The organism is Virgibacillus proomii (assembly GCF_018916875.1).
Classification (GTDB): domain Bacteria; phylum Bacillota; class Bacilli; order Bacillales; family Amphibacillaceae; genus Virgibacillus; species Virgibacillus proomii_B.
Window position 1 is genome coordinate 1 of sequence record NZ_JAHLNO010000001.1, and the last position, 115,343, is coordinate 115,343.

At 36.1% G+C, this 115,343-nt stretch carries 115 protein-coding genes, 4 pseudogenes and 2 riboswitches (1 of these 121 running past the window's edge); of the genes and pseudogenes, 91 read left to right on the forward strand and 28 right to left on the reverse strand.

The window, feature by feature from the left end; translation table 11 throughout:
- The first annotated feature begins 119 nt into the window (after positions 1-119).
- The 3 genes and pseudogenes from KQI21_RS00005 to KQI21_RS17005 all read left to right on the forward strand — a co-directional run.
- Positions 120-788, forward strand: coding sequence for an MFS transporter (locus tag KQI21_RS00005; protein WP_373687613.1), 669 nt, complete (start codon positions 120-122; stop codon positions 786-788).
- 63 nt (positions 789-851) lie between these two features.
- Positions 852-1,202 (forward strand): VOC family protein, encoded by a 351-nt coding sequence (locus KQI21_RS00010; protein WP_216481974.1) that lies wholly within the window; start codon positions 852-854, stop codon positions 1,200-1,202.
- A gap of 412 nt (positions 1,203-1,614) precedes the next feature.
- A pseudogene (locus tag KQI21_RS17005) lies at positions 1,615-1,743 on the forward strand (transposase); the annotation flags it as partial.
- Positions 1,744-2,685: 942 nt separating this feature from the next.
- Here the strand turns inward: KQI21_RS17005 and KQI21_RS00025 are convergent.
- On the reverse strand, positions 2,686-2,856 hold the full coding sequence (locus KQI21_RS00025; protein WP_077320859.1) for a DUF2759 family protein: 171 nt from the start codon (positions 2,854-2,856) through the stop codon (positions 2,686-2,688).
- A 163-nt stretch (positions 2,857-3,019) separates the two neighbouring features.
- Between KQI21_RS00025 and KQI21_RS00030 the strand changes: the two genes are divergently transcribed.
- The gene (locus KQI21_RS00030) at positions 3,020-3,643 is read left to right on the forward strand and encodes an MBL fold metallo-hydrolase (protein ID WP_216481976.1); all 624 of its coding nucleotides are present in this window, start codon (positions 3,020-3,022) and stop codon (positions 3,641-3,643) included.
- Positions 3,644-3,709: 66 nt separating this feature from the next.
- Here the strand turns inward: KQI21_RS00030 and KQI21_RS00035 are convergent, their stop codons facing one another.
- From KQI21_RS00035 to comGA, 8 genes are all read right to left on the reverse strand, one after another.
- Entirely contained in the window at positions 3,710-3,952 is a 243-nt protein-coding gene (locus KQI21_RS00035) for a DUF2626 domain-containing protein (protein WP_216481977.1), read from the reverse strand.
- 611 nt (positions 3,953-4,563) lie between these two features.
- Entirely contained in the window at positions 4,564-4,953 is a 390-nt protein-coding gene (locus KQI21_RS00040; RefSeq protein ID WP_216481978.1) for a competence type IV pilus minor pilin ComGG, read from the reverse strand.
- On the reverse strand, positions 4,925-5,371 hold the full coding sequence (locus tag KQI21_RS00045) for a competence type IV pilus minor pilin ComGF (RefSeq protein ID WP_216481979.1): 447 nt from the start codon (positions 5,369-5,371) through the stop codon (positions 4,925-4,927). Before KQI21_RS00045 ends, KQI21_RS00040 begins: the two co-directional genes overlap by 29 nt.
- Positions 5,325-5,660 carry a type II secretion system protein gene (locus KQI21_RS00050; protein WP_216481980.1) on the reverse strand — a complete coding sequence of 112 codons (336 nt, stop codon included), beginning with the start codon at positions 5,658-5,660 and terminating at the stop codon, positions 5,325-5,327. Before KQI21_RS00050 ends, KQI21_RS00045 begins: the two co-directional genes overlap by 47 nt.
- The gene (comGD, locus tag KQI21_RS00055) at positions 5,647-6,102 is read right to left on the reverse strand and encodes a competence type IV pilus minor pilin ComGD (RefSeq protein WP_216481981.1); all 456 of its coding nucleotides are present in this window, start codon (positions 6,100-6,102) and stop codon (positions 5,647-5,649) included. Before comGD ends, KQI21_RS00050 begins: the two co-directional genes overlap by 14 nt.
- The gene (gene comGC / locus KQI21_RS00060; RefSeq protein ID WP_216481982.1) at positions 6,065-6,373 is read right to left on the reverse strand and encodes a competence type IV pilus major pilin ComGC; all 309 of its coding nucleotides are present in this window, start codon (positions 6,371-6,373) and stop codon (positions 6,065-6,067) included. Before comGC ends, comGD begins: the two co-directional genes overlap by 38 nt.
- Before the next feature lie 13 nt (positions 6,374-6,386).
- Positions 6,387-7,439, reverse strand: a complete 1,053-nt coding sequence (comGB, locus tag KQI21_RS00065; protein ID WP_216481983.1) for a competence type IV pilus assembly protein ComGB — start codon at positions 7,437-7,439, stop codon at positions 6,387-6,389.
- The gene (gene comGA / locus KQI21_RS00070) at positions 7,396-8,412 is read right to left on the reverse strand and encodes a competence type IV pilus ATPase ComGA (RefSeq protein WP_216481984.1); all 1,017 of its coding nucleotides are present in this window, start codon (positions 8,410-8,412) and stop codon (positions 7,396-7,398) included. The genes comGB and comGA overlap by 44 nt, the downstream gene beginning before the upstream one ends.
- A 143-nt stretch (positions 8,413-8,555) precedes the next feature.
- Between comGA and KQI21_RS00075 the strand changes: the two genes are divergently transcribed.
- Entirely contained in the window at positions 8,556-8,747 is a 192-nt protein-coding gene (locus tag KQI21_RS00075) for a YqzE family protein (RefSeq protein ID WP_216481985.1), read from the forward strand.
- Positions 8,748-8,757: 10 nt separating this feature from the next.
- On the opposite strand, the gene KQI21_RS00080 is transcribed toward KQI21_RS00075, so the two are convergent.
- Together KQI21_RS00080 and KQI21_RS00085 are read right to left on the reverse strand one after the other, a co-directional pair.
- Positions 8,758-9,540 (reverse strand): YqhG family protein, encoded by a 783-nt coding sequence (locus tag KQI21_RS00080; RefSeq protein ID WP_216481986.1) that lies wholly within the window; start codon positions 9,538-9,540, stop codon positions 8,758-8,760.
- Positions 9,527-11,188, reverse strand: a complete 1,662-nt coding sequence (locus tag KQI21_RS00085; RefSeq protein ID WP_216481987.1) for a DEAD/DEAH box helicase — start codon at positions 11,186-11,188, stop codon at positions 9,527-9,529. Before KQI21_RS00085 ends, KQI21_RS00080 begins: the two co-directional genes overlap by 14 nt.
- Positions 11,189-11,336: 148 nt before the next feature.
- Positions 11,337-11,445: riboswitch (glycine riboswitch) on the forward strand.
- Positions 11,446-11,448: 3 nt separating this feature from the next.
- Positions 11,449-11,537, forward strand: a riboswitch (glycine riboswitch).
- 917 nt (positions 11,538-12,454) lie between these two features.
- On the opposite strand from KQI21_RS00085, the gene gcvT reads away from it, so the two are divergent.
- From gcvT to gcvPB, 3 genes are read left to right on the forward strand one after another with little or no spacing between them, the layout of a single operon-like run.
- Positions 12,455-13,570 (forward strand): glycine cleavage system aminomethyltransferase GcvT, encoded by a 1,116-nt coding sequence (gene gcvT / locus KQI21_RS00090; protein ID WP_216481988.1) that lies wholly within the window; start codon positions 12,455-12,457, stop codon positions 13,568-13,570.
- 12 nt (positions 13,571-13,582) lie between these two features.
- The gene (gcvPA, locus tag KQI21_RS00095; RefSeq protein WP_216481989.1) at positions 13,583-14,929 is read left to right on the forward strand and encodes an aminomethyl-transferring glycine dehydrogenase subunit GcvPA; all 1,347 of its coding nucleotides are present in this window, start codon (positions 13,583-13,585) and stop codon (positions 14,927-14,929) included.
- On the forward strand, positions 14,926-16,395 hold the full coding sequence (gene gcvPB / locus KQI21_RS00100; protein ID WP_216481990.1) for an aminomethyl-transferring glycine dehydrogenase subunit GcvPB: 1,470 nt from the start codon (positions 14,926-14,928) through the stop codon (positions 16,393-16,395). Before gcvPA ends, gcvPB begins: the two co-directional genes overlap by 4 nt.
- A gap of 435 nt (positions 16,396-16,830) precedes the next feature.
- On the opposite strand, the gene KQI21_RS00105 is transcribed toward gcvPB, so the two are convergent.
- The gene (locus KQI21_RS00105; RefSeq protein ID WP_216481991.1) at positions 16,831-17,199 is read right to left on the reverse strand and encodes a rhodanese-like domain-containing protein; all 369 of its coding nucleotides are present in this window, start codon (positions 17,197-17,199) and stop codon (positions 16,831-16,833) included.
- 644 nt (positions 17,200-17,843) lie between these two features.
- Here KQI21_RS00105 and mntR point away from each other — a divergent pair.
- Together mntR and KQI21_RS00115 are read left to right on the forward strand one after the other, a co-directional pair.
- Complete coding sequence (gene mntR, locus KQI21_RS00110) at positions 17,844-18,275, forward strand: transcriptional regulator MntR (protein WP_216481992.1); 432 nt, start codon at positions 17,844-17,846, stop codon at positions 18,273-18,275.
- Positions 18,276-18,376: 101 nt separating this feature from the next.
- Positions 18,377-19,267, forward strand: coding sequence for a patatin-like phospholipase family protein (locus tag KQI21_RS00115; protein WP_216481993.1), 891 nt, complete (start codon positions 18,377-18,379; stop codon positions 19,265-19,267).
- Between the two features lie 14 nt (positions 19,268-19,281).
- Here the strand turns inward: KQI21_RS00115 and KQI21_RS00120 are convergent, their stop codons facing one another.
- Positions 19,282-19,662, reverse strand: a complete 381-nt coding sequence (locus tag KQI21_RS00120; protein ID WP_216481994.1) for an SA1362 family protein — start codon at positions 19,660-19,662, stop codon at positions 19,282-19,284.
- Between the two features lie 809 nt (positions 19,663-20,471).
- On the opposite strand from KQI21_RS00120, the gene KQI21_RS00125 reads away from it, so the two are divergent.
- The 26 genes from KQI21_RS00125 (at position 20,472) to spo0A (ending at position 44,959) form a co-directional block, all read left to right on the forward strand.
- Positions 20,472-20,990 (forward strand): YqhR family membrane protein, encoded by a 519-nt coding sequence (locus KQI21_RS00125; RefSeq protein ID WP_216481995.1) that lies wholly within the window; start codon positions 20,472-20,474, stop codon positions 20,988-20,990.
- 114 nt (positions 20,991-21,104) lie between these two features.
- Positions 21,105-22,166, forward strand: coding sequence for a M24 family metallopeptidase (locus tag KQI21_RS00130; protein ID WP_216481996.1), 1,062 nt, complete (start codon positions 21,105-21,107; stop codon positions 22,164-22,166).
- Between the two features lie 12 nt (positions 22,167-22,178).
- A complete protein-coding gene (gene efp, locus KQI21_RS00135) occupies positions 22,179-22,742 on the forward strand; it encodes an elongation factor P (protein WP_216481997.1) in 564 nt (187 codons plus the stop codon).
- A 1,004-nt stretch (positions 22,743-23,746) separates the two neighbouring features.
- A complete protein-coding gene (gene spoIIIAA / locus KQI21_RS00140; RefSeq protein ID WP_216481998.1) occupies positions 23,747-24,667 on the forward strand; it encodes a stage III sporulation protein AA in 921 nt (306 codons plus the stop codon).
- Positions 24,668-24,670: 3 nt separating this feature from the next.
- Positions 24,671-25,183, forward strand: coding sequence for a stage III sporulation protein SpoIIIAB (gene spoIIIAB, locus KQI21_RS00145; RefSeq protein ID WP_216481999.1), 513 nt, complete (start codon positions 24,671-24,673; stop codon positions 25,181-25,183).
- Positions 25,184-25,202: 19 nt separating this feature from the next.
- Complete coding sequence (gene spoIIIAC / locus KQI21_RS00150; RefSeq protein WP_077320811.1) at positions 25,203-25,409, forward strand: stage III sporulation protein AC; 207 nt, start codon at positions 25,203-25,205, stop codon at positions 25,407-25,409.
- Between the two features lie 5 nt (positions 25,410-25,414).
- Positions 25,415-25,807, forward strand: coding sequence for a stage III sporulation protein AD (gene spoIIIAD, locus KQI21_RS00155; protein ID WP_216482000.1), 393 nt, complete (start codon positions 25,415-25,417; stop codon positions 25,805-25,807).
- Positions 25,808-26,241: 434 nt separating this feature from the next.
- Entirely contained in the window at positions 26,242-27,417 is a 1,176-nt protein-coding gene (gene spoIIIAE, locus KQI21_RS00160) for a stage III sporulation protein AE (protein WP_216482001.1), read from the forward strand.
- 1 nt (position 27,418) lies between these two features.
- Complete coding sequence (gene spoIIIAF, locus KQI21_RS00165; protein WP_309245484.1) at positions 27,419-28,051, forward strand: stage III sporulation protein AF; 633 nt, start codon at positions 27,419-27,421, stop codon at positions 28,049-28,051.
- Positions 28,048-28,689, forward strand: coding sequence for a stage III sporulation protein AG (gene spoIIIAG / locus KQI21_RS00170; RefSeq protein ID WP_216482003.1), 642 nt, complete (start codon positions 28,048-28,050; stop codon positions 28,687-28,689). Before spoIIIAF ends, spoIIIAG begins: the two co-directional genes overlap by 4 nt.
- A gap of 14 nt (positions 28,690-28,703) precedes the next feature.
- Positions 28,704-29,264: a SpoIIIAH-like family protein gene (locus KQI21_RS00175; protein ID WP_216482004.1), complete on the forward strand. Its 561-nt coding sequence runs from the start codon at positions 28,704-28,706 to the stop codon at positions 29,262-29,264.
- Between the two features lie 484 nt (positions 29,265-29,748).
- On the forward strand, positions 29,749-29,967 hold the full coding sequence (locus KQI21_RS00180) for a hypothetical protein (protein WP_216482005.1): 219 nt from the start codon (positions 29,749-29,751) through the stop codon (positions 29,965-29,967).
- A 440-nt stretch (positions 29,968-30,407) separates the two neighbouring features.
- On the forward strand, positions 30,408-30,890 hold the full coding sequence (gene accB, locus KQI21_RS00185) for an acetyl-CoA carboxylase biotin carboxyl carrier protein (protein ID WP_216482006.1): 483 nt from the start codon (positions 30,408-30,410) through the stop codon (positions 30,888-30,890).
- A gap of 13 nt (positions 30,891-30,903) precedes the next feature.
- Positions 30,904-32,265 (forward strand): acetyl-CoA carboxylase biotin carboxylase subunit, encoded by a 1,362-nt coding sequence (gene accC / locus KQI21_RS00190; protein ID WP_216482007.1) that lies wholly within the window; start codon positions 30,904-30,906, stop codon positions 32,263-32,265.
- 54 nt (positions 32,266-32,319) lie between these two features.
- Positions 32,320-32,715 (forward strand): Asp23/Gls24 family envelope stress response protein, encoded by a 396-nt coding sequence (locus KQI21_RS00195; RefSeq protein ID WP_216482008.1) that lies wholly within the window; start codon positions 32,320-32,322, stop codon positions 32,713-32,715.
- A 900-nt stretch (positions 32,716-33,615) separates the two neighbouring features.
- Entirely contained in the window at positions 33,616-33,993 is a 378-nt protein-coding gene (gene nusB, locus KQI21_RS00200; RefSeq protein WP_216482009.1) for a transcription antitermination factor NusB, read from the forward strand.
- 343 nt (positions 33,994-34,336) lie between these two features.
- Positions 34,337-35,197, forward strand: coding sequence for a bifunctional methylenetetrahydrofolate dehydrogenase/methenyltetrahydrofolate cyclohydrolase FolD (gene folD / locus KQI21_RS00205; RefSeq protein WP_216482010.1), 861 nt, complete (start codon positions 34,337-34,339; stop codon positions 35,195-35,197).
- Positions 35,187-36,530, forward strand: a complete 1,344-nt coding sequence (xseA, locus tag KQI21_RS00210) for an exodeoxyribonuclease VII large subunit (RefSeq protein ID WP_216482011.1) — start codon at positions 35,187-35,189, stop codon at positions 36,528-36,530. The genes folD and xseA overlap by 11 nt, the downstream gene beginning before the upstream one ends.
- A gap of 2 nt (positions 36,531-36,532) precedes the next feature.
- A complete protein-coding gene (locus KQI21_RS00215; RefSeq protein ID WP_216482012.1) occupies positions 36,533-36,769 on the forward strand; it encodes an exodeoxyribonuclease VII small subunit in 237 nt (78 codons plus the stop codon).
- 2 nt (positions 36,770-36,771) lie between these two features.
- A complete protein-coding gene (locus tag KQI21_RS00220) occupies positions 36,772-37,656 on the forward strand; it encodes a polyprenyl synthetase family protein (protein ID WP_309245485.1) in 885 nt (294 codons plus the stop codon).
- A gap of 1,035 nt (positions 37,657-38,691) precedes the next feature.
- Positions 38,692-39,270, forward strand: a complete 579-nt coding sequence (locus tag KQI21_RS00225) for a hypothetical protein (RefSeq protein ID WP_216482013.1) — start codon at positions 38,692-38,694, stop codon at positions 39,268-39,270.
- A gap of 14 nt (positions 39,271-39,284) precedes the next feature.
- Positions 39,285-40,121: a TlyA family RNA methyltransferase gene (locus tag KQI21_RS00230; RefSeq protein ID WP_253291217.1), complete on the forward strand. Its 837-nt coding sequence runs from the start codon at positions 39,285-39,287 to the stop codon at positions 40,119-40,121.
- Between the two features lie 17 nt (positions 40,122-40,138).
- Positions 40,139-40,588: a transcriptional regulator AhrC/ArgR gene (ahrC, locus tag KQI21_RS00235; RefSeq protein WP_216482014.1), complete on the forward strand. Its 450-nt coding sequence runs from the start codon at positions 40,139-40,141 to the stop codon at positions 40,586-40,588.
- 24 nt (positions 40,589-40,612) lie between these two features.
- Positions 40,613-42,349, forward strand: a complete 1,737-nt coding sequence (gene recN, locus KQI21_RS00240) for a DNA repair protein RecN (protein WP_216482015.1) — start codon at positions 40,613-40,615, stop codon at positions 42,347-42,349.
- 256 nt (positions 42,350-42,605) lie between these two features.
- Positions 42,606-43,874: a SpoIVB peptidase gene (spoIVB, locus tag KQI21_RS00245; RefSeq protein WP_216482016.1), complete on the forward strand. Its 1,269-nt coding sequence runs from the start codon at positions 42,606-42,608 to the stop codon at positions 43,872-43,874.
- 311 nt (positions 43,875-44,185) lie between these two features.
- Positions 44,186-44,959 carry a sporulation transcription factor Spo0A gene (spo0A, locus tag KQI21_RS00250; protein ID WP_216482017.1) on the forward strand — a complete coding sequence of 258 codons (774 nt, stop codon included), beginning with the start codon at positions 44,186-44,188 and terminating at the stop codon, positions 44,957-44,959.
- A 375-nt stretch (positions 44,960-45,334) separates the two neighbouring features.
- Here the strand turns inward: spo0A and KQI21_RS00255 are convergent, their stop codons facing one another.
- Positions 45,335-46,681 carry an aspartate kinase gene (locus KQI21_RS00255; RefSeq protein WP_216482018.1) on the reverse strand — a complete coding sequence of 449 codons (1,347 nt, stop codon included), beginning with the start codon at positions 46,679-46,681 and terminating at the stop codon, positions 45,335-45,337.
- 219 nt (positions 46,682-46,900) lie between these two features.
- The gene (locus tag KQI21_RS00260) at positions 46,901-47,152 is read right to left on the reverse strand and encodes a DUF2627 domain-containing protein (protein ID WP_216482019.1); all 252 of its coding nucleotides are present in this window, start codon (positions 47,150-47,152) and stop codon (positions 46,901-46,903) included.
- Positions 47,153-47,345: 193 nt separating this feature from the next.
- Here KQI21_RS00260 and KQI21_RS00265 point away from each other — a divergent pair, with 193 nt between their 5' ends.
- From KQI21_RS00265 to KQI21_RS00315, 11 genes are all read left to right on the forward strand, one after another.
- A complete protein-coding gene (locus KQI21_RS00265; protein ID WP_216482020.1) occupies positions 47,346-49,409 on the forward strand; it encodes a sigma-54 interaction domain-containing protein in 2,064 nt (687 codons plus the stop codon).
- A gap of 117 nt (positions 49,410-49,526) precedes the next feature.
- A complete protein-coding gene (gene yqiS, locus KQI21_RS00270) occupies positions 49,527-50,444 on the forward strand; it encodes a phosphate butyryltransferase (protein ID WP_216482021.1) in 918 nt (305 codons plus the stop codon).
- 2 nt (positions 50,445-50,446) lie between these two features.
- On the forward strand, positions 50,447-51,541 hold the full coding sequence (locus KQI21_RS00275) for a Leu/Phe/Val dehydrogenase (RefSeq protein ID WP_216482022.1): 1,095 nt from the start codon (positions 50,447-50,449) through the stop codon (positions 51,539-51,541).
- Positions 51,542-52,078: 537 nt separating this feature from the next.
- Positions 52,079-53,176 (forward strand): butyrate kinase, encoded by a 1,098-nt coding sequence (gene buk, locus KQI21_RS00280; protein ID WP_216482023.1) that lies wholly within the window; start codon positions 52,079-52,081, stop codon positions 53,174-53,176.
- A 6-nt stretch (positions 53,177-53,182) separates the two neighbouring features.
- The gene (gene lpdA / locus KQI21_RS00285; RefSeq protein ID WP_216482024.1) at positions 53,183-54,607 is read left to right on the forward strand and encodes a dihydrolipoyl dehydrogenase; all 1,425 of its coding nucleotides are present in this window, start codon (positions 53,183-53,185) and stop codon (positions 54,605-54,607) included.
- A gap of 102 nt (positions 54,608-54,709) precedes the next feature.
- Positions 54,710-55,141, forward strand: coding sequence for a hypothetical protein (locus tag KQI21_RS00290; RefSeq protein ID WP_216482025.1), 432 nt, complete (start codon positions 54,710-54,712; stop codon positions 55,139-55,141).
- A 51-nt stretch (positions 55,142-55,192) separates the two neighbouring features.
- Entirely contained in the window at positions 55,193-56,185 is a 993-nt protein-coding gene (locus KQI21_RS00295; protein WP_216482026.1) for a thiamine pyrophosphate-dependent dehydrogenase E1 component subunit alpha, read from the forward strand.
- A 15-nt stretch (positions 56,186-56,200) separates the two neighbouring features.
- On the forward strand, positions 56,201-57,184 hold the full coding sequence (locus KQI21_RS00300) for an alpha-ketoacid dehydrogenase subunit beta (RefSeq protein ID WP_216482027.1): 984 nt from the start codon (positions 56,201-56,203) through the stop codon (positions 57,182-57,184).
- Between the two features lie 19 nt (positions 57,185-57,203).
- Positions 57,204-58,469: a dihydrolipoamide acetyltransferase family protein gene (locus KQI21_RS00305; protein WP_216482028.1), complete on the forward strand. Its 1,266-nt coding sequence runs from the start codon at positions 57,204-57,206 to the stop codon at positions 58,467-58,469.
- Between the two features lie 102 nt (positions 58,470-58,571).
- On the forward strand, positions 58,572-59,003 hold the full coding sequence (locus tag KQI21_RS00310) for a BrxA/BrxB family bacilliredoxin (protein WP_216482029.1): 432 nt from the start codon (positions 58,572-58,574) through the stop codon (positions 59,001-59,003).
- 297 nt (positions 59,004-59,300) lie between these two features.
- Positions 59,301-60,278, forward strand: a complete 978-nt coding sequence (locus KQI21_RS00315) for an aromatic acid exporter family protein (RefSeq protein WP_216482030.1) — start codon at positions 59,301-59,303, stop codon at positions 60,276-60,278.
- A gap of 147 nt (positions 60,279-60,425) precedes the next feature.
- Here KQI21_RS00315 and prli42 read toward each other — a convergent pair whose 3' ends face one another.
- Entirely contained in the window at positions 60,426-60,533 is a 108-nt protein-coding gene (prli42, locus tag KQI21_RS00320) for a stressosome-associated protein Prli42 (protein WP_077320748.1), read from the reverse strand.
- Between the two features lie 731 nt (positions 60,534-61,264).
- Here prli42 and mce point away from each other — a divergent pair.
- The 4 genes and pseudogenes from mce to KQI21_RS00340 all read left to right on the forward strand — a co-directional run bounded on the left by mce (position 61,265) and on the right by KQI21_RS00340 (position 65,800).
- On the forward strand, positions 61,265-61,693 hold the full coding sequence (mce, locus tag KQI21_RS00325; protein ID WP_253291219.1) for a methylmalonyl-CoA epimerase: 429 nt from the start codon (positions 61,265-61,267) through the stop codon (positions 61,691-61,693).
- Positions 61,694-63,218 (forward strand): annotated as a pseudogene (locus tag KQI21_RS00330) (acyl-CoA carboxylase subunit beta).
- A 31-nt stretch (positions 63,219-63,249) separates the two neighbouring features.
- A complete protein-coding gene (locus tag KQI21_RS00335) occupies positions 63,250-64,368 on the forward strand; it encodes a M20/M25/M40 family metallo-hydrolase (protein ID WP_216482031.1) in 1,119 nt (372 codons plus the stop codon).
- Between the two features lie 181 nt (positions 64,369-64,549).
- Complete coding sequence (locus KQI21_RS00340) at positions 64,550-65,800, forward strand: DNA polymerase IV (RefSeq protein WP_216482032.1); 1,251 nt, start codon at positions 64,550-64,552, stop codon at positions 65,798-65,800.
- Between the two features lie 312 nt (positions 65,801-66,112).
- Here KQI21_RS00340 and KQI21_RS00345 read toward each other — a convergent pair whose 3' ends face one another.
- From KQI21_RS00345 to KQI21_RS00360, 4 genes are read right to left on the reverse strand one after another with little or no spacing between them, the layout of a single operon-like run.
- Positions 66,113-67,483 (reverse strand): aldehyde dehydrogenase, encoded by a 1,371-nt coding sequence (locus KQI21_RS00345; protein WP_373687611.1) that lies wholly within the window; start codon positions 67,481-67,483, stop codon positions 66,113-66,115.
- A 15-nt stretch (positions 67,484-67,498) separates the two neighbouring features.
- On the reverse strand, positions 67,499-68,416 hold the full coding sequence (rnz, locus tag KQI21_RS00350; RefSeq protein WP_216482033.1) for a ribonuclease Z: 918 nt from the start codon (positions 68,414-68,416) through the stop codon (positions 67,499-67,501).
- A gap of 16 nt (positions 68,417-68,432) precedes the next feature.
- Positions 68,433-69,449, reverse strand: coding sequence for an NADPH dehydrogenase NamA (gene namA, locus KQI21_RS00355; RefSeq protein ID WP_216482034.1), 1,017 nt, complete (start codon positions 69,447-69,449; stop codon positions 68,433-68,435).
- A gap of 14 nt (positions 69,450-69,463) precedes the next feature.
- Positions 69,464-70,207 (reverse strand): glycerophosphodiester phosphodiesterase, encoded by a 744-nt coding sequence (locus KQI21_RS00360; RefSeq protein WP_216482035.1) that lies wholly within the window; start codon positions 70,205-70,207, stop codon positions 69,464-69,466.
- Between the two features lie 378 nt (positions 70,208-70,585).
- Between KQI21_RS00360 and KQI21_RS00365 the strand changes: the two genes are divergently transcribed.
- Together KQI21_RS00365 and KQI21_RS00370 are read left to right on the forward strand one after the other, a co-directional pair.
- Positions 70,586-71,560 (forward strand): MBL fold metallo-hydrolase, encoded by a 975-nt coding sequence (locus KQI21_RS00365; protein ID WP_253291220.1) that lies wholly within the window; start codon positions 70,586-70,588, stop codon positions 71,558-71,560.
- Positions 71,535-72,335 carry an SDR family NAD(P)-dependent oxidoreductase gene (locus tag KQI21_RS00370; RefSeq protein WP_216482037.1) on the forward strand — a complete coding sequence of 267 codons (801 nt, stop codon included), beginning with the start codon at positions 71,535-71,537 and terminating at the stop codon, positions 72,333-72,335. Before KQI21_RS00365 ends, KQI21_RS00370 begins: the two co-directional genes overlap by 26 nt.
- A gap of 987 nt (positions 72,336-73,322) precedes the next feature.
- On the opposite strand, the gene KQI21_RS00375 is transcribed toward KQI21_RS00370, so the two are convergent.
- The gene (locus tag KQI21_RS00375; RefSeq protein ID WP_216482038.1) at positions 73,323-74,237 is read right to left on the reverse strand and encodes an aldo/keto reductase; all 915 of its coding nucleotides are present in this window, start codon (positions 74,235-74,237) and stop codon (positions 73,323-73,325) included.
- Positions 74,238-74,357: 120 nt separating this feature from the next.
- On the opposite strand from KQI21_RS00375, the gene KQI21_RS00380 reads away from it, so the two are divergent.
- The 20 genes from KQI21_RS00380 to KQI21_RS00475 all read left to right on the forward strand — a co-directional run bounded on the left by KQI21_RS00380 (position 74,358) and on the right by KQI21_RS00475 (position 92,519).
- Positions 74,358-74,903: an NUDIX hydrolase gene (locus KQI21_RS00380; RefSeq protein ID WP_216482039.1), complete on the forward strand. Its 546-nt coding sequence runs from the start codon at positions 74,358-74,360 to the stop codon at positions 74,901-74,903.
- 2 nt (positions 74,904-74,905) lie between these two features.
- Positions 74,906-76,069 (forward strand): endonuclease Q family protein, encoded by a 1,164-nt coding sequence (locus KQI21_RS00385; protein WP_309245486.1) that lies wholly within the window; start codon positions 74,906-74,908, stop codon positions 76,067-76,069.
- Between the two features lie 101 nt (positions 76,070-76,170).
- The gene (gene spoIIM / locus KQI21_RS00390) at positions 76,171-76,806 is read left to right on the forward strand and encodes a stage II sporulation protein M (RefSeq protein WP_216482040.1); all 636 of its coding nucleotides are present in this window, start codon (positions 76,171-76,173) and stop codon (positions 76,804-76,806) included.
- Between the two features lie 110 nt (positions 76,807-76,916).
- Positions 76,917-77,375 carry a ferric iron uptake transcriptional regulator gene (fur, locus tag KQI21_RS00395; protein ID WP_216482041.1) on the forward strand — a complete coding sequence of 153 codons (459 nt, stop codon included), beginning with the start codon at positions 76,917-76,919 and terminating at the stop codon, positions 77,373-77,375.
- A 340-nt stretch (positions 77,376-77,715) separates the two neighbouring features.
- Positions 77,716-77,922 (forward strand): DUF4227 family protein, encoded by a 207-nt coding sequence (locus KQI21_RS00400; RefSeq protein WP_216482042.1) that lies wholly within the window; start codon positions 77,716-77,718, stop codon positions 77,920-77,922.
- A gap of 7 nt (positions 77,923-77,929) precedes the next feature.
- Positions 77,930-78,823 (forward strand): site-specific tyrosine recombinase XerD, encoded by an 894-nt coding sequence (xerD, locus tag KQI21_RS00405; RefSeq protein WP_216482043.1) that lies wholly within the window; start codon positions 77,930-77,932, stop codon positions 78,821-78,823.
- A gap of 96 nt (positions 78,824-78,919) precedes the next feature.
- Positions 78,920-80,101 (forward strand): phosphopentomutase, encoded by a 1,182-nt coding sequence (gene deoB / locus KQI21_RS00410; RefSeq protein WP_216482044.1) that lies wholly within the window; start codon positions 78,920-78,922, stop codon positions 80,099-80,101.
- Between the two features lie 14 nt (positions 80,102-80,115).
- On the forward strand, positions 80,116-80,940 hold the full coding sequence (locus KQI21_RS00415; protein WP_216482045.1) for a purine-nucleoside phosphorylase: 825 nt from the start codon (positions 80,116-80,118) through the stop codon (positions 80,938-80,940).
- A 9-nt stretch (positions 80,941-80,949) separates the two neighbouring features.
- The gene (locus tag KQI21_RS00420; RefSeq protein ID WP_216482046.1) at positions 80,950-82,257 is read left to right on the forward strand and encodes a pyrimidine-nucleoside phosphorylase; all 1,308 of its coding nucleotides are present in this window, start codon (positions 80,950-80,952) and stop codon (positions 82,255-82,257) included.
- Between the two features lie 1,035 nt (positions 82,258-83,292).
- Positions 83,293-84,468 carry a D-alanyl-D-alanine carboxypeptidase family protein gene (locus KQI21_RS00425; RefSeq protein WP_216482047.1) on the forward strand — a complete coding sequence of 392 codons (1,176 nt, stop codon included), beginning with the start codon at positions 83,293-83,295 and terminating at the stop codon, positions 84,466-84,468.
- Between the two features lie 108 nt (positions 84,469-84,576).
- Positions 84,577-84,930, forward strand: a complete 354-nt coding sequence (spoIIAA, locus tag KQI21_RS00430; protein ID WP_216482048.1) for an anti-sigma F factor antagonist — start codon at positions 84,577-84,579, stop codon at positions 84,928-84,930.
- Positions 84,927-85,370, forward strand: coding sequence for an anti-sigma F factor (gene spoIIAB / locus KQI21_RS00435; RefSeq protein ID WP_216482049.1), 444 nt, complete (start codon positions 84,927-84,929; stop codon positions 85,368-85,370). The genes spoIIAA and spoIIAB overlap by 4 nt, the downstream gene beginning before the upstream one ends.
- 12 nt (positions 85,371-85,382) lie before the next feature.
- On the forward strand, positions 85,383-86,138 hold the full coding sequence (gene sigF / locus KQI21_RS00440; protein ID WP_216482050.1) for an RNA polymerase sporulation sigma factor SigF: 756 nt from the start codon (positions 85,383-85,385) through the stop codon (positions 86,136-86,138).
- Between the two features lie 570 nt (positions 86,139-86,708).
- The gene (locus tag KQI21_RS00445; protein WP_216482051.1) at positions 86,709-87,335 is read left to right on the forward strand and encodes a stage V sporulation protein AA; all 627 of its coding nucleotides are present in this window, start codon (positions 86,709-86,711) and stop codon (positions 87,333-87,335) included.
- Entirely contained in the window at positions 87,304-87,732 is a 429-nt protein-coding gene (locus KQI21_RS00450) for a stage V sporulation protein AB (RefSeq protein WP_216482052.1), read from the forward strand. Before KQI21_RS00445 ends, KQI21_RS00450 begins: the two co-directional genes overlap by 32 nt.
- A 172-nt stretch (positions 87,733-87,904) precedes the next feature.
- Complete coding sequence (locus KQI21_RS00455; protein WP_216482053.1) at positions 87,905-89,383, forward strand: spore germination protein; 1,479 nt, start codon at positions 87,905-87,907, stop codon at positions 89,381-89,383.
- Between the two features lie 141 nt (positions 89,384-89,524).
- The gene (gene lysA / locus KQI21_RS00460) at positions 89,525-90,838 is read left to right on the forward strand and encodes a diaminopimelate decarboxylase (RefSeq protein WP_216482054.1); all 1,314 of its coding nucleotides are present in this window, start codon (positions 89,525-89,527) and stop codon (positions 90,836-90,838) included.
- An 82-nt stretch (positions 90,839-90,920) separates the two neighbouring features.
- Positions 90,921-91,358 (forward strand): peptidylprolyl isomerase, encoded by a 438-nt coding sequence (locus tag KQI21_RS00465; RefSeq protein WP_216482055.1) that lies wholly within the window; start codon positions 90,921-90,923, stop codon positions 91,356-91,358.
- An 18-nt stretch (positions 91,359-91,376) separates the two neighbouring features.
- Positions 91,377-91,835 carry a M50 family metallopeptidase gene (locus KQI21_RS00470; protein WP_216482056.1) on the forward strand — a complete coding sequence of 153 codons (459 nt, stop codon included), beginning with the start codon at positions 91,377-91,379 and terminating at the stop codon, positions 91,833-91,835.
- A 306-nt stretch (positions 91,836-92,141) separates the two neighbouring features.
- Positions 92,142-92,519 carry a GNAT family N-acetyltransferase gene (locus tag KQI21_RS00475; RefSeq protein ID WP_216482057.1) on the forward strand — a complete coding sequence of 126 codons (378 nt, stop codon included), beginning with the start codon at positions 92,142-92,144 and terminating at the stop codon, positions 92,517-92,519.
- A gap of 70 nt (positions 92,520-92,589) precedes the next feature.
- On the opposite strand, the gene KQI21_RS00480 is transcribed toward KQI21_RS00475, so the two are convergent.
- Positions 92,590-92,679 (reverse strand): YjcZ family sporulation protein, encoded by a 90-nt coding sequence (locus KQI21_RS00480; RefSeq protein ID WP_021291215.1) that lies wholly within the window; start codon positions 92,677-92,679, stop codon positions 92,590-92,592.
- A 143-nt stretch (positions 92,680-92,822) separates the two neighbouring features.
- Between KQI21_RS00480 and KQI21_RS00485 the strand changes: the two genes are divergently transcribed.
- Both KQI21_RS00485 and scpB read left to right on the forward strand, forming a co-directional pair.
- Positions 92,823-93,557 carry a segregation/condensation protein A gene (locus KQI21_RS00485; RefSeq protein WP_216482058.1) on the forward strand — a complete coding sequence of 245 codons (735 nt, stop codon included), beginning with the start codon at positions 92,823-92,825 and terminating at the stop codon, positions 93,555-93,557.
- Between the two features lie 2 nt (positions 93,558-93,559).
- Complete coding sequence (scpB, locus tag KQI21_RS00490; protein WP_216482059.1) at positions 93,560-94,150, forward strand: SMC-Scp complex subunit ScpB; 591 nt, start codon at positions 93,560-93,562, stop codon at positions 94,148-94,150.
- Between the two features lie 577 nt (positions 94,151-94,727).
- On the opposite strand, the gene KQI21_RS16580 is transcribed toward scpB, so the two are convergent.
- Entirely contained in the window at positions 94,728-95,027 is a 300-nt protein-coding gene (locus tag KQI21_RS16580; protein ID WP_216482142.1) for an SDR family oxidoreductase, read from the reverse strand.
- Positions 94,985-95,395 (reverse strand): annotated as a pseudogene (locus KQI21_RS00500) (SDR family NAD(P)-dependent oxidoreductase). Before KQI21_RS00500 ends, KQI21_RS16580 begins: the two are co-directional and overlap by 43 nt.
- 466 nt (positions 95,396-95,861) lie before the next feature.
- On the opposite strand from KQI21_RS00500, the gene KQI21_RS00510 reads away from it, so the two are divergent.
- The 5 genes from KQI21_RS00510 (at position 95,862) to KQI21_RS00530 (ending at position 99,656) form a co-directional block, all read left to right on the forward strand.
- Positions 95,862-96,095, forward strand: coding sequence for a hypothetical protein (locus tag KQI21_RS00510; protein WP_216482061.1), 234 nt, complete (start codon positions 95,862-95,864; stop codon positions 96,093-96,095).
- 232 nt (positions 96,096-96,327) lie between these two features.
- Complete coding sequence (locus KQI21_RS00515) at positions 96,328-97,200, forward strand: superoxide dismutase (protein WP_216482062.1); 873 nt, start codon at positions 96,328-96,330, stop codon at positions 97,198-97,200.
- A gap of 237 nt (positions 97,201-97,437) precedes the next feature.
- Complete coding sequence (locus KQI21_RS00520; RefSeq protein WP_216482063.1) at positions 97,438-98,544, forward strand: D-alanyl-D-alanine carboxypeptidase family protein; 1,107 nt, start codon at positions 97,438-97,440, stop codon at positions 98,542-98,544.
- Positions 98,538-99,122, forward strand: coding sequence for a nucleoside recognition domain-containing protein (locus KQI21_RS00525; protein ID WP_077320684.1), 585 nt, complete (start codon positions 98,538-98,540; stop codon positions 99,120-99,122). Before KQI21_RS00520 ends, KQI21_RS00525 begins: the two co-directional genes overlap by 7 nt.
- 72 nt (positions 99,123-99,194) lie before the next feature.
- The gene (locus tag KQI21_RS00530) at positions 99,195-99,656 is read left to right on the forward strand and encodes a spore maturation protein (protein ID WP_373687614.1); all 462 of its coding nucleotides are present in this window, start codon (positions 99,195-99,197) and stop codon (positions 99,654-99,656) included.
- 888 nt (positions 99,657-100,544) lie between these two features.
- On the opposite strand, the gene KQI21_RS00535 is transcribed toward KQI21_RS00530, so the two are convergent.
- A complete protein-coding gene (locus KQI21_RS00535) occupies positions 100,545-101,102 on the reverse strand; it encodes a delta-aminolevulinic acid dehydratase (protein ID WP_216482065.1) in 558 nt (185 codons plus the stop codon).
- Between the two features lie 878 nt (positions 101,103-101,980).
- On the opposite strand from KQI21_RS00535, the gene KQI21_RS00540 reads away from it, so the two are divergent.
- From KQI21_RS00540 to KQI21_RS00575, 8 genes are all read left to right on the forward strand, one after another.
- Entirely contained in the window at positions 101,981-102,724 is a 744-nt protein-coding gene (locus tag KQI21_RS00540) for a pseudouridine synthase (RefSeq protein ID WP_216482066.1), read from the forward strand.
- Positions 102,725-102,780: 56 nt separating this feature from the next.
- Positions 102,781-103,353: a thiol-disulfide oxidoreductase ResA gene (resA, locus tag KQI21_RS00545; protein ID WP_216482143.1), complete on the forward strand. Its 573-nt coding sequence runs from the start codon at positions 102,781-102,783 to the stop codon at positions 103,351-103,353.
- Positions 103,354-103,384: 31 nt separating this feature from the next.
- Positions 103,385-105,028 (forward strand): cytochrome c biogenesis protein ResB, encoded by a 1,644-nt coding sequence (gene resB, locus KQI21_RS00550; protein WP_216482067.1) that lies wholly within the window; start codon positions 103,385-103,387, stop codon positions 105,026-105,028.
- 28 nt (positions 105,029-105,056) lie between these two features.
- A complete protein-coding gene (gene ccsB / locus KQI21_RS00555) occupies positions 105,057-106,247 on the forward strand; it encodes a c-type cytochrome biogenesis protein CcsB (RefSeq protein ID WP_216482068.1) in 1,191 nt (396 codons plus the stop codon).
- Between the two features lie 119 nt (positions 106,248-106,366).
- On the forward strand, positions 106,367-107,083 hold the full coding sequence (locus KQI21_RS00560) for a response regulator transcription factor (RefSeq protein WP_216482069.1): 717 nt from the start codon (positions 106,367-106,369) through the stop codon (positions 107,081-107,083).
- Positions 107,083-108,849, forward strand: coding sequence for an ATP-binding protein (locus KQI21_RS00565; RefSeq protein WP_216482070.1), 1,767 nt, complete (start codon positions 107,083-107,085; stop codon positions 108,847-108,849). Before KQI21_RS00560 ends, KQI21_RS00565 begins: the two co-directional genes overlap by 1 nt.
- A 212-nt stretch (positions 108,850-109,061) precedes the next feature.
- Positions 109,062-109,490, forward strand: coding sequence for a DUF4430 domain-containing protein (locus KQI21_RS00570; RefSeq protein ID WP_216482071.1), 429 nt, complete (start codon positions 109,062-109,064; stop codon positions 109,488-109,490).
- A gap of 5 nt (positions 109,491-109,495) precedes the next feature.
- On the forward strand, positions 109,496-110,011 hold the full coding sequence (locus tag KQI21_RS00575; RefSeq protein ID WP_216482072.1) for an ECF transporter S component: 516 nt from the start codon (positions 109,496-109,498) through the stop codon (positions 110,009-110,011).
- A gap of 326 nt (positions 110,012-110,337) precedes the next feature.
- Here KQI21_RS00575 and KQI21_RS15905 read toward each other — a convergent pair.
- Positions 110,338-110,684 (reverse strand): annotated as a pseudogene (locus KQI21_RS15905) (IS5/IS1182 family transposase); the annotation flags it as partial.
- A gap of 1,313 nt (positions 110,685-111,997) precedes the next feature.
- On the opposite strand from KQI21_RS15905, the gene sigX reads away from it, so the two are divergent.
- Positions 111,998-112,540, forward strand: a complete 543-nt coding sequence (sigX, locus tag KQI21_RS00580; RefSeq protein WP_216482073.1) for an RNA polymerase sigma factor SigX — start codon at positions 111,998-112,000, stop codon at positions 112,538-112,540.
- Complete coding sequence (locus KQI21_RS00585; protein ID WP_216482074.1) at positions 112,527-113,672, forward strand: RsiX family anti-sigma factor; 1,146 nt, start codon at positions 112,527-112,529, stop codon at positions 113,670-113,672. Before sigX ends, KQI21_RS00585 begins: the two co-directional genes overlap by 14 nt.
- Positions 113,673-113,737: 65 nt before the next feature.
- Here the strand turns inward: KQI21_RS00585 and KQI21_RS00590 are convergent, their stop codons facing one another.
- Positions 113,738-113,911: a hypothetical protein gene (locus KQI21_RS00590; protein WP_216482075.1), complete on the reverse strand. Its 174-nt coding sequence runs from the start codon at positions 113,909-113,911 to the stop codon at positions 113,738-113,740.
- A complete protein-coding gene (locus KQI21_RS00595; protein WP_216482076.1) occupies positions 113,901-114,149 on the reverse strand; it encodes a ferredoxin in 249 nt (82 codons plus the stop codon). Before KQI21_RS00595 ends, KQI21_RS00590 begins: the two co-directional genes overlap by 11 nt.
- A gap of 467 nt (positions 114,150-114,616) precedes the next feature.
- Between KQI21_RS00595 and KQI21_RS00600 the strand changes: the two genes are divergently transcribed.
- On the forward strand, positions 114,617-115,343 hold the 5' portion of the coding sequence (locus KQI21_RS00600; RefSeq protein ID WP_216482077.1) for a YpbB family protein. It continues 356 nt past the right edge of the window; 727 of the gene's 1,083 nt are visible here — the first part of the coding sequence; its start codon is at positions 114,617-114,619; its stop codon lies beyond the right edge, outside the window.

The window sequence follows — 115,343 nt, forward strand, 5'->3', positions numbered from 1 at the left end:
TAAACTGGTTCATAGGGAAGACCTCTTTTCTAGGATTGGTTGTGGTGACTTAATTCTACCAAGAAAAGGTCTTCCTTTTTCGTCGTTTTATTCATTTACACAAAATATTTTATACTCTCATTCCAAATCAGGAACAAAAGGTTACAACAGAAAATAATAATAGCGGAAGTAGGTTTATTTTACTAAAAGATTTTAAAGTTGTTAAAGGTTTCTTTACAAAAAGTAGATATTTGTTATTAATATTTCTACTTTTTAACATTTCAATGGTACTAGTGTTTTCTCTAGACTCCCAGGAAGCAACTTATATTAAAAATAACCTTCTTACATCTGAAAGAGATTATGGCTTATTGATGAGCTTAGCTGGTATTGGTTCAATAATTGGTTCAGTATTAAGTACCTATATACCTGAAAAATTTAGTATTAAACACTATCTAGGAATAGGTAGTTCTATTGGAGCGTCGGGATATGTAGCTTTTTATTCTTCGATAAATATCATAATGGCTGGAATCAGTTTTATTATTTTAGGATTCTTTTTAGCTTACGCTTCAATTGGATATATAACTTTCTTTCAAAATAACGTCCCAAAAGAAACAATGGGTAGGGTTGGAAGTATTGTGGCGCTATTACAAGGATGTTTTCAAATAATTATAACTCTAATAATAGGGTATTTTTCATTAATAATATCATTAAAAATAGTTACTATTTCATTTTCGTTAATTGCTTTGCTAATATCCATTTCTTTATACATAATAATAATAAGGAGAAATGAAAACAGCGTTCATTTTTAATTTTGTTACACGATGGTTATTAAAAGTCGTCATCATTATAAATTAAAAGAATGGAGGAGCTTTATGAAAGAACTAGTTAGCAAATTAGATACAATATTTTTACAAGTAAATAACTTAAAGGATTCTCTAGAATGGTACCAAAAAATATTTAACCTTGAAATTGATTTTCAAGAAGAGAATTACATTGTATTAAAAGTTGGTGAAACTCCATTAACTTTAATGGAAGCAAAAGATGTAACAACAAACAAAGTATCTCGCCCCATCTTCTACTTTTACTCAAAAAATATAGAAGATATTCATGGTATTGTTTCAAAGAATGCTAAGGATTGTACTAAAATTAAATTTGAAGATGGTGTCCACTTTTTCGAATTTAAAGATAACGTAGGAAACCCCTTAGGTGTATGCTCATATTAATCACCCTATTTAAAGTGGTTCTACAATATATGTTGGGGTTTAAGAAAATTTGTCCAGTAAAAAACACGCAAACTCCTATTTTTGTTACACTTTGCTTAAATCCAACAGAAAACAAAAAGGAGTTAGTGGAAATGCATTCTAACATATTATTGCCAGGTTTAGGCGTATGAAGCATGTGTTTCATAAGAAGTATGAAGAATTGAGTGAAAAGCAGAACTGGTACTTGGATTATTATTTAAAACGATCGATTATTTACGACGAGCATATCGATTAAAAGAAGCGTATCGACCCAAATGCAAAGCTAGTCATGATTTCTTTTTGCCAGTTATGAAAGGTCTCTATGCCTTTTGAAATTCATGGATACCTGCGTCATAAAATTCGTATAAGCGATCTTTTAACTAAACAACGGCTATGGGAAGGTATTAACAATCAAACCAAAGTTATAAAACGCAATGCATTTAGATTTCGATGCTTCGATAACTTTCGAATGAAAGTATTGTTACATCTTCAATACAAATATATTAATACACGAGTAGCATAAATAGGAGTGGGCTTTTAATTACCACCCCAATATTTAACTTAGAACCTAAAAAACTAGGGAGGAAATTTTAAAAAGTCAAGATAAACTATTGATTATTTATTACTAACCTTAGACCATAATTCAAGCTTCGATTATATGGTGTAAGCAAACAGAAAACAATTTAAAAAAATCTATGTGGGAGGCGGTAATACATAATTATACAAAGCTATTTTATTTTGATGATTTTCCATAAACTGATTAGAAACCTTTGTGTTCTATCGGTTTTTTTGCTTTCATCTGCTCCAGTGTTTACAAAAAGCAACTAATTCTAGTTACAGAAATTAGGTTAGTTTTGGACATATTTTGAGAAAATGTTAGTATCACGGCGTACGATACGAGAAATTAGTGATAAGAAAATAAACAAACAATTTCTATCTAAATTACTAGATTTTGTGTAGGTATTCCTGGTAATACGATGGACGGATACGAGCTATTTAGTTTATCTTACACCAGGTATCACATAGGCTGTTTTCATTTCAATAGACATGAATGTGACTGTTGCTAAAAAATACCTTAACGGAAAAAGAATGAGATCCCCCAATTGTATTGTTACCATGTACCTTGATTATGCGGATAACCAAGTTGAAAGAATCAACCAATGTATGTAAAAGATTGAGAACACGTAAAATGCATTTTTCATGTTATACGAGAAAGATATTCTTGAAAATATTGGAAAGGGATGTAACCGTCAGTTAAATGTTACAGTTTTCGATAATTAATTTGTTTAGAATAAACATAGCAAAAAAGATTATTTTCAAGTAAATAGCCGGGAGTTTAGGCAAAAAAGAAACAAGCTAACCCTTGAAAAGTCAGCTTGTTTTACTTAAGTTGGCACCTAAATGCCCGATTCGTTCACCTAACATTCAAGGAGAAAAGCACTCCTTGAATGAAGTTTCACTTTATCTATCCTTTTAATTCTGAAATGATTGTTGCAATTGCGAAAAAACCAAATGCTAAAGCGGTAATTGCCGAAAATGCAATTGCTAAGAAATTTTTGAATTTAAGTTGACGTACGATAGATACAACTGCTAGTATAGCTACTAATAAAAATAATACCCCTAAGACGATATGCATAAAACTGATCCTCCCTTATACTTCCTAATTTGCTAATCTTGCTATAGGAAATCCATTTGTATTATTATGTAACTAGTCCGATTATATAACTTATTCTATAGTATTATATGCAGTTTGTCGAGGTAAATCAAGGATTTACATTTGAATGAGAGGAGAAAAGTAATTGAATATTGAAACTATGTCCTTAGGTCCATTAGGAACAAATTGTTATGTTGTACATGGAACAAAAGAAGCTTTGATTTTTGATCCAGGTGGTGAAGCTGATAAAGTAAAGGAGTTTCTTACTAAACACGAACTAACACCAATAGCTATTTTATTAACACATGCACATTTTGATCATATTGGTGCGGTAGATGAGTTGAGAAAGGCCTATCAGATTGATGTTTATCTTCATGAAGCAGAAGCAAGCTGGTTAGAGGATCCGCAAAAAAATGGTTCTTTATTATTCATGCAACAACAAGTACAGACAGAGCAACCGGACAGATTATTAGTACCTAAAAAAATGACCATCGGTGAATTTTCGATTGAGGTGATCCACACGCCTGGTCATTCTCCTGGCAGTGTTAGTTTTATCTTCCATGATGATAAGTTTGTTATTAGTGGTGATGTTTTATTTTATCAAGGAATCGGACGTACAGATCTTCCAGGTGGTAACTATGCTCAATTAGAAAAATCAGTCACAACTTCTTTATACACATTAGATGATAATTATACCGTTTTTCCTGGTCATGGACCGAAAACGAATATCGGATTTGAAAAGATAAACAACCCTTTCTTTACACTGTGATTGAAGCTTGTAAAATTCAAAAACAAAACCCTGCTATTCAACATATGTAAGCAGGGTTTTAGGATGTTAATTTCCGAATCCAGGTACAAGTATAAATTCCGAATACCATGTAAACCCAATAAAGAAAATGGTACAATAAGCTCCGAATAAATACATATACATTCGTTCAGATAGTTTCAAATAACCTAATGTTAAGAAAAAAGCCGTTTGAACAAGAAATAAAACTGCAGTTTTTTGCATATCGCCCACATAGAACATCACTGTAAATATCCCTGTCCAAAAGGCTAACCCACGAAACACTCGATCCATGTTATCCCCCTCCTTTTGGTAACCTTATCATAGACATTATAAACGAGGAAAATAAACTTGTAAATGAAAGTAATAAATCAAAAACATTGTATGGATCATTAGAATGTAGTTTTTGCTAAAAAAGTAATATTAGTCATAAATATATTGAGAGTGGCTTATAGAAGCTAACGGACCATGGAAATCGCTGTCATTTAACCCATCTAAGGTTCTATAAGACTCCCACTTTAAGAGTGATAGAGAATACAAAAAAGTCAAGTGGGAGATAACGGCACCTAAATGCCCGGTTCGTTCGGGTCGACAGTTCAGGGAGGACTACAACAGCGATACATTGCACGAAGAAAAAGTGCTTTCCTTTTTCAAGGACAGGGAAAGCTTCTTGACTAAGCATTGCGATTTTTCAAGGATAGGGAGGACTACAACAGCGAACATCGCACGAAGAAAAAGTGCTTTTCCTTTTTCAAGGACAAGAGGGACTACGACATCGATACATCGTGATTTTTCAAGAACGCCCGAGATTTTAGCCATTGTTCGTAGGGGGTGAAGGAAATTTCCACTGAATGAAGTTTCACTCTATTCGTTTTTTTGAACAACCACTATAACTTGTTGGTCAGTTAATAACTAATTATCTCAGCTTCTTTATTTATATTCATAAAACCTATCTGTTGGAATTTTGATTGTTCATCAAGCGTGACAGTAAACAATAGCCGATAACTATGTTCATCTAATCGAGTTATACGAACGGTCACCTCTCCTTGTGGCAGAGTGAAGGTTTCCTTGTCCAATTGTTCATTTTCTAATAGTTTTCGTTTCAATTTTTCTCTAGCTATTTGAATTAGTGTTTCCATTGTAACTTGGTCAATTTGGTTCTTTGTTATAGCTAAATTATTGTGATAATGGTGAATATTAGATGACATCAATACAATGACTAATGAAATAATGATTAAAACTAATGGCAACATAAAACCATGTTGGTTATTGGTAAAAAATAATTTCTTTTTCAAATTGTTCACCTTCTATCGTTGTGACCATTAATTGAATCCCATAAGGAAGTGAAATAAATTGTAAATGTTGTATATCTCGCAAGTATATTTCATGCCCCTTGCCATCCACTTGTCTACGTATAAGCTGTTGATACAGTTCGAACGAGGCGGTTGCTCCATCTTTTGTTGTTAGCTTTAATTTATTGGGATAAACTTGTAGTTGTTTCGCTTGAATGACTTCATTTCGCATAAATAAGAAAAACTGACCGACAGATAATTCTGATTGATCGCTTCTTTCTGTCACTACTTGAATTAAGTAGCTAAGGAAAGGTAAGCTGATTACTAATATCCCCATCATAAGCAAGGTTGTAATAAAGGTGAATCCTTCTTCATTATGGAAGGCCATATAAACAAATTTTTTCTTGTCGCTGCTTTGCATTTTTCCAATACGCACATCCTTTCAGGTATTCTTTTTCAGTGGAGATAGTAATTTCAACAGGTAATGTGTTTACCTTTATTTGGTATCTATTACGTTTAAGCCTTGTTGTCTGCCAAATAAATGGCTGTAATTGATCATGTAGTTCAAAAGTAACCATACGCCGATCGCTTAATATTTGCTTTTCTGTTTGCAAAAGAGATACAGCAGGGACAAAAAGGCCGATAAAGGTTAGTAAAATACTCGTGGCAACAATTACTTCTATTAGGGTGAAGCCATTATTTTTCTTCAACGCGAAACCTGCCTTTACCGAATGCGAAAATAATTTTATATCGCTTTGAGGGGGAAGAGATGAAAAATGAACGTGGATTTTTAAAATTACCATTAGCTTCAAATTCAATGATCCTTGATGTCGTACTATTAATGCTGAAGCCTTCAGGTAAATCAACTTCCTTAATAATACGTGCAGATTGTAGAATGTAATAACGTGTTTCAGACAAGAGAATAGAAATGCCACTTGGTGTTGTAGCTGCCAAGTGTTGGACCATCATAACATCAGACTCTAATTTACGAATAACACTTGCACTCTCCACATTGTATAAAGCTGATAGAATAGGCGGAGTGCTTAAACTTATTAAGATCATAAAAATACTTAATACAATTAACATTTCGACTAAAGTAAACCCCTGCTTATCTTTAGTTGGGTACACGAACTTTTCCTGATTCTCTATCATATACTAACTCCTTATTCCCATTACATGTTTTTTGTTCTTCGTTCAGATACTCGGGTATCATTGCGTTTAAACTGCTAGGATAGCGATTCTTTTCAGCATGATACGTGTCTACCTGCGCTTGTACTACTGATACGAGAGCATCACAGCCTTTATGATTTACTTCTTTACTTCGCTTTCCTAGGTTTGGAATAATAAGAATAATTAGCACGGATATAATCATAAGCACAATTAACATCTCAATCAACGTAAAAGCGTCATTTTTTTTCAACATTGCAATGTCTCCTTTAGATCGTTTTAATCAATTGAAACATCGGCCACATCAGTGTCAAGTAAATAAATAAAACAAAGCAGCCAATAATAATAAAAAAAACGGGTTGAATATATGTCATCATGCGGACTATTTTTCGTTCTGTTTCTTCCATAAGTACTTCAGCATAAACCATTAAATCCATTTCAAGTGTTTCCGTATTATTGTTTTTTTGGAATATGTCTGTAAGTGGCTTTTCTAAAAAACGGAATTGCGAAAGTAACGTAGAGAGATGTCGCCCTTCTGATAGTTGATTGATCATTAATGATGAATAATAGGAAATGATTGGCTGTTTTTTTTGCTTCGCCATCTGTTCCAGGATATCTTTAAAGGAAAGACCCGTTTTAATCAATGTGCTAAATTGGCTGGCAAACATGAAGGAAGTTTGCAATCTTAAATAACTGCGATAAAAAGGTATACGTTCGTATAACTGTATTTGTTTATCCATTTCCAGTCGATGTCGATGAATTTTCCAAAAAACGGAAATGACGAATATAACCAGCAGAAGAACAATTAATAAAACTCCTAATAAGTCAATAATCCATAAAGAAACGACAAGTATTGGAGAAGACCCGGGTGTCCCTTTATAAAGCTCAATAAATGAAGGGATAACAATTTGCTTTAACACAAATAGGATAGGTACAAAAATAATGAACAGAATGATTGGATAGCGAATAACATGTTTAAATTTACGTATATATGTTTGGCGTCGTTCAAACATGTCGCAGCAGCGTTTTATATTTTCCTGCAGATTTTGATTAGATTTCGTAAAAGAGAGGTAACCGGTAATCGAGGGGTGAAACGAGGTTAATTGCAGCGCTTGATCTAATGATTTTCCATAAGTTAGTATGTTGATGATTTCTTTAGCCGAATAACGGAGCTGCTTATCCCAGCTAATTACTTCAAGTGCTTCTATCAGCGGGTATCCAGTTTCTAAAAGTCGATTTAGTCGTTTAAGCAAACGTAATTGCTCATCTTCAGTTAATTTATTCTTGGAGGTCAAGAAATGTTTCTTTAGTAATGAAGCCATAAGCAAACGCCTTCTTTCGTAAATGAGTAAAGGAATGATATTTTTTGATTTGCCAATTTACATCCTTTTGGAAATAAGTGGAAAGTAATGACTCATCTAATAACTCCAGTATAGCGGCTCGTTTAAGCCCATGCTTTACGGTTTCAAACGGAATTAATTGAATAGAAGCAATGGCAATTAATGCTTGTTGCAGATCAGTCATCATTAATCCAAGACTTTTTAATCGATATAATGTCCCTAATGCATGAGAAGCATGGATTGTGCTCAAGACAAGATGTCCTGATAAGGAAGCTTCAAGTGCAAATTTAGCTGTCGGGGAGTCGCGAATTTCACCAACCATAATAATATCGGGATCGTGCCTAAGTGCTGCTTTAAAACCGGATTGATAAGTGATTCCTGCTTTTTCGTTTATTTGGACCTGTAAAACCTGTTCAAGATCTTTTTCAATGGGGTCTTCTAATGTAATAGTTTGAAAAGATTTCTGTCGTTGTAAAGCATGAAGAATTGCATATAACATGGTTGTCTTTCCACTTCCAGTTGGTCCATTAATCAAAATTAAGCCAGATCGTCTTGTGATCCATGATAATAAGTGATGAAGTTGATTGGGAAATAAAAAAAGTTGGTGAAGAGAAAGCCCTTCTTGTTGAGGAAGTATTCGGATTGCCAAGCTTTCCATTTGCTTAACAGGTAAGGTGGACAAGCGAAGATCGAAGAATTGATCTGCAAATTGAAACGTAATAGTGCCATTTTGCGGTTTTCTTGTTTCCCCAATATCCATTGCAGATGTAAATTTGTAAAATGTCAACAAAAGTTGATAAGTAGAGGTGGGAATAGTTTTATAAAAAATTCGGTTCCCTTGGATTCGTAAATAAATATCCGTTTGTTTGGACAAAGGGGAGAAATGAATGTCGGAAGCGTCTTGACCAATTGCATACTGAAGGATTTTTTTCGACATAGTTTCTGCGGGATTCAAAAACGATTTCACCTCCTTTATTTGCTTAATCTGTATATTCGACAAGAAAATATAAAACCCTTCTTTTTTTAAAAACTTTTTTGTTATAGGGCTTTTTTGTTTGGTAAAGCTAATAGTAAACTGTTCGATAAAGGAGGGGTAGGATGTCAACAAAGGATTATATTGAATTTGTTACGATGCAAATAGTGACTTATTTAGATTTGCCTGCTGAAGAAAAAAAGCAGCGTCGACAGAAAAAACGAATCCCTAATACAGCCTATATCCATCATTGGTTTGGTATTTTACCATTTTCGTTTCGCATCATGCTTCATAAATACAAAAAGCAGGCACGGTAATCTTGCCTGCTTAAGCGATGTCCATCGTTAAATAAAATAGTCCACCATTTACCACTTGATACGTAATTTGCGGTTGGTATCTTTTGGTAATTTCCTCTAGTTCCCGTTCCATCTGGTCATCTTCTGTATCCGTTTTATAAAAGTGTTCAAGTAGCTTGACTTCTTCCTCTAATGCTTGTAACGAGTCAACCGCCCAACCATGATCTTGACTTTCTACATATTGGTCGAGAACAGTCTCAATCCGCTTATAGCCGCTTTTTAGCTTAATCATTGGAGAAAGCGTATAACAAAAGTCAGAAATCGTTGTATTCAAAGGAAATTGCGCTAATGTTTGCATCATGTCTGATTTCATGGTGCCGTTAATTAAATTTAAGCCGATAGAAAATAGTTCATCTCGTTTATATTTTCCTTTATAGCTTATTTTTATATTGGTAACGAGCCATGGATAAAGTGGGGTATGGACGATAGGTGTTATTTGTTGAAAAAGCTTTGTATATTTTTCGTTTTCTTGTAAATACCGAATAATTTGTTGTAAACGCGGGCTTCCAAAATGAATCCATTCCCCTTTTTCTTCTCGTTTGTGTGGATTTGTTATCAATGTTAGCTGCATAGGATCACCAGGATATCCCATTTTTTTTATATAATGCCAGTAAAAAGGGCGATTCATAAGAACTTTATCCATTTTCTCTGTTAACTGAATCGTTATTATTCCATCATCATTATGAAGAATTTTACAGTTATTAGCTTGAAAAAATGAGATCAGAAATTTATTTAAATGATTACGCATCGCCATATTGTTGTTCCTCCTGATTCGCTGTGTTATGTGCTGTTTGAATAACCGCAGATAAATTATGGAGCTTTATTTTTGCTTCTCCAGTAGTAGCCGATTCAGCATAAATCTGTTCAATTTCTTGTTCAAGGTCATGGATGGACAGTTCTGATAATATTGCATCTAAATCGCCAATAACTTGCTCAAACAGGTGAATTTTTTCATACAACAGTTTCATAATATGTTCCTCCACCGTATCTTTGATAGCAAAATTATATATATGAACATCTTTATCCTGGCCATAACGATGAATTCGACCAATTCGCTGTTCTAACCGCATCGGGTTCCATGGCAGGTCATAGTTAATCATATAGTTGCAAAATTGCAGGTTAATTCCTTCACCACCTGCTTCTGTAGCAATTAATACTTGGGCATGATGTTGAAAAAGCTGGCGCATCCAATCCTTTTTACTGCGTTTAAAACCTCCTCGGAAAGGAACAGAAGAGATGCCGTGTTGCTGTAAATACCATTGCAAATAAAATTGAGTTGCTCTATATTCCGTAAAAATAATCACTTTTTCATCGCCGATTTGGCGAATTAGATCAACTACTTTTTCCGCTTTTTTATGGTGAGGTAATTGTTCAATTTTTTCTGTGATTTGCTGAAATACATCTAATTCCGGTTTTTCTGCTAGCATTTTTTTAAGTGATAAATAACAAGCCTCTCTAGAAGAACAGAATTCACGGAGTAACGTAATCTTAGAAAAGGCTGGAAGTAATGCACTGCTATTTTCTAACCATTGATAAACCTCAGCTTCTTCTTTCGAGAATTCTGTCCATATGGTTTCAATATTTCGTTTTACTTGATTTAAGCCAGTATCTTTTCTTGTATTTCTTACCATTACCTTTTTTACAAGTTGCTTTAAGTATAGATCTTGCTTCATATTTTTACGGTCGTTACCATAGCTCTTAACAAAAGAATCATAATTACCTAGATGTCCAGGCTTTAAAATGGAAACGAGATTAAAGATTTCTATTAATTCATTTTGCACAGGGGTTGCAGTTAAGAGCAGGCAATACTTTTTCTTTAATGAACGAACAAAAGCATAATTTTTCGTTTTATGATTCTTTAATTTATGAGCTTCGTCTACTAAAACAAAATCATAGTCCATACCGAGAATTGTACTTCGATGTGGCTCACGTTTTGCTGTATCTATAGATGAAATAATAATATTACCTTGCTCCCAGCTCATGTTTTTCCGATAAGCAACTGCAGGGATATAAAATTTTTCATTTAATTCTTTTTCCCATTGATTGACTAATGAAGCGGGAACAAGAATTAGTGCTTTGTTCACTAAGCCACGAATCATATATTCTTTTAATACTAATCCAGCTTCAATTGTTTTTCCAAGCCCAACTTCATCAGCCAAAATAGCTCTGCCATTCATTTGTTCAATAACTTGCTCTGCTGTATGGATCTGGTGTTTTAAAAACTCCATATGTGGTAAGAATTCCAATGCTCGTAACCCTCTAAAATAAGGAGACATAGTAGTTTGCTCGGCTTCATAGGCCATTCTAAATAGCTCCCAGGACGAGAGAGAGGTGTTTTTTTCGAGTCTATCCTCAAGTTCTTCAATAAAAGCTGTATCTTTATCTAAATAAATGGATTTCATCGTATACTTCCTTTTTCTATAGATTATTCAGGTTATCGATTTTATCTTTCTAAATATGTGGTATAATAATACACAGTAAAAAGAGAGGCTTCATTGCCGATAAGGTATTACATAGTATAACCAAAACGTTAATTTTTCATAAAAGCGAATGAATACAAGGGGAGAGCTTACGAATGCGGAAATGACTCTTACCGCTATGTAACGCCGAAGGAGCAAGTGAAAGCGAATCTCTCAGGCAAACAGACTCTTGTAGGACGCGACTCTGGAGAGAGTTTACAAGGATGTAAACCACCCACGAAGCAAATACCAATATGCTATTGGTATGCAACTTTCTGGTAGCAGGACAGAGATTTCATTTCATGCAATGGATCTCTGCTTTTTACTGTCTAGAAAAAATATCCTTTTTTACTTAATGGATATTTTTGAAATGGTAGCTTTGTCTAGCTGATGAATAAACTTCGATCTCTGCTTACGATTAAGTTAACATTGACTCGAATCTATCTAAAGGAAGGCCGACTAACAACGGGCTTGTCGCTCAGGCGTCGGCATATCCCTGTTTTAGAGGCATGTTTTCTTTATCCCGAATATAAGGATCCGTATTTCTCTCATTTGAAAAATCTGTTTATTAGTTTACGAACTTTATGAGAGGGATCCTAAATTCCCGATTCGTTGAAGGGCCTTTAGGTCATACCCTTGTGGTACTAACATTCAAGAAGAAAAGTACTCCTTGAATGAAGTTTCACTGTATCCCGGATGTAAGGATCCGTATTTTTCTCCTTCCTAAAATGTGCTAATAAATATTGCGAACACGATGAGAAAAACGGCTCCTAAATCCCCGATTCGTTTAACTAACATTCAAGGAGAAAAACACTCCTTGAATGAAGTTTCACTGTATCTCGCCAGAAGTTTTGCCGTTTGTACATTGCTAACCAATCTACACTTTTGTTCCACTATAGGAAAGTATAAAATTTTTAGAGTTTATCCCGCATGTAAGGTGCCGTAAGATTCCCACTTCAAGAGCCTTTAGTTGATACAAAGGGTCAAAGTGGGAGAAAACGTCACCTAAATGCCCGATTCGTTCAACTAACATTCAGTAGGAGAGGGAAGAAAACTCCTACTGAATGAAGTTTCACTTTATAGTATAAGAAAAACTACAGCTTTCGCTAAAGACTTGGCGACAAGCCAAGTTTTTCTAACTGTCTAAACATCGAAATGGCATTGTTGGATTATTTTTTAAAATTTTCAGACTGAAAAAGGAGTGGTGGAATGAGTAAATTAAAGCAGACACCTTTGTTTCCCGTTTATGCAGAACATGGAGCGAAAACGATTGATTTTGGTGGATGGGATCTTCCTGTACAATTCACCGGTATTAAACATGAACATGAAATAACAAGAACAAAGGCTGGGTTATTTGATGTTTCCCATATGGGAGAAATCGCTGTTAAAGGTCCGAAAAGTCTAGAATTTCTACAACAAATGGTAACGAATGATGTTGGAAATTTAACACCAAACCGTGCCCAATATACATTTATGTGTTATGAGGATGGTGGAACTATTGATGATTTTCTAATTTATATGCTTGATGACAATGATTACCTTCTTGTCGTCAATGCGGCTAATACAAAAAAAGATTATCAATGGCTAGTTCGTCATAATCAGTTTAGTGAGACTGAGTTAACCATTGAAGATATATCCAGTAAATATGCGCAGCTTGCTTTACAAGGCTCTTTAGCCGAAGAAGTGTTGCAAGCGTTAACAGATAAGGAATTAGCAACTATTCGCTTCTTTCGTTTTGAAACAAATGTTCATTTTACTGGGATAAAAGATCCTGCGATTGTATCACGAACGGGTTATACGGGTGAGGATGGATTTGAGATTTATATTCCAGCTGCTAGTGGAATAGCTTTATGGAAAGCTATTTTACAGGCTGGTAAAGATAAAGGAGTAGAGCCGGTTGGGTTAGGGGCAAGAGATACATTGCGGTTTGAAGCAGGATTGCCTTTGTATGGTCAAGAGCTTTCTGAAACGATTAGTCCTGTAGAAGCTGGTTTAACCTTTGCAGTAAAAACGAATAAAACAATAGATTTTATTGGAAAAGAAGTATTGCAAAAACAGTTAGAAAAAGGTACATCCAGAAAACTTATTGGCCTGGAAATGATCGATAAAGGTATCCCGCGGACAGGCTATAGTGTCTATTATCAGGAAAAGCATGTTGGCTTTATTACTTCAGGAACGCAGGCACCGACGCTTAATAAAAACCTTGGTCTTGCTTTAGTAAATACTGACTATGCCGATATAGGTACTGAATTGACAGTGCAAGTTAGAAAACGGCAACTACAAGCAAAAGTAGTCGAAACACCTTTTTATACAAGAAAAAATTAGGGGGAGAAAAGAATGGAATTTCGCTATTTGCCAATGACAGAAGATGATAAACAAACCATGCTTAGAAGCATTGGAGTTAATGATGCAGATGAGCTCTTCTCCGATATTCCTAGTAAGGTGCGCCTAAAGAAGCCAATGAACTTAAAATCACCTGCAAATGAAGGAGATTTAAAGAAAGAATTAGCAAGCATGGCAGCTAAAAATGCGAACTTAAAGCAGTATCATTGTTTCTTAGGTGCTGGCGTATATGATCACTATATTCCATCGGTTGTCGATCATGTTATTTCTAGATCTGAGTTCTATACTGCTTACACGCCTTATCAACCAGAGATTTCTCAAGGAGAATTGCAGGCTATTTTTGAATTTCAAACGATGATTTGTGAGTTGACAGGGTTGGATGTGGCCAATTCCTCGATGTATGATGGTGGTACTGCGTTAGCTGAAGCGGTAAACTTAAGCGCTGCTCAAACGAGAAGAAAAAAGGTTTTAGTATCTCGTGCAGTTCATCCACAAAGCCGTGCAGTAATTGAAACCTATGCTAAGGGATCGGGCTTGACAATTGTATATATTGATACGAATCACGGTGTGACTGATTTAAACAAACTTCAAAAAGAGTTGAATGATGAAACAGCAAGCGTAGTTGTACAATATCCGAATTTCTTCGGTCTATTAGAACCGATGAAAGAAATCCAGACACTTTTATCAGATAAGAAGAAAACAATGTTTATTACTTCAAGCAATCCGTTGGCACTAGGATATTTGAGGCCACCGGCTGAATTTGGTGCTGATATAGTTGTTGGCGATACACAAGTTTTTGGTATTCCTGCCCAATTTGGTGGGCCGCATTGTGGCTATTTTGCAACCACAAAAAAATTAATGCGTAAAGTTCCTGGACGCTTAGTGGGACAGACTACGGATGAAGATGGAGTTAGAGGCTTTGTACTAACCTTACAAGCAAGAGAGCAACATATTCGGAGAGATAAGGCTACTTCTAATATTTGCTCGAATCAAGCATTGAATGCATTAGCTAGTGCAGTAGCAATGAGTGCTCTTGGCAAGCGAGGTTTGAAAAAAATGGCTGCTCTAAATATGAAAAAGGCACGTTATGCCAAGCAAAGGCTTGAAGAAGCAGGTTTTACCATCATTTATGATGGTGCATTTTTCAATGAATTTGTTCTTCAATTAGATAAGCCTGTTACTGAAGTAAATGAGCAATTACTTGAGAGAGGAATTATCGGTGGATATGATCTGGAAAGAGATTATCCTAATATGTCTGGACAGATGCTCGTTGCGGTTACAGAAAACCGGAGTGCTGAAGAAATCGATAAGTTTGTCAAAGAATTGGGGGATATAAATTGAATAGACAAGATTTTCCACTTATCTTTGAACGAAGTAAACTTGGAAGAACAAGCTATAGCTTACCAGAATTAGATGTACCTGATGTAGACTTGGAACAGGAGCTTGGAGAAACGTATATTCGTAAAGAAGCTGCTAATCTTCCGGAAATTAGTGAGCTGGATTTGATGAGGCATTATACTGCTCTTTCCACACGAAATTATGGAGTAGACTCGGGTTTTTATCCCCTGGGTTCATGTACAATGAAATACAACCCAAAGATTAATGAAGATGTCGCTCGAATGGAAGGCTTTAGCCATATTCATCCTGATCAGCCTGAAAGTAGTGTCCAAGGTGCGATGGCAATGATGTATGATCTACAGCAATCCTTATGTGAAATCACAGGAATGGATGAAGTTTCTTTGCAATCAGCTGCTGGAGCACAAGGCGAATGGACAGCATTAATGATGATTCGTGCTTTTCATGAAGCAAATGGTGATTATCAGCGTACAAAAGTAATCGTACCGGATTCAGCACATGGAACGAACCCAGCCTCTGCTACTGTTGCCGGATTTGAAGCAGTAACTGTCCAATCCAATGAGCAAGGATTAGTTGATTTAGAAGATTTAAAACGAGTAGTTGGTCCAGATACAGCAGCACTTATGTTAACGAATCCGAATACGCTAGGCTTATTTGAAACAGAAATTGAAGAAATGGCAAAGATTGTCCATGATGCTGGGGGTAAAATGTATTATGACGGAGCTAATTTAAATGCAATTATGGGCTATGCCCGTCCCGGCGATATGGGATTTGATGCCGTGCATTTGAACTTGCATAAAACCTTTACTGGTCCGCATGGCGGTGGGGGTCCCGGTTCTGGTCCTGTTGGCGTAACAGAAGAGTTAAAGCCTTTTCTCCCTAAACCATTGTTAGAAAAGAGTGGAGATCGTTATTTATTTAAGGATGATCTACCGCAATCCATTGGCAGGGTAAAACCGTATTATGGTAATTTTGGAATTTATTTAAGGGCCTATACGTATATCCGAACAATGGGAGCTGAAGGTTTGAAAAAGGTAAGCGAATACGCTGTGCTTAATGCTAACTATTTAATGCGTAATCTGCAAAAAGAATATGACCTTCCATTTAAGCAGCATTGCAAACATGAATTTGTTCTTTCCGGTAGACGACAGAAAAAACTGGGTGTACGTACTTTAGATATAGCAAAACGTTTATTAGACTATGGTTATCATCCACCGACAATCTACTTTCCTCTCAATGTCGAGGAAGCATTAATGATTGAGCCCACCGAAACCGAATCAAAAGAGACATTGGATGGTTTTATTGAAACTATGTTGCAGATAGCAAAAGAGGTTAGAGAGGAACCTGAATTAGTACAGGAAGCGCCACATCAAACGATTGTTAAACGAATGGATGAAACGACAGCTGCCAGAAAGCCAATTTTGCGTTATGAGCCTAAGTCAGAAGCTTGAATGTGGTTTCTTTCAGTCTATAGCTTTATCTCCAAAAAATGCCGTGGTTATATTTAACCATGGCATTTTATATGCTAAAGATATCAAATTTTAACAAAAACAGTTATAATTAGAAAATTCAGACTTGAATTAACACTGCTAACCCAAATTTATGCATACGATTTGCTAGTTTTTTTATTCTGTCTCTGAGATGCTACTTTTTTATACTATAGGAAAGTATAAAACTTTATGGTTTAATAGTATAAGAAAAACTATAGCTTTCTCCATAAAAACTTGGCGACAAGCCAAGTTTTTCTAAAGACAAGTCCCAATTAGTTTTGTAACAGATTGGGAAAAGCTACTTGAATACATCGCACCCGAGGATTTCTCGGGTGTCTGTCCTTTTTTGTTTTCTAATCCGTATTAGAAAACAATTTTTACTGAAGAAGTGTAGCTTTATTTTTTAATTTTGCCTGTCCACTTTTTAAATCCGCCTTTTAAGACACTGATATCCTTATAACCTTTTTTATGCAAAAGTTGAGCGGCTCGAGCTGCTCGCGAACCACTTTGGCAATAAAGATACACAGGCTTGTCTTTGCGCAATTCCACTAATCGTTGTTTCATTTGTGTAACGGGAATATTTCTCGCACCTAAGATATGTCCACGTTTAAACTCTTGCGGTTCACGTACATCTATCAGTTGTGCTTTACGATATCCTTCACGAAATTGATCTTCTGTCAATGTTTTCAAATACATTCTCTGTCTAAAGTAACGAAATACTAGAACTGCTATGAAAACAACGATGAGTAAAACTAAAATTTCCATTGCTTTTCCCCCGTCTATCAACATTTGTACATCTTCTATTATAGGTGTAAAACCTTGATTTTTCAAAACTTATTTATAAGGATGTTTAAAAATGCGGATGATACGTCAAATATCTATGCACGTTAGAATGATTTAAATGTTAACACTGAAGTAGTTAAGGCCACACCAGTGGAATTTTTAATCATGCATGTAAGTTGTTGTAAGACTCCGGCTTCAAAGCATTATAGAAAATATGAAGAAATTTGATTAAGAGATAACGGATCTAATGCTCAGGTTGTTCGTACGACAGGATATGGAAGGATTCGGCAGGATACATCGCTCGAAGAAAAAGCGCTTTTTCTATACTAGCTAGCATTAGTTTTTTGCATACACGCAAATATCTAATAACTAATTCATTATTAAACTCTTTAAAATAGTGCTACGTTTCACATATTATGATAAAACAGTTATAGTCCTCGAGTTATAGATATGTTAAATCCATCACTTATTGCTATTATTAACCTAACTTAACTGAAATTCGGCAAAATCGTTGAATATATAACATATGAGTGTTATAGCTTGTTTCTTAGTCAACATTCCTGTATTCTTTAAGGTGAAACAATTTTGCACTCGACAAAAAATATTCTTGAAATGGAGGAACATAAATGCCTACACCTAGTATGGAAGATTATATAGAGCAGATTTATAATTTAATGGAATCGAAAGGGTATGCCCGTGTTTCGGATATTGCAGAGGCACTAGAAGTTCATCCCTCCTCGGTAACGAAGATGATTCAAAAATTAGATCGCGATGATTATTTAGATTATGAAAAATACCGCGGTTTTGTGTTAACAACAAAGGGCAAAAAAATTGGCGAGCGACTAGTATTTCGTCATGAATTATTGGAGGAATTTTTAAAAATAATTGGTGTGGATCATGAGAATATTTATAATGATGTAGAAGGTATTGAACATCATTTAAGTTGGAATTCAATTGATCGTATCGGTGATGTTGTCAATTATTTCAAGACGGATAAGAAGCGTCTTAAGGAACTGAAAAAAATTCATCAAGCGTCTGAAGTTGAAAGCAGTAAATAACGACTTAAATTTAAAATATTTTAAATTTAGGTTCTAATTGCCTTTTTCATTGCTTACACATAAGGTAAATATCATATTTAGCAATGAAGAGGGGAAGGCTTATGCGAATTGACGGAGTTTTTTCAGGTGGCGGGGTAAAGGCTTATGCCTTTATCGGAGTTATGAAGCGCATTGAGGAAAAAGGGTTGGCATTTGAGCGAGTAGCAGGAACCTCAGCAGGTGCGATTATTGCTTCTTTACTTGCTGCACGCTACAGTTATCATGATATTCGCACATTAATGGAAGAGTTAGATCTAAAGAACCTTTTAGACCCTCCTGTAATTACAAAATGGCTACCATTTACAAAATGGTTGTTCTTATATTTTCAGCTTGGCATAAATAAAGGGAACAAATTGGAAGAATGGATTGGTGAAAAGCTAGCTGTTAAACATATATATACATTTAAAGATATTCATCCTGGCTATTTAAAAGTAATAGTTAGTGATATTTCTTTGGGAAAGCTAGTAGTTATTCCAGACGATTTAGAACGAATTTATGGTATTCCACCTGAACATTTTCCTGTCGCTACAGCAATTCGGATGAGTGCAGGCTTCCCTTATTTTTTTATGCCTAAAAAGCTATCAGGTAAAAATAAAGCAAAAAGTCTTATGGTCGATGGCGGCTTGTTAAGTAACTTTCCATTATGGGTTTTTGGAGAAGACCATAATAAACGCAAGCGCCCGGTTTTAGGTGTCAAGTTAAGTGCAGCTTCTCTGCATTTAAAACCCCGAAAAATAAAAACAGCACTGGCTATGTTTCATGCTTTATTTTTAACGATGATAGAAGCTCATGATAGTAGATATGTATCTATGTCACAAGCAAACAATATCATTTTTATTCCAGTAGAAAATTTGGAAAGCACGGACTTTACTATTGATAATGATATAAAGAACAAGTTAATTCAAGCAGGTTATGAACAGACAAGCAGATTTTTAAAGAGTTGGTCAAGATAAAAAAGGATCGTGCTTCAGAACGAAGCACGATCCCTTTTTTTTGTTGATTTATTCCCATCAATAACACGTAAATGGGGGGCTCGTTTAAGTCGCTTTTTCCGTTGCTGAGAAATCGTTGAGTGACCCTTCGCAGCAGCCGGTTTATTGGATTGGTGACGTTGATACTTTGCCTTCGATTGCTTTACGGCTTGACGATACTTTTTCATTTCATTGGAACTATTTCGTTTTCGCATAAACAGGAAATAAAAGGTGGAAAATAAAGCAACTCCAATTCCAATTGAAATGAAAATACTATTGATAAAGCTGACAGTATTGGTAAACAACTGTGATAAAAGACCGACTAGAGCTAAGCCAAGAATAATATACACTGGAATAGAAATAGATCTTCGTTTCATTATTGATGTTCCTCCTTATCAGGTTATGCACTATTTTAATCATTTCTATTCATAGATTTAACAATTTGAATATTGATATAGAGACCTTTATGTGGATGTTCAAAAAGTCCGGTAAAAAATAATGCATTGACCGTTTGAATAAATAAAATTTTAGCGTTAAGACGATGCGAGTAAAAAAACTTTAATGTCCAACGTAATCTTGTAACTAGGTAATGTCCTTAAGCCAAAGGATTGGAGCTAGGTAAGTTTTCTTTATTATCGAGAAAATTATAAAATTTGCTCATAGCGGATAATTTTTGTATGACATTACTCCATATCCAGCGCATAGCCCTTCAAGACCACTTCACTCTTGCTGAGATGCGATCAGATGCCTTTAGCATTTAGCGACCTGACTAAGGTGCTTGAGACTTTGTTCTTGGCTTGTGTCTTCCAGTTCTGTATCAAATTGTATACACTTCGCTACTCAAAACTTCGCATATCTATATAACTCTTTTTGAACATGTTCTTTATGTTAGTATTAACTTAATTAAGAAATTTATTCCTTTTTTGTACTATAGGAAAGTATAAAATTTTTTTATGGTTTATAGTATAAGAAAAACTATGGCTTTCACTAAAGACTTGGCGACAAGACAAGTTTTTCTAATCTTTATTTTATTCGATAAACCATCAAAACGAATCGGTTATGCAATTGCGAATCTTTCATTACCTTTATTTTACTGCAATGCTGCATAAATAACTAGAGATAATCAACGAAATTTAATGGATTGGTACGTAAACAACTGGTCATACTAAACTTGGAGGTGTATAGCATGGCAGAGCAAAAGAAACATTTGGAGCAGAATCAACATGAAACCCCAATGACAATTCTAGTTAGATCATTATTGACTGGTTTTATTGGCGGGGTCATCTGGAGCACCTTTGGTACGGTTCTGTATTATTTTAATTTTTCCGAGGTCGCACCTAAATCTTTTATACTAAGTTCTTGGATTCAAGCAGAGTGGGTTGATACATGGTTAGGAAATGTGATAACTATTTTTATTATTGGCTTACTCTCAGTTGGAACAGCGTTTATTTATTATGGACTATTTAAAAAAATTAACTCGATGTGGATAGGGGTTGTTTTTGGGATTCTTTTATGGAGTGTAATTTTTTACATCATGAATCCCATTTTTTCAACGGTACCACCACTAACTAAACTCCATACGGATACAATAGCATCTACAGTTTGTTTGTTTATCCTGTATGGTACATTTATTGGCTATTCAATTTCATATGATTATCATGATTTACAAGGTCAATCAAATAATCAGAAGACAGAAAAGGTATAGACATAAAATGCATGTGAAGTTATATTATTCAAATGGAACGCTTTATGATAAACTGTATACAGTCTTGTGTTCCTGTATCCATAACAAAGAAAACATAAGGAAAGGGATGAGGTAATGAGCAAGCTGACAGAATTGCGGCAAATGTTTGAGGAGAAGAAGCTAGATGGTATCTTAGTATCTAGTCCCATTAATCGACGTTATATTACTGGATTCACTGGTACTGCTGGGACCGCCATCATTAGCCGGACGGATGCTCGTTTTATAACAGATTTTCGCTATACGAAACAAGCAAATGAACAGATTAACGATTTTAAAGTAATTGAGTATCAGGATGGTCTAATCGAAGAAATCAAGAATCAACTAAGGGAAATGAATATTACTCATCTTGGATTTGAAAAAGAGCATGTTACATACCATCAATATGAACGGTTTCGCGATTCATTTGATGTTACACTTGTTCCTGTCAGTGGTATGTTAGAAGCATTACGGTTAATTAAAACAGACGATGAATTAGCAATTATGAAACAAGCTGCTAAAATAGCAGATGATGCTTTTGAACATATCCAATCCTTTATTAAACCAGGTGTAAGAGAAATCGATATTTCAAATGAATTAGAATTTTTTATGCGTAAGCAAGGTGCCACTGCATCTAGTTTTGATACCATTGTAGCTTCTGGAGAACGATCTGCTTTACCACATGGTGTTGCCTCAAATAAAAAAATCCAAACGGGTGAACTAGTTACACTTGATTACGGAGCATTATATAAAGGCTATTGTTCTGATATTACTCGAACGGTAGCGGTTGGCGAAATAAGTGAGCAATTACATTCGATTTACCATATTGTACTCGAGGCTCAATTACGCGGTGTAACTGCAATTAAGCCCGGTATTACCGGAAAAGAAGCAGATGCGGTAACAAGAGATTATATTACAGAACAAGGGTACGGTAAATATTTCGGTCATTCTACCGGCCATGGGCTTGGAATGGAAGTTCATGAAGCTCCTTCTCTATCGTTTCGTTCAGATAAACTATTAGAACCAGGTATGGTAGTCACGGTAGAGCCGGGGATTTATATTCTTGAAGTTGGTGGTTGTAGGATTGAAGATGATGTCGTAATTACTAAAACAGGTAATGAACGACTTACTCAAGCGCCAAAAGAATTAATTCATTTGTAATGGAGGCATAATATGATTTCAGTTAATGATTTTAAGACAGGATTAACCATTGAAGTAGATAATGATATCTGGCAAGTAATGGAATTTCAACATGTAAAACCAGGAAAAGGTGCAGCATTTGTCAGATCAAAGCTTAGAAATCTGCGTAACGGAAATATCCAAGAGAAAACTTTTCGTGCTGGGGAAAAAGTTGCTAAAGCACATATCGAAACGAAAAAAATGCAATATTTATACGCTTCTGGTGATATACACGCATTTATGGATACAAATACTTATGAACAAATTGAGCTTTCCAGCAGTCAAATTGAACATGAATTGAAATTTATGAAAGAAAATATGGAAGTATCGATTGTTATGTATGGGGGGGAAATTCTTGGTGTACAACTTCCAAATAACGTAGAATTAGAAGTTGTAGAAACAGAACCAGGTATTAAAGGGGATACTGCAAGTGGTGGATCAAAACCGGCTACATTAGAAACAGGGCACACCTTACAAGTTCCTTTCTTTATTAACCAAGGAGATATCATCGTAGTAAGTACTTCAGATGGAAAATATGTATCACGAGCTAATAAATAAAAAACAGTCCTAGGTACTGCGAGGCTGGGACATAAGCAAATACTAAATAGCAAAAACCGAACAATTCATTTATAATTGTTCGGTTTGTCTGTGTTTAGAAAAACTTGGCTTGTCGCCAAGTCTTTAGCGAAAGCCATAGTTTTTCTTATACTATAAACCATAAAAATTTTATACTTTCTTATAGTGTAAAAAAATTCCTATCATCGCTACGTCAAAATATTTCGCTTTCCGCGGGCACGGCCTCAGCTTCCTCGGAAAGCAAAGATCGCTTTCCTGCGGGATCTTCAGCTCGAGCTATTCCCGCAGGAGTCTACATATTTTGACTACGCTAAAAACTTGCGTAACACAAGGACGATTTATTGTTCGTTTTTTAATCAGCTGTTTTAGTTTTGTCCCAGCCTCGTTTTTTGTTGCCTAGGAGATATAAATTTGTTCTTTATCCCGCATGTAAGGTGCTGTAAGACTCCCACTTCAAGAGCCTGAGTTGGTACAAAAGGCTCTAAGTGGGAGAAAACGGCACCTAAATGCCCGATTCATTCAAGGGCCTTTAGATCATACCCTTGTGGTACTAACATTCAGTAGGAGATGGAAGAAAACTCCTACTGAATAAAAGTTTCACTTTATTCTTGTCCATTAAAAAGCAAAGCATAAAAATTTGCTTTAGAGGGTAGATTTTACGTCAAAAAAGTTTTAATTATAAGTTCTACGATTCAAGTCATCAGCACACACGCTAGAATCCTCAACCGTTAGTAGCTCTACATGTAACACATCCCGTATATTCAATGATTTCCAGAAGAAAATAAAATCCACTTTATGCTTAGGTATAATAATACATATAGTTCAGAAGATTAACTAGCTATATCGGAAACTTTCATATAATGATGATTATTGCATAGGTATGTGAGTAATAGAAAATTGCTAGTTTGATGTGAAGTCATATTTTGTCCTTCCCTGCATACATTTACTATTAGATAATGCAAGAAAAAAGCGAGGGAAGAAAAGCGATGAATGAGATCAGCAGGCTATTTCCAAATCAACTGCAAACAGAATTAGATAGAGCTCTTACTAATAGATGGGAACCTTTACAAGAAATTCGCTTACGTTTACAACAGCCGATCGAGCTTATTTTCAATCAGTCGCATGAACAATTAGTTCATTTAAAGCCGGACAAGCATGATTTTGTCCACATTATCCAGCAATTAAGTGATTATTCTTTATACCGCATGGAAGAAGAACTACGAGAAGGCTATATGACAATTGAAGGTGGGCATAGAGTCGGCTTAGCTGGAAAGGTAAACACGTTAAATGGATCTGTGAAAGCTATCCAATATATCACCTTTTTAAATATTCGTATTGCTAAACAAAAAATCGGAGCTGCTAGAAAGTTAATGCCGTATTTATATAATAACGGTTATAAGAATACATTAATTATAGGGGCACCACAAACCGGAAAGACAACGTTAATTCGTGATATAGCAAGGATAATTTCAACTGGTTCGAATCAAGTGTCGCCACTTAAAGTCGGAGTGATTGATGAACGTTCGGAAATTGCGGCTTCCATCAATGGTGTTCCTCAACATGATTTAGGGTCAAGAACAGATGTGATGGATGCCTGCCCTAAAGCCGAAGGAATGATGATGATGATTCGTTCCATGTCACCAGAAGTACTGATTGTTGATGAAATTGGCGGCAATAAAGATGTGGAAGCATTATTAGAAGCACTACATGCTGGAGTCGTTGTCATCTGCACTGTACATGGTTATACACTAGATGAATTAAAGCGCAGACCAGCTATAAAGCGGTTGCTTTCACAAGGAATTTTTCAGCGCTTTGTTTTATTACATCATACATCAATACCTGGAAGTTCATATACGATTTATGATGAAAGCAAGAGAAATATGCTGCGACAAAAATCGGGGGTCTAATTCATGGTTTGGTTAGGAGCGCTTATGTTAATTGCAACGACAACATGGATTGGGTTTGAGTGGAGCAGTCGCTTGGCCAATAGGCCGAAGCATATTAGACAAGTGAAAAATGCATTACAAATCTTAGAAGCAGAAATGATGTATAGTCAATTGCCATTACAGGAAGCTTTTCATGCCATTAAAAAACAAACACCATTTCCCATCCATGCATTTTTTGATCGTCTTTATAAAAATATGCATCAAGAAAGTAAAGACTTTAAAGTCGTTTGGGGCAACAGTTTAGATGAATTAATGGATATTTCCTGTCTAGGAAAAAATGAAAAAGAAATTTTACTGCAATTTGGACAAACACTAGGTCAGCATGATTTTAATCAGCAGCAAAAACATATTTATTTGGCTAGAAGTCATCTCGAACGTGAATTGGAAAATGCCAATGATCAGTATGAAAAATATGGAAGAATGGCAAAAAGTCTAGGTGTGTTGTGCGGTTTATTTATCGTATTACTGCTTCTATAGATGAAAGGAGTTAACCCCAATGTTAACAGACGCTACTATTTTATTTCAGATTGCTGGAATAGGTATTATTGTTGCATTAATCCATACGATTTTAAAACAAATGGGTAAGGAAGAAATAGCACAATTTGCAACTTTGATCGGATTTATCATTGTCCTTGTATTAGTCATTGACGGTTTATCTGAACTATTTCAGCAGATAAAATCTGTATTTCTATTTCAAGGGTAATTACGATGGAGATTTTACAAATTGTAACATTGGGGATAGTTGCTACGTTGCTATTTCTTATTTTAAAAAATGTAAATCAAACCTTTGCTTTCTTCGTTATCTTGATTACGGGAATAATAATTTTCATATCTGTTATACAACAAATTAACAGTATTTTTCAATTGATTAAAACATTAGGTACAAAAGCGCAAGTAGATGGAATGTATTTGGAAACCATCTTAAAAATTATTGGAATTGCCTATATTACTGAGTTAGGGGCAAGTATTACAAAGGATGCGGGTCTTGCATCAGTAGCTAGCAAGATTGAATTAGCAGGTAAAATATTCATTTTGCTTCTAGCTATTCCAATTATTACGGCTGTGATTGAAGCTATTTTAAGGTTTATACCTGCAGCATAGAGTGACAGATGTAAAGGAGACAATGGAGCTTATTATTATCATGATATTTCAACATAGTTCATTAACTTTAAGAAACTTATTTTTAAGAGGGTGTTCAAAAAGTCCGGAAAAATAAACCCATCACATTTCAGCATACGTTATACCGGAATAAATTTTAGCGCGGAAGTTAAAGTGACGGAAGCGGCAATGTATAAGTGAACTACCAGTTACGTGTATACAAGATTTATTCATTAGCTTGTATTTGAAGTCTCAGTAAGCTTTTTGTTCCACTATAGGAAAGTATAAAATTTTTAGGGTTTATAGTATAAGAAAAACTACAGCTTTCGCTAAAGACTTGGCGACAAGCCAAGTTTTTCTAATCAGAAATCATGCTCTTTGAACAATAAACAATACTTGATTTCTATGCTTATCCCGGAAAGGAGCTTTTATCGTGGATGAAATATAAATTTACAATCACATTTATAATTTGTACATTATTCTTTTTCTTTCTGGGGCAAGAGCCGCTTGCAGCAAGTACTTCGGAAGATGACGTACAATCCAGTATATTAGATGAAATATCTTTAGAAGAAGTAGAAAAACACTGGAATAAGATTAGTAAAGAGTATGGTGGCTACATGCCTGAATTAGAAAAAACAAGTGTTTATGAGTTTATTAAGGAACAAGAATCATTTTCATTAAAACATACCCTTATTGGTTTTGTGCAATTTTTGTTCCATGAATTAATAATAAACGGTAAACTATTAGGATTGCTTCTAATGTTAACCTTATTCTCAGTTATCCTGCAGACAATGCAGCATGCATTTGAGGCAAGTACAGTAAGTAAAATTGCCTATTTTGTTGTCTACATCGTACTTATATTCTTAGCATTAAATAGTTTTTATTCTGCTGTAACCTATGCAAATAATGCAATAGACAGTATGAGCAGCTTTATGATTGCATTGTTACCACTCGTTCTTGGCTTAATGGCTTCATTTGGTAATGTTGTAACTGTATCTTTTTTCCATCCGATCATCATTTTTCTGGTTAACTCTGGCGGTTTAATTGTTTCCGCTTTTGTTTTACCTTTATTATTTCTAGCTGCGTTATTGCTAATAGTAAGTAGTCTAAATGAAAATTATCAAGTGACCCACTTAGCAAATTTGTTTAAAAATGTAGGATTAGGCATACTTGGTGTTTTTTTCACTATTTTTCTCAGTGTGATGTCCGTACAGGGAGCTGCCAGTGCTATTCAAGATGGTGTAGCGATGAAAACCGCTAAATTCATCACTGGCAATTTCATTCCAGTAGTCGGTCGAACAATGACGGATGCAGCAGATACTGTATTAAGCGCTTCTTTATTATTAAAAAACGCAGTAGGTATTGTTGGGGTAATTATCATATTATTTATTGCGCTTTTTCCTGCTTTAAAAATCTTTGCCATTGCGATCATTTATAAACTAGCAGCAGCAATATTACAACCGATTGGTGACGGGCCTGTCATTACAACATTAAATACGATTAGTAAATATATCGTCTTTATCCTAGCTTGCCTACTTGCCGTTTCCTTCATGTTTTTTTTAGCAATTGTCATCATTGTAGTAGCAAGTAATCTGACACTGCTTTTACGATAGGGTGATTAACTTGGAAATAGTTATTCAATGGGTGACACAAATTATCATATTTATTTTGCTTGCTACGGTCATTGACTTACTAATACCCGCTACTGCATTAAAAAAATATATTAAGCTAGTCGTTGGCTTTATCCTTATTTTAATTTTATTAAAACCGATTTTTTTCTTGTTTCAAATCGATGTCCAACATGCATTAGAGGCTTCTATATCAAAGCTTGATAGAAATTCACAGCAGGTAGAATCAATGGAAAATTTAATTGAATCACAAAAAAATGAAATAGAAGGGACACAAGATGCATATATTTTAGAACAAATGGCTGTCCAATTAAAACAAATTGCAAAAGAACCACTCAAAAAGAAATTTCAAACAGAAATAAAACATATCGAATTCCGATTTACTCATGAAGGAGAAAACACTTTTGAGAACTTGGATGAAGTCATTGTTTATTTAACCGAATCAAATAATGATGGGGAGGGAGCAGTGAGAGTAGTTGATGATGTTGTAATTTATTCAGACAGCCCAAATACGTCAAAAGAAGATAAGAAGCTTCAGGAAATAGAGGCAGTGCTTAATGAGGTGTGGGAGATGGATAAGAAAAAATTGATACTACAGTGGGAGGGAGGTCCATCTTGAAAGATAAATTTTCAAAGTTATTTCAAAAAGACAATGGAAGCAAGTTTATAAAAAAAAAGGGATATATCCTTATTTTAGCTTTGGTAAGCATTTTGCTTCTGATTATTGGTAATATTTTTTCTTCAACGTTTAAAACAGACAAAGAAGATCAAGTCGGACCAGCCATTGAACAGCCAAATGAACAAGCTGATGAGCGAGCAGAAGAAACAGCTTCCCCAAAAATGAGTACAACATCCGATTTAGAAGAACTGGAGTCCATTTATACAAAGGATTTAGAAGCATTATTAAATAAAATTAAAGGCGTATCAGAAGCTGAAGTAATGGTGAATTTGGAATCAACGAGTATTAAAGTATATGAAAAAAATTTGATAAAGGGACAACAAACAACAGAAGAAACAGATAAAAGCGGTGGCACAAGAGAAATAGAGGAGGAGACCCAAGAAACACAAACCGTATTAGTTAGACAAGGGGAAAAGGAGGTACCCTTACTCGTTCAAACGAAAAAACCAGAAGTACGTGGAGTGTTTGTGGTTGCAAAAGGAACAGATCATGCCACTGTCAAGAAATGGGTAGTTGAAGCCGTTTCCCGAGTGTTGGATGTACCAACACACCGAGTATCCGTAATGCCAAAGAATTAAAAGGAGGAATCAAAATGTTAAAAAAGCAAACAGTTTGGTTATTGACTATGTTGAGTCTTATGATTGTGTTAAGTGTGTATTATATGACTTCTCCAGATAGTGAAGATTTAGCTTATTTGAATGATGGACAAGACAAAGCAAGTAAAAAAGCAGTACCGACTGATTCAGAAGAGGCGGAAGTAGAAGAAATTTCTAACTTAGGTCAGGATGAATTATTTACGACGATTCGCATGGAATTACAGGATAAAAGAAATATGGAAAAAGAGCGACTAACGGATATTGTTGCCTCCAGTTCAGCAAGTGCAGCTGAGAAAGATGAGGCATTAAAAGAAATCGATGCAATGGAAGAAATAGCTTCAAAAGAAAAAATTCTGGAAGAAACGATCGTTGCTTCAGCTAATTATGAAGACGTACTTGTTCGATCAGAAGATGCAAATGTAACAGTCCAAGTAAAAGTCAAAGAGAATTTACCAAAATCCGAAGCAGTTTCCATTATACAAATGGTAAAAGATGAACTCGGTGATAAAAAGGTAAATGTATCCTACGTTCCTTCCGAAGCAAATAAAAAGGAATAGCGTAAAAAATCCGGGCTTTTCCCGGATTTTTTATATCTAGGAAACCTATATCCGATTTTACATGTTGGATATCTTTTCTTAAAAGGTTTTGTCAGGCTTATGCGCTCAAGCTATAGCAAACTTCGCTCCTCCTTCTACGATACGTCAACACTCGGTTCGAATCTAAAGGAAGGCCGACTAAAAGCGGGCTTGTCGCTCAGACGTCGGCATACCCCTGTTGTAAGGGTATATTTTCTTTATCCTGAAAGAGTTGCGGATTTTTCTCATTTCAAAAATGTGTTTATGATATTTGCGAACATGATGAGAAAAACGGCTCCTAAATCCCTAATTCGTTTTGGTCCAGAGCAAAAAAAGGAATAACGACAGCGATACATCGCGATTTTTCAAGGATGTTGATCACAAAGACGTTACAACAGGGCTCGGAAAGTTACCTCAGCGACGCATTGTACACGGAAAAAGGGTTTTCCTTCCTCAAGGACAGAGTATGCTTCAACAGCAAAACACCGCGGTTTTCAAGGACAAGAAAAGCTTCGATAGTGATACACCGCACGTAGAAAAAGCGTTCTTCTTTTTCAAGGACAAGGAAAAACAGCGACAGCGACGCGAAAAGCGCTCCTTGAATGGAAGTTCCCTTTATCTCTTCAGAAGATCTGCCGTTTTTACACAAGCTAATCAAACGCTTCTAGCTTTTGTTCCTGACTAAATTAGTTAATGCTAGTAATCCATAGCTGGTATTTATATTTTTGTCCAATATTTAAATGTCTGTTTTATTCATAAATAGAATAAAGAAAAATTTTTAAAATCATTTTAAATGTCTTTTTTTCCAACAAAGATAAATTAAAAAGAAAACAGTGAAGTAATAGTTAAAAATGGATATTTACTGCAAAACGGTCGTTAATATAATTGGTCACGAACTAATGCTTACAATTTTTTTTGATATGTTCATCTAGTATTAAACCGCTGCAAATGTTCGCTTTCTGAGGTTAAGCTTGGTATAATTAGAACAGACTGATATTACTCGTTACTCCTTCACTTCAGAAAATACCTTGAAGTTTCTTTACTATTTATCGTAAAATATTAAAAGGAGTTATTAGTACCTAATAATAAATTTTGAACAGTATGATGAAGGGGTGCCATATATACATGTTAAATATGCATGAAATACAAGAGATTATAAAGCTGATTGATCAATCATCAATTGAAGAGTTTACTTATGAAGCAAACGGAACAGCGATTTCATTAAAAAAATCAGTAACTCCCCAACTAAGAGTTAATGATATTAAGTCACAAATACAGCCAAATATAGAGCAGCAATCAGAACCGGACAAGCTTTCTGAAGAAAAAGTAGAAAAACCAATACCACAAGAAAAAGCGAAAACTGCATACGATCATGAAATTGTTTCTCCTATGGTTGGTACATTTTATGCTGCCCCATCCCCGGAAAAGGAAAGTTTTGTTACGGTTGGTAGCAAAGTAGAAGAATCAACCGTAGTATGTATCGTTGAGGCGATGAAATTATTCAATGAAATTGAAGCAGAAGTTTGTGGTGAAATTGTAGAAATACTAGTAGAAAATGGCCAGCTTGTCGAGTATGGGCAGCCGTTATTCCGGGTTAGTACAAAGTAAGGGGATGGAGAGTGTGATAAAAAAACTGTTGATTGCAAACAGAGGGGAGATTGCAGTTCGAATCATTCGTGCATGTAAAGAGATGGGGATAGAAACCGTTGCTGTGTATTCACAAGCAGATAGAGATGCATTACATGTGCAAATGGCTGATGAAGCTTATTGTATCGGCCCGACGCAAAGTAAAGATAGCTATCTTAATTTGACGAACATTATGAGTATAGCCACACTTACAGAAGTGGATGCTGTTCATCCAGGATATGGATTTTTAGCCGAGAATGCTGACTTTGCAGAAATTTGCCGTGCATGTAATATTATTTTTATTGGTCCAACTCCTGAAGCAATTCAAAAGATGGGAATTAAGGATGTAGCACGTCAGACAATGGAAGAGGCCAATGTGCCAATTGTTCCAGGATCTAAGGGTATTATTGAGAATGAAAAGGAAGCAAAAGTAATTGCCAGCGAAATTGGCTATCCCGTAATTATTAAGGCGACAGCTGGTGGAGGCGGAAAAGGGATTCGTGTAGCGAGAACGGAAGAAGAATTGCTTAAAGGTATTGAAGTTACGCAGAAAGAAGCCGAAACATCTTTCGGTAATAGAGGGGTTTATATCGAAAAATATATTGAAGATTTTCGTCATGTAGAAATCCAAGTGTTGGCAGATAAGCATGGTAATGTTATTCATCTTGGAGAACGAGATTGTTCCATTCAACGTCGATTACAAAAGTTAGTGGAAGAAGCTCCGTCACCTGCAGTTACTCCAGAAATCAGAAGAAAAATGGGAGAAGCATCTGTAAAGGCTGCGAAAGCAGTGGGGTATGAAGGTGCAGGAACGATTGAATATATATTCGATCGAACAACACATGAATTTTATTTTATGGAAATGAACACCCGAATTCAAGTTGAACATCCTGTAACTGAATTAATCACAGGGATTGATTTAATCAAAGAGCAAATTAAAATCGCCGATAATCAGGAAATATCATTTAGACAATCAGATATTACGTTAGATGGTTGGGCTATCGAGTGTAGAATTAATGCAGAAAATCCGTTTAAAAATTTCATGCCATCTCCGGGTACTATTACGATGTATCTGCCACCGGGGGGACTTGGCGTTCGTGTTGACTCGGCTGTATATTCAGACTATCGAATACCTCCTTATTATGATTCCATGGTAGCAAAACTAATTACGTACGGTAAAACCCGTGAAGAGGCTGTTCATCGTATGAAACGGGCATTAGATGAATTTATCATTGAAGGGGTACATACTACGATTCCCTTTCATCGTTTAATAATGGAGCATCCTGTCTTTTTAAATGGGGATTTCAATACGAAATTTCTTGAAGAAAACCCGATAGTACAAGTTGAAAAGGAATAGAATGTAATACGGACAATCTAAGATTTTGTCCGTTACATATAAAGGAGTGAGCATATGAGTGAACAACCACTATTAAATGTGAGTGATGATAATTTAGGTAAAGTAGAAATTGCACCAGAAGTCATTGAGGTGATTGCTGGAATAGCAGCTTCTGAAGTAGAAGGTCTTTATGCCATGCGGGGCAATTTTGCTTCCGGTGTTGCAGAAAAATTTGGAAAAAAGACCCATAGTAAAGGAGTAAAGGTTGAACTTTCTGATAATGGGATTGTGATCGATTTGTATGTAATTTTACAATTCGGCGTTTCCATTCCGCAAGTAGCTCAATTGCTTCAATCAAATATTAGACAAACGTTAAAGAATATGACCGCATTAGATATTAAAGAAATTAATGTTCATGTGGTTGGAATTCAGATGGATGCTGCGGAAGATGAGGCAGAACCGTATAAATAATTGTACATTTAACCTTTCATACATTGTTTAAAAATGATCCTTTCATGAGGAATACTATTTCCTTGTGAAAGGGTATTTATTTTACTATAGGAAAGTATAAAATTTTAGGGTTTATAGTATAAGAAAAACTATAGCTTTCGCTAAAGACTTGGCGACAAGCCAAGTTTTTCTAATGATAATGGTCTCTCGCTAAGGTTTGTATTAAGGCGAGATGAGAATTCTAAAACATGCTTGTCCAAACAGGAGAATAAAAACTAGAGGTTGACTAGGTTTGGGAGCGTCCTTGAAAAAGAAAACCAAGACTAGCGGAGATGGATATCAATACATAAGCGAAGAAATTTATTAATTATAGGGGCTTTTGAACAACCACTCAAATGGGAATAGCTATATTACGAATCCTTATACTAATTTATAAATAAAGTGAAACTTCATTCAGTAGGAGTTTTCTTCCATCTCCTATTGAATGTTAGTACCACAAGGGTATGACCTAAGACCCTTGAACGAATCGGGCATTTAGGTGCCGTTTTCTTTCACTTAGACCCTTTTGTAACAACTCAGACTCTTAAAGTGGGAGTCTACGGCACCTTACATGCGGGATAAATGCTAGTACCAAATACCCTTGAAACAGTTAGATCGTGTTTCAAGAGTTCGGAGTAAAAGCTGGTAGATAAGGGCTCCTAATCCCGTTAGTCAGTGAAGTAAAATAAGGAAAGCTTCTGGGACGGTAACCAACGGATATATCTGGGATAGGTTAACCCTTAGAATACGGGTTTGCTGAGCAAAAATTTTCTAAAATAAAGCTTTGTTTTTTATCTTTGGACAATCGAAAGTTGGTAATAGCGTTGCAATTAAAATCATGTTATGATTTTGTAAGAGATAAATTAAAGGAGCTACAAAGGAATGAATAGACATCAAGCAAGAGAAAAGGCATTACAATTATTATTCTCCCTTGACATACATGAAGTGAAGTCAATAGAAGATATGGAATATGTAAGTCAAACAGCAACCAAAAATGCCTTTTTAACCATACTCGTTAATGGAGTTATTCAACATAAAGAAGAAATTGATTCATTGCTTACAGCTAAGCTGAAAAATTGGTCCATTGATCGAATAGCTTCGGTCGAAAAGACAATTCTTCGCATGGCGATATTTGAAATAAGCTATGTGGATGATATTCCAACGAGTGTTTCCATCAATGAAGCAATTGAGTTGGCAAATAAGTATGGTGATGATCGATCAGGAAAGTTCATAAATGGAGTACTGTCTAAATTTGTTTAAGTGCGTGTTCAAAAAGAGGTTAAGAAGGACCGATACCGGTTAAGATCCTAACATGCAACACCGACATAGCACGTCCTGCCGATGCGGACTTCGAAGCTCGCAGTTTCCGGGCAGTATAGTAATTTAGATAAAAGCCAGAAACAAATTAATTAAGAAAACTTGGCAAGCGGAATAAAGACAATAGCCTAGTTGCACTTAAACTTAGAACTTAAAACATTTTCACTATATTGAATTAACTTGAGCACTAAAATCTGATGCATTCTAACGTGTGAAGTAATTCAAGGCGTCATTTTTCCGGAATTTTTAAACATCGTTTTTAAAATAATTGAGGGGGTTCTATACATTGACAGCAGAAATTATTGATGGTAAAGGTTTATCACTAGAGCTTAGAAAAGCAATGAAAGAAGAAGTTACCAAGTTGAAAGCGACAGGAATCCATCCTAAGCTTACTGTAGTGTTGGTTGGTAATCATCCTGCTTCAAAGTCGTATGTTAATGGCAAGAAAAAGGCTTGTCATGAAACTGGAATTGATTCGGAGATTTTGGAGTTGTCAACATCAGTTACGGAATCAGAACTGTTGCAACAGATACATAAATTAAATAATGATCCCACAGTACATGGCATACTTGTTCAATTACCACTGCCAGATCATATTCAAGAGCAAAAAGTAATTGAAGCGATTATTCCGGAAAAAGATGTAGATGGGTTTCACCCTGTTAATATAGGAAGAATGATGACAGGGATGGATACGTTTTTACCTTGTACTCCATATGGAATTATCACCATGTTACAATCGAAATCAATTCCAATCAAGGGACAACATGCAGTGGTTATCGGAAGAAGTAATATTGTAGGTAAACCAGTAACCCAATTATTATTAAATCATCATGCAACTGTGACTACTTGTCATTCGAAAACAAAGGATCTTAAAAGTTATACAAAGCAAGCCGATATCTTAATTGTTGCAATTGGAAAAGCACATGTTATTGATGAAAGCTATATTAAAGAAGGCGCAACTGTGATTGATGTCGGAATTAATCGCTTAGATGATGGTACGTTAACAGGTGATGTAGACTATGAAAGCATGAAAGAAAAAGCGGCATACCTTACTCCGGTACCAAGAGGAGTAGGACCAATGACGATAACAATGTTACTAAAGAATACAATTAAAGCGGCAAAAGGGTTCGAGAACCGTGAAAGATAAATATTTAACAGTTACGGCATTAACCAAGTACATTAAGCGGAAAATGGATACAGACCCTCATCTAAGGGAAGTTTGGTTGCGTGGGGAAATATCGAATTTTAAACATCATTCTCGCGGACATATGTATTTAACGATAAAGGATGATCGTTCACGGATTCAAGCAGTGATGTTTGCGGGGAATAACCGATTTTTAAAATTTGTTCCAGAAAATGGAATGAATGTACTGATTAAAGGAGAAATTAGTGTATTTGAAGTGTACGGCCAATATCAACTATACATTCAGCATATGGAACCAGACGGGATAGGAGCACTGTATGTTGCGTATGAGCAGTTAAAAGAAAAATTGCAGAAGAAAGGCTTCTTTGACCAAGCCTATAAAAAGGCGATCCCCCCATTACCGCAGAAAATAGGCATTATCACTTCGCCAACGGGAGCGGCGATACGTGATATTATCACGACCATCAAACGCAGGTATCCAATTGTTAAAATGATTGTACTGCCTGTATTAGTTCAAGGAGAAGCAGCCGCTAATTCCATAAAACAGGCAATAGAAACAGCAAATAAGGTGGGAAATTTTGATCTGTTAATTGTTGCAAGAGGCGGTGGCTCGATTGAAGAGCTATGGAGCTTTAATGAAGAAATAGTAGCAGAAGCCATTTTTCATTCTAAAATTCCGATTATTTCGGCTGTGGGGCATGAAACAGATACAACGATCAGTGATTATGTTGCTGATTTACGCGCACCAACACCAACAGGAGCGGCAGAGCTTGCAGTTCCTTCTAGTAGCGAATTAAAGGACCGAATACTCACGCTAAAGCGAATACTTATAAAAGATATACGTCAAAAAATAAAACAGCAGCGACAGCTATTAATCAAATTACAACAATCCTATGCTTTCCGTTATCCAGGTCAACTTCTAAAACAAAAGGAACAAGAGCTAGATAGAAGGGTAGAGCAATTACAAAAAGCAATGGTCCAAAAAGTAACAGAAAAACGTCAAAACTATCAGCACGTGCATGTACGCCTAGCAACTCAACATCCTGGTAGACAATTAAAAAGAGCAAAACTTCAGCTACAGCAGTTAGCAAAAAGGCATAATTTCGCAATGAAGCAAGTGCAAACAAGTAAACGAGAGGTTTTATATAAGCAAGTAGATAAATTAAGTTTGCTTAATCCGTTAGAGATTATGAAACGGGGTTTTTCGATAGCTTATTCACCATCAGATAAAATTATTAAATCGATCGAACATGTTCATCCAGAGGACATTATTTCTTTAAGAGTTATGGATGGACTGATTACTTGTCATGTTAAGGAAGTGGAGGAGAAAATTTAATTATGGCAGAGAAGGATAAAGAATTGTCATTTGAAGAAGCAATGCAAGAGCTCGAAGAAATTGTGGAAAAGTTGGAGACAGGGGATGTCCCCTTGGAAAAAGCCATTAATTATTATCAAGATGGCATGAAGTTGTCTAAGCTTTGTAATGATAAACTAAATCAAGTAGAAGATAAAATGACAAAAATAATGAACGAACAGGGAGATTTTGATCCATTTCAGATCCAGGAGGAAGAATAGACGTGCAGCTGACGATGAAAGAGTATTTAACAAGCCGAAAGCAACTAATCGATAAAATTTTAGAACAGTATATTGGCTCATTAACTATTCCACAAAATCTGAAGGAATCCATGATGTATTCAGTTGAAGCAGGAGGAAAACGATTAAGACCAATTTTATTAATGGCCAGTTTTGAATCATATCGCGAGGATGCAGCGATAACCTTAAGTTCAGCAGCTGCTCTGGAGATGATTCATACATATTCATTAATCCATGATGATTTACCTGCGATGGATAACGATGATTTTCGTCGTGGCCAGCCTACTAACCATAAGGCTTTTGATGAAGCTACCGCAATCTTAGCTGGGGATGCATTATTAACGTATAGTTTTGAATTAATTGCTAAAGACTCTAAGTTATCGCCAATTCAAAAAGCAAAACTGATTATGCTGTTAGCAGAAGCGAGCGGGCCAAAAGGTATGGTTGCTGGACAAATATTAGATATGCAAGCAGAAGATAAGTCTATTTCCTTAACAGAATTAGAGCAGGTTCACACATTAAAAACCGGTGAACTATTGCGTTTTGCTGTGATTGCGGGTGCGTATCTCGGTGGAGCCACGGAAGAACAAATGACTCATTTAAAAACATTTGCTTACTATTTAGGATTGATCTTTCAAGTACAGGACGATATTTTAGATATAACAGGCGATGAAGCAAAATTAGGTAAGCGGGTAGGCAGTGATGAAGTTAATTTAAAGAGTACATATCCTAAGTTGCTTGGTTTAGATGGTGCTATAGAGAAAAAAGAATGGTATGTAACGAAGGCAAAAGAAGCATTAGAACGAGCAGATATAGCAGGTTCTTTATTAATGGACTTAACGCTGTTTTTTAGTCAACGAGATCATTGAAGAGGATGCAAAAATGTTATCATCGAATTTTTTGTTGGTTTATCCCGTATGTAAGGTGCCGTAAGACTCCCACTTCAAGAGCCTGAGTTGGTATAAAAGGGTTTAAGTGGGAGAAAACGGCACCTAAATACCCTATTCGTTTAACTAACATTCAGTAGGAGATGGAGGAAAACTCCTACTGAATGAAGTTTCACTTTATTTAAACAATAAACGAAAACTATATTTCCCTTGCCGATGCTAAAGATTTTTATGGTGGCTACTTTAGCTTTTTGATAAATTTTAAAGATTGTTGTTGAAAAGCTTAAGTGATTAAATTGTGTAAAAAATAGACTGTTGATTGTTAAGAATTCAAATAGAATTTCAGCCAAAAATATGTTATAATAGATGTAACTGAGGAATGGTGCAGTATTCTAGTCAGTTCTCCGTACCTGAAGGCGAGCCTAAAAATTCGCCAAAGGGCACATCGATGAAGTTCCTTGTGCAGGCTTGGAGCGCCCAGCTTTGGGTCTGTGCTGGGAGTTAAGGTTTTCGGGCGATCCACAAAGGCATGTGGGCGTTGACCCGATTACCGCGGAGGCCCATCTCTGTAGTAAAAGCTAAGCCTAGGTTTTACTATGGAATGGGGTATGAACCTGCAGTAGACGGTAAGGGACACCTGATATGCAGCGTAGCCTGCCTTGAGTGGTGACTGAGGGGATTAGAGTCTAAGTAATAGATTAGGTGGCCACTGATTTGTTACTTTCATCTCTATGAAATCAGCACTGCAAAAGAGGCTAGGGGACGGTTAAGGACTGTTGAGGAAATCTCCTAGACTGTTCGTACGACATTTAAAAGGGATTATAGTGTGGACTAAGTGGTAATCCAGTCTAGCTTTTGGTGACAAAGCTAAGATCGCTTTAAAGGGAAACCGCCTGCGTGGCAACACGGGGTAGCGGTCTGGGAAAACCTACTGGACCTAAGCCGCAGTTTTTACCTTTTAAATGACCATTTCTCCTTACATAGGATAACGATAAATTACATGTAATGAGGTATGAAATGAAACCACAAGTCAAACGTTCGATCAAATTTAGCTTAACTACTGCCGTTATCACATTTGTGTTAGCGGCTATTTTTTCAATTGTTTCTTCTTCCATTATGAGCGAAGTGGTTTGGTCAATTGGACTTATTATTGTATTTGTTATTGTATTAATAGGTGTTGCCTTTGATATGCTTGGTATTGCTTCGACAGCAGCAGATGAAGCACCATTTCATGCAATGGCTGCTGAAAAAGTAACTGGAGCAAAAGAGGCGGTCATCATAATTCGAAATGCCGATAGGTTTGCCAGCTTTTGTAATGACGTGATTGGAGATATATCGGGAATTGTTAGTGGGACAGCTTCTGCTGTCGTAGTATTACAAGTAGCCAATCTTTTAGGTCATGGAGAAGGATCCACGTTACAAATCACAATTTCGGTTTTATTGACAAGTATTGTTGCAGCAATTACAGTTGGTGGTAAGGCATTAGGAAAATATTTTGCCATCCATTCTTCAACGAAAGTAATCTTCTTTGTTGGAAAAGTAGTATCCCTTATTGAAACTAGATTAAAAATAAAAGTATTGCCAAAAAATAAGTAATAAAAGGAATCATTATGGGTAAAAAAAGATTAGATGTATTATTAGTGGAAAAAAAACTTGCTGAGACGAGAGAAAAGGCTAAGCGTTTAATTATGGCTGGCCTTGTTTTTTCTGATCAGGAAAGATTAGATAAACCCGGTATGCAAATCGATGAAGCCGCATCTATAACAGTTAAAGGGAAACCATTTCCTTATGTTGGTCGTGGCGGGTTAAAATTAGAAAAAGCACTAAAAGAATTTGCGATAACCGTAAAGGATAAAATTATCGTTGATGTCGGTTCATCAACTGGCGGATTCACAGATTGTGCTTTACAAAATGGTGCTAAGCTCTGTTATGCAATCGATGTAGGATATAATCAACTGGACTGGAAATTACGAAATGATGATCGTGTTATTGTCATGGAACGAACTAATTTTCGTTATGTTACACCTGATATACTCGAATACGGTAAGCCAAATGTCGCTTCCATCGATGTTTCCTTTATTTCATTACGATTGCTTTTACCTGTATTAAAGCAATTATTAATGGAGGATAGTGACGTGATAGCACTCATTAAACCGCAATTTGAAGCAGGAAAGGAACAGGTTGGTAAAAAAGGAATTGTTCGTGATCCCGCTATCCACCAATCAGTGATTAAGCGTCTCCTAGCTTTTAGTGAATCAGAGGGATACCAAGTTTTAGGGTTAACCTTTTCACCGATTACCGGAGGAGATGGAAATATTGAATTTTTAACTCATTTAGGATGGAAAAAGCAAGCAGTAGTTAATCCGTTTAGCGATAACGTAATAGCATCCATCGTTCATAGAGCGCATAACGAGCTAACGCGTAAGCAAAAGAAGAATGAAGATTAAAGAAACGGAGGCACCCTATGAGTAAAATACAACGACATATTAAAATTCGTGAGTTAATCACAGAAAATGAAATTGAAACGCAAGATGAGCTTGTCGATCGCTTGAAAAATTTAGGTTACAATGTGACACAAGCGACCATTTCCAGAGATATTAAAGAACTGCATCTAATAAAAGTAGCTACTCCAAAAGGGTCATATAAATACAGCTTACCAGCGGATCAACGATTTAATCCGTTGGACAAGCTAAAACGCTTAGTGATGGACGCATTTGTAAAAATTGATCATGCTAGTCATTTTATCGTACTAAAAACCCTTCCTGGTAATGCACAGGCAGTTGGTGCTTTAATCGATCAATTAGACTGGCAAGAGATCATGGGCACGATCTGTGGAGATGATACCTGTTTAATCATTTGTAAAACAGAAGCAGATACATTGACTATTAAAAACCGGTTTATTGAAATGCTGTGATCTAAGAATGGGGGGAATAATGGCGTGTTAACCGAATTATCCATTCAGGATTTTGCCATTATAGATAAGATTTCAATCACATTTCATGAAGGGCTAACGGTATTAACCGGTGAAACAGGCGCCGGGAAATCCATTATTATTGATGCCGTTCAGTTACTTGCTGGAGGTCGTGGTTCTGTTGAGTTTGTAAGGCATGGTGCGAAGAAAGCAGATATCGAAGGACTATTTATCGTTGATGATAAGTCACATCCTATATTTGCGCTTTCCAGACAATACGGAATTGAATATCAGGATCACCAATTTATATTGAGACGAACGATTACTGCAAATGGAAAAAGTATTTGTCGTGTGAACAGTAAATTAGTTACTTTGGGAATTCTTCGTGAATTTGGTAAAACGCTTATTGATATCCATAGTCAGCATGAAACACAGTCTTTGATGGATGAAGATCAACATATTGAATTATTGGATTTATATTGGCCTGATAAAATAGAAAAAGCAAAAAAAGAATACCGAAAGTTTTATGATCAGTTATCTCACTTAAAAAGCCGCTATCAAAGGCTAAGTAAAAATGAACAAGAAACCGCACAACGGCTAGATTTATTACAGTTTCAATTACACGAGTTAGAGCAAGCCCAATTACAGGTGAATGAGGATGAACAGTTGGAAGAAGAGCGAGGAACGCTTATTAATTTTGAGCGAATTTATTCTGCTTTACAAGAAGCCTACAATTCGCTTTATGGCGAACAAAAGGGTCTTGATTGGGTAAGCCAAGCCCAAATAGTTCTCCAAGAAAACAGTAAATTTGATTCAAAAATTGCCGACAAAGCTAATGAAATTGCCGATTATTATTTTGGGTTAGAGGAATTAACGTATGACTTGGGTAATATGATTGAAACCATGCAATATAATCCAGATCGTTTAAATGAAATAGAAGCTCGTCTAAATGAAATAAATCGTTTAAAGAAGAAATATGGTTCAACCGTTACTGAAATGTTAACATATATGGCAAAAATTGAAGAAGAAATCGAAGAAATTAATAATAAGGATTCACATTTATTAAAATTACAAAAACAAATTGAGGAAAAAACAAAAGATGCTTATTTAGAAGCAAAGGAATTACATGATATTCGTCAAGCCGCAGCAAAATCATTAGTCGAAGATATACATGATGAATTAAAAGATCTTTATTTGGAAAAAGCAACCTTTTCCGTACAATTTCAGTCATCAACGCTTCAAGTGGGTGATGAGATAGAACTTCATAAAAATGGAATTGACCAAGTTAGCTTTTTAATTTCCACTAATCCAGGAGAGCCTTTAAAGCAGTTGACTAAAGTTGCTTCTGGGGGAGAACTTTCAAGAATCATGCTGGCTTTAAAAAAAATATTTGCAAAACATCAAGGTGTGACTAGTGTAATTTTCGATGAGGTTGATACAGGTGTTAGCGGCAGGGTTGCCCAAGCAATTGCTGAAAAGATATACTTAATCTCTCAAGAATCACAGGTTTTATGCATAACTCATCTTCCGCAAGTGGCTGCCATGGCTGATACCCATAAGCTAATTGAAAAACAAACAAGTGATGAGCGTACAACGACACATGTAATTGAATTAAAGCCAGAGTCGCAAATTAATGAGCTAGCTCGCATGGTTACAGGAACTAAGCTTACAGAAACTGCTTTAGACCATGCTCGAGAAATGTTGGAGATGGCTGCTAATTTAAAACAAAAGAAGAATAATCTAACGCAAAAAGCCAGAAAATAAGTTATCTGGCTTTTTTTATATGTTAAAAACACTTTCGTGGAATTATTAAAAATTTTAAGCTATTAGTATAACTGATGAATAAACAGTTTCCCTTAGTATAATAAGCATACATATCTAGATAACCCTCTTTCATACCAAGACTATACATTTATGATTATCCATTAATGAAGGTAATGTTATACAGGACTGCTTAAGTTTCACCAGTTTAAAACGATATCGATTAGCTCAAATTAAAAGTACAGAAAAACAAAAGTGGATGGGTTTAGAAAAGAGGAGAGTGAATGAATTGAATGGCAAGAAAAATAAAAAAATACAGTTTGGCATAGCCTTCTTGGTAATAATTGCCTTATTCGCATTTCCTTTTTTTGCTCCACTAAGTTTCCAAACAGAAAATCCCTCATCTCCATGGAACAATGAAATAACTGCTGTTAATGATGGTTCTTTAAATAAATCCTTATCCAGTACAAATTCATCGGACAATCTACCGTTGTTTTATGAAATGGCTGGCCTGCCTCTAAAGCAAGCTACTGCAGAAGTGAGAGATGATCTTAAAGTAATTCCTGGTGGTCAATCAATTGGGGTTCAGCTTCAAACAAAAGGGGTATTAGTCGTTGGCCATCATTTAGTCAACGGAAAAGCTGGCGAAACTTCTCCTGGTGAAAAAGCAGATATAAAAGTAGGAGATGTTATTTTAGAAATCAATGGCAATAAAATTAAAACGATGAATGATGTAAGACCATTTATTGAACAAGCTGGAAAAGCAAATCATACTTTAGATGTGAAAATAAAGCGTGGTAAAAAGACAATCTCCACTGAATTAAAGCCAGCTTTAGATCAAGATGAAAAAGATTATAAAATTGGCTTATATATTCGTGATTCAGCAGCTGGAATTGGAACAATGACTTTTTATGAACCAAATTCAGGGAAATATGGGGCTCTGGGTCATGTGATTTCTGATATGGATACGAAAAAGCCAATTGAAATTAACAATGGTGCAATTGTTCGCTCCTCCGTAACTTCCATTGAAAAAGGCAACAATGGTATCCCAGGTGAGAAGCAAGCAAAATTCTCACCTGTTGATGATAAGATTGGTTCGATTAATAAAAATACTCCCTTTGGAATATTTGGTGAATTAAACAAAAAACTGGATAATTTTCGAAAGCCAATGCCAATTGCTCTATCACATGAGGTAAAAGAAGGACCGGCAAAGATATTAACGGTTCTGGAAGGAGAAAAAGTGGAAGAATACGATATAGAAATTGTTAGTACCGTTCCTCAAAAGATGCCAGCAACAAAAGGTATGGTTATTCAAATTAAAGACAAGGAATTATTAAACAAAACAGGGGGTATCGTGCAAGGTATGAGTGGGAGCCCTATTATTCAGAATGGCAAAATCATTGGAGCTGTAACTCATGTATTTGTTAATGATCCAATTTCAGGATATGGGGTCCATATTGAATGGATGCTAGAGGATGCAGGGATTAATATTTATAAAGAGAAAGATCAAGCAAATAAAGTAAGTTAAAAACGCGACTTGTATTGGATTTCTTCCAATTCAAGTCCTTTTTTCGATATTTTTATTGTTATTTTTATATTATTGTGACTTATGGTCATTTTTTTGATAATAACAAATATGATATAATGATAAGCAATAAATAATTTTCGACAAATTTGTCTATATTTATCGAAATGTATCGTAATTTATAGTAAAACAGAGAAAACAGAAGTAAACTTCAAAAAAACCAAAGTTTTTTAAATAAAAAAAGGATATTTGTGATTTGTGTAGAATATGTAAAATAGTGAAAAGTTATGTATTACATAAAAGGAGGAACTTTAGTGGAAAAGATTTCAGTTTGTCTTGTTGATGATAACCGTGAATTAATTCACCTGATGGAAGATTATTTTGGAGAACAAGAAGATATTGAAGTAGTTGGGACGGCTTTTAATGGCAGAGATTGTTTGACCATGCTCGAGGATGTAGAACCAGATGTTTTAGTTTTGGATATTATTATGCCTCATGTCGATGGTTTAGCTGTATTAAACACGATTCGTTCTTCAGGAACAAAAATTCCCCATGTAATTATGCTCACAGCGTTCGGACAAGAAGAAGTAATGAAAAAGGCGGTTGACCTCGGAGCAGCCTATTTTATTTTAAAACCATTTGATTTAGATAATTTAGCAGATCAAATTAGACAGGCACAAAGTATTGTACATTCCAGTGTCGTATCAAAAGTGCAGCGAAAAGAGAAAAAGAAGCAAGATCTTGAAGCAAGTATTACAAATATTATTCATGAGATCGGCGTACCAGCACATATTAAAGGATATATGTATTTAAGAGAAGCAATTACAATGGTTTACAATGATATCGAGTTGTTAGGTTCCATTACGAAAGTATTATACCCAGATATAGCTAAAAAATATAACACGACTGCTTCTCGTGTAGAACGTGCTATCCGTCATGCCATTGAAGTAGCATGGAGCAGAGGAAATATTGATTCGATTTCTGCTTTATTTGGGTATACGATTAGTATAACGAAAGCAAAACCGACCAATTCAGAATTTATTGCAATGGTTGCTGATCATCTTCGCTTAGAACATAAAGCGAGTTAACTATTGAGATTTTGGAATGGGAAAAATTACAAGCATTTGGCTAATATTTATCCCGCATGTAAGGTGCCGTAAGTCTTCCACGTTAAGAGCCTCGAGTTGATACAAAAGGGTCTAAGTGTGAGAAAACGGCACCTAAATGCCCGATTTCTTGGGAAAAGCATTCCAAGAAATGAAGTTTCACTTTATAAATCTGTATTTGCGTTAGTATGAGTTCAATCTTTTTTATAAATACTGGCGTTTTTTGAAAAATGCTCTTCTTTATCGGATTTAGCTAAGTTTCGGATAAGGAAGGGCAAATAATGTTAAAACGTACTTATACATCAATCTTATTTTATAATTAAAACATATCCTCCTCATAGGGAGGATATGTTAGTTCTAATCAAAGAAGGTATGATATAATGACTTGACCGCTCTATCCAAATCTTCTGCTTTTATTCCAAACATCATAGAAACTTCGGATGAACCTTGGTTGATCATTTCAATATTTACATTCGCACTAGAGATTGCAGCGGTTGCTTTTTGTGCCACTCCAATTGTCCTTACTAGACCTTCACCAACTACCATAATCATAGCTAGGTTACGATGAATTGAGATTAAATCAGGATTTAATTCATTTTGAATTCGCTCCATCACTAGCTTTTCTTTTTCTAGTGGTAAATTACTTTCTCTAATAATTACGGACATATCATCAATACCAGAAGGAGCATGTTCAAATGAAATACCTTCATCCTCCAAAATTGCAAACAATTTTCGTCCAAAACCAATTTCCTTGTTCATTAAATATTTACTAATATAAATACTGCAAAATCCTGTATCACTTGCAATCCCAACAACACATTTTTCACTCGGTTTTTTTTCTGAGACAATCAATGTACCGGGTGCTTTTGGATTATTTGTATTTTTTATACATACAGGGATTTCCTCTTTAAATGCCGGTATCAGAGCTTCATCGTGAAAAACCGAAAAACCCGCATATGACAATTCGCGCATTTCTTTATAAGTTAAGGTTGTAATTCTTTTAGGTTTTTCGATATAGGCTGGATTAACAGAATACACGCAATCAACATCTGTATAGTTTTCATACAGATCTGCCTTAATTCCGGCAGCAATGATAGAACCTGTTATATCTGATCCACCTCTAGAAAAGGTATTTAATTGTCCTTTCTTGGTATAGCCAAAAAAACCAGGAATAACTAAAATATCTTCGGCGGTTCGCAAGTTGTAAATTTTCGGAAAACTTTCAGGTAAAATCCTTGCATTTCCCGGATTATTGCTTACAATTATTCCAACTTCCTTCGGGTTTATATAGCGTGCCGGTATTCCAATTGAAGAAAGATAAGCGCTAAGGATTTTAGCTGAACTATTCTCACCGATTGCTTTTAAAGCTTCTAATTTCTCCAATGGAGTTACATCCATATGTAATACATTTTCGATCGTTTGGTTTATTTCTTTCAAAATCGTTCCACCTAGCTCTAATTCTTCAACAATTTCAGTAAATCGCTTCATAACAGGCTCAATATATTCTGCTGTTGGACGGTGTTTTCTGCTTATTTCACCAAGTTCGATAAGCATGTCCGTAATCTTTTTATCATTTTTGAACCTTTTTCCTGGTGCGGAGACGACAATGAATTTTCTTTGAGGGTCAGCTTTTACAATGTTGCCTACCTTTTTTATTTGCCCTGCACTGGCAACAGAACTCCCCCCAAACTTTGTTACTTTCACGAGAATTCCTCCTGCTTTTATTTTTATTTTACATCATATCACAAATTCAGTTTTTTTTGTACGTTAAGTTTAAGTATAAAATTTTAACGAAGCAGTTTATTCGACGCAGTAAAAATTTTTAGGTGTGAAGTATAAGTGCAACTAGTCTATTTCCTTATGAGATATGTGAGGAACTAGCCAGTTTACTAATACGTTACGATAAATAAAAAGATGAGGATTTTATTCCCCATCTGCGTAACAGTTTCGTCTACCTTGTTTAGTTTTTTGTTGCTTGCGATCTCGATGGACAATAAACCCACCAATAAAAGCCAATCCGGCAAGAAACAAAATTAAGCCAACTATAAATTGTACACTGCTATGTAAAAACATTGGATAAAACGAAGTAAATAATGAATCTCTCATTAACTTAATCCCAATGGCAGCGATTACACCAGGTATAAATAGTATAATAATAGCAATAATTCTAATCAATTATTTATTCTCCTTCCATTCATGGGAATTTAGTTCTCATGGATGGTCAGTATTAAGCATGAAAACTGTTAGAATACAACGGATTCTCATTAAGTATAGCAAAAATATCACTAAAAAGAAATAAACGGTTATTGCATTAACTTGCAGACTAACGTATGATAAAACTACGCAAAAAAATGCAAGGTGGGATGAAATGAAGCGTGTACTCATTGTTGGAGCCGGAAAAGGGGGAAGTGCTTTATTAAATATTTTAAATGCAACGAACATACTGGAGATCGTGGCAATGATAGATATAAATTGTAATGCGCCCGGGTTAAAGCTTGCGAAAAAGCAAAACATTCCTACAGATAATCAATGGAAATCGTGGATTGATAAAAATATTGATATTGTAATTGAAGCTACTGGTGATGAACAAGTATTTCAAGCTTTATTGGAGCATAGAAGCCGTAAGACTGTTGTCATACCAGGAACTGTGGCTTATATTATTTCAGAGCTGTTTGATGAAAAACAGGAGCTATTGGAGGAAGTTGAGCTACAGATGCGTAATCAAGCACTGATTTTAAATAATATTCGCGATGGAATGATTGTCGTAAATAATCAAGGAATCATTACGTTTATTAATAAAAGTGCGGAAGAAATTATGGAATTAAAAAAACGTGAGTGTGAGGGAAAATCAATTGAGACAATTATTACTAATACTCATTTACCAGAAATATTACGAAATCGAAGACGAGAAGTAAATCAAAAGCTTACCTTAGAAAATGGCAAGCAAATTATTACTACAAGGATTCCCATTATAAATGCTGATAACCTGTTATTAGGTGCCTTTGCAGTATTTAAAGATATTACCGAAGTTGTTAAATTAGCGGAAGAAAACACGGATTTAAAAGAAATTAAAACGATGTTAGAAGCCATTATTTATTCCTCAGATGAAGCAATCAGTGTTGTAGATGAACAAGGACTTGGAATGATGATTAACCCAGCATATACTCGGATTACCGGTTTGACAGAGGAAGATGTCATTGGCAAGCCCGCGACAACTGATATCTCAGAAGGCGAAAGTATACATATGCGAGTCCTACAAACGAGAAGAGCAGTAAGAGGAGCGACACTAAAGGTTGGGCCAGCTAAGAAAGAAGTCTATGTCAATGTCGCCCCAGTGATCGTTGACGGAAAATTAAAAGGCAGTGTTGGGGTAATTCATGACATTTCAGAAGTTCAAGCATTAACAAGTGAATTAAAACGCGCCAGACAAATTATTCGTAATTTAGAAGCTAAATATACATTTGATGATATTATAGGAAAATCCCCTGAAATGAAAATAGCATTGGAACAGGCGAAAGTAGGAGCAAGAACACCTGCAACGGTTTTACTTCGTGGTCAATCCGGAACTGGTAAAGAGTTATTTGCCCATGCGATTCATCATGAAAGTGATCGCAAGCATCATAAGTTTATTAGGGTTAATTGTGCTGCTATAGCTGAATCTATTTTGGAAAGCGAACTGTTTGGCTATGAAGACGGGGCTTTTTCAGGAGCAAGGCGGGGAGGAAAGAAAGGCCTGTTTGAAGAAGCGAATAATGGAAGTATCTTTTTAGATGAGATTGGGGAATTATCTTTAAATATGCAAGCGAAACTACTTCGTGTTCTGCAGGAAAATGAAATTGTACGAGTTGGTGGAACCAATCCAATTGCTATAAATGTTCGTATTATTGCTGCAACCAATGTAAACTTAGAAAAAGCAATTATGAAAAAGACATTTCGTGAAGATTTATATTATCGATTAAGTCGCTTGCCGATCTATATACCATCACTTAAAGAACGATTATCCGATTTGCCTTTATTGGCAAACCACATTATTTTAAAGATTAATCAAGATTATGGAAGAGACGTACAATATATTTCGGAAAAAGCGTTAACTGCATTAAAAGAATATCACTGGCCAGGAAATATTCGAGAATTGGAAAATGTAATAGGCCGGGCAATGATTTATATGGGGTTACATGAAAAAACAATTGAACAAAAACATCTCCCCGATCTTACATTAAATCATTCTCAACAACATGGTGAAACAGTTGTTTTAACTACTACAGAACCTTTACAAACAGCAGTAGAGAAATATGAAAAGAACTATATAAAGAAGGTGTATGAGCAAAACAATTATAATAAGACGAAAACGGCAAAGCAACTGCAAATTTCCATACGAAATTTATATTATAAATTAGAAAAATATCAGCTCGCAAAAGGTGGCAGGCAATGATTTGCAAGGTAATGCAAAATGTTGCAAACTAACACGACTGAAATGAAGCGCTTTCAATAATGGTGTTTTGGCATACTATTTGCTTAAATAAGTAGTGGAGGTATCAAGGAGGGCAAAATGAAGTGTTTAGCAGAACTAAAAGAAAAAGCAAAAGAAGGACAAAAGCAAATTGTTTCTGTTGCAAATGCAGCAGATAAAGACGTACTGCAAGCCGTTAAAATGGGATTAGAAGAAGATCTGTGTGACTTTTTACTAATTGGCAATGAAGGGAAAATAAAAAAACTCGCAAAAGAAGTAGCTCTTGCTTTCCATAAATGGGGAGATCGAGTTATTATTCAACATGCCGAAACGAAAGCTGATATTGCTAGAACAGCTGTCTTAGCTTTGCATGAGAATAAAGCAACTATTTTAATGAAAGGGTATATACCTACAAAGGATGTTTTACAAGCAGTACTCGATAAAGAATACGGTTTGCGCTCAGGAAAGATTTTATCTCATGTAGCTTTATTTGAAGTACCAAATCAAAAAAAACTTGTGTTTTTAACCGATGCAGCGATGAATATTAGCCCAGATATAAAGCAAAAGGTTGCAATTATAAACAATGCGGTTAACGTAGCTCATAGTATAGGTTTGGAATTACCTAAAGTTGCTGCCGTTACTCCTGTAGAAATGGTTAACCCGGATATTCCGTCTACAGTTGATGCCGCTTTGTTAACACAAATGCAGCGGAGAGGGCAAATCCAAGGTTGTTTGGTAGACGGTCCGTTAGCATTTGATAATGCTGTATCTGTAAAAGCTGCTAAACAAAAGCAGGTATCTTCAGATGTAGCCGGACAGGCAGACATACTCCTTGCTTCTTCCATCGAAGCAGGAAATGTACTGTATAAATCATTTGTTTATTACGCAAAGGCAAAGGTAGCTGCCATTATTAGCGGTGCAAAAGCGCCGATTATTTTAACATCACGGGCAGATTCTGCTGAAAGTAAACTTTATTCGCTCTCTTTAGCCATCATGACAACAAAAAATGGGGGATAATAATGGAATTATTTAGTTATATGGAAGAATATGATTATGAGCAAGTTGTTTTTTGTCAGGATAAGAACTCTGGGCTAAAAGCAATTGTTGTCATTCATGACACAACTTTAGGCCCTGCATTAGGCGGAACGAGGATGTGGACATATGATTCTGAGGAAGCGGCGCTTGAAGACGCATTGCGGCTTGCTAGAGGAATGACTTATAAAAATGCAGCTGCTGGGTTAAATTTAGGCGGAGGAAAAGCGGTTATTATTGGTGATCCAAAAACGGATAAAAATCCAGAAATGTTCCGAGCTTTTGGTAGGTATATTCAAGGGTTAAACGGACGCTATATTACAGCTGAGGATGTTGGGACAACCGTACATGATATGGATCTAATACATATGGAGACCGATTTTGTTACTGGTATTTCTCCAGAGTCAGGCTCTTCAGGTGACCCATCACCTGTGACAGGCTATGGGGTTTATAAAGGAATGAAAGCGGCAGCGAAAGAAGCATTTGGTGATGATTCACTAGAGGGTAGAGTAATTGCTGTTCAGGGAATCGGCAATGTTGCTTATGTATTGTGTGAACATCTTCATAAAGAAGGAGCGCAATTAATTGTAACAGATATTAATCAGGAAGCTGTAGTACGTGCAGTAGAGGCATTTGGTGCAAAAGCCGTAGATCCTGATGATATTTATGATGTTGCATGTGATATTTATGCTCCATGTGCTTTAGGGGCTACCATAAGTGATGAAACAATACCTAAATTAAAAGCAAAAGTTATTGCTGGATCAGCTAATAATCAATTGAAAGAAACGAGACATGGGGATATGCTTCACGAACAGGGAATTGTTTATGCACCTGATTATGTTATTAATTCCGGTGGAGTGATTAATGTTGCCGATGAGTTAAATGGATATAACCATAAGCGGGCTTTGAAAAAAGTAGAAACGATCTATGATAGCTTACAAAAGATCTTTGCTATCTCTAAACGTGATGATATTCCTACATATCTTGCGGCTGATCGGATGGCAGAAGAAAGAATTAAATCAGAATATCGTTCAAAAAGTCAGTTTTTATTAAATGGTCATCATATTTTAAGTAGACGTTAATTCAACTGTTGAAATATGAATTGAAATTGATAGGTCGTTTTTTAAAAAAAGGAAGCCTTCGATAAGGATTACTTTATCGAAGGCTTAGAGGAACAAAAGCGTAGGAGCTTATCTAGCAACGTTAATTAGGGAATTCTCTCCTTTGAAAGAAGTAGAACAAAGGCTACTTTCGCAGACATTCTTGAAAAATAGGCAATGAAGTTCTTTCTTGCCCTTAAAAAGGAAAACATTTTCTGCCTGTCGATCCAAACGAATCGGGAATTTTTAGGAGACGTTTCATTTATAAAATTTGTAAAATAATAAGCAGATTTTTCAAGTCTGAGAGAAATACGGCGACAGGAAGAACCGATGTTGAGGAGATCGAAGTTTGCTATAGCTTGGCGTTTAAGCTAGACGAAGCTACTTTTAAAAAAGTTATCCACTATGTAGAAACGGATAAATTCCTAGACAAAATCATCATAACTTTATTACCAGAGCAGGAGAAAGGGAGTAACGTCTAACCAACCCTTTTTATGCTGCGAAACGGAGAGATGTTTATTGCGGGTAAACTTTAGGAGCTTAATTATAAATCCTGGTTCAACATCTACAAAAATTGGAGTTTTTGATAATGAAATATGTATTTTTGAAAAGATTATTCGCCATAAAGCGGAGGAATTAAAACAGTTTCCAACCGTCAATGATCAGAAGATGTTTAGAAAGCAAGTCATCCTTGATCAATTAGATCATGAAGGAATTAATATTTCAAAGCTAGACGTTGTTTGTGCTCGCGGTGGATTAATTCGGCCGATACAAGGTGGAACTTATGAAGTAAACGAACGTATGTTAATAGATTTGCAAACAGGCTATAATGGTAATCACGCCTCTAATTTAGGGGGGATTCTTGCTCATGAAATCGCAAAAGGGCTAAATATTTCTGCCTATATTGTCGATCCGGTTGTTGTCGATGAACTGGCTGACATTGCTCGTTTCTCCGGCATACCGGAAATACCTAGAAAAAGTATATTTCATGCACTTAATCAGAAGGCAGTAGCCAGGAAGGTAGCTGGCAGGTTAAATGGCAGCTATGAAGAGATGAATTTTATTGTCACTCATATGGGTGGGGGGATTACGATCGGTGCCCATTGCCGGGGCAAAGTCATTGATGTGAACAATGGGTTGCATGGGGAAGGGCCGTTTTCCCCTGAACGAGCAGGTACTGTTCCAGTTGGTGATCTCGTTTCACTTTGCTTTTCGGGACAGTATTATGCAGAAGAAGTGATGAACAAAATTGTAGGTAATGGCGGGCTAATGGGTTATCTACAAACAAATGATTTAATGGAAGTAGAAAGACGTATTGCAAGTGGGGATACATTCGCAAGGCAAGTTTATGAAGCAATGGCATATCAAGTTGCCAAAGAAATTGGAGCAATGAGTGCTGTTCTTAAAGGTGATATAGATGCCATTGTGCTAACCGGAGGACTTGCTCATGGAAAATCATTTACCGATTTAATTATCAGCCGTGTTGATTGGATAGCTGACACTATTGTTTATCCTGGTGAAGATGAATTACAAGCATTAAACGAAGGCGTTCTTCGTGTTTTGCGAGGGGAAGAAACACCGAAAGTTTATCATAGTAAAAATGAGATAAAGGAGTGAAAGAGTTTGGCAGAGGATTATGATTTAGTCATACTTGGTGGTGGAACCGGCGGCTATGTAGCTGCAATCCGAGCATCGCAGTTAGGAATGAAAGTAGCTGTTGTAGAAAAAGAAAAGTTAGGTGGTACTTGTTTACATCGCGGTTGCATTCCATCTAAAGCATTACTGCGTAGTGCTGAAGTATATAGACAGGCAAAATCTGCGCATACATACGGTATCGATATGGAAGCTGTATCATTAAACTTTTCACAAGCACAAGCTAGAAAACAACAAGTGGTTGATAAGCTTTATCAAGGTATCAATTCTTTAATGAATAAAGGAAAAATTGACGTTTTTAAAGGATTTGGGCGAATATTAGGGCCAAGTATCTTTTCTCCTATACCGGGTACGATTTCTGTAGAATATACAAATGGCGAAGAAAATACGATGCTTATTCCTAAAAATGTTTTAATTGCGACTGGTTCTACGCCTAATACATTACCAGGTTTAAAAATGGATCATAATAGAATCATTACGTCAGATGATGCGCTGCAATTAACAGAACTGCCAAAATCAATCATTATTGTTGGCGGAGGTGTCATCGGGATTGAATGGGCCTCCATGCTATCTGATTTTGAAGTCGATGTAACAGTTATCGAATATGCAGAACAGATTTTACCTACTGAGGATGATGCAGTTGCAAAAGAGGTGGAGAGGTTACTCAAAAAGAAGGGAATTAATTTTGTGAAACAGGCACAGGTGCTTTCAGATACGGTACAATTAGATGGCGGAAGTGTAACTGTACAAGCAGAGGTAAATGGTGATAGGCAGGAGTTTCAAGCAGAGAAAATACTGCTTTCGGTCGGACGAAAAGCAAATACAACTAATATTGGGTTGGAAAATACGGATATCATCGTGGAAAGCGGAGTAATTCAGACTAACCAATATTATCAAACGAAGGAATCGCATATATACGCAATTGGTGATGTAATCGGTGGTATGCAGTTAGCACACGTGGCTTCACATGAAGGAATTATTGCTGTAGAACATATGGCCGATCAAGATCCGATGACAATTAATTATGATCATGTTCCAGCTTGTATTTATTCCAATCCAGAGGTAGCACGAGTTGGATTAACCGAGAAGCAGGCAAAAGAGCAAGGATATTCCTTGAAAATTGGTAAATTTCCGTTTCAAGCTGTTGGAAAGGCGCTTGTCTATGGAGAAACAGATGGATTTGTAAAGATCATAGCTGATAAAGCAACCGATGATTTATTAGGAGTTCACATGGTAGGTCCACATGTAACGGATATGATTTCAGAAGCGGTTTTAGCCAAAGTATTAGATGCTACGCCTTGGGAGATTGCCCATACGATTCACCCACATCCGACGCTTACTGAGATAGTTGGAGAAGCAGCGCTTGCCGTTGATGGAAAGCAAATCCACGGTTAATTTGGGGAAATATTAATTCTTTTGTACAACTGCTCTTAAACCTTCTTCGTATTTTTTATAATTCGTGAAGTGGAAGTCTACGGCACCTTACATTCGAGATATATGATAGTTAAATTTTCTAGGTGGTTTGCTTCTGCTCAGAACGCACAAAAGAATAAATATTTTTCAAGAGATAACGGCCTAAATTCCCGATTCGTTCGGGGGACAGGACAAGAAAAAACTTCGACAGCGATACATCGCACGCAGAAAAAGCGTTCTTCTTTTTCAAGGACAAGAAAAAACTTCGACAGCGATACATCGTACGCAGAAAAAGCGTACTTCTTTTTCAAGGACAAGAAAAAACTTCGACAGCGATACATCGCACGCAGAAAAAGCGTTCTTCTTTTTCAAGGACAAGAAAAAACTTCGACAGCGATACATCGTACGCAGAAAAAGTGTACTTCTTTTTCAAGGATAGGGAAAACTACGGCAGTGATACATCGCGGTTTTTCAAGGGCACCTGCGAACTTAGCCTTTGATCTGCTTTTCAAGTAGAAAACCATTACTGAATAAAGTATCACTTTATTTAATTAAGGAGGGAACATAATGACAACAAAACGCCATCGTGATTTAGGACTTACAGATGAGCAAGTATTAGAAATATATCGAATCATGCTATTGGCAAGAAAAATCGACGAAAGAATGTGGTTACTAAATCGAGCGGGGAAAATACCGTTTGTTATTTCTTGTCAAGGACAAGAAGCAGCACAAGTTGGAGCAGCTTTTGCTCTTGATCGAAAAAAGGATTATGTAGCTCCTTACTATCGAGATATGGGCGTTGTGTTAGCATTCGGCATGACGTCAACAGAGTTAATGCTATCAGGGTTTGCCAAAGCTGAAGATCCTAATTCCGGCGGAAGACAGATGCCTGGTCATTTTGGGCAAAAGAAAAATCAGATTTTAACTGGGTCATCCCCGGTTACTACGCAACTACCCCATGCAGTGGGTGTAGCACTAGCTGCTAAAATGAAAAATGATCCTATAGTTTCCTTTGTTACCTTAGGTGAAGGATCCTCCAATCAAGGAGACTTCCATGAAGGATTGAATTTTGCAGGTGTGCATAAATTGCCGGTAATTACAATGGTTGAGAATAATAAATATGCTATTTCAGTTCCTATTGAAAAACAAATTGCCAGTAAAACCGTTGCTGACCGCGCTAAGTCTTATGGTATGCCTGGTATAACAGTAGACGGAAATGATCCATTAGCTGTATATAAAGCTGTAAAGGAAGCGCGAGAACGAGCATTAAATGGAGATGGTCCAACATTGATAGAAGCAATAACCTATCGCTTAACGGCGCACTCCAGTGATGATGATGATCGACTTTATCGGAAAAGCGATGAGATCGATGAGGCTCGGAAAAATGATTCTATGATTACCTTTAATAAATACTTAAAAGATACAGGGATACTGACAGAAACCATCGAAAAGCAAATCAATGATGAAATTATTCAAGAAGTTAATCAAGCGACAGATTACGCTGAAAATGCTCCTTATGCACAACCAGAGGATGCGTTAAAGCATGTATATGAAGAGTAGGGAGGGAAAAGAATCATGCCAGTTATGTCCTATATACAAGCAATCACAACTGCTTTAAAAGAAGAAATGCAACGAGATGAAAATGTGTTTATTTTAGGAGAAGATGTTGGGAAAAAAGGCGGTGTATTTCGAGCTACCGACGGTTTATATGAAACGTTTAACGAGGCTCGTGTATTGGACACCCCATTAGCTGAATCAGCCATTGTTGGGGTTGGTATTGGTGCAGCAATGTATGGATTGCGACCTGTGGCGGAAATACAATTTGCTGATTTTATTATGCCAGCAGTAAACCAGATCATTTCTGAAGCTGCTAAAATACGATACCGCTCAAATAACGATTGGAACGTACCGATGACGATTCGTGCCCCGTATGGTGGGGGAGTACATGGAGCGCTTTATCATTCGCAATCGGTAGAAGCAGTATTTGCCAATCAACCAGGCTTAAAAATCGTGATGCCATCTACGCCGTATGATGTAAAAGGTTTATTAAAAGCGGCGATTCGTGATAATGATCCTGTCTTATTCTTTGAACATAAACGTGCGTACCGTTTACTAAAAGGAGAAGTTCCAGAAGAAGATTATGTGCTACCAATTGGTAAAGCAGATGTAAAACGGGAAGGTACGGATATTACGGTCATTACGTATGGATTGTGCGTACATTTTGCCTTACAAGCCGCTGAAAAACTTGCTGAAGAAGGTATTGAAGCTCATATTTTAGACTTAAGAACGGTTTATCCACTAGATAAAGAAGCAATTATTGAAGCCGCTAAAAAGACTGGAAAGATTTTATTAATAACAGAAGATAATAAAGAAGGAAGTATCATCGGAGAAGTAGCAGCGATTATAGCCGAGCATTGTTTATTTGATTTAGACGCCCCTATTCGACGTTTGGCAGGTCCTGATATTCCTTCCATGCCATATGCACCGACAATGGAAAAATTCTTTATGATTAATCCAGATAAAGTTGAAAAAGCAATGCGAGAACTTGCTGAATTTTAACTTATGAGGAGGGAAAAACATGGTTGTAGAAAAAATCAATATGCCACAATTAGGGGAAAGTGTAACAGAAGGGACGATTACTTCTTGGCTTGTAAAAGCAGGGGATAAAATTAATAAATACGATCCGATTGCCGAGGTCATGACAGATAAAGTGAATGCTGAAGTTCCTTCTTCGTATACAGGAACAATTAAGGAATTAGTGGCTCAAGAAGGGGATACCATTGCTGTTGGCGAGCTGATGTGTTATATCGAAACGGAAACAAGTAATCAACAAACATCTCTTGAAAATTCACAAGCTGAAGAAAAAGGAATAGAAGAGCAGAACGATTCAACGCTAGAAAAAGATCAATCGATGAAAAAACGGTATTCTCCAGCTGTTTTGAAAATGGCACAAGAGCATCAAATTGACTTAGAACATGTTACTGGAACTGGTAAAGCAGGAAGAATTACGAGAAAAGATCTTGAAAAACTTATCGCTAAAGGGAAAAATCAGTCAACTAGTGAAAGCGTGTCGGTATCAGCGACATCGAAAGCAAATTCTGCCATAAGTGAACCAACTACTAGGCAGCAGCCAACTGCTTATTCTGGCGACGTGGAAATCCCTGTAACAGGAGTACGTAAAGCAATAGCACAAAATATGGTTCGTTCGAAACAGGAAATACCGCATGCTTGGATGACAGTAGAAGTAGATGTTACAGATTTGGTCAGGTTACGAAATAATATAAAGAATTCCTTTAAGCAAAAAGAAGGTTATGGATTAACATTTTTCGCCTTTTTTGTAAAAGCAGTAGCACAAGCTCTAAAAGAGTTCCCGCAATTGAATAGCACATGGAGAGAGGACAAAATTATTCAACGAAAAGATATCAATGTATCGATCGCAGTAGCAAAAGAACAGGAGTTATTTGTTCCCGTTATTCATCATGCAGATGATAAAAGCATTAAAGGTATTGCTAAAGCGATTCAAGAGCTTGCTGTCAAAACACGTTCTGGAAAATTAACAGCTGACGATATGAAAGGAGGAACATTTACTGTAAATAATACAGGTTCATTTGGTTCCATTCATTCAATGGGAGTAATTAATCATCCTCAGGCTGCCATTTTACAAGTTGAGTCAATTGTTAAGCGCCCGGTAATTATAAATGATATGTTTGCTGCAAGAGATATGGTTAATTTATGTTTGTCTTTAGATCATCGAGTTTTAGACGGTTTAGTATGTGGTCAATTTCTAGCACGAGTTAAAGAACTATTAGAAAATATGAACGAAGAAACAGTTAATATTTATTAAGGAAAATGTTAGAGATTTTATTTAATTGAAATGTTGACTTAATCCTGTTATTCTAACAACAAGCAGAAGAACTATATATTTATATAAGGGGTTTGATTTTTAATGGATTTTAACATATTTATGAATGATGTTGTTAATGCAGCACGTGAAGACATACGTGAAGCTGGCTATGAAGAACTTACAACACCAGAAGCTGTTGATGAGGCGCTTTCTCGTAAGGGAACGACATTAGTAATGGTTAACTCTGTTTGTGGTTGTGCTGGTGGAATTGCGAGACCTGCTGCAGCCAACGCTATTCACTATGATAAGCGTCCTGATCATTTAGTTACAGTATTTGCTGGTCAAGATAAAGAGGCAACAGAAAGGGCAAGAGAATTTTTTGAAGGATATCCACCTTCTTCTCCTTCTTTCGCCTTTTTAAAAGATGGTAAGATCGTAACAATGATAGAGCGCCATGATATTGAGGGGCATAGCCCTGTCGATGTAATCGGAAAGTTACAGAAAATTTTCGATGGTCATTGTAAAGAAGTATAATAGAAATGAGAAATAAAAAAGAAGGGCTGGCTCTATGGTTTAACGTGGGTCAGCCTAATTTTTATATGTTAAGAAAGCATCAAACTTTTGTACTAAAGTTAAGACATGCAGTTAAAAATTGTAAATGATCAACGTTCAGTTAGACCATGCAGTCTTGACTTTGCTACAGTTAGGTTTTCTAAATTGTTCCATAGAAGCAGTGATATCTTCGAAGCATGCAAAAAAATACATGATATTAATCACTATGTATAGCAATCTTATCACTCTTTTTAAGAAGCTCTAGAAGGAGAATGATATGTGAAAATAGGTTATCGAACAATTAAAACCGCTATAGGAACACCGATTGCGATTTGGCTTGCGCAGTTATTAGGTGTTACTAACTTTGTGTCTGCTGGTATTTTAACGATTTTATGTATTCAGCCTTCACGAAAAAAATCCTTTTTAAGTGCTTGGAATCGGTTTTTGGCTTGTATTATTGCATCGATCTTTTCGATTGTTTTCTTTCATTTTATCGGCTATAATCCGATCATTCTAGGCTTATTGCTGGTTATTTTTATACCAGTAACCGTATTATTAAAAATCACCCAAGGTATCGCTACGAGTTCTGTTATTATTTTGAACTTATACGGGGCAGGGTACTTAGATGTTAAGTTTTTAATGGATCAGTTTCTACTCATCATTATTGGTATTGGAACAGGACTCTTATTAAATTTATACATGCCTAGTTTAGACAGAAAGTTAAAAGAAAAACAAGAAGAGCTTGAAAAAAATTTTCAAGTAGTATTGTATGAAATTGCATTATATGTAAGAAATAAAAATATCGATTGGGATGGAAAGGAAATTACCAGGATTCAAAAAATACTTGAAGAAGCAAATGATTTAGTAGAACGTGATAAGGAAAACCATCTATTGCGAGATAAGCATATATATCGTGATTATTTCAAGATGCGAGAACGACAATTTGAATTATTACAACGAATGCTGCCTCTTGTTACAAAACTTCCGGAAAAGTACACCATTTCAGAAAAAATAGCTTCTTTTTTTGAAGAATTATCAAATGCTGTACATCCAGAGAATACAGCAATTATTCGTTTGGAAAAATTAGAAAAATTAAGAGAAGAGTTTGATCAAGAGGATTTGCCATGTACAAAAGCAGAATTTGAAACAAGAGCAAATTTATTTAGACTGCTCCATGATATAGAGGAATATTTAATTTTAAAATTAAAATATAAAGAAAGTGATGTTAAAAGAAAAGCAAAACAAGTTGAAATTTAAGTTGTATGAGGGTTTTCCAATATATTAGCATTTATCCCCATCTTCTGTCAGGTAATAACAGAAGTTGGGGATTTTATTGTTTCAAAATAAATGTAATGACATCATTTGTTTGTTTTTACGGAGCTTCTTCCTGATGGACTTTTGACATTAGATGAACATTGCTAAGGCTGCTGTGAAAGTGGATAAAAGCATAGCAATAATCATAATAAAGACAATTATTTTATTTCTGCGTTGGCGTTTAGATTTTTTTGCCATTTTAATCCTCCTTTGTTTCTTAAACGGCAATTTACATATCTATTTATTTCTAAGACCTTGGTAAAGTTAGATTATGGTAAAAACGGTTTGATGATTAAATCTGCATTAGACGAATTAGGATGTTTATGTGTATACTTTTTGTTCAGAGTCACTGACGGAAGTTTCATCTTATTTTACCGTGAATCTACAAATTGGACAAGGTCTTCCATGTATTTTCAAAAAATAACAGAGATGTTTGGTCTGTTTCAATGATTAACTAAATACCTTTAATATAAGAGGATATACATAAAAGTTCATTAAAAATGACATAATGAATTCCTTACTATAAGAAAGAATACACTAAGAATGTAAGATACCGTATTTTTCTCGTACCTTAGGAAACGATATGTTTCTGCATTTGGATGTATTTTTTATAAGGAGTTATCTGGGAGCATTTGTATTCTAGCTTTTGTTCTTTTAAACAGCCTTGAGAACATTATGGGAGAAAGGACGGCTAATTGCCAGATCACAGGATGAGAAAAACATTCGACAACGCCACACCACACGTAGAAAAAAAGTGTTTTCCTTTATCAAGAATATTGCGATTTTTACAACACACATATAAGGAGTATTTTTTACACTATAGGAAAATATAAAATTTTAAGGTTTATAGTATAAGAAAAACTGTAGCTTTTCGCTAAAGACTTGGCGACAAGCCAAGTTTTTCTAACCTTTTTAAAGGAGGAATAAATTTGGAAGTAAAGCATGAGTCTTTCATAAAACATGTAGCACATATTGGTATTGCTGTTCGTAACATGGAGGAAACATTGCCTTTTTATATACAAGTTCTGGGATTACAGGTTGAACAGTTGGAGATACTGGAGAAAGAGCAAGTATTAATTGCTTTTTTATCTGTTGGTAACAGTTATTTAGAATTACTACTGCCTACAACTACTACTTCAACTATTTATCAATTTATCGAAAAGCATGGAGAAGGAATCCATCATATTGCCTTAGAAGTGGAAAGTCTTTCGGAGCGAATTATTCAATTAAACCAAGCTGGACTGCCCTTTATTGATGAAGAGCCTCGATATGGTGCTAAAGAAAAAATGGTAGCATTTATTCATCCAAAAGTAACAAACGGTGTGCTATTTGAACTTTGTGAAGGCAGGAAAATATAGATGGATATGTATGATAAAATAAGTGAGCTTTATGAAAAACGGCGAAAGGTAAAACAAGGAGGCGGGGAAGAAAAATTAAATAAACAGCGAGACAAAGGAAAATTAACTGCAAGAGAACGTCTGGCGTATCTCTTAGATAAAGAGACGTTTATCGAACTAAATCCATTCATGAAGAAACGTACTGCTCCAACAAATGGTGATGGAGTAGTAACCGGATACGGGAAAATCAATGGCAAGCCGGTTTATATTATGGCACATGATTTTTCGGTTCATGGAGGTACATTAGGAGAAATCCATGGTAAAAAAATAGCTTCCGTACTAGATTTAGCTGTAAAGGCAAAAGTTCCATTTATAAGTTTAATCGATTCAGGTGGGGCTAGAATCCAAGAGGGAGGCCGCTTTAGATGCATATGGACAAATATTTCGGAAGACTGTCCATTGTTCTGGGGTGATTCCACAGATTTCTGTAATTTTAGGTCCCAGTGCTGGTGGAGCAGTATATTCACCAGCATTGACGGATTTTGTCATTATGGTGAAAAAAACGGCGCAAATGTTTATTACAGGACCCAAAATAATAGAAAAGGTTACCGGGGAGATAATAGATAAAGAAGCTCTTGGAGGAGCGGAGATTCATAATAGTAAAAGTGGAAATGCTCATTTTTTGGCAAGTACAGAAACAGAGGCATTAGATCTAGTCCGGCGTTTGCTTATATATCTTCCTGCCAATCATCAAGAAAAATTAGAACCTATACCGTTTCATTATGATTTTACAAAAGAAAGTGATTTAATAGAGGTAGTTCCTTTTGATTGTAGGTTGCCGTACGATGTAAAGCAAATCATCTATTTGATTACGGATCAAGCTAGTTTTTTAGAAGTTCATGCACATTTTGCTAAAAATATTGTAGTTGGTTTTGCCAGCATTTGTGGAAGGATTGTAGGTATTATAGCCAACCAACCGAAATATTTAGCGGGCAGTCTCGATATTGATGCCAGTGATAAAGCTGCTCGATTTATACGCTTTTGTGATGCATTTCAAATTCCGCTTGTGACATTGGAGGATGTTACAGGCTTTTTGCCTGGGGTAAATCAAGAGCATCAAGGTATTATTAGGCATGGAGCTAAGCTGTTATATGCTTACGCGGAAGCAACAGTTGCAAAAATTACCATCATTCTTCGTAAAGCTTATGGTGGTGCTTATGTGGCTTTAAATAGTAAAGCGATTGGGGCTGATCTTGTATTTACATGGCCGAATGCAGAAATTGCAGTAATGGGTCCAGAAGGAGCAGTCTCGATTTTATACGCTAAGGAAGCAGAAAAAAGCAAGAATTCAGTCCAATTCCTAAAGGAAAAAATAACTACATATATAGAGCGCTTTGCCAATCCTTATGAAGCGGCCCAACTTGGACTAGTAGATGACGTTATTGATCCAAGGGAAACGAGAAAGACTATAGCTTATGCTTTAGAAATGTTAGCCCATAAGCAGGAGGAACAACCAGTAAAAAAACATGGCAACATTCCGTTGTGACTAAAAATATTTAAAAAGGAGGATACTCATCATGGTTAATGAGAAAAGACTTGTGAAAGAGTTTTTAGAATTAGTTCAAATCGATTCGGAAACAGGATATGAAGCTAAAATTGCAGAGATCTTAAAACAAAAATTTCAAGAATTAGGGCTAGTAGTAGTAGAAGACAATAGTAAAGAAACTACGGGGCATGAAGCTGGCAACTTGATATGTAATTGGGTTGGAAATAAATCTGGTGTGGAACCGATTTATTTTACTTCACATATGGATACTGTTGTTCCAGGAAAAAATATTAAGCCAAATATAAAAGATGGATATATTACTTCAGATGGAACTACGATACTAGGTGCTGATGATAAAGCGGGGCTGGCCGCAATTTTAGAGGCGATTCGTACAGTAAATGAAAATAATTTACCTCATGGTGATATTCAGTTCATTATAACTGCTGGTGAAGAATCTGGGCTAGTGGGAGCAAAAGCATTAGACCCGTCGTTACTTCATGCAAGCTACGGTTATGCGATAGATAGTAATGGAGAAGTAGGTGATATTATTGTAGCCGCTCCTACACAAGCAAAGATCCATGTAGTTATCAAAGGAAAAACAGCTCATGCAGGGGTTGCACCTGAAAAAGGGGTTTCAGCCATAACATTAGCTGCTAAAGCAATTGCTAAAATGCCATTAGGCAGAATTGATGAAGATACAACAGCTAATATTGGTCGCTTTGAAGGTGGAAAGCAGACAAATATTGTTGCAGACCATGTTGAAATTCTAGCGGAGGCTAGATCACTCGTTCCGGAAAAAATGGAGACGCAAGTAGCCAAAATGAAAGAAGCCTTTGAAACAACGGCAAAAGAATTTGGCGGCTCTGCTAAGGTTACGGTTAAAGTAATGTATCCTAGTTTTAAGCATGAAGCAGGGGAAAAGGTTGTTGAAGTAGCTAGAAAGGCTGCTAAAGCGATTGGCAGGGAGAGTAAATTACTTCATAGTGGTGGTGGAAGTGACGCCAATGTAATTTCTGGATATGGTATCCCAACAGTTAATTTAGCTGTAGGCTATGAAGAGATTCACACAACGAATGAACGAATTAAAGTAGAGGATTTGGTAAAGGTTACAGAGCTTGTTACGGCGATCATTCAAGAGGCAGCAAAATAAATGTAAATGAATCCTTCTAAGGAGTAATCTTTAGAAGGATTCATTTAATTTTATTGATAGGCCAAGTGAAAGGTATGACTTTTTACTGACAACTTCTTCAGTGACTGGTTTTAACCGTTGACCTTTTAATGATTAACAGTATAAAGTAGAATCAATAAATAGGATAAAGGGAGATATACCAATGACACATCCTAAACGAGGACGGATTATTTTTCATGTCGATATGAATTGCTTTTATGCTTCGGTTGAAATGGCATATAATCCAGATCTAAAAGGAAAGCCACTAGCAATAGCCGGTAACCCTGAGGAGAGAAAAGGGATTGTCGTTACAAGCAGCTATGAAGCGCGGGAAAAAGGAGTTAAAACGACGATGAATGTATGGCAGGCTAAAAAGCTATGTCCGGAATTAATCGTGATGCATCCAAACTTTGACCGTTACCGTGCTGCCTCTAAAGCCTTATTCCAAATGCTTGCCGAAATTACACCACTTGTTCAACCAGTTTCCATTGATGAAGGGTATATTGATGTAACTGATGTTGCAACAAAGTTAAATCCAATTGAACTGGCAAACAATCTGCAAAAAAGCATTTTACATGACTTGGATTTGCCATGCAGTATCGGGATTGCACCAAATAAATTTTTAGCTAAAATGGCTTCTGATATGGAAAAGCCTCAAGGATTAACCATTTTAAGAAAGCGTGAGGTGCCAACTGTATTATGGCCTCTGCCGATTCATAAAATGTACGGAGTAGGGGAGAAGACGGCGACGAAATTAGAGGCTGCGGGTGTTTATACAATTGGCGATTTAGCAAAAAAGGATGCGTATATCTTAAAGCAAATTCTAGGGATAAATGGCGAGCGTTTAAAACAGAGAGCGAACGGTATCGATATGAGCCCGGTTGACCCAAATGCCATCAATGATTTTAAAAGCATTGGCAACTCTAAAACATTACCATATGACACGAAGGACGATAAAGAAATTGAGACACTGCTAGTACATCTAGCAACAAAAGTAGATCAACGGTTGAAACGAAAAAAAGTGGTTGGCAGAAGCGTTCAATTAATGATTCGCTATCATGATCGAAAAACAATTACTCGTAGTAAAAAACTAAGCTCTTATATCCAAACGAAAGAAGATATTTTACGAGTAGCTAGCGAATTATTAGAAAACCATTGGAACTTGGAGCCGATTCGATTATTAGGAATCACGGTAACAGATCTTCAACAAAAACATCAGGCAGCACAACAACTTGATTTATTTACGTATGAGAAAGAAGTGGAAAAAGAAAAATTGTATGAAGTAATGGATCAGTTAGCTGAAAAATATGGTAAGAACCCATTTATTGATATAGAAACCACTGTTTCAGACAAAGATAATCATCGCCCAACTACGAGCTTCCAAAAGGATTTTTTAGATGATTATAAATTATAAAAGCTAAGCCGAGATGCGACTTAGCTTTTTTTAAACATGAATAAATTGTAAAATGATAGGGAAACAAGAGATATAGAGCCACTATGTTTTAAGTACAAATAACGGATCACATGAGAAATGCTTTTTTTACACTATAGGAAAGTATTAAATTTTATGGTTTATAGTATAAGAAAAACTACAGCTTTCGCCATAAAGACTTGGCGACAAGCCAAGTTTTTCTAATATAATAAGCGCAGAACCATCTGGAGATCCTCTTAATAAGCTAATCGAACCTCTCTTACGCTTTACTTATCGAGGAGGGATGAAAATGACTTATTTTATTATCTTTTTTAAAATTGCTTCAGACAGTTTACTACCAGGGTAACGAAACGGGATATCAAATTTCGTTGACTGTTTCATAATACTTTTCTTATGAGAAAATGTATCAAAGCTAAATTTCCCATGATAATTTCCCATTCCACTAGCTCCGACACCACCAAAAGGTAGGTGAGGATTCGCTAGATGAAGAAGTGTATCATTAATACTTCCTCCTCCAAAAGATAAATATTGCATTATTTGTTGCTGAGTATTTCCATTCTCTCCAAAATAATATAATGCCAATGGTTTTTCCTTCGTTCGGATAACACTGACAGCTTCATCAATTTCACGAAATGTCAAAATCGGGAGAATCGGACCAAATATTTCTTCCTGCATGACAGGATCTTCCCATGTTATTTTATCTAAAATGGTTGGTTCTATTTTCAGTGTTAAAGGATTTGCTTCTCCTCCGTGTAATACCGATCCATTATCTAGAAACTTTGTCAAGCGCTGAAAATGTTTTTCATTAATGATACGAGTATAATTCTTATTCGTTATTGGGTTTCTTCCATAAAAATTACGAATATACTTTTTCATTGCTTTAATTAATTTAAATTTTACTTTTTCATGGACATATAAATAATCGGGCGCTACACAAGTTTGACCAGCATTGGTAAATTTTCCCCATACGATACGTTTAGCAGCTAAGGGAATATTCGCATCCTTATCTACAATTACCGGGCTCTTTCCACCTAATTCAAGGGTTACTGGTGTTAAATACTTACTTGCCGCATTCATAATGATTTTACCGGTATTTGTACTTCCGGTAAAAAAGATATAATCAAAACGTTGCTCTAACAACTTTTGTACGGTCTCTTTTTCACCCTCTACGACAGTTAAGAAGGAGGGATCAAAATTTTCTACAATTAATTTCGTGATCAAAGCAGATGTTTCCTTTGCATATTCAGAAGGTTTTATAATTGCACAATTACCGGCAGCTAATGCGCCAATAGCAGGAGCAAGTGCTAATTGCAAGGGATAATTCCACGGTGCAATAATTAAACAAACTCCATATGGCTCTTTCATAATATAATTTTTTGATCCTTTATGGGTTATTGGAGCAGATACTTTAATTGGCTCCATCCAACCTCGTAAATGTTTTAATGTATAATCAATTTCCGTTAATAGAAAGCCTAATTCTGTTGTAAATGTCTCATGTTTTGATTTGTTCAGATCTGCTTTTAAGGCTTGGTAAATAGCTGTTTCATTATCTTTTAACAAGTTTTTTAATTTTTGCAATTGTTGTTTCCGAACGGTATAGTCCATTGTATTTCCATTTAGGAAAAAAGTCCTTTGGTTCGAAACAATTGTTGGAATATCTGTCAATGAAAGCCCTCCTCCTTAATGAATCGTAAACTTGGAAAAATCATAGGCCAGCTTTGTCTTAGGAAATATCGCAGTGGCTTCTTGTAAAAGCTGATCATTTTCTTCCTGTTGATAGCGAGACGAAATATGCGTCAAAATAAGCTGTTTACAATTACTTTCTAACGCTAACCTAGCCGCTTGCAAAGTCGTTGAATGAAAATATTGGTGTGCAAGCGTTTCTTTATCATGACGAAAGGTTGCCTCATGAACCAGAACATCAGCATTTTTCGCTAGCGAAACAAAGCGTGGTGAATACCTCGTATCTCCAATAATGGTAATGATCTTCCCCTGTTTTGGCGGCCCAACGACGTCTTTACGGTAAATGATACCTTTACTTGGAATGGTAACTGTTTCATTTTCTTTAATTTGTTGGTAGATGGGACCTGGCTTAATACCAAGTGATTTTAGTTTATCAACGAGTAATTCCCCTGGTTTATCTTTCTCTACAATCCGATAACCAAAGCTTGGTACGCCATGATCCAATAATTCGACATAAACGGTAAAACGATCTAATTTTAGTACCATTTTATCAGCTACCTCCACAATGGATATGGGGTAAGTCAGATGTGTTTCACTAAGCTGTAAATTCGTTTCTACAAACTGTTTTAATTCTTTTGGTCCATAGATGGTTAAAGGTGTTGTTCCTCCTTGAAAGGAACGACTGCTAAGAAAACCGGGTAATCCATATATATGATCGCCATGCATATGTGTAATAAAGATCTTATTAACTTTTCTTGGCTTAATTGAACTGTGAAGGATTTGGTGCTGTGTTCCTTCCCCACAATCAAATAACCAAATACTGTTTTGTTCTTGTAATAAGGAAAGCGCTAAAGCTGAAACATTTCTCTCTTTGGAAGGAACACCGGCTCCTGTTCCAAGGAAAATTAATTCCAATATAATTCCTCCAATGCTATTTCCATCCCCGTTCATATTGCGTTGGGGGTTGTAAGTTATAGTTTAGTTCGTCTGCAGCAGCTTTGGGCCAGTAAGGATTTCTAAGTAGTGCACGACCAATAAATACAAGATCAGCACGATCATTTTGTAAAATTTCTTCGGCTTGTTTCCCGCTTGTAATTAACCCAACTGCACCAGTATGGATATCTACTTCTTGTTTGATCTTTTCACAACGCTTGACTTGATAACCAGGAAAGACGTTTATTTTAACTGGTACAACTCCACCAGAACTACAATCGATGAGATCAATTCCATCTGCTTTTAAACGCTTAGAAAAATAAAGAATATCTTCTAATGTATTACCGTCACTTACATATTCATCTGTGGATAAGCGAACAAATAAGGGCCCTTTCCACACGGTATGTATCGCGGTAATAATTTCATGTAAGAAGCGATATCGATTTTCCCTTGTACCACCATACTGATCTGTTCGGAAATTCGTTAATGGTGATAAAAATTGATTAATGAGATAGCCGTGAGCAGCGTGTATTTCAATTATATTAAAATTTGCCTCTCTAGCTCGTTTAGCAGCCTGTTTGAATGCTGTAACGGTTGCTTTTATCTCATTTTCTGTCATCTCTTTCGGCTGCTTGGATTGTTCATCATATTTCACAGCAGATGGAGCATAGATAGTGGAAGGGAGTTCTGCTTTTCTACCAGCATGGGCAAGCTGAATGGCGGTTTTAGCACCATAGCTTTGAATTTTTTTATTGAGTTGTTTTAATCCCTCGATATGTTTATCATCCCAAATTCCTAAGTCCTCTGGTGATATTCTCCCTGCTTGTTCTACAGCAGTCGCTTCAAGCATAATTAAGCCCACTTGTCCAACAGCACGTGATATATAATGAGTTTTGTGAAAAGGCGTTACCATTCCATCTTGATCAGGACAAGAATACATACACATCGGTGACATGACAATGCGATTTTTTAAGGTAATTCCTTTCAAAGTAATTGGTGAAAATAATTTAACCATTGTTCTTCCTCCTTCTATTGCTGTTTACCTAACATGAGGTGCTTATAGTATAATGCTACGTCTGGAACATCTGTAAAAATACCATCAACTCCATATTTGATGGAACGAATAATACGAGCTGGCCGATTGACAGTGAAAATCCGCAACTTTACATGTTGTTGCTGTGCTAAAGTAACCATAGATGGATTTACCAGGTTATATTTTACATGTAAGGCATTAGCTCCAAGTTCTTTCACAAATTGAATTGGGTTGCGGATTCTTTTTGAAGTTAATAACGCTAGTTCTCTAAAATTGGTATGAGCAGCCATTCGTTTAACACTGTTTGGATTAAATGTTGAAATTGTCGTACGATTAATTAGCTGATAAGCTTTGATTTGTTCATAAACAATAGCTTCTATATACTTATAGTCTATTTTATTATTTTTCAGTTCAATATTTAAATATATTGACTTATCCTTTATCCATGTCAATAATTCTTCTAACGTTGGAATCGTCGTTCCTTTGAACTTTGGTGAAAACCAACTGCCAGCATCAAGTTGCTTTAGTTCATGATACGTCAAATCTCTGATATAGCCGATACTGTTTGTTGTTCGGTTAACATGCTCGTCATGAATAAGGACTGGAACATTGTCTTTCGTCAATTGCACGTCCGTTTCAATGCCGTCTGTTTTCATATTATATGCCAATTGAAATGCTGGCATCGTATTTTCAGGTGCATAGTTGCTCGCTCCACGATGTGCGTAAATTTTCGGTTTCATTTTTTCACCTCTTCGTAAAAAATAAGAAGAGAGATGCTTCTTCCTTCTGTTTACCATTATATTAGGATAATAAAACTGAGAAAAATAAGTAGAAAATGACAGCTCCTGTATAAAAAATAGTATAGAAACTGTTTTACTTATTGTGTTGGAAAATGATTGAAAAGTCAATGTCTCTCTATTGACAGTAGTTTATTCGTAAGAGGACGATTTGGTGAATCAATGACAAACGAAAGCTAAGTATGATGTAATAATGAGGATATTATACAACGTTGGTTTGAAGGATAAACGATGATAAAGGATAAATTTATCGACAATTGTTCACAAACGGAGTAAAATATATAGAAAATGAATGAACATTCAGTTGGAGGAATTATAGTAATGGATAAAATTAGCCGAATAACAGTGTCGACTCCTTTTGAAGTAGGGGATGTTCATATATATGTGTTAGCTGGTGAGGCATTATCGCTTATCGATGCCGGTGCAAAAACAAAAGCTTCCTGGGAAGCATTAACCTCACAATTAAAAGAAATTGGCTACCACCCAAATGATATTGAGCAGATCATTTTAACACATCATCACCCAGATCATATTGGTTTAATCGAACAGTTTTCTAATGCAGAACGGATTGTAGCACATCCCAACGTTAATTATTGGTTGACATTGGATGAGCAATATGTTGAACACTATTTGCATTTTTTTCAGGAGTATTTTAAAGCCTGTAGTATTCCTGAAGTTTTTTATCCCGCACTGGAACAGCTTAAAGCAACCTTACAATATGTTGGGAAAGGGGAATTAACCGACATTTTAACGGAAGGAGATGCTTTGCCTGGACATCCCGATTGGAAGGTTATTGATACAAAAGGACATGCCCAGAGTCATCTGTCATTCCTCCGCGAGCAGGATCAGTTATTAATCGGAGGAGACCATGTTTTAAAGCATATTTCCTCCAATCCAATTGTAGAGCCGCCAGAATTAGGAAGACCAATGAAAGATCGGCCAAAACCACTACTCCAATATCGGAAGAATTTAAAAAAATGTGCAGATCTAGGAATAAAAAAGATTTTGTCTTCTCATGGAGAAGTTGTAGATAATCCTCGACAGTTGATTTTTAATCGATTAAAAAAACAAGAGGAACGAGCGGATTTTGTTTATCAAATACTTATTAAAAATGGGGGGAAACGAACACCATTTGAAATATGCACCGAGCTTTTTCCCAAGCAATATAAAGAGCAAATTAGTTTAACCATGTCAGAAACGATTGGACAGCTGGATTATTTGGAATCTAAACAACTTGTATCTAAATCCATGATAGATGGGAAACTTTTTTATGAAGCAGCAGATATTGACAAGTAAAAAGATAATTATTACTGGAGCATCTAGCGGTCTAGGAGAAAGTTTGGCTTGGCAGATTGCAAAAAAAGGCGGAATCCCTATATTGTTGGCACGATCTACAGAAAAATTACAGCAGATCAGTACTGCGTTACATGAAAACTTTGCTATTTTGCCTCCGTTTTATCCAGTAGATTTGAGAAATAAAGCAATGACTAAAAAAGTAGTGCATACGATTATTTCTGAACATGATCCAATTCACGGTCTAATAAATAATGCTGGAGTCGGTGTGTTTTCGGAAGTTAATCATATTAGCGAAGAAGCGATATCCAAAATGTTCCAATTAAACGTGGAAGCATTAATCTATGTAACCAAACAGTTGTTACCTTATCTGCTTCAACAAGAGCATGCACATATTATTAACATCGCTTCTCAGGCAGGAAAAGTTGCTACTCCTAAAGCTGCCATTTATGGTGCAACAAAACACGCAGTATTAGGGTTTACAAACGGGTTACGAATGGAATTAGCCACAACAAGTAATATTATCGTAACCGCTGTTAACTTAGGTCCTGTTAAAACAAATTTTTTCCGTACAGCAGATCCAGAGGGAATGTATGAGCAAAATGTAGCACGCTACATACTGAATCCTGATGACGTAGCCAGAAAAGTAGCTGCTTGTTTATTTGTACGAAAACGGGAGATTAACTTACCATTATGGATGGATATTGGCAGTAGAATTTATCAATTATTGCCTGGATTATGTGAACGTCTGTTACGAAACCAATTTTCCAAAAAATAATAGAGGAGGGCTACTGGTATAGGAGCTTATTATTTCTGAAAAAGCAAGTGAGGAACTGATAAAAATAAAGCCAGAAACATTTCCTTATTTATAATTATGGTACGAATGGATTGCCAACAATTCGATTTACAAGCCGAATCCATCTCACATATAAACAAGTGTCTAATCATCGTATAGTCTGCTATGTTGAGGAACAGCAGGAGATATTTTTTGCTGCAAGTACGATATTAGACTTTGGAAACGGGATGTTCCGACTATTAAGTTCAGAAGGCGTTTTAAATCCATTTATCCCACATCTAACTGGCAGTAAGACCCCCACCTCGGGGAGTAAGAGGGATCGAGGAAGTCCAGGTGTGGGATAACTGCCAGTAAAATCCCGATTGGTTCGGGCCAACAGGATAAGGAAAGCTTCCTTGAAGCAGCATCGCACGAAGAAAAAGCGGTTTCCTTTTTCGAGGACGTCGCGTTTTTAGCTTGAGATCCTTTGTATGGGGATGAGAGAAAACCCCCACTCATGGAAGTTTCACTTTATTTCTTCTGCTCAGTTGTTAGCAGAAAATAACTTGCATTAAACGTACCAGTATCTAAAACGGCTCTCTAAACGTTTCATAACATAAGGAGTCATTTTAGCGTTGCTGTTTTATTAGTTTATCCCGCATGTAAGGTGCCGTAAAACCCCGCTTCAGGAATTATAGAGAATACGAAGAAGTCGCAGTGGGATGAACGGCACCTAAATGCCCGATTCGTTCAGGCTAACATTCGGAGAAAAGCAATCCTTGAATGAAGCTTCACTATATCCCGCATGTAAGGTGCCGTAAAACCCCGCTTCAGGAATTATAGAGAATACGAAGAAGTCGCACCCTGGGATGAACGGCACCTAAATGCCCGATTCGTTAAGGAGGCCTTTAGGTCATACCTTTAAGGTGCTAACATTCAAGGGGAAAAGCAATCCTTGAATGAAACTTTACTTTATCAATAGTGGCTAACTTATCGATGAGCCTGATAACTATTTGCTTTCGTTAACTGTTTTAATTGTTCCACTACGTCATCAGATAGTTTATGTTCAAGCTTCCCTGAGATTGTTTTTTTTATTTGTGTTAACGAACTTGCACCAAACACAGCGCTAGTGACAGCGGGGTTGGTAAGCACATATCGCAGTGCCACTTCGCTTACATTAGCTGGTGCAATTGTAGCGAGTTTTTTTAGTAAAGTGTTTAGTTCATCATGGGAGTAATCCAGATAGCCGTCTTTTGCTTTTGCTTTGCTTTGATTAAATCCTTCATTAGTTAAAATTCCTTTCGCTAAAGGTCCCCGTGCTAAAACGCTAATTTCATTTTTATATAGTAAACCAAGCAGTTCCTCTTCTGGTCGGCGATCTAATAAACTATACTGCATCATGACTCCATCAATCGAAGAACGTTTTATATATTCCCGAATGACATTGGGCCGAATGGAAGAGATACCATAAGCGCGTATTAATCCTTCCTGCTTTAATTGTTCGAACGCTTCAATCGTCTCATCAATAGGGTCTTCTATCGTTCCCCCATGTAACATATAAAAATCAAGATAATCTGTCTGTAACCGCTGTAAACTATTCCTTAAACTTTGGTGAATATGTTGTTTGGATGGATCCCAAAACCACGTTTTTGTCTGTGGATTAAAATGATTGCCTACTTTTGAGGTTAAAATAATCTGATCACGTTTTTCTTTTATCACTTCACCGACAATTTCTTCGTTTTTGCCAAAATCGTATAAATCAGCTGTGTCTAAATGATTAATTCCTTGATCAAGGGCGTAATCAATGATATATTTTGCTTTTTTTAAGTCTGTTCCTAGTGACATACATCCCAAAGTTAGTTGCGAAATATAAATGTCAGATTTACCTAATTTATTCCGTTTCATAATAATCCCCCCATAGCTGTATTACCTCTATTTTAAATAGAGGTAATGGTTAAAACAATAATTTCAACTGGAATTGTGGTAAAATAAAGAAGAAAAATTGATCAAACAAGGATGATAGGCATGAAAAAATTTGCAGAAAAAACGATTAGCTCACAAGAAATTTACTCGGGAAAAGTAGTTCATTTACAAGTAGATGATGTTATTTTACCTAATGGAAAACAAGCGAAGCGAGAGATTATTAATCATCCCGGAGCAGTGGCGATCATTCCAATTACGAAAGATAATAAAATAGTCATGGTTGAACAATATCGTAAGCCGCTAGAGAAATCATTATTAGAGATTCCTGCCGGTAAACTGGAACCGGGAGAAGTCCCGGAGACAACCGCAATTCGTGAATTAGAAGAGGAAACTGGCTATACGACGAATGAGCTTTCTTTAGTTACTTCATTTTACACTTCTCCAGGGTTTGCAAATGAGTTGATCTACATTTATATAACCGATCAATTGGAACGTGTCGATGAACCGGCTGAGGGTGATGATGATGAGTTTATTGAGATTGTTGAAGTAACATTGGATGAAGCGAAGCAATATGTAGAAGAAGAACGAATTCATGATTCAAAAACAAACTATGCGATTCTTTATTTACATGCATTGGGGATGAACTAAACGTGTTACATTCTTATGTTGCAGATTTACATATTCATATTGGCCGTGATATGTATGACCGTCCAGTAAAGATTACGGCATCGAATAAACTTACATTAACTTCCATTCTAAAAGAAGCTAGTAGAAATAAAGGTGTCGATGTCGTCGGAGTTATTGATTGCCAGTCACCTGGTGTATTAGAAGAAATTCAAGTACTGATTGATCATGGTGTTGCACATGAATTAACGGGAGGCGGTATCCAATTTGAGACGGTAACCCTTTTGCTTGGATCCGAAATTGAAGTTTATGACGAAGCTTGTCACGGCCCTATTCATGTGTTATGTTATTTTCCAACATTACAAACAATAAGCCTTTTTTCCCATTGGTTACGTACGAAAATGAAAAATAGTACATTAAGTTCACAACGATTCTATGGTACTGGTATAGAACTGCAACAAAAGGTAAAAGAATTGGCAGGGATTTTTATCCCTGCTCATGTATTCACTCCGTTTAAAAGTCTATATGGAAAAGGAGTTCAACAGTCTTTAGCCGAAGTATTTTCCCCTTCGTTAATCGACGGAATAGAGTTAGGATTAAGCTCAGATACGCATATGGCTGATCAAATTAAAGAATTACATCATTATACGTATATTACAAATTCGGATGCCCATTCCTTAGGAAAAATTGCTCGTGAGTATCAGCATATTAAAATGAAAACTCCATCCTTTACCGAACTGTTATGGGCGTTAAGGAAACAGAATGGCCGACGAATTATCAAGAATTATGGATTGAACCCGAAGTTAGGCAAATACTATACGACGGTTTGCGGTAACTGCTATAACCATGTTTCAACGGATGTAGAGAGTTGTCCTTTCTGTTATTCCAAGAAAGTTATCAAAGGAGTTAGTGATCGGATTAGGGAATTACGTGATGTAAATGGACAGAAAGTGTCTAGACCTCCATACACGTATCAAGTCCCTTTAGATTATTTGCCTGGTTTAGGCAAAAAAACATATACGAAACTCTTGCAAGAGTTTCGTACAGAAATGAATGTTATTCATAAAGCAAGCCGTGAAGAACTAATGAACGTTATCCCGGAGAAATTAGCACAATCTATTATTGATATGCGTAAAGGATTATTAACTATTCGTGAAGGTGGGGGTGGGAGGTACGGATCAGTAAGATAGCTTGTTCAATAATATTTGATAGACCTCAATAGAAATTTGGTATTTTTACTTGGAATTCTTCATAGTTTTTAATATAGCAGTATATTGAATGGAGGATTCCAATGCATAAGAATAAAGTACTTTTCATCAATCATATAAAAGAACATGCTACCATTTATCTGTTTATGGTAATTCTATTTTTAACCGGTATTGTCTTTGGAGCAATCCTCGTTAATAGTATGAATTTTATCCAAAAACAAGACTTGTTTTTTTACTTAGAGCGTTTTTTTAAACAACTGGAAGATAATCATAAAGCAGAATATCTTGAGATATTTAAAAATAGTTTCTTATATCACACCAAATATTTATTACTCTTATTTATTTTAGGTTTATCGGTAATTGGTTTGCCACTTGTTTGGATACTTATTTTTATTAAAGGTTTAGTAGTAGGATTTTCCGTAGGCTTTATCGTAAATCAGCTTGGTATGGATGGACTTTTATTAGCAGCATTATCGATTGCACCACAAAACTTCTTAATTATACCGATTTATTTAATCGCCGGTAGTCTATCTATGATCTTCTCCCTTACTTTATTAAGCAAATTATTTACAAAACGAATGGCACAGCCGGTACTTCAGCCACTTGGTAAGTATGTTACGTTATTTTCTCTTTTGATAGCAATTGGTAGTATTGCAGCTTTCTTGGAAACATTTGTTGCTAATGAGGCAATGCAATGGGTTGTTCGTACATTTTACTAATAATAAAAATTAGCTTATAATTATTATAAATACAAAATAATAATATTATGTTTTGACACAGTTTTAATTGATGCATATAATTAAGATGGGATATGAGGAGGGAACTGCCCATGGAACATCGAATTGATCGTATAAAAAAACAGCTCCATGCCCAAAGTTACAAGTTAACCCCACAGCGTGAAGCAACAGTACGTGTGTTACTTGAAAGAGAAAATGATCATTTAAGTGCTGAGGATGTTTATTTACTTGTAAAAGAAAAAGCGCCGGAAATCGGCTTAGCAACCGTATATCGTACATTAGAATTATTATCAGAGTTGAAAATTATTGATAAAATAAATTTTGGTGATGGTGTTTCCCGTTACGACTTGCGGAAAGAAGGAGCAAAGCATTCCCACCACCATTTAGTTTGTTCTGAATGTGGCGCTGTCCAAGAAATTGAAGATGATTTGTTAGAGGAAGTTGAAAAAATTGTTCAAGATGAATGGGGATTTAAAGTAAAGGATCACCGACTCACATTTCATGGTATATGTAAGGAATGTCAAGCGGCGATGATAAGTGCTTCTAGTTAATGGGTTACATAGACTAGGAGCACATTTATTTTAATGAATAATCTATTTTTTTATGGTAGGCCCATTTGCTGGCATTTTTTAAATTTTGAGTGAATTAGATAGAAAACGTTTTACAAATTTGCCGAAAAACGTTACATTAAAGATAGAACTTCATTTACTAGAAATGGTCACATTTTAAATCCGTTTTTAAGAGTTATCATTAGCAGGAAAGTAAAAAAGTTTATGATGATTCTTAAAGTCATGGTCCTCTTTTCAAATTAAGCTTGTATTCTATGTATATTGTCTGTCTATTCCTGCATATCTTGTACAAAGGAGTTTTTGGAATAGAGGGGCAAAAGATATGAAATCATTACTATTGGACATGATAAAAGTGTTTTTCATTTTTATAGCTTGTACATGGCTGTTTTATTGTGGTTTTCGCCTGATGCATGCTGAGTATGAACAATATCATCGTTATGATACCCCTGAAGGTCCAGCGATGAAGGTTTTTACAGAAGAGTTAAGTTTTTTTGACCGCATTCAATTATTTTTCCGTTTAGGGGAGTAGAAGAAGGATGTTAAACGACAGTGCAGAAGATTTCTTTAATTATCTACAGGTTGAACGAGGACTAGCAGAAAATACGCTCGTATCATACCGTAGAGATTTGACGCAGTATATGAGTTATTTAAAAACAAAGATGAAAAAGAACGACTGGGAGCAAGTAGCGCGGAGTGATATTATTGGTTTTCTTTATAGTTTAAAAGATGCTAATAAGTCATCAGCGACCATCGCTCGCCACATTTCAGCAATACGAGCTTTTCATCAGTTTTTAATCCGTGACCAATCGGTGACCCATGATCCCAGCTTGCATATTGAAACACCGAAAAAAGAAAGAAAACTGCCAGATGTTTTATCGGTGGAAGAAATGGATGCGCTTTTAAATATTTCAGGAAACAGCCCTTTACATATTCGAAATAAAGCAATGTTTGAATTGCTTTATGCAACGGGATTACGAGTAACTGAGATGATTACCTTAAAAATCACAGATCTTCACTTGACAATGGGATTTGTTCAATGTGTCGGTAAAGGCGCTAAAGAACGGATTGTCCCAATTGGCAATATAGCTGCAAAAGCAATCGAAACTTATTTGCAGCAAGCTAGAGGAAAATTAATTAAACAACAGACCGATAATCAAATTTTATTTGTCAATCAGCATGGTAAACCGCTCACACGACAAGGTTTTTGGAAAATATTGAAGAAAAGAGCAGAAGAGGCAGGGATAACAAAAACGATCACACCACATACATTGCGGCATTCCTTTGCTACACATTTATTAGAAAATGGTGCAGACTTGCGACTTGTTCAGGAAATGCTGGGCCATGTCGATATTTCAACAACACAAATTTATACCCATGTAACAAAATCGCGATTAAAGGATGTTTATAAACATTTTCATCCAAGGGCATAATTTTTTTAATTATGGTTGTCTGACATCCTACAACTAGTAAATGAAGACATACTTCTGATCAAACTCGGGAACATAGTATAACAAGGAGGTAATAACATGAAAAAATTTAAGCGTGTTTTTCTTATCGTAATGGATTCAGTTGGGATAGGAGAAGCTCCTGATGCGGAGCAATTTAATGATAAGGGGGCAGATACGCTTGGGTCGATTGCAAAACATCGAAATGGACTTCATATGCCAAATATGGGCAGCTTAGGATTAAGTAACATTCGGGAAATCCCCGGAATTGAAAAAGCAGCTTCTCCTAAGGCATTTTATACAAAAATGCAAGAGGCATCAAATGGTAAAGATACGATGACAGGACACTGGGAAATTATGGGGTTACACATTGAACAACCGTTTCGCACTTTTCCAGATGGGTTTCCTGAAGAGTTAATTCAACAGTTGGAAGAACGAACTGGTCGGAAGGTGATTGGTAATAAGCCTGCGTCAGGTACAAAAATTATTGAAGAATTAGGCGAGGAGCATATGGAAACTGGTGCATTAATCGTTTATACTTCTGCCGATTCCGTATTACAAATTGCCGCACATGAAGAAATTATTCCGGTTAAAGAATTGTATCGTATATGCGAAATTGCTAGAGAACTGACTTTAGATGAAAAATATATGGTTGGCCGCGTAATCGCCCGTCCATTTATCGGTAAACCTGGTGCATTTGAACGAACAGCAAATCGTCATGACTATGCATTAAAGCCATTCGGAAAAACAGTGATGAATGAATTAAAAGACAATAAGTTTAATGTGATTGCTCTAGGTAAAATTTCTGATATTTATGATGAAGAAGGGGTTACTGAAGCAATTCGAACGAAAGATAACGATGATGGAATGACAAAATTAGTGGAATCAATGAAAAAAGACTTTACAGGTATTAGCTTCGTAAATTTGGTTGATTTTGATGCTAAATATGGACATAGACGTGATCCGGATGGTTATGCAGAAGCTTTAGAGGCATATGATGCTCGCCTTCCAGAGGTGTTAAAAGAGTTACAAGATGACGATTTACTTATTATTACTGCCGATCATGGTAATGATCCAACCCATCATGGGACAGATCATACACGAGAATATGTTCCACTACTTGTTTACTACAACAGTATTAAAAAAGGAAAAGAACTACCAATCCGTAAAACATTTGCTGATATAGGAGCAACCATTGCAGATAACTTTGATATTCCGATGCCAAAACATGGCACAAGTTTTCTAAATGATATCCAATCTTAGGAGGGAGAATCAATATGGATCAACAGTCAATTAAACAAGCAAGTGCTTTTATAGAGAAGAAATTAAAGACCAGACCACAAATTGGCTTAATTCTTGGTTCGGGATTAGGCGTATTAGCAGAGGAAATTGAAGACGCCATTACTATTCCTTATAGTGAAGTGCCTAAGTTCCCGGTTTCTACTGTAGCTGGTCATAAGGGGCAATTAGTAGCCGGTTTATTAAAAGGAAAGCATGTTATTGCTATGCAGGGGCGCTTTCATTATTATGAAGGCTATTCCATGCAACAAGTTACATTTCCTGTCCGTGTTTTAAAAGAGTTTGGTATAGAAACATTAGTCGTTACAAATGCTGCCGGAGGGGTAAATGAAAATTTCAAACCAGGGGATCTAATGGTTATCACCGATCACATTAATAACATGGGAGACAATCCATTGATCGGTAAAAATGATAATCGCTTAGGTGTCCGTTTTCCAGACATGTCTAACGTCTATACAAAAAATCTTATTCGACACGCAGAAGCAAGTGCTGAGCAAATTGGCTTGTCGATTCAAAAAGGGGTCTATGTTGGAAATACAGGACCTGTATATGAGACACCAGCTGAAGTTCGCATGTTACGTATGTTAGGTGGTGATGCGGTTGGTATGTCAACAGTTCCAGAAGTTATAGTGGCTGCACATGCTGGAATTGATGTATTAGGAGTTTCTTGTATTTCAAATATGGCTGCGGGAATCCTTGATCAGCCACTTACCCATGAGGAAGTAATCGAAACTACGGAACAAGTTAAAGAATCATTTTTGCAATTTGTTAAAAAAGTAATTGAGACTATTCCTGAAAGGTAGAGTGATAATATGCGTATGTATGATATTATTGAAAAAAAGCGCGATGGGCATGCATTAACGAAGGAAGAAATTAAATTTTTTATTGATGGCTATACCAAAAATGAAATTCCTGATTATCAAGTAAGTGCTTTATTAATGGCTATTTATTTTCAAGATATGAATCATGAAGAACGCGCTCAGCTTACACAAGCAATGGTTGAATCTGGAGATCAAATTGACCTGTCAAAGATTAATGGAATTAAAGTCGATAAGCATTCAACCGGTGGTGTTGGTGATACAACAACATTAATTTTAGCACCATTAGTAGCTTCTGTTGGTGTTCCCGTAGCTAAAATGAGTGGTAGAGGATTAGGGCATACAGGTGGTACGATTGACAAGCTTGAATCTGTACCAGGGTTTCATGTTGAAATTTCCAATGATGAATTTATTGAATTGGTAAACAAAAATAAAGTAGCAGTTGTTGGGCAATCCGGCAATTTAACTCCAGCGGATAAAAAAATATATGGTTTACGTGATGTTACGGCGACCGTTAATTCTATTCCGTTAATTGCTAGTTCCATTATGAGTAAAAAAATAGCTTCTGGCGCAGATGCCATTGTACTTGATGTAAAAACAGGTGCCGGAGCATTTATGAAAAAATTAGATGAAGCAAAAGAATTAGCTACAGCAATGGTTACGATTGGAAATAAAGTTGGCAGAAATACAATGGCAGTTATTTCTGATATGAGTCAGCCACTAGGTAATGCAATTGGAAATGCGTTAGAAGTTAGTGAAGCTATTGAAACATTACGTGGAAATGGTCCTAAAGATTTAACCGAACTTTGTCTCACTTTAGGAAGTCAAATGGTTGTATTAGCTAAACAAGCAGAATCTATTGATGAAGCGAGAGCTAAATTAAAAGAAAATCTTCATAATGGCAAAGCATTACAGCAGTTTAAGGTCTTCCTTGAATCACAAGGGGGGGACGCCTCCGTGGTAGATAACCCGGAAAAGCTTCCACAAGCTTCCTACCAAATTGAATTGCCGGCTAAATCATCAGGTATCATAGCTGAAATCATTGCTGATGATATTGGCACAGCAGCGATGATGTTAGGTGCTGGTAGAGCAACAAAGGATGCTGAGATTGATTTAGCAGTAGGAATGGTGTTGCATAAGAAAATAGGTGATAAAGTTAATGAAGGAGAGTCATTACTTACAATCTATGCTAATTCTGAAAATCTAGATGAAGTGAAGGAAAAGCTATATAACAGTATTTCTATCTCTAGAGAAGATGTTATTGCACCAACATTAATCCATGATATTATAACAACTGCCTAACTTAAATGAATGGACTCCTTTAAAGAACCGTATTTTATAACGGATTCTTTCAAAGGAGTTTTTTAAGTGATACTTTAAAAAATTCTAAATAAAGTAAAGTTGTGCTATTTGTGTTCCATCCGGATACACTTCGCTTTCCGTGGGCAACGCCTCAACTTCCTCGGAAGCAAAGATGCACTTGTTCATATATTAGTTCATAATCATAGCCAACTTCCATTGTTTGATAGCGCAACGATGGAAGAGTTAAACGTTGAGGTACTTCCTTTTTCATATCTTGCAGCCCTTGTGGTACATGGGCTAAGAATTATGAAATTCATTCAAGCTACTAACCAACTAGTAATATTGAAATATAGACTTCTTTTTCATCCAATTTAATGCAAGCATCACTTTATTCTCTTAAAAACCTTCCCTGGATCTATACATAATTAGTCACCTATTTGGATACTTCAAAGCGTCCTTCATATTATTAAATTCTTCAACTCCTATAAATCTATAGTATAAGAAAAATATGAAATGGATAAGCTAGATGTATGTCGTCTGGAAAGAAAGCTTAACGCAGGAAAAACAAACTTGTTAGTGTATTCTGTTTTTTTACCTAAGGAATGTTGTTTTCAACTTTTATCCAGTTGAAGTTCTTTCATTCCTGTTAATAAGAAGTAGTATAAACTCGCTCTAAAAACTGTTATAAGTAGTGTTGATCCAAGAAGCTTTCCTTATCATTTAAACGAATTAGATCCTTACAAATACGATACACTAGCGTTTCACTTCTTCATGTAAACCATCAAAAAACGAAGTGTACTGCATTTTAGGATGAGTGTTTTATCCCGCATGTAAGGTGCCGTAAGACTCCCACTTCAAGATCAGTTGATACAAAAGGTCTAAGTGGGAGAAAACGGCACCTAAATGCCCGATTCGTTCTACTAACATTCAGTAGGAGATGGAAGAAAACTCCTACTGAATGAAGTTTCACTATATAGAATAACTTTTATAAAAACAGCGGACGACAATACATACAAGCCATTGGAGGGAAAAAGGATGAAGAAAAGTCTATTCGCAACTGGTATGGTCTTCTTTTTACTTGTAAGTATCTTGTTACCAGTAAGCGCTGCAGCAGAAGAAAATACGGATGCTAAAAATTTAACTGTTGATGCTAAATCTGCCATTTTAATTGAACGGGATACAGGAAAAGTATTATTTAATAAAAATGAGCATGAAAAGCTTTCACCAGCAAGTATGACTAAAATAATGACACTATTATTAATTATGGAAGCATTGGGAGAAGGAAAGTTAAAATTGGATGAAAAAATACGAGTCAGTGAACGTGCTGCTTCAATGGGGGGATCGCAAATATTCTTAGAGACCGGGGAGGAGATGAGTGTTGAAGATTTACTAAAAGGAATTGCAGTTGCTTCGGGAAATGATGCAAGTGTCGCTTTGGCAGAACGAATTGCTGGAAGTGAGCAAGCTTTTGTTAAAAAAATGAATGAAAAGGCAAAGGAACTACAATTAAAAAATACAAAGTTTCAAAATTCAACAGGACTTCCTGCAGATGATCATTACAGTACAGCTTATGATATGTCGATTATGTCTAAAGAACTGTTAAAACATGAATCCATTACAAAGTATACGTCTATTTATGAAGATTATTTACGGAAAGGGAAAGAAAATGAGTTTTGGCTAGTAAATACAAATCGTTTAGTGAAATTTTATCCAGGGGTAGATGGCTTGAAAACTGGATATACAAGTGAAGCGAAATATTGTTTAACAGCAACTGCTGAAAAAGACGATATGCGTGTTATTGCGGTTGTAATGGGAGCAGATTCTACAAAAGAGAGAAATGCCCAAGTATCACAAATGTTAGATTATGCTTTTAATCATTTCCAGACAAAAAAGCTATTTAAAAAAGGGGATAAGATCACGGAACTGAACCTTTTGAAAGCAGAAAATAAAATTACAGATGTCGTTGCCTCTGAGTCGATAAGTACATTGTATCGCCGTGGAGAATCAACCGATAAAATTACGACAGATATTCACTTAGTCAAAGATTTAAATCTTCCGGTCAAACGTGGTGAAAAGGTCGGGGAATTGATCGTCAAAAATGGGGATACCATTTTGTCAAAAAGTGCTCTAACCGTAGAAGAGCCTATTCAGCAAGCATCCTTTTTAACACTTTGGAAACGTACATGGCAAACATTGGCGAAAAATGAATAATTAATTCTATTTTTTAGGGATTTCTTCTTCTTTTGTCAACTTGCAGGAATTAGCCTATTGTATGGAGAAACAGGTAATTACAGTAAGTAAAGCATAGGAGGAAAGGAAATGGAGCTGAATTCAACATTTGCTGTTAAAGAAGATGTACTCATTGTAAGGCTTTCTGGAGAGTTGGATCACCATGAAGCAGAATTATTGCGTAAGAAATGGAAAAAAGTAATGGATAAGCATAAGGTAAAACACGTTGTTTTGAACTTAGAAGAAATGACATTTATGGATAGTTCAGGTCTTGGAGTAGTCCTTGGCAGATATAAAGAAGTATTGCAGCTTGGTGGAGAAATGGTTGTTTGTTCAATTTCTCCGTCAGTTAAACGGCTATTTGAAATGTCAGGTCTCTTCAAAATTGTTCGTTTGGAGGAGAATGAACAATTTGCTTTAGAAACATTGGGGGTGGCATCGTGAAAAATGAAATGACGGTTACATTTTCTAGTGTCAGTGAAAATGAAGCTTTTGCTAGGGTAACAGTTGCAGCTTTTGTCAGCCAATTAGATCCAACAATGGACGAGCTAACCGAGATTAAAACAGTTGTCTCCGAAGCTGTAACGAATTGTATTATTCATGCATATAATAATGAATCTCATCACGAAGTTACGATTACATGCTCTATTATGGATGGAGAAGTAGAGTTGACGATTAAAGATAATGGTGTCGGAATTGCTAATATAGATGAAGCGCGTCAGCCGTTATATACTTCCAAGCCAGAGCTGGAACGTTCTGGAATGGGCTTTACAATCATCGAAAACTTCATGGACACGGTAGAGGTTATATCCCATCCTGGTAAAGGTACAACTGTGTATATGACGAAACAATTAACAAAAGCCAAAACGGTGTGCTCATCATGAGGGAATATGTCAATGAATGTTAATGTAAAAAGGAACAATAAAACCGAGACATTAACAGATGAGGAAGTAAAACAACTAATTGAAAAAAGTCAACAAGGTGATAAAGCCGCAAGAGATATATTAGTGGAAAAAAATATGCGTCTCGTCTGGTCTGTTGTTCAACGATTTATTAACAGAGGATATGACCCGGATGATTTGTTTCAGATAGGAAGTATCGGGCTAATCAAATCGATAGATAAATTTGATTTATCTTATGATGTGCGCTTTTCTACCTACGCAGTTCCGATGATTATTGGAGAAATTCAACGATTTATTCGCGATGACGGCACCATTAAAGTTAGTCGTTCACTAAAAGAAACGGGAAATCGTATTCGTAAGAAGAAAGATGAATTGACTAAACAATTAGGCAGATCGCCAACTGTACATGAAATAGCTAAAGCGATAGATATTTCTGCAGAAGAAGTAGTCCATGCACAAGAGGCTGCAAAATCTCCCCAATCTATACATGAAACCGTTTTTGAAAACGATGGGGATCCAATTACATTATTAGATCAAATTTCAGATCAGGATACGAAGTGGTTTGAAAAACTGACCTTGCAAGAAGCGATTCGAGTGCTTAGTGAAAGAGAAAGATTAATTGTTTATTTGCGTTATTATAAAGATCAAACACAATCCGAAGTTGCTGAACGATTAGGCATTTCTCAAGTTCAAGTATCCCGTTTGGAAAAGAAAATTTTAGAGGAAATGAAGCATTATATCGATTCCTAAAACCCCCTAGCTTGCTCTGGTCAGCTTGTAGAAAAATCCATTGGCTTTCTACAAGCTTTTTTGTTGTTTACAGTCAGACGAATACTTCTCGCTTTCCGCGGACGAACCCTTGAGCCACCTCGCGAAAACCGCCACTCGTGGGGCTCGGATTGTCGTTTTCCCGAGAGGAGTCTCGCAGTATTCGTCTTCCCTTTATTTGAGAATTGTTTCCACTTATCCAATCCTGGATAGGTGAAGAAGAGTCTTCTTCATGTTCTTGGATAGGAAGCTGTTAATAGATCTTGCCATGTATGTTTTCTTTTCCGCGCATGACAATAACTATAGCATACAGTTCTTTTGAATCCGCTAAGCTACGCTCCACTTTTTCTTTTCTCATTTGATAGGGCCAATTCTCCCTTCATTGGTCAGCCTTTCCTCAACTGACTTTGTGGTTTCCATTTCATATTAAGGTTTAAAAGTTTATACGTTGTCTATTAGCGTAATACTAGTTCTACAATTATCCAGTGTAATTATCAGTTATTTAGTACATACTAATTTGTACATTATAGCAAGTAAAGGGGGATGATATACATGGCAATGCAAGTTTATTTGCGGATGAAAAAAAATCTAGAGTTAACCGGTTACCAAGAATTAAAGCTAAAAGATATTGCTGTTATATCAACAAATAGCAACAAGAAACAACAGTTGGAAAATTTACCGATTTATCGCGTAAGTAAAAAAGATAATAATATTGTTATTATTGACAGTTTTATGGTTATCGAGCATTTGAATAAGGAGTTTGCAGATTTGGAGTTTCAGTTAATCGGTCCAGCTCAAACAGTTATTCGAATTCAAAAACGGCGAAATTCACCATCTGTTTTCATAGCAATGGGAGTATGGCTGTTAATATTTGTTGGAACTGCTATGACTATTATGAACTTTCATTACGATGTTAGTATGCAAGAAGTTCAGCAAAAAATCCATTATTTGTTAACTGGAGAGAAGAAGGAATATCCTTTATGGTTGCAAATTCCTTATTCATTTGGCTTAGGGATAGGTATGCTGTTATTTTTCAATCATTGGTTCAATAAACGATTTAATGAAGAACCAAGCCCCTTGGAAGTCGAGATCTATAACTATCAACAAGATCTTGACAGCTATGTCATCCATCATGAAAATACGCTAAATGATACCAATGCTCCTCATTCATCTTCTTGAAGCCCTTATTGGTTTTAGTGCAGGTCTTGCTGTAGGGGCTGGGTATGTAGCGTTTATAACGATATTAGGAATTATCCCTAGGCTGATTCAATTGAGTAAAACCGAAATGTTTTTGCCAATTTATACGGCATGCATTTTATTCGGCAGTATATTTGGAATTTACTTATCGTTTACAAGCCAGACGTGGGAATACTCAGCTATTATAGTTGCTATTTGGGGATTGATGCAAGGCATTTTTAACGGCATGCTGGCGGCCGCTTTAACTGAAGTTCTTAACGTATTTCCTATCTTGTATAAACGGATTGGTGTTGAAAAGCACTTGCTTTGGTTATTTATGGCGATTGTCTTTGGGAAAATTGCTGGTTCGTTATTCCAATGGGTATTTTTTGTACGTTAAGTAAGTTTAAGTAGTACAGCCAGATCTCCTGTGTTCTGGGCTAACCCCATGCCAGGTCTAATTCTCACGCGGATTATTCAGTGTCGTAACTTTTTAGATCTTAAATATATAAACCCAATCGTGTCAAAGGCTTTGGACTAGCCTTTAAGAAACAACAAAGGAGGGCTTACATATGCCACAAACCGATCAGAAAATCCCCGTCTTCCCAAAACTAAAAGACACCGAGCAGTACATGAAAAAACGTGTTGGTATAGGTGTGTCATTTGATTTAGGGTTTCGTGAAATTGTGCTATTGAAACGTCCTATTCAAATTTACTATTTAACAGGACTATGCGACTCATTGGTCATTCAGGAACTGTTAAAAGAATTAATTCAAGTTAATGATCGTGAATCAAACGCAAGGAAGCTCCCGGAAATAATCGAAAACCGTTTATTGCATCAGCAAGTAGAACGATCAAACACAATGGATGAAGCTGTTGATCAAATGCTTTCTGGTTTAATTGTCCTCTTTATGGATGGAGAAAAATTTGCTTTTGTTATTGATGTAAGAAATTATCCGGGAAGAACACCAGAAGAACCCGATATTGAACGCGTTGTACGTGGATCAAGAGATGGCTATACGGAAAATATCATTGAAAATACTGCATTAACGAGAAGAAGAATTCGTGATCCAAGATTACGAAATGAAATGTTAAAAGTTGGTGAGCGCTCCAAAACTGATGTTTGCCTTAGTTATATTGCAGATGTTGCTGATCATGGACTTGTACATTTAATTAAGGAAAGGATACAAGCAATTGAAGTAGACGGTATCTCAATGGCAGATAAATCAATTGATGAATTTATCATACACCGCAAGTGGTATCCCTTTCCTTTGGTTCGATATACCGAAAGGCCAGATGTAGCAGCTAATCACTTATTAGAGGGTCATGTATTAATTATTGTAGATACATCACCAAGTGTCATCATTTTACCTACCACCTTTTTCCATCATCTGCAACATGCAGAAGAGTATCGACAAACACCTGCAGTTGGTACTTTTGTTAGGTGGATACGTTTTTTAGCTGTATTTGCATCGATGTATTTACTGCCTTTATGGTTGCTTTTTGTTACTGAACCAGAACTTTTGCCTAAAGAATTTGCTTTCATTGGTCCGAACGAAGAAGGCAATATCTCTATACCCATACAAATCATTATGGCAGTGATTGGGATTGAATTTCTTCGTATGGCTGCTATTCATACACCAACACCATTATCTACCTCTATGGGGTTAATTGCAGCGGTTTTAATCGGACAAATTGCGATTGATGTTGGTATGTTTAGTCCGGAGGTTATTTTGTATGTATCCGTTAGTGCGATTGGTTCGTATGTAACACCGAGCTATGAATTAAGTGTATCTAACAAGATTGTAAATATTATATTTGTTATTTTAACGGGTATTTTTGGATTAATTGGTTTTATTGCAGTGTTTTTGGCACATATTTTGTTTTTGGTTCAATTGAAGTCACTGAGAACACCATATCTATGGCCATTTATCCCGTTTAATGCCAGAGCTATGTTGCACACGCTATTTCGTATACCAATCCCTTATACAAATAGTAGACCGAGCATTGTTCATCCGAAAAACGATTATCGTCAACCTGAAGGTAAATAAGTTGACAAAATTTGAATATTTAACAAGATTTTTAACGATCAGTAGAGCTAATGCAAGCATTGGCTCTTTTCTTTTATACGTCAGTATGGTAAAGTTTTTAATTATAATGCGTTAGCGCACAAAATTTGGAGGCTTTACGACATGATTATTGATAACCATCCTTTTTCAGTAAACAAAGATGGGCACTTGGAAATTGGCGGAATAGACAGTACCCATCTTGCACAAAAATATGGTACACCGCTTTATGTATACGATGTGCAAATGATTCGTGATAATTGCCGAGCATTTGTAGGTACGTTTAAGAAATTGGGTGTCACTGCAAAGGTTGCCTATGCTAGTAAAGCTTTTTCATCCATTGCCATGATTCAAGTTATGAAACAAGAAGGTATGTGCCTTGATGTGGTTTCTGAAGGGGAATTATATACTGCATTACAAGCAGATTTTCCGACAGAAAGGATTCATTTACATGGTAATAATAAAAGCATTCAAGAAATACGGATGGCAATCGAAAATGATATTGGTTGTATCGTAGTTGATAATTTTTATGAAATTGAACAAATTCGTTGTTTGTTACAAGAATATAATAAACAAATGAATGTTCTTATGCGGATTACACCTGGGATTAAATCGAAAACGCATCAATATATTATGACCGGCAATGAAGATTCCAAATTTGGTTTTAATTTACAAAATGGACAGGCTGAATCTGCCTTTCAACAATTATATAAAGATGAATATATTCGTTTTAAAGGCTTACACTGTCATATCGGTTCACAAATTTTTGAAGCGGATCGCTTTTTAGCTGCTACGGACGCTTTATTTAACGAATTACGGAAATGGAAAGAAAAATATGATTTTGTTCCACAAGTTCTAAATCTTGGTGGTGGTTACGGTATTCGTTATACAAAAGCGGATTCACCTATTTCTTATGGTGCTTTTGTAGAGGAACTTGTCAAAGAAGTGAAAACACATACGGAAGCTCTAGCTATACCAATGCCAGAGTTATGGTTAGAACCCGGAAGAGCAATAGCGGGAAGTGCTGGTATCACATTATATACGGTTGGTGCGATGAAGGAAATTCCAGGAATTCGTAAATATGTAGCGGTCGATGGAGGAATGACTGATAATTTACGACCTGCATTATATCAAGCAAAATATGAAGCAGTGTTGGCTAACCAAGCTTCTATCCCACCAGTAGATAAAGTTTCAATTGCTGGTAAATGTTGTGAGTCTGGTGATATGTTAATTTGGGATTTACCGTTACCAAAGGTTAAGCCTGGCGACATACTTGCCGTTTTTTCCACTGGTGCTTATGGTTATTCCATGGCGAATCACTATAATCGTTTCGCTAAGCCAGCTGTTGTTTTTGTGGAAAATGGTCAAGACAAATTAGTAATAAGGCGGGAAAGCTATCAAGACGTTGTTCAGTATGATTTGACATATGAAGATAATTAATCAACATCCGGCAAATTATTTGCAGGATGTTGATTAAGTGTTAAAATATACGTTAGTTCATTAAAAAAGGGGACTTTTATATATGGATAAAAAAGGATATATTATTTTAGAAAATGACAATAAAATTGAATTTGATTTATTTGAAGATGCAGCGCCTAATACGGTTGCTAACTTTGAAAAATTGGCAAATGAGGGATTCTATAATGGATTGACCTTCCATCGGGTTATTCCGGGATTCGTAAGCCAAGGCGGCTGTCCGAATGGTAATGGGACAGGTTCAGCTGGCTATACAATTAAATGTGAAACAAAAGGAAATCCACATCAGCATCAGGAAGGTGCGCTTTCGATGGCACATGCTGGAAGAGATACAGGAAGCTGCCAGTTTTTTATTGTTCATGAAGCTCAACCACATTTAGATGGTGTTCATACAGTATTTGGACAAGTTACGTCAGGTATAGAGCACGCCAAGTCTATGAGAAACGGCGATGTAATGAAAGAAGTAAAAGTATATACGGTTTAATGCCTAAGGATGGCATATATGCAATTAGGGTTACTCATTTATTTAATAGCCTTTGTTGCTCCAATTAGTATATTGCTACATGAAGTTGGACATGCTATGGCTGCATGGTTCGTTAAAGCCGATCATATTTACATATTTATCGGTACAGGATCAAAAGAAAAAACGTTTAAAGCTGGAAAACTTCAAATTTCCATTGCACCGTTTTTTTTTGTGGGCGGATTGGCTGTAAGTGAACGTAAAAAAAGCTATAGCTGGATAGAAAAGTTATTCATTACGATTTCGGGTCCAATCTCAAGCGGCATCGTTGTTTTCTTGTTCTGGGTGATTAGCCAATTTTTTGCAACTCCTTTTATTCAATTATTTGTACTATTTAATACTTGGATTGCGGTTGTTAACTTGATTCCTATTCAATTAAAAAGTAAACAAACGGATGGTTATGTAATGTTAAAAATTTTATGCAGTGCTATTAAAAACTAACACATTTTTAACACTTTATTATAAAAGGATTACAATCGATTTACAGGATCATTAAAAACATTCGATATTTGACAAAAGTAGGGAAACATGCATAAATATAATTACAAACTCCAATATATGAAGCTTATACTATGGACTAAATTATAGCTAAGTAGTATAACTCAATTAGCCGGCAGCCCACCAACCTTCAGGTTGTCTAAAAGTACTCAGGAACCGTTCAGTTAAGGCATACTAGGCTGCCTGCTTTAAAACCATAGCTTGATAAACAGAGTCACTTATAAGCTATTATGTTAATGAGGGGTATCTATGTTAATTCGTTTTAAGAAAAATTTAGAGAAAATTGCAATGGGTTTACTATCTTTTATGCCTGACGAAAAAGATGTAAAAAAATTGCAACAGACGATAAAAGAATATGAAACAAATCCCGATTGGCATCTATATTTATGGAAAGAAGATGATGATGTATTAGGTGCTATTGGGGTAAGAGTTGAAGGAGAAGTAAATGCTGTTATTCAGCATATTTCAGTAAATCCATCACATCGAAACATTGGGATTGGCAGGAAAATGGTAAATGAAGTAGAAAGACTTTATCAAGATCAGTATTCCGTATCAACTACGGAGGAAATTCTGGATTTTTATCAGAAGTGTGATAAATCAGCTGAAGAAGTGAAAAACGATGAATAAAAGCCAGCCCTTTTGTGAGGGCCGGCTTTTCTTTTCGCGTGCTGATTAACCATGTAAAGACTAATCTATTTTATAGCCAAGCAGCACCGACGATAATCAATAAAATGAACAATACTACGATTAATGCGAAACCTCCGCCATAACCATATCCACCACTCATAGTGAAATACCTCCTTTTTCTTCTTAACCTAAATGTTGTGAATAACATTTATCTTACATTACTAACGTATGTAAATGGGAAAGGTCTTGTTTGGGCGTTTATAATTAATGGTATAATTTTTAAAGGAAGGGGGAGCAAAATAGGTGCAAGGCTATTATGTGAAACTAGACTCATTTGAAGGTCCGCTTGATTTACTACTCCATTTAATTAATCAATATGAAATTGATATATATGATATACCTGTAGCTGTAATTACAGAACAATATATGCAGTATATCCATACGATGAAACAGCTTGAATTAAATATAGCCAGTGAATATTTAGTTATGGCAGCAACGCTCGTAGAAATTAAAAGTCAAATGCTCTTGCCAAAGCCGGAACTTCCTGAAGAAACGGAAGAATATATGGAAGACCCTCGTGAAGAGTTAATGCAACGATTAATCGAATATCGAAAATATAAAGAAGCAGCAGTACAATTAAAGCAAAAAGAGCAAGAGGCAAATCAAATCTATACAAGACCGCCCATTCAGCTTGAAGAAGGAATTACTTCGCCGCCAATGGTTGTTCAAGGGGAAACATCCATCTATGATATGCTCGCAGCGCTACGTAAGATGTTTGAACGTAAAAAATGGGATGCGCCATTAGAAACAAAAATAGAGAGAAATGAGATTTCAATTAATGAAAGAATGGAAGAAGTGCTAAAAACACTACATGCAACACAAGGAGGGATACTGTTTGATCATTTATTTACAGTATATTCCCGTTCACATATTGTTGTAACATTTATTGCCATCTTAGAATTGATGAAGAAAAATAAGGTCTATTGTAAGCAAGAAAAACAATTAGCAGAATTATACGTATTTAGCATGGAGGAATAAAGGTGGAAATAAAAAATTTGAAAGCTATAATTGAAGGATTGTTATTTGCTTCGGGAAGTGAAGGAATAACAATCAAACAACTATCAAATGTTTTAGAGGTATCAGAAACAACAATCGAACAAAGCTTAGAAGAATTAAAGAAAGAATATGAATATCCCCATCGCGGCATTAAAATCATGCAGGCACATGAAGTATTTCATTTAACTACCAAACCAGAGCATAGTGATTATTATAAAAAATTAATTGAAACACCCCAGACAACCAGAATGTCACAGGCAGCGCTGGAAACACTTGCAATTATAGCTTATAATCAACCAATTACAAGAACAGAAATCGAGGAAATTAGAGGAGTAAAAAGTGATCGACCGGTACAAACGCTGTTATCAAGGTTACTCATTGAAGAGGTTGGCAGGAAAGATACAGTTGGCCGCCCTGTATTATTCGGGACAACCAAAGAATTTTTAACCTATTTTGGATTAGCATCGTTGGACGATTTACCACCTTTACCTGACACAGATGACTCTAATATCGAAACAGAAGCTGATTTGTTTTTTGAACGGTTTCATGAACATATGAATGAAGACCTTTCCTAGAAGATACCATTCGCCAGTTGTTTTTGTGTGCGCCAGGCATGGCGACTATCTAGTGGTGAAAGTCCACTGTGGGGGTACACATCAGCTAACCACTAGAGGAGCGCAAGGTACTTGTTGTGAGATAAGTGCTGAAGGAAGCGTGTATCAAAATCTTGGCTCGACGAACAGAAATCTGATACCAAGGCTCTATAGATGGATAAGGCTCCACAACAAGTCAAAGTCTAAAAGATGTGCGTAATTCTATAGAGTAAATCAGGCGAGTAAAAGAGGAAAGATAGTTGTCTTACCCTGGGAGGTCTCACGGTCGTTTTTGTTACAGCGATTGCATAACAAATACTACTTTATAAAAAAGTAGTAAAGTTAATAGTTCCAGTTACTCTATCCCGCAATCGGGCCAGATTGTGGAATAACCCTAAAAAAAGAAAATTGTGTATTTATGTTAAATTATTTAGAAAAGATTGTGAAGAAATGTACTTTAAGTAACGAGAGTTTAGTGGAAGAAGAAAAACATAAAAGCACTCACTTTATTTGCTGAGTGCTTTTATCACTAGAACGTTAAAAACTTGTTTTTGTTTTATTACCATGCACCAAAAGCAGTCCAACCACCATCAACATTAAAGCAGCTTCCTGTTACGAAACTCGCTTCATCAGAAGCTAAGAAAGGTACAACGTTTGCTACTTCTTTACTCGAACCGAATCTTTTCATTGGAGTACGATTAATAACATCATTATCTGAATATCCACCGTCATTTTGGTCGGATATATCTAATTCTGTCTTAATATATCCCGGGGCAACTGCATTAACACGGATATTATCTTCTGCCCATTCAACTGCTAAGACCCTCCACCTGATTCTTTCATGATTTTGCCCGCAAATTGACTACATACAAAAGCTCCTGTTAGATTTACATCTAAAACCGATTTATAATCTTCTAATGGTAATTCGTAGGATGAACCGATTGCGTTTATACCTGCGTTATTCACTAAAATATCTAGATGTTCAAAATGTTCAATTGCACTAAGCAATAATCGTTCACTTTCTTCTTGGTTCACAATGTTTGCGACAACACTGTGTATATCATTGAACCCTTTTTGTCGTAATGTTTCTTCCGCCTTATCTAATTGTTGGCTGTCAAATTAATTTAGGACGACCTTTGCTCCTTCTTCTAAAAACTTCTCAGCTATAGCTTGCCCTATACCTGTTCCTGAACCTGTTATGACTGCTACTTTACCTTTTAATCGCATGATTTTTTTCCTCCTGTTTTAATAAGTAATAGATGTAAAAATACCTTTTGTTATTTTGGCCTAAGTCTTGGATCTAGCTTTATTTGGTGTGGCTTTAGCTAAAGCTTTTAAATTTAATTGAGTATCAGCAGGAATGACAGCTCTACGTATCCATTTATATCCCCTTTTAAAACAAATGTTTTATAAATTTGGATTCCTCAACACCTAAATGAGTAAAAGATATTGCATCAATCTCTTTTGCCTTCTTTTTCAAGAGTACGCATGACGTTGATTTTTTTCATAAAGGACTCACCCACAGCCTGAACAATTATTAATGCGGCTATTGTTCTACTTTATGAAACTTGATTTTATATTTTAACTTAAAACAATCCCTGTTACAATAATGATGCCGCCTAAAATTTTGTGAAATTAAAATCTCTTCTCCAATAATGACGCTAATAATGCAGTAAAGATGCAAAGAGAATTAATGGATAAACCTGCTACCGCAGGAGTTAGGATTCAATTTTCAATATTCCATAATAAGAAGGAAAGGAATGAGGGAAATACCCCGATAAAAATAATTCCCAAAATAGATGCAGTAGTTAGATTAGAAACATCTAATGGCGAAGTAATCAAAAAAGGAATGCTAGCTGTACCTCCAAAAAATGCAGTAATAGTAATTATTGTTATAGGTGAATATTATTTGCTTTTTTTCCAATAACGGAATACAACCCCCACATAATAGCGCACATAATCATAAAACCATCGCCAATACTGTAGTTTAACTGAAGGCAAGAAATGGTTGGCCTTTAGTAATAACCAGTAATACTCCAATGAAGTTTCACTTTATCTCATCAGAAGATCTCCAGTTTGTACGTCCGCTACCTAAGCACTTAACCTTTTGTATATGCACACTATGGATAACTAGGCATATGCTACAAAGAGGTGATCAAATGAGTCAAACAAATGAAATATATTTACAAGAATTATTGACTTGGGGAGAACAAGTTAAAAGTAGATTGCAACATTCAGATGTCTTAGAAAAACAGACACTGCTTGAACAAATAGATAATTGGCAGGCAAAAGTTATTGAAATGCTTCAAGGAAATAAACGCATTGAGCCAGATCAACTTCATTCTATTCATGAACAAGGGGAACGCATATTCCATATAGTAAAACAGCAAGACACTTCTACCACTGTGAAATCTGTTCCATATGGTCAGCACACCTTACCTAAATTACCTTATCCATATCATGCATTGGAACCTTATATAAGCGAAGAGATTATGCGATTACACCATGACAAACATCATCAGTCATATGTAGATGGTCTCAATAAGGCGGAAAAAGAAATTTATGGAAGAACTCAGGATGATAAGTTAATCAAGCACTGGTTACGCGAACAGGCTTTTCATGGTTCAGGTCATCAATTGCATACGATATTTTGGTTCAATATGACCCCTCGTTCAAGTAAACAGCCATATGGTGAATTACTAAAAAAAATAGAAATGGATTTCGGGTCATGGCCAAAGTTTAAAACTCTATTTACGAACACAGCCAATTCAGTTGAAGGGGACGGATGGGCAATCTTATATTGGAATCCTAGAAGCGGAAAACTAGGAGTGCAATCATTTGAAAAGCATCAGCTCTTCCAAATTGCTGATATCATTCCTTTACTCGTATTAGATATGTGGGAGCATGCATATTATTTACAATATAAAACAGACAAAAAAGCATATGTCAACAATTGGTGGAATGTTGTTAACTGGAAGGATGTCAATGAACGATTTAAACGGGCAAGACAGTTACAGTGGCAACCCTACTAACGGGCTAAAGGTAGGAAAACGATCCTGCCTTTATCTCATTAGTAGAGGATGTTCAAAAATAGTATCTTTTTTGATTTAATTCTGCCGGTCAATGGATTTAAATGCGTCTATTCAGCTCACTCTCGAACTATCGGGTCTATTTTCTCCTTTTTGAACACGTATAACAAATACTTTTACGCATAACTTTGATGGACATGCATAAATTGTACAGAGACCACCATTGGGAGGAACTTGGTTATGCGTTTGATAGCAATCGCAATCTTTACAATTACTTTTATTCTTGTTTTTCCAGTAGTAGGACAAGCAGAGCCTCAAGTTTCAGCACGTAATGCCGTATTAATAGAACAATCGACAGGGCGTGTGTTATTTGAAAAACAGGCTTATTCAAAAGAATCAATTGCTAGTATTACAAAAATTATGACTGCAATTATTGCCATTGAATCCGGAAAAATGGAGGAAAAGGCCAAGACTAGTCGCAACGCAATTTATACAGAAGGATCATCCATCTACTTAGAGCAAGGCGAAAAAATGACAATCAAAGACCTTGTTTACGGTTTAATGCTTCGTTCTGGAAACGACTCAGCTGTCGCAATCAGTGAACATATTGGCGGAAGTGAGGAAGGGTTTGTCTATTTAATGAATGAAAAGGCAAGGTGGTTGGGCATGAATGATACTAATTTTGCTAACCCACATGGCCTTGATGAAGAAAACCATTATTCATCTGCTTATGATATGGCCATATTAACGCAATATGCAATGAAGAATCCCACTTTTCGTGAAGTTACAGGAGCAAAATCTTATAAGGCAGAGAATCGAACATATTCTTGGCAAAATAAAAACAAACTACTTACGCAATATTATGAATATAGCACCGGCGGAAAAACAGGCTTTACGAAAAAAACGGGTAGAACCTTAGTATCCACTGCCACTAAAAATGATATGGATCTAATTGCTGTTACACTGAATGCCCCTGATGATTGGCGTGACCATATTGCCATGTTTGAATGGGGGTTTAAAAACTATCGTTTAGAAACGTTATCGGAAGAAAAAAAGATTGCTTATCAACTAGGTAATGAAGAGAAAATTCAATTTGGTTATTTAGACAAAGATGTTATATATCCATTAACCAATCAAGAAAAAAATAAAGTATCCAATCAATTGTTCATCTTAAACAATGCAACGAATAAACAAACAATTGGACGAAACGTCTTTTATTTAAATGGAACCCAAATTGCAGAAGCAACAGTTTTAAGTAAACAGCCTAAACACACAGCAACAAATTCAATGGTAAAGGAGTTTTGGGAAATATTTCGTCGGGTGTCAGGGGGTGACGATTTGTGGTAAATCTAATTTGGGCATTTATGGCAATAATTGGAATAGTATATGCCATGATTCATGGAACAATGGATGAAGTGAATGAAGCGATTTTTACAAGTGCTGGTGAAGCAGTTACCTTGTCAATCGGCCTTATTAGTGTACTTGTCTTTTGGTTAGGAATTATGAAAGTAGCAGAAAAAGCAGGGATATTAGCAGTATTAGCAAAAATCTTTCGTCCGCTTGTAATAAAACTATTCCCTGATATCCCGAAGGACCATCCAGCAATTGGCTATATTTTATCAAATTTCACAGCGAATGTGTTTGGATTAGGTAATGCAGCTACACCAATGGGAATTAAGGCGATGGAGCAAATGAAACAGTTAAGCGGAACAAATACCGCTTCTCGTTCGATGATTACTTTTTTAGCATTAAATACATCAAGCTTAACACTAATTCCAACAACGGTTATTGCTATACGGATGCAATATGATTCCGTATCCCCTACAGAAATTGTTGGAGCAACTATGATGGCAACAATTATATCTTCATTGAGTGCAATTATCATTGACCGCTTTTTTTACTATAGAAGTAGGTGGAGGGCATAATGCATGGCGTTATTTACTTCTATTAGCACATGGATCATTCCTTGTTTCATCTTGCTCGTTTTAATAACAGCAATGATAAAGAAAGTACCTGCTTATGAATTATTTGTAGAAGGTGGGAAGGAAGGGGTCAAAATGGCTTTTTCCTTAGTTCCTTTTCTAGTTGGGATGATTGTGGCAATTGCTATTTTACGAAGTTCTGGAGCTTTAGAAGCTTTTATTCAGTTATTGGCGCCAATTCTTACACTTATCGGTATCCCTCCAGAAATTATTCCGTTAGCACTTATTAGGCCAATATCTGGTACAGCTGCCTTAGGAATGACTACTGAATTAATTCATACTTACGGACCTGATTCTTTTATTGGAAGATTAGCATCCGTTATGCAGGGAAGTACGGACACGACCTTGTATATTTTAACCGTTTATTTTGGAGCAATCGGTATAAAAAAAATGGGATATGCTTTAAAGGTTGGCCTATTAGCTGACGTGGTGGGTATTACAGCCTCAATTATAATTGTAACCATTCTTTTTGGCTAAAGCGCTCCAAACGAATGAAGTGACAACTAAACATGGTGAAATAGCTAATTATTGCAATCTCTATCAACGTCTAAAGGTGTCTCTGCCATGTTCTTATAATTAAATAGAAAATAACATCTGCTTACAAAATCCAAAACCCTGAGAAAGATAGGGTGTTTTCATCGATTTCTAGGAAACTTATATCCGTTTTTGTATGGCTTATTATCCTTTTTGAAAGTAGCATCGTCTAGCTTAAGCGCTCAAAGCGACTAGCAAACTTCGACCTCCTTCCTACGATAAATCAACATCGGCTCGAATCTTAAGGAAGGCCGACTAAAAGCGGGCTTGCCGCTCAGGCGTCGGCATACCCCTGTTTTAGAGGCATGTTTTCTTTATCTCGTCAGAAGTTCTCCAGTTTGTACGTCGCTAACCCGAGCGCTTGTACTTTGGATGTCTAGATTAAGCGCTCGAGTGACTAGCAAACTACCTTGATTTTCTTTCTTCAGTAAGCCAAACATCGGCTTGAACCTAAAGGAAGGCCGACTAAAGGCGGGTTTTCCGCTCAGGCGTCGGCATACCCTTGTTTTAGAGGCATGTTTCTTTTATCTTGTAAGGAGCCGTATGTCTCCCGTTTTAAAAATCTACTTATTATTTTCGAACTTTATGAGAGTAGCGGCTCCTAAATTCCGGTTTGTTTAGGAAACGGACAAGGAAAGCTTCGGTAGAAACACATTATGGTTTTTCAAGGACATCTGCAAACTTAGCCTTTTGATCTACTGTTTCAAGGGTAAAAGCTATTCCCCTGAATGAAATTTCTCTTTACCCTCGTCAGAAGTTCTTCGTTTGTGTGTTGTTACCGAGTGTTTGTACCTTTATTTCAACGGAGGTGTAGAAGAAACAGCTACAAGATTAGGAGGAACAGTAGCGTTTATACATTGCAGTTTCCTCATCCATAGAGGCAGCAATTTCAAATGCCTGTTGTTCTGTTTTACGATTCGTTATTCGCTCATAGAAAAATCTGACAACAAACATAAAGTTAGAATTGCCGTCTATATAATCATCAAGCCCTAAGTAAGATCGGGTTCCACAGCTTAAAAAGGCTTTTGCTAATGATTCATTTCCCAATGTACAACCAGATGCTATTACTCTTACATTATCCAACTTCGAATAACGCCTTACATGTTGTTCATCAAAAAATTCTTCCCTTGGTTCCCCGACTTCATACACATCCTCACCTAATAAAGGCATACAAAATCGCCCTTCGTCTCCATGGAAGTTTAAAATTAGATAATCCAATTTATCCTCCCGATCCTTTCCGGACAGTACATCAACTAGATCTTGAGGTCGACCAACAGCATATGTGTTAACTCTTGCTCCAAAGTACTCTAGGGATGAACGAAGGGCATACGAATCCCACTCACAGTTTGGTCCAACAATGAGGCTTATATACAACTCTGGTTTACTCATAGAAACAGCTCCTTTTTTAAAATTTACACTATATCAGTAAAAAAAATGGTACCATGCGAATAATTAAAAAACAGTTTGAAATCTAAATCCGACTCAGGTAAAAATATTACAGGAGATTTTCTTATACTTTTGATCATACGGAGGTTAAGAATAGCTGACCATACTAAATTAACTTAAAAGCTGTTTAAAATTGCATTAGTTAAAGTAAAGCATAAAGTCCCTTTTCAAGATGCTTCATTTATTATACAATTAGTAACCTGGAAAAGCTTCTAGAATGAACTAACCAGAAACATCCACTTGAAGAAATTTTTTAAGGTTCAGATAAAGTGTCGGGATTTCTTTTATCCCCCACTAATTGTTAGTACCTTAAAGGTATGACCTAAAGGCCTCTGAACAGAATCGGACATTTGACTTGCAGTTTGGATCCTTCCTATTAGGTTTCACCTCGTAGTATGGAAGGGGGTCTTACTGCAAGTTACATGTGGGATAAACTTTATTGTCAAGTTGACTAAAACTCGTAAAAAGCAGGTTTAACATTTAAGCGTAACTAGAGGGACACATACGCAAATACTTGTTGCAGTTACGTAACCATCAAGGGAATATGTACAGTAAATGGACGATAAGAACAGCTGGAAAATAGGTTATCCTTCATTGTTGTTTTAAATACAAATTTCCTAGTCAGCGCTAGATCAGCTCTCTGTCTGTTAAAAATAGTGGATCTGAAAAAGGCGTAATGTTTGTTATCTGCAACATTAATTCGTATAGTGTAATTGGCGTACAATTTAATGGAATACATGTAGAAAAGGCAAAAGTAACTAATTACTAGCTATTTATTCTGATATTTAGTTTAAGTTTAACTAAAAGGTAGTGGTGAAACAATGACAAAAGCTCAAGAACGTTTACAAAAAGTAATTGCTCAAAGTGGTATAACCTCAAGAAGAAAAGCAGAACAACTTATTCTTGATGGAAAGGTAAAAGTTAATAATAAGGTTATCACGAAGCTTGGAACCAAGGTGCACCTAGATGATAGAATTGAAGTGGATGGTGTACCGTTAGAAAAAGAAGCACCTGTTTACTACTTGCTATATAAGCCACGTGGCGTTATTTCCAGCGTCAAGGATGATAAAGGAAGGAAAGTGGTTACCGATTTACTTGAAGAAATCGAAGAACGCGTTTTTCCTGTTGGGAGACTAGACTATGATACATCTGGTATTTTAATTTTAACGAATGATGGAGAGTTTGCTAACTTATTAATGCATCCTCGGTTTCAGATTGATAAAGTGTATGTTGCTAAAATAAAGGGTATTCCAGATAAAGCTAAGCTTGCTCAATTACGGAAGGGAGTGCGTTCTGGAGACGATCTATTAAAAGCTATAAATTACCGTGTATTGAAAACAGACAAGCAAAAAAACCATACGATTTTACAGCTGACATTACGAGAAGGAAAAAATAGACATGTACGCAGAATGATGGAAGGTTTGGGTTATCCTGTAGTAAAGTTAAAACGAGAGCGATATGGATTATTAACACTGGATGGATTAAAGCCCGGTGAGTATCGACCACTAAATCCAAAAGAAGTGAAGCAAATGCGAAATTTAGCGCGGAACGAAATTGTTGAATAATAGTCAAAAATTGCATCATTTCTGAATGTTATAATGACTCTGGGAGTTGATTCATGATGGGTCTTGAAGAGAGGAAAAGAAAAAAACAAAATAAAAAACGAAACCGCTTTATATTTCGGTCGATCATTTTAGCTGCATTAGCAGGGGCAGTCATTTTTGCGGTGGTGCAAAATCTGCAAAGTGATAAAATTATTTACGAAGTTGGGGATGATGCACCAGATTTTCAATTGGAGCAAATTAATAAGTATAATGAGAGCGAGACCATTCGATTAAGTGAATTAGAAGGAAAAGGGGTTATGCTGAATTTTTGGGGGACTTGGTGCAAGCCTTGTGAAAAAGAAATGCCTTATATGGAGAAGTTATATCCAAAATATAAAGAGCAAGGAGTAGAAATAGTTGCTGTAAGTCTCGATTCAACGGAGTTGGTTGTGCATCGATTTATTGATAAATATGATTTAACATTTCCAATTCCTCATGATAAAGACAGCCAAGTACGAGATTTATATAAAGTAGGCCCCATTCCAAGTACTGTGTTTATTGACCCTCAAGGAAAAATTGTTGAGGTAGTCAATGGTGCATTAACATTGGAACGATTGGATGGTTATCTTCAGGAGATAACACCTAAGTAGCAACTTCGTTTGTAAGGGGAAGGGATATAAAATGAATAAAATCAAATGTGAATGTGGTCATGTTAATCCGGAGGGGACGGTACTTTGTGAATCATGTGGAAAGCCAATTGAGGAAAATCAGCATCTTGATGGCAATGATAAGAAAAAGCTGTTAAATATGCGCTATGACGGGACTGCTCGCAGGTCGCAAACATATAATAAGACGATTGTTGATAAAATTTGGAGTTTCTTTTCTTCGGTAAAAGTGGGGGTCTGGCTTATTGTCATTGCTTTATTCGCCTCTGCTATCGGATCGATCTTTCCACAGGAACAATACATACCAGTAGATGCTGTTTCACGAGATCCTGCTATTTTTTATGAGGAGCGGTATGGGATTCTCGGACAAATCTATTATCAATTAGGTTTTCACAATTTGTATAGCTCGTGGTGGTACATGATTTTAATTGCACTTATTGGGATTTCATTGGTCATTTGTAGCCTGGACCGGTTTGTCCCTTTATTTCGTGCATTGCGTAATCAAAAAGCACAACGTCATGAAACGTTTTTGAAAAGACAACGTCTATTCAGTCAGACAGACAACGTCACAAATACCGACATGGAAGCATTAAAGCAAGGACTAAAGAAACAACGCTATCATGTTACGGTTGAAGACGGGCATATTCTAGCAGAAAAGGGGAGATTCTCCAGGTGGGGTCCGTATGTTAATCATATTGGGCTTATCATTATTTTATTGGCAGCTCTATTAAGGCAGACTTCACTTTTTTATATGGATGAATATGTATGGATTCGTGAAGGAGAAAAAAAGGTTATCCCAGGAACGGACCAAGCGTACTACATTGAAAACAAAGACTTTATTATAGAAAACTATGATCCAGAAGATGAGAAGTTTAAAGATGCGATAGCCAAAGAAGGAGGTACCGTTCCGAGTAACTATCAAACAAATGTAGTAATTTATCAAGCGATGAAGCCAGAAATAACAGGTACAGAGCCTGAACTGAAAAAGATTAAAGAAGGCAGCATTCGCATGAATGAGCCAATTAAGTTTGATGACTATGTGGTATATCAATCAGGTTATCAGCAAAATGAATTTTCCAGTATGACATTTAAAATTCATGAAACCAATGATGCAGAAGAAAAATCCTTTGGTAAGTTTACCGTTGATTTTGCTTCTCCAAAGTCAACGTATGAATTGGATAATGGCTTTCGAGTCGAGATCAATAACTATTATCCAGACTATTATCTTGATGATAAAGGAGAGCCTGCTTCAGAGACAAACTATCCAAGAAATCCTGCGTTTGTTATGATGGTTTATCCGCCCAATGAGAGTGAGCCGGAAATTAGCTTTTTAGGAATCGGCAAAAACATCGATGCTACTGGGGAAAATAATTATAAAGTTGGTATTACGGACTTTGAAATGAGAGATGTTAGCGGATTAAGTGTGAGACGTGACTACTCATTACCATATTTTATCATTGGTGCAATTATTTTTATGATTGGAGTAATTCAAGGAATGTACTGGCAACATCGTCGAATCTGGATTCGGCCGCAAGCAGGGGGACTTCTTTTGGCTGCTCATACGAATAAAAATTGGCATGGGATAAAGCGTGATATCGAAAAAGCAATTGCTGATACCAATATTAAAATGGTTGTCGATCAGCAAGAAATAGACAAATAGCTAACCAAGGTAATTTAGGAGGAGTTTCATGAATAACTTAGTTGAATTAAGTAGTACACTGCTATATACTGCTTTTTTACTTTATTTAGTTGCAACTTTATTTTTTTCGTTTACAATTGGAAGTAAGCGAAAATCGGATGGAAAAGCCGCTAAAATTGGTATTACCTTAACTATTATCGGTTTTTTGACTCAATTAGGTTACTTTATTACTAGATGGATAGGAAGTGGGCATGCTCCTGTCAGCAATTTATTTGAGTACATGACTTTTTTTGGAATGGCAACCGTTCTCGGGTTTATTATTCTTTACTTTATTTACAAAGTAACTGTTTTAGGCCTATTTGCTCTTCCACTAGCTTTAATAATCATTGCTTATGCGAGCATGTTTCCAACAGAGATATCGCCGTTAATTCCATCTTTACAAAGTCATTGGTTATATATCCATGTAACGACTGTATCGTTATCACAAGGAATTTTAACTATTAGCTTTGTATCAGGGTTAATTTATTTAATTCGCCAAATCGATCAAACAAAAACAACGAAGCGGACAACCTGGCTGGAGCTTATTTTGTACGGCCTAGTCTTATTTATTGGCTTTATTATATCTTCTACGCTATTTAATGTTATGAACTACCAGGCTGTATTTGAATATCCAAATACGACTGGTGAGACAATGGTACAAACCGAATATCATATGCCGGCAATTGCAGCACCAACAGATGGAAAATTAATAACCGATGGTGTAATGAAACCGTGGTTTGAAATACCTAAATGGATGCACGGTACCGATGCTGGTAGAAAATTTAATACATTAATATGGTCATTCATTTTTGGTACAGGTCTTTATCTATTGTTAAGACTTGTATTTAGAAAACGAATTGGGGCTACAATTCAGCCATTACTTAAAAAGGCAAGACCTGATTTACTTGATGAAATCACATATCGCTCAGTAGCTATTGGATTTCCGCTATTTACATTAGGCGGACTTATCTTTGCATCGATCTGGGCTGAAGAAGCATGGGGAAGATTCTGGGGGTGGGACCCAAAAGAAGTTTGGGCGCTCATTACCTGGTTCTTTTATGCAGCCTTCTTACATTTGCGATTATCAAGGGGATGGCATGGTGAAAAGTCTGCATGGTTAGCAGCAATAGGTTTTGGTATTATCATGTTTAATTTAATTGTTGTAAACCTTGTACTTGCAGGGTTACACTCATATGCATAATATTTCCCTAATCGCAAGGCATCATATCGTTTCATCGTGATGCCTTGTTTTTCTTATACTTTTTAAACAACTTAGTTTATACTTTTATTAGAGCAGATATGATACAGGGGGGAACGTAGATGGAAAAGGAAACAAAAGTATTAGTGGTAGATGACGAAGAAAGAATACGCAGGCTGATCCGCATGTATATAGAGCGGGAGGGTTTTATTGTCGAAGAAGCAGAAAATGGAACGGAAGCATTACAACTCGCTTTAGACCATCATTATGATGTTATTTTACTTGATATTATGATGCCGGAAATGGACGGTGTAGAAGTTTGTCAAGAGCTGAGAAAAGAAAAGGATACACCGGTTATTATGTTAACAGCTAAAGGCGAAGAAGCTAACCGAGTACAAGGCTTTGAAATTGGAGCTGATGACTATATTGTAAAACCATTTAGTCCTAGAGAGGTTGTATTACGGGTAAAGGCTTTGCTTCGACGTGTATCAAGTTCATCCTTTCAAAATGCCGATACAACAGCGAAAAATATTTTAGTTTTTCCACATATAACAATTGATCATGATGCACATCGAGTTACTGCAGATGGTGAGGAAGTTAATTTAACACCAAAGGAATATGAGCTATTATGCTTTTTGGCAAAATCACCTGATAAAGTATTTAACCGTGAACATTTGCTGAAAGAAGTATGGCAATATGAATTTTTCGGCGATTTGCGTACGGTGGACACTCATGTAAAAAGATTACGTGAAAAACTGAACCATGTATCTCCGGAGGCAGCAAAAATGATTGTTACTGTCTGGGGAGTTGGTTACAAATTTGAGGTGGCTGAAGAATAATGTTTTGGCGAAGTGTAGTTGGTAAACTAGCAATAACAATTCTATTGCTAGTTTCTTTTGTATTATTTATTTTAACAATTTTCCTCTTGCAGTTTTTTGAAGATTTTCATATACAGGAAGCGGAACAAGATATGTTGCAAACGGCCACAAAGGTCTCTCTTCTAGTAGAAACACATGAACAAAAACAGCTGATAACCGAAACAACAGAACGGGTTAAAGATCCTGCTAGCCGAGTAGCGATTGTTTTTGGTGATGGTGAATTATGGGTCTCTGACAGCGAAGATAGCAACTTGGCGAAATTAGAAGAGGATTGGCTAAAGCGAGATGAATTATCGAAGGTACTAACAGATAACCAACAAATTCGTAAGCAAATTCACTTGCCAGGAAATGAAAGGGAAGCAATGATTGTTGGTGTTCCTATTGATAATCAAAATGCCGCCATTTATGTATATCAATCATTAAATGTAATTGATCAGACAAAAGCAGAAACGACAAAAATTATTTTTCTAGCTGCAGGTATTGCCATTGTATTAACGACAATCTTCGCCTTCTTTTTATCAACAAGAATTACATCGCCTTTAATAAAGATGCGGGAAGCAGCTTTTGATTTGGCCAGAGGTGAATTTAATACAAAGGTACCTATTTTAACACATGATGAAATAGGGGAATTAGCTTTAGCATTTAATCGCATGGGAAGACAGCTGAAATTTCATTTGAATGCACTACGACAAGAAAAGGAACAATTATCCAGTATTGTAAGCTCAATGGCTGATGGTGTTATTACACTAAGCCGTTCAGGAGAGATGATCGTTACGAATGCACCGGCAGATCGATTTATTGAAGATTGGTATTATGAGAACAATCTAACCTATGATGCAGAAAAACGAAAACTTCCAGATGAGTTATATGAGATTTTACAGGAAGTGGTTGAGGGGGAAAAGGAAGCGATCCATGAGTTAAGTTTACAAGGAAGAAATTGGGTAATGTTAATGACCCCTTTATATGACCAATCTTATGTTCGGGGTGCAGTAGCGGTTATTCGGGATATGACGGAAGAACGCAGAATGGATAAATTGCGAGAAGACTTTATTGCTAATGTTTCTCATGAATTGCGAACACCTATTTCGATGTTACAGGGATATAGTGAAGCAATTGTTGATGATATTGCCGAAACAAAAGAAGAAAAAAATGAGTTAGCAAAAATTATTCATGAAGAATCATTGCGGATGGGGCGTTTAGTTAATGAATTATTAGACTTAGCTCGTATGGAAGCAGGTCATATTCATCTTAACAAAGAATCAGTAGAAATAAATCCATATGTAGAAAGGATCTTAAAAAAATTTAAAGGTTTAGCTCATGAAAATGAAATTACATTAACACTTGAAAAACAAATTGACGAACCAGTAGCAAAATTTGATCCTGATCGTATTGAACAAGTGTTTACAAATCTTATTGATAATGCTATTCGCCATACAGGTAAGAAAGGGTATGTAAAAGTAAAAGTTACTAATAGAAAAACCGATTTACAAGTAGAAATTCAGGATACCGGAAGCGGAATTCCAGAAGAAGATCTTCCATTTGTATTTGAGAGGTTCTATAAAGCTGATAAATCAAGAACGAGAGATAAAAAGAAAAAAGGTACTGGTTTAGGCTTGGCAATTGCTAAAAATATCATTGATGCACATCACGGTTCGATAAATGTTAATAGTAAACTAAATCAAGGTACTGCTTTTCATTTTCGCATCCTTCACCAGGACGGAGAGTAATGCTATAACTTACGAGTTGTTTGGGATGTCATCTACTATTCTTATGCAAAACGGATAGATGTAAAAACTCATTTAACTAGGGGATAGAAATAAGACCCGATTGTACGGATTGCTTCTACACAAAGCAAAGTAAGTAATATTCTTCTAATTCGCCTCCTCTATATGATATGATTATTTAAAAAAATGGTATGAAAGGAAGGGTGAATAAATTTATGAAGCAATCGTTCTTACGTCTAACCTCTATTTTTATAGCTATTTTTTTATTAGTTGGCTGTGGAGCAGAGGTGGAAACACCGACAAACCAAACTTCGAATGCAAACGAGGAACAAACACAAGAAAAACAATCCCAAGAAACCGTCTTAATCACTATTTCCAAAGATGATGGTACGGAGTATTTACATGAAAAGGAAATACCGGTTGAAGAAGGCGATATCTTAATGGATGTAATGGAGGAAAACTTTTATATTGAAACAGATAAAAGTGGTGAATTTATCACTTCTATTGAAAGGTTGTCTGCTAAAGAGGGAGAAAAAAAGGCCTGGATTTATACAGTAAATGGGGAGATGCCAAATGTTGGCGCAGTTGAGTATAAGCTAAAGCCAAATGATAAGGTTATTTTCGATTTTCAAGCTTGGGAATGAAGTAAATGAATACGTATAAGCTAACACTGCTTGCGATTCTAGCTGCTATAGCAATCGTTGGCAGATATTGGTTTTCCTTCATTCCAAATGTTCAACCAGTAACCTCAATAATCATTATTGCCGGTTTACTATTAGGACCTGTATCAGCAGTAATACTTACTTTTATTATTACTTTTGTTTCTAATATCCTGTTAGGAATGGGCATATGGATGGTTTGGCAAATTATTTCTTGGGGAATCATCGGAATTTTAAGTGGCTGGATGGGAAAGGTTTTTCATCATATTTCTTTGCCATTTTTATTGCTCTTTGCGATATTTAGCGGCTATTTTTACGGTTTTATTATTTCTTTGATAACGTACCAAATTACTGGTGCATTCTGGCCTTATTACATTAGTGGCTTACCTTTTGATACAAACCATGCCATTGGTAATGCTGTATTTATGGTCTTGTTTTATCCCGCCATCCCTTTTCTAATCCAAAAATATGCGTCAAATCGTTTTTCAGTAAAAAATACCGATTGATTCTTCAATCGGTATTTTTTACTGTCTGAATCAATTTCATAATAGCTCTTTTTAAAAAAATTTATACTTGCAGTATTTTAAAATTATACTTTAAAAAATTCTATATAAAGTTGTGCGTATCTGTGTTCCATTCGGATACACTTCGCTTTCCGTGGGTAACGCCTCAACTTCCTCGAAAGCAAAGAACGGCTTCCTGCGGGATTTTCGGCTGTTGCTTTTCCCACATGTGTTTACGTGTATCTGAATTCCACACAGACATAATTTCCTTGTACTAACCATTTATAAAAAAATAGGTTAGCTTCCTTTTCAGCTTGTTCTTTTAGTCATTGTTCATACTCGTTTTTAGATTTGTGCCCACGTTTTTTGGGTTCAGGTTTTGGCTTTTCCCCTTTTTGGCGGTGCTTGATGACGTGCTTCAAATGGGTTGCTTCGATGGCAACTACATCATCCATGAAAGAGCTCTCTGATGGTACGAGTCTGATGATACTAGAAACCCGCAGTTTAACTTAGAAGCAATATCATCATTAAGGCGTTTAACAAGATCCTTCATCGTCGGAATGCGTTCGACATATCTCACAAAAGTGGAAATAATCATGGCTGCATCATTCAGTTCTTCTGGCGCACCTAGTCGTGATTTTTTGGTTACTTTGTGATAAAGTGAAACTTCATTCAGTAGGAGTTTTCTTCCATCTCCTACTGAATGTTAGTACCTAGAAGGGTATGACCTAAAGGCCCTTGAACGAATGGGTATTTAGGTGCCGTTTTCCCCCACTTAGATCCTTTTGTATCAACTCAGGTTTTGAAGTGAGAGTCTTACGGCACCTTACATGCGGGATAAAGTGAAACTTCATTTCTTGGAATGCTTTTCCCAAGAAATGTTAGTTGAACGAATCGGGCATTTAGGTGCCGTTATCTCCCACTTAGACCCTTTTGTATCAACTCAGGTTTTGAAGTGAGAGTCTTACGGCACCTTACATGCGGGATAAAGTGAAACTTCATTTCTTGGAATGCTTTTCCCAAGAAATGTTAGTTGAACGAATCGGGCATTTAGGTGCCGTTATCTCCCACTTAGACCCTTTTGTATCAACTCAGGTTTTGAAGTGAGAGTCTTACGGCACCTTACATGCGGGATAAAGTGAAACTTCATTTCTTGGAATGCTTTTCCCAAGAAATGTTAGTCGAACGAATCGGGCATTTAGGTGCCGTTATCTCCCACTTAGACCCTTTTGTATCAACTCAGGTTTTGAAGTGAGAGTCTTACGGCACCTTACATGCGGGATAAATCTTATCCAAATCTATAGCTCCAGATAATTGCATCATATTTAGGTTCCATATCGTATAATTCTTGAATGCTAAATAAGCTAGTTTGTCGTATAATGGTCATCCGGTCTTTTTGGTTGTTCTGGTCAACTACCATTATACAAGATTTGGGGAGGTACTTCCTTTTTAATATCTTGCAGTCCTTGTGGTACATAGGCTAAGAATTATGAAATTCATTCATCTAAAATGGTTTTTAAAAGTACTTCGTCTAGCTTAATCGCTCAATCTGTAGCAAATTTCGCTCTTTTTCCTACGATAAGTCGACATCGGTTTTATGTCGCCTTTATCGAAGGATTTATATTACTTCATTGAAAAATCTGCTTATTATTTTTCGAATTTCATGAGAGAAACGGCTCCTAAATTCCCGATTCGTTTGAGGTGACAAGACTAGAGGAACTATTTGAAAAGGTATCGCCCTTCCAAAAAGTTAAGTAGGCCTGCGAACTTAGCCTCTGATATACTGTTTCAAGAAAAAAACACTTCTGAATGAAGTCCATTTTATCGCCAGAAGATCTCCAGTTTATACGTTAATAACTGAGAGCTTTAAGCTTTTGTCCTGCTATTAATCCAAAGTTGCATAAAAGTATTCATCATTTTATAGTAAAGGATAAGAAAGCTGTAACCTTTCCATGTGAAAATCGACTATTTAGAGAACGGAGGGGCTTTATGAAGATAACTTTTGATCAACTATATAACGATCATCATCAAGACCTATATCAATTTATCTTTTACATGGTAAAGGACAAATCGTTAACAGAAGATTTACTACAAGAAGTTTATTTGAAAGTGTTTAAGTCATTACCTCGTTTTAGGGGAGACAGTTCAGTTAAGACTTGGCTACTCTCCATTGCACGTCACGTAGTTATTGATTATTTCCGTTCTCAAAAACGTAAACGAAAACGTTTTGTAGACTTTTTTGATTGGGGAGAAAAGGGAGAAAAATTAAAAGATGCACAACCTTTGCCAGACGAAATAGCCGAACAGCAAGAGGAAATCCAAAATCTTTATCGTTGTCTAGATAATTGTACTGTTGATCAAAAGAGTGTTATTATCCTTCGATACATACAATCATTTTCTATCCGTGAAACTGCAGAAATTCTTAATTTTAGTGAAAGTAAAGTAAAAACAACCCAGCATCGTGGTTTAAAGGTATTAAAAATGGCGATGGAGAAATACAAAAAAGGAGAAGCGGATTATGAGCGACTATAATGATAAACAATTGAAAAAACAACTACAGCAGTTACCAAAAATAACAGATAACCGTTCCAAAGCAGTTGTGTATCGTCAGCTCTCTGAAAGCTTACAACGGAAACAAGCTGCTGGTAAACGAATGAGACTTATTCCTATCCTAGCTGTAGGCTTCGTACTTATAATTGGCTTTTTTTCCATCCCAATATTTTATTCGTTTGATTTTTTTCTGACAACAGAAGATAGTGCGGATCATAAAACGACTGAAAAAAATGAATTTTATGATCAGGCAATAGAACAAGAGACGACATATTCAAACCAGCCAGAATCAAATTTTGAGAAAAACAGCTTTGTTATTCATGATACGAATGCTTCCGAACAAATTATCTATGCTGCAATTGCTGATGAACAATTGCAATATACGATCCCAATATCATTTATTATCCGTAAAGCAAACAACTTGCAAGCTGCTTACAATCAAATAGACAGCTTCATAAAAGAACTGGAAATTTCGAATGAACGCTATTTACTTCATGGAGTAACATACGAACTGAAGCAAAAAGAGCAAAAAGCTACGTTGAAGATACCAATGGATTTTTTTAAGAAGGAAAAAACAGTTGCAAATAACCTATTAGAACAGCATATCATGACAATGTTTCTTCCATATCAAATTCGAACGATTAACTTTAAACAAGGCAATCAAGAAAAGATGGACGGAGACTTATATTCCAAAATCACCCTAACTCCTAATCCTAGATATAGTTACAAGCTATATAAACAAGCTACAGAAAAATGGCTTGTACAGATACCAAATAATCATCATGAAACGATTAAAGAGGCTATCCAGAAGTTGCAGGTAAGTGATGAAAAATTTGGTATTAAACGAACTATTCCTAAAGATAGTGAATATGAGCTGACTACTTCTCAAGATACATTACAGATTCGGTTTTCTAAAAAACTAGAAAATATAACAAAAGTTAATTTAGTGTTACTTATTGAATCTGTATTAATGACTGCCAAAAGTTATGGTTATCAACAAGTTATATTTCAAAATTTAACTACAGGCAATAAAATAGAAAATTACAATTTAGCTAAGCCAATTTCAGTTCCTCAAGCTCCGAATCCGGTATATATTGACTTAGCAAGGAGATAGACAAATTGTACAGGCGCTAGGTAGATGTACAAAACTGGAGAACTTCTGACGAGATAAAGTGAAGCTTACTTCAAGGAGTATTTTTCTCCTTGAAGTGGAATAACGACTAAAAACTCAGGTATCGCTTTAAAAAATATGGTGTATTGATGCCAAAGCTCTCTTGCCCTTGAAAAATCGCGATGTGTTGCTGTCGTAGCTTTTCTGTCCTTATTTGGATTGTTAAATAGATTATTCGTCATCTAATGGTAACCCATGGAAAGGTTGTTTAGCGATTTTTACTGAATCTGTTGGACAACCATCATGTGCATCAAACATTGCTTCAACTAAGGGATCACAAACTGGAGTTATTCCTTGATTGCGATCTTTTGGGAAATAGGCGAGACAATCATCATCATAATCATAAAGCTCAGGGGCTACCATTACGCAGGCCCCACAAGCGATGCAAGCTTCTCTGTCAATTCTAGTATAATAAGCCATGTTGTTATCTCCTTTGGTGTATTTCCCTTCTAAGTTTATACTCAATATAATCATTTTTCAATGATGCGGATAGTAGGTAAAGTGAATTTTGTTGGAAGGAGTGTTTTTCTTCTTGAAGCAGTGGATCAAAGGCTAAGTTTTCAACGTCTTTGTGATCGACGTCCTTAAAAAAGAGACTCTGTATGATGCCAATTCAAGAAGGTCTTTAAAAAAGCAGTGTACTTTTTCTACGATGTCTATTCAAGCAGTTTCTCTAGCCTTGAAAAAGAAGTACGCTTTTTCTTCGTGCGATGCCTAATCAGGCAGTTGCTCTAGTCCTGTCAACCCAAACAAATCGGGCGTTTGGATGTCGTTTCTCTCGCAATATTTGCAAAATAATAAGAGGATTTTTTAATTTAGAGAAATACGGCACATTAGATCTGTGATAAATGCTATAATGTGTTTTATAGAATTGGAGGAGTGTGTCATTGATTTTAGAAGGAATTATACTGAGCTGTCTGTCTAAGTTGCAAACAGAAAGATCTATTTCTGCAGTGTATCATATAGTAACAGGGAAAAAGTCGATCCAAACCGTACAGGATATCCATTTGTACCATTTGCAAGCATATTTTTCTGTTTGCCAACATCTACCTAAGTCACAGTTTGATCAAATGATTACTGATTTAACAGAGCAAGAAATGATCAGAGAAATCAATCATGATGAACAAGTATATATGTTAACAAAACATGGCAGTCTTTGGCTGAATAAAAATAAACCCAGCCTTTATTTAACATGGTTTCATGGATTACAATACAGTAGTACAGCCAGACTTTTTTCCGATCGATTACATCTAATCATTCAAACTGCTACAAATGCGAAAATGAGTTATTTTCAATTTATACCTGTTGTGGAAAATCCACAGGTAGAACATTGGGTAAAAAAGCAGTATCAAAAAATCAAACCCTCCTTAGAACTATTTTTATCCAACTTATATCAAGAATTATATAAATTATTATGTGATTTCCCAGATAAACTAGCAAAACTTTTTGTTGAACGTTTAACTAGCTATAAGGATTACGGAAAGAGCATCTATCAATTGGCAGGCGATTATCAAATATCAGCCATCGATGTACAGTTGCTGCTTACGGCAATTATCCATCAGATGATTCAACGAATAAAAGCAAATAGAGATCATTTCCCCATTTTAACAAAGG

Excerpts from the sequence above, each read along its gene's own strand:
- comGD (WP_216481981.1), bottom strand. The coding sequence starts at position 6,102 with ATGATAGAGAATCAGGAAAAGTTCGTGTACCCAACTAAAGATAAGCAG.
- KQI21_RS00335 (WP_216482031.1), top strand. The coding sequence starts at position 63,250 with ATGGTTAATGAGAAAAGACTTGTGAAAGAGTTTTTAGAATTAGTTCAA.
- ahrC (WP_216482014.1), top strand. The coding sequence starts at position 40,139 with ATGAGTAAAATACAACGACATATTAAAATTCGTGAGTTAATCACAGAA.
- KQI21_RS00480 (WP_021291215.1), bottom strand. The coding sequence starts at position 92,679 with ATGAGTGGTGGATATGGTTATGGCGGAGGTTTCGCATTAATCGTAGTA.
- KQI21_RS00420 (WP_216482046.1), top strand. The coding sequence starts at position 80,950 with ATGCGTATGTATGATATTATTGAAAAAAAGCGCGATGGGCATGCATTA.
- KQI21_RS00400 (WP_216482042.1), top strand. The coding sequence starts at position 77,716 with ATGAAATCATTACTATTGGACATGATAAAAGTGTTTTTCATTTTTATA.
- KQI21_RS00360 (WP_216482035.1), bottom strand. The coding sequence starts at position 70,207 with ATGAAACCGAAAATTTACGCACATCGTGGAGCGAGCAACTATGCACCT.
- KQI21_RS00375 (WP_216482038.1), bottom strand. The coding sequence starts at position 74,237 with ATGAAACGGAATAAATTAGGTAAATCTGACATTTATATTTCGCAACTA.
- KQI21_RS00295 (WP_216482026.1), top strand. The coding sequence starts at position 55,193 with ATGACAACAAAACGCCATCGTGATTTAGGACTTACAGATGAGCAAGTA.
- KQI21_RS00225 (WP_216482013.1), top strand. The coding sequence starts at position 38,692 with ATGAAACCACAAGTCAAACGTTCGATCAAATTTAGCTTAACTACTGCC.
- mntR (WP_216481992.1), top strand. The coding sequence starts at position 17,844 with ATGCCTACACCTAGTATGGAAGATTATATAGAGCAGATTTATAATTTA.
- KQI21_RS00215 (WP_216482012.1), top strand. The coding sequence starts at position 36,533 with ATGGCAGAGAAGGATAAAGAATTGTCATTTGAAGAAGCAATGCAAGAG.
- KQI21_RS00120 (WP_216481994.1), bottom strand. The coding sequence starts at position 19,662 with ATGAAACGAAGATCTATTTCTATTCCAGTGTATATTATTCTTGGCTTA.
- KQI21_RS00340 (WP_216482032.1), top strand. The coding sequence starts at position 64,550 with ATGACACATCCTAAACGAGGACGGATTATTTTTCATGTCGATATGAAT.
- KQI21_RS00300 (WP_216482027.1), top strand. The coding sequence starts at position 56,201 with ATGCCAGTTATGTCCTATATACAAGCAATCACAACTGCTTTAAAAGAA.
- KQI21_RS00125 (WP_216481995.1), top strand. The coding sequence starts at position 20,472 with ATGGCAGAGCAAAAGAAACATTTGGAGCAGAATCAACATGAAACCCCA.
- KQI21_RS00275 (WP_216482022.1), top strand. The coding sequence starts at position 50,447 with ATGGAATTATTTAGTTATATGGAAGAATATGATTATGAGCAAGTTGTT.
- comGB (WP_216481983.1), bottom strand. The coding sequence starts at position 7,439 with ATGGCTTCATTACTAAAGAAACATTTCTTGACCTCCAAGAATAAATTA.
- efp (WP_216481997.1), top strand. The coding sequence starts at position 22,179 with ATGATTTCAGTTAATGATTTTAAGACAGGATTAACCATTGAAGTAGAT.
- yqiS (WP_216482021.1), top strand. The coding sequence starts at position 49,527 with ATGAAGTGTTTAGCAGAACTAAAAGAAAAAGCAAAAGAAGGACAAAAG.
- KQI21_RS00085 (WP_216481987.1), bottom strand. The coding sequence starts at position 11,188 with ATGAAATCCATTTATTTAGATAAAGATACAGCTTTTATTGAAGAACTT.
- spoIIIAA (WP_216481998.1), top strand. The coding sequence starts at position 23,747 with ATGAATGAGATCAGCAGGCTATTTCCAAATCAACTGCAAACAGAATTA.
- KQI21_RS00465 (WP_216482055.1), top strand. The coding sequence starts at position 90,921 with ATGGATAAAAAAGGATATATTATTTTAGAAAATGACAATAAAATTGAA.
- KQI21_RS00570 (WP_216482071.1), top strand. The coding sequence starts at position 109,062 with ATGAAGCAATCGTTCTTACGTCTAACCTCTATTTTTATAGCTATTTTT.
- KQI21_RS00265 (WP_216482020.1), top strand. The coding sequence starts at position 47,346 with ATGAAGCGTGTACTCATTGTTGGAGCCGGAAAAGGGGGAAGTGCTTTA.
- KQI21_RS00585 (WP_216482074.1), top strand. The coding sequence starts at position 112,527 with ATGAGCGACTATAATGATAAACAATTGAAAAAACAACTACAGCAGTTA.
- spoIIAA (WP_216482048.1), top strand. The coding sequence starts at position 84,577 with ATGGAGCTGAATTCAACATTTGCTGTTAAAGAAGATGTACTCATTGTA.
- spoIVB (WP_216482016.1), top strand. The coding sequence starts at position 42,606 with ATGGGTTTAGAAAAGAGGAGAGTGAATGAATTGAATGGCAAGAAAAAT.
- resA (WP_216482143.1), top strand. The coding sequence starts at position 102,781 with ATGGGTCTTGAAGAGAGGAAAAGAAAAAAACAAAATAAAAAACGAAAC.
- KQI21_RS00515 (WP_216482062.1), top strand. The coding sequence starts at position 96,328 with ATGAGTCAAACAAATGAAATATATTTACAAGAATTATTGACTTGGGGA.
- KQI21_RS00370 (WP_216482037.1), top strand. The coding sequence starts at position 71,535 with ATGAAGCAGCAGATATTGACAAGTAAAAAGATAATTATTACTGGAGCA.
- KQI21_RS00105 (WP_216481991.1), bottom strand. The coding sequence starts at position 17,199 with ATGGAAATTTTAGTTTTACTCATCGTTGTTTTCATAGCAGTTCTAGTA.
- KQI21_RS00025 (WP_077320859.1), bottom strand. The coding sequence starts at position 2,856 with ATGCATATCGTCTTAGGGGTATTATTTTTATTAGTAGCTATACTAGCA.
- KQI21_RS00590 (WP_216482075.1), bottom strand. The coding sequence starts at position 113,911 with ATGACGAATAATCTATTTAACAATCCAAATAAGGACAGAAAAGCTACG.
- spoIIIAE (WP_216482001.1), top strand. The coding sequence starts at position 26,242 with ATGAAATATAAATTTACAATCACATTTATAATTTGTACATTATTCTTT.
- spoIIIAC (WP_077320811.1), top strand. The coding sequence starts at position 25,203 with ATGTTAACAGACGCTACTATTTTATTTCAGATTGCTGGAATAGGTATT.
- KQI21_RS00455 (WP_216482053.1), top strand. The coding sequence starts at position 87,905 with ATGCCACAAACCGATCAGAAAATCCCCGTCTTCCCAAAACTAAAAGAC.
- namA (WP_216482034.1), bottom strand. The coding sequence starts at position 69,449 with ATGGTTAAATTATTTTCACCAATTACTTTGAAAGGAATTACCTTAAAA.
- sigF (WP_216482050.1), top strand. The coding sequence starts at position 85,383 with ATGAATGTTAATGTAAAAAGGAACAATAAAACCGAGACATTAACAGAT.
- KQI21_RS00415 (WP_216482045.1), top strand. The coding sequence starts at position 80,116 with ATGGATCAACAGTCAATTAAACAAGCAAGTGCTTTTATAGAGAAGAAA.
- gcvPA (WP_216481989.1), top strand. The coding sequence starts at position 13,583 with ATGGAATTTCGCTATTTGCCAATGACAGAAGATGATAAACAAACCATG.
- gcvT (WP_216481988.1), top strand. The coding sequence starts at position 12,455 with ATGAGTAAATTAAAGCAGACACCTTTGTTTCCCGTTTATGCAGAACAT.
- KQI21_RS00290 (WP_216482025.1), top strand. The coding sequence starts at position 54,710 with ATGATAGTTAAATTTTCTAGGTGGTTTGCTTCTGCTCAGAACGCACAA.
- KQI21_RS00565 (WP_216482070.1), top strand. The coding sequence starts at position 107,083 with ATGTTTTGGCGAAGTGTAGTTGGTAAACTAGCAATAACAATTCTATTG.
- KQI21_RS00445 (WP_216482051.1), top strand. The coding sequence starts at position 86,709 with ATGGCAATGCAAGTTTATTTGCGGATGAAAAAAAATCTAGAGTTAACC.
- KQI21_RS00595 (WP_216482076.1), bottom strand. The coding sequence starts at position 114,149 with ATGGCTTATTATACTAGAATTGACAGAGAAGCTTGCATCGCTTGTGGG.
- KQI21_RS00075 (WP_216481985.1), top strand. The coding sequence starts at position 8,556 with ATGTCAACAAAGGATTATATTGAATTTGTTACGATGCAAATAGTGACT.
- KQI21_RS00450 (WP_216482052.1), top strand. The coding sequence starts at position 87,304 with ATGATACCAATGCTCCTCATTCATCTTCTTGAAGCCCTTATTGGTTTT.
- ccsB (WP_216482068.1), top strand. The coding sequence starts at position 105,057 with ATGAATAACTTAGTTGAATTAAGTAGTACACTGCTATATACTGCTTTT.
- spoIIIAD (WP_216482000.1), top strand. The coding sequence starts at position 25,415 with ATGGAGATTTTACAAATTGTAACATTGGGGATAGTTGCTACGTTGCTA.
- spoIIIAB (WP_216481999.1), top strand. The coding sequence starts at position 24,671 with ATGGTTTGGTTAGGAGCGCTTATGTTAATTGCAACGACAACATGGATT.
- KQI21_RS00115 (WP_216481993.1), top strand. The coding sequence starts at position 18,377 with ATGCGAATTGACGGAGTTTTTTCAGGTGGCGGGGTAAAGGCTTATGCC.
- KQI21_RS00310 (WP_216482029.1), top strand. The coding sequence starts at position 58,572 with ATGGATTTTAACATATTTATGAATGATGTTGTTAATGCAGCACGTGAA.
- KQI21_RS00305 (WP_216482028.1), top strand. The coding sequence starts at position 57,204 with ATGGTTGTAGAAAAAATCAATATGCCACAATTAGGGGAAAGTGTAACA.
- KQI21_RS00175 (WP_216482004.1), top strand. The coding sequence starts at position 28,704 with ATGTTAAAAAAGCAAACAGTTTGGTTATTGACTATGTTGAGTCTTATG.
- KQI21_RS00575 (WP_216482072.1), top strand. The coding sequence starts at position 109,496 with ATGAATACGTATAAGCTAACACTGCTTGCGATTCTAGCTGCTATAGCA.
- KQI21_RS00475 (WP_216482057.1), top strand. The coding sequence starts at position 92,142 with ATGTTAATTCGTTTTAAGAAAAATTTAGAGAAAATTGCAATGGGTTTA.
- KQI21_RS00230 (WP_253291217.1), top strand. The coding sequence starts at position 39,285 with ATGGGTAAAAAAAGATTAGATGTATTATTAGTGGAAAAAAAACTTGCT.
- deoB (WP_216482044.1), top strand. The coding sequence starts at position 78,920 with ATGAAAAAATTTAAGCGTGTTTTTCTTATCGTAATGGATTCAGTTGGG.
- KQI21_RS00195 (WP_216482008.1), top strand. The coding sequence starts at position 32,320 with ATGAGTGAACAACCACTATTAAATGTGAGTGATGATAATTTAGGTAAA.
- KQI21_RS00035 (WP_216481977.1), bottom strand. The coding sequence starts at position 3,952 with ATGGATCGAGTGTTTCGTGGGTTAGCCTTTTGGACAGGGATATTTACA.
- KQI21_RS00080 (WP_216481986.1), bottom strand. The coding sequence starts at position 9,540 with ATGGCGATGCGTAATCATTTAAATAAATTTCTGATCTCATTTTTTCAA.
- accB (WP_216482006.1), top strand. The coding sequence starts at position 30,408 with ATGTTAAATATGCATGAAATACAAGAGATTATAAAGCTGATTGATCAA.
- comGC (WP_216481982.1), bottom strand. The coding sequence starts at position 6,373 with ATGTTGAAAAAAAATGACGCTTTTACGTTGATTGAGATGTTAATTGTG.
- KQI21_RS00365 (WP_253291220.1), top strand. The coding sequence starts at position 70,586 with ATGGATAAAATTAGCCGAATAACAGTGTCGACTCCTTTTGAAGTAGGG.
- resB (WP_216482067.1), top strand. The coding sequence starts at position 103,385 with ATGAATAAAATCAAATGTGAATGTGGTCATGTTAATCCGGAGGGGACG.
- KQI21_RS00560 (WP_216482069.1), top strand. The coding sequence starts at position 106,367 with ATGGAAAAGGAAACAAAAGTATTAGTGGTAGATGACGAAGAAAGAATA.
- KQI21_RS00470 (WP_216482056.1), top strand. The coding sequence starts at position 91,377 with ATGCAATTAGGGTTACTCATTTATTTAATAGCCTTTGTTGCTCCAATT.
- spoIIM (WP_216482040.1), top strand. The coding sequence starts at position 76,171 with ATGCATAAGAATAAAGTACTTTTCATCAATCATATAAAAGAACATGCT.
- lysA (WP_216482054.1), top strand. The coding sequence starts at position 89,525 with ATGATTATTGATAACCATCCTTTTTCAGTAAACAAAGATGGGCACTTG.
- KQI21_RS00540 (WP_216482066.1), top strand. The coding sequence starts at position 101,981 with ATGACAAAAGCTCAAGAACGTTTACAAAAAGTAATTGCTCAAAGTGGT.
- KQI21_RS00520 (WP_216482063.1), top strand. The coding sequence starts at position 97,438 with ATGCGTTTGATAGCAATCGCAATCTTTACAATTACTTTTATTCTTGTT.
- prli42 (WP_077320748.1), bottom strand. The coding sequence starts at position 60,533 with ATGGCAAAAAAATCTAAACGCCAACGCAGAAATAAAATAATTGTCTTT.
- KQI21_RS00180 (WP_216482005.1), top strand. The coding sequence starts at position 29,749 with ATGCTTCAACAGCAAAACACCGCGGTTTTCAAGGACAAGAAAAGCTTC.
- KQI21_RS00380 (WP_216482039.1), top strand. The coding sequence starts at position 74,358 with ATGAAAAAATTTGCAGAAAAAACGATTAGCTCACAAGAAATTTACTCG.
- KQI21_RS00130 (WP_216481996.1), top strand. The coding sequence starts at position 21,105 with ATGAGCAAGCTGACAGAATTGCGGCAAATGTTTGAGGAGAAGAAGCTA.
- KQI21_RS00530 (WP_373687614.1), top strand. The coding sequence starts at position 99,195 with ATGATAAAGAAAGTACCTGCTTATGAATTATTTGTAGAAGGTGGGAAG.
- KQI21_RS00045 (WP_216481979.1), bottom strand. The coding sequence starts at position 5,371 with ATGCAAAGCAGCGACAAGAAAAAATTTGTTTATATGGCCTTCCATAAT.
- KQI21_RS00425 (WP_216482047.1), top strand. The coding sequence starts at position 83,293 with ATGAAGAAAAGTCTATTCGCAACTGGTATGGTCTTCTTTTTACTTGTA.
- KQI21_RS00510 (WP_216482061.1), top strand. The coding sequence starts at position 95,862 with ATGGATAAACCTGCTACCGCAGGAGTTAGGATTCAATTTTCAATATTC.
- xerD (WP_216482043.1), top strand. The coding sequence starts at position 77,930 with ATGTTAAACGACAGTGCAGAAGATTTCTTTAATTATCTACAGGTTGAA.
- fur (WP_216482041.1), top strand. The coding sequence starts at position 76,917 with ATGGAACATCGAATTGATCGTATAAAAAAACAGCTCCATGCCCAAAGT.
- KQI21_RS00535 (WP_216482065.1), bottom strand. The coding sequence starts at position 101,102 with ATGAGTAAACCAGAGTTGTATATAAGCCTCATTGTTGGACCAAACTGT.
- KQI21_RS00010 (WP_216481974.1), top strand. The coding sequence starts at position 852 with ATGAAAGAACTAGTTAGCAAATTAGATACAATATTTTTACAAGTAAAT.
- sigX (WP_216482073.1), top strand. The coding sequence starts at position 111,998 with ATGAAGATAACTTTTGATCAACTATATAACGATCATCATCAAGACCTA.
- nusB (WP_216482009.1), top strand. The coding sequence starts at position 33,616 with ATGAATAGACATCAAGCAAGAGAAAAGGCATTACAATTATTATTCTCC.